Annotated in this window: 96 protein-coding genes and 1 other RNA gene (2 of these 97 running past the window's edge); 40 read left to right on the top strand and 57 right to left on the bottom strand. The window is 68.6% G+C overall.

From position 1 onward, the window contains the following. From LZ199_RS32935 to LZ199_RS32905, 7 genes are all read left to right on the top strand, one after another. On the top strand, positions 1–130 hold the 3' end of the coding sequence (locus LZ199_RS32935) for a DEAD/DEAH box helicase family protein (RefSeq protein ID WP_253997703.1). Its footprint begins 1,514 nt before the window's first position; only the last 130 of its 1,644 coding nucleotides appear in the window; its start codon lies off the left edge, out of view; its stop codon occupies positions 128–130. Positions 131–133: 3 nt separating this feature from the next. After that, the gene (locus LZ199_RS32930; RefSeq protein WP_253997702.1) at positions 134–1,816 is read left to right on the top strand and encodes a hypothetical protein; all 1,683 of its coding nucleotides are present in this window, start codon (positions 134–136) and stop codon (positions 1,814–1,816) included. 129 nt (positions 1,817–1,945) lie between these two features. Beyond that, on the top strand, positions 1,946–2,476 hold the full coding sequence (locus tag LZ199_RS32925) for a hypothetical protein (protein ID WP_253997701.1): 531 nt from the start codon (positions 1,946–1,948) through the stop codon (positions 2,474–2,476). Positions 2,477–2,554: 78 nt separating this feature from the next. Continuing rightward, positions 2,555–4,567 (top strand): DNA polymerase family A protein, encoded by a 2,013-nt coding sequence (locus LZ199_RS32920; RefSeq protein WP_253997700.1) that lies wholly within the window; start codon positions 2,555–2,557, stop codon positions 4,565–4,567. Positions 4,568–4,601: 34 nt separating this feature from the next. Continuing rightward, positions 4,602–5,183: a hypothetical protein gene (locus tag LZ199_RS32915; RefSeq protein WP_253997699.1), complete on the top strand. Its 582-nt coding sequence runs from the start codon at positions 4,602–4,604 to the stop codon at positions 5,181–5,183. Positions 5,184–5,185: 2 nt separating this feature from the next. After that, the gene (locus LZ199_RS32910; RefSeq protein ID WP_253997698.1) at positions 5,186–5,413 is read left to right on the top strand and encodes a helix-turn-helix domain-containing protein; all 228 of its coding nucleotides are present in this window, start codon (positions 5,186–5,188) and stop codon (positions 5,411–5,413) included. Further along, positions 5,410–6,627, top strand: coding sequence for a tyrosine-type recombinase/integrase (locus LZ199_RS32905; RefSeq protein WP_253997697.1), 1,218 nt, complete (start codon positions 5,410–5,412; stop codon positions 6,625–6,627). The genes LZ199_RS32910 and LZ199_RS32905 overlap by 4 nt, the downstream gene beginning before the upstream one ends. Positions 6,628–6,670: 43 nt before the next feature. Here the strand turns inward: LZ199_RS32905 and ssrA are convergent. Then, positions 6,671–7,036, bottom strand: a transfer-messenger RNA (tmRNA) gene (gene ssrA / locus LZ199_RS32900). Between the two features lie 229 nt (positions 7,037–7,265). Here ssrA and LZ199_RS32895 point away from each other — a divergent pair. The 3 genes from LZ199_RS32895 to LZ199_RS32885 all read left to right on the top strand — a co-directional run bounded on the left by LZ199_RS32895 (position 7,266) and on the right by LZ199_RS32885 (position 12,305). Next, positions 7,266–8,627, top strand: coding sequence for a M16 family metallopeptidase (locus tag LZ199_RS32895; protein ID WP_253997696.1), 1,362 nt, complete (start codon positions 7,266–7,268; stop codon positions 8,625–8,627). After that, entirely contained in the window at positions 8,627–10,237 is a 1,611-nt protein-coding gene (locus LZ199_RS32890; protein ID WP_253997695.1) for a M16 family metallopeptidase, read from the top strand. The genes LZ199_RS32895 and LZ199_RS32890 overlap by 1 nt, the downstream gene beginning before the upstream one ends. A gap of 76 nt (positions 10,238–10,313) precedes the next feature. Beyond that, a complete protein-coding gene (locus LZ199_RS32885; protein ID WP_253997694.1) occupies positions 10,314–12,305 on the top strand; it encodes an OmpA family protein in 1,992 nt (663 codons plus the stop codon). A 103-nt stretch (positions 12,306–12,408) separates the two neighbouring features. On the opposite strand, the gene LZ199_RS32880 is transcribed toward LZ199_RS32885, so the two are convergent. Continuing rightward, positions 12,409–12,918: a TlpA family protein disulfide reductase gene (locus LZ199_RS32880; RefSeq protein WP_253997715.1), complete on the bottom strand. Its 510-nt coding sequence runs from the start codon at positions 12,916–12,918 to the stop codon at positions 12,409–12,411. Positions 12,919–12,980: 62 nt separating this feature from the next. Next, the gene (locus LZ199_RS46515; RefSeq protein WP_267145168.1) at positions 12,981–14,057 is read right to left on the bottom strand and encodes a BRcat domain-containing protein; all 1,077 of its coding nucleotides are present in this window, start codon (positions 14,055–14,057) and stop codon (positions 12,981–12,983) included. A 95-nt stretch (positions 14,058–14,152) separates the two neighbouring features. Here LZ199_RS46515 and LZ199_RS32865 point away from each other — a divergent pair, with 95 nt between their 5' ends. The 5 genes from LZ199_RS32865 (at position 14,153) to LZ199_RS32845 (ending at position 18,133) form a co-directional block, all read left to right on the top strand. Beyond that, complete coding sequence (locus LZ199_RS32865) at positions 14,153–14,443, top strand: hypothetical protein (RefSeq protein ID WP_323390030.1); 291 nt, start codon at positions 14,153–14,155, stop codon at positions 14,441–14,443. A gap of 83 nt (positions 14,444–14,526) precedes the next feature. After that, positions 14,527–15,783, top strand: coding sequence for a S1C family serine protease (locus tag LZ199_RS32860; protein ID WP_253997691.1), 1,257 nt, complete (start codon positions 14,527–14,529; stop codon positions 15,781–15,783). 145 nt (positions 15,784–15,928) lie between these two features. Continuing rightward, the gene (locus LZ199_RS32855; RefSeq protein WP_163867405.1) at positions 15,929–16,201 is read left to right on the top strand and encodes a vegetative protein; all 273 of its coding nucleotides are present in this window, start codon (positions 15,929–15,931) and stop codon (positions 16,199–16,201) included. A 304-nt stretch (positions 16,202–16,505) separates the two neighbouring features. Then, entirely contained in the window at positions 16,506–17,096 is a 591-nt protein-coding gene (locus tag LZ199_RS32850; RefSeq protein ID WP_253997690.1) for a hypothetical protein, read from the top strand. A gap of 77 nt (positions 17,097–17,173) precedes the next feature. Continuing rightward, entirely contained in the window at positions 17,174–18,133 is a 960-nt protein-coding gene (locus LZ199_RS32845) for a phosphoribosylaminoimidazolesuccinocarboxamide synthase (protein ID WP_253997689.1), read from the top strand. Between the two features lie 27 nt (positions 18,134–18,160). Here the strand turns inward: LZ199_RS32845 and purB are convergent, their stop codons facing one another. The 15 genes from purB to LZ199_RS32770 form a co-directional block, all read right to left on the bottom strand. Beyond that, positions 18,161–19,474, bottom strand: a complete 1,314-nt coding sequence (purB, locus tag LZ199_RS32840) for an adenylosuccinate lyase (RefSeq protein WP_253997688.1) — start codon at positions 19,472–19,474, stop codon at positions 18,161–18,163. Then, positions 19,471–20,418 carry an ABC transporter substrate-binding protein gene (locus LZ199_RS32835; protein ID WP_253997687.1) on the bottom strand — a complete coding sequence of 316 codons (948 nt, stop codon included), beginning with the start codon at positions 20,416–20,418 and terminating at the stop codon, positions 19,471–19,473. Before LZ199_RS32835 ends, purB begins: the two co-directional genes overlap by 4 nt. Next, positions 20,415–22,934 (bottom strand): protein kinase domain-containing protein, encoded by a 2,520-nt coding sequence (locus LZ199_RS32830; RefSeq protein ID WP_253997686.1) that lies wholly within the window; start codon positions 22,932–22,934, stop codon positions 20,415–20,417. Before LZ199_RS32830 ends, LZ199_RS32835 begins: the two co-directional genes overlap by 4 nt. Positions 22,935–23,048: 114 nt before the next feature. Then, entirely contained in the window at positions 23,049–23,504 is a 456-nt protein-coding gene (dut, locus tag LZ199_RS32825) for a dUTP diphosphatase (protein WP_253997714.1), read from the bottom strand. Between the two features lie 144 nt (positions 23,505–23,648). After that, on the bottom strand, positions 23,649–24,659 hold the full coding sequence (locus LZ199_RS32820) for a M23 family metallopeptidase (RefSeq protein WP_253997685.1): 1,011 nt from the start codon (positions 24,657–24,659) through the stop codon (positions 23,649–23,651). Between the two features lie 8 nt (positions 24,660–24,667). Beyond that, complete coding sequence (locus LZ199_RS32815) at positions 24,668–25,477, bottom strand: hypothetical protein (protein WP_253997684.1); 810 nt, start codon at positions 25,475–25,477, stop codon at positions 24,668–24,670. Between the two features lie 162 nt (positions 25,478–25,639). Further along, complete coding sequence (pnp, locus tag LZ199_RS32810) at positions 25,640–27,808, bottom strand: polyribonucleotide nucleotidyltransferase (RefSeq protein WP_253997683.1); 2,169 nt, start codon at positions 27,806–27,808, stop codon at positions 25,640–25,642. Positions 27,809–28,183: 375 nt separating this feature from the next. Then, positions 28,184–28,453 carry a 30S ribosomal protein S15 gene (gene rpsO, locus LZ199_RS32805; RefSeq protein WP_141644273.1) on the bottom strand — a complete coding sequence of 90 codons (270 nt, stop codon included), beginning with the start codon at positions 28,451–28,453 and terminating at the stop codon, positions 28,184–28,186. A gap of 209 nt (positions 28,454–28,662) precedes the next feature. Further along, entirely contained in the window at positions 28,663–29,538 is an 876-nt protein-coding gene (gene truB / locus LZ199_RS32800) for a tRNA pseudouridine(55) synthase TruB (RefSeq protein WP_253997682.1), read from the bottom strand. Between the two features lie 32 nt (positions 29,539–29,570). After that, the gene (rbfA, locus tag LZ199_RS32795) at positions 29,571–29,930 is read right to left on the bottom strand and encodes a 30S ribosome-binding factor RbfA (RefSeq protein ID WP_141644243.1); all 360 of its coding nucleotides are present in this window, start codon (positions 29,928–29,930) and stop codon (positions 29,571–29,573) included. Continuing rightward, positions 29,927–30,541, bottom strand: a complete 615-nt coding sequence (locus LZ199_RS32790) for a DUF503 domain-containing protein (RefSeq protein ID WP_253997681.1) — start codon at positions 30,539–30,541, stop codon at positions 29,927–29,929. Before LZ199_RS32790 ends, rbfA begins: the two co-directional genes overlap by 4 nt. A 108-nt stretch (positions 30,542–30,649) precedes the next feature. Then, positions 30,650–33,838 (bottom strand): translation initiation factor IF-2, encoded by a 3,189-nt coding sequence (gene infB, locus LZ199_RS32785; RefSeq protein WP_253997680.1) that lies wholly within the window; start codon positions 33,836–33,838, stop codon positions 30,650–30,652. Between the two features lie 137 nt (positions 33,839–33,975). Beyond that, entirely contained in the window at positions 33,976–34,194 is a 219-nt protein-coding gene (locus tag LZ199_RS32780) for a YlxR family protein (RefSeq protein ID WP_253997679.1), read from the bottom strand. Positions 34,195–34,288: 94 nt separating this feature from the next. Beyond that, on the bottom strand, positions 34,289–35,989 hold the full coding sequence (gene nusA / locus LZ199_RS32775) for a transcription termination factor NusA (protein ID WP_253997678.1): 1,701 nt from the start codon (positions 35,987–35,989) through the stop codon (positions 34,289–34,291). 60 nt (positions 35,990–36,049) lie between these two features. Next, positions 36,050–36,535: a ribosome maturation factor RimP gene (locus tag LZ199_RS32770; protein ID WP_253997677.1), complete on the bottom strand. Its 486-nt coding sequence runs from the start codon at positions 36,533–36,535 to the stop codon at positions 36,050–36,052. A gap of 208 nt (positions 36,536–36,743) precedes the next feature. On the opposite strand from LZ199_RS32770, the gene LZ199_RS32765 reads away from it, so the two are divergent. The 6 genes from LZ199_RS32765 (at position 36,744) to LZ199_RS32740 (ending at position 42,996) form a co-directional block, all read left to right on the top strand. Continuing rightward, positions 36,744–37,547: a carbon-nitrogen hydrolase family protein gene (locus tag LZ199_RS32765; RefSeq protein ID WP_253997676.1), complete on the top strand. Its 804-nt coding sequence runs from the start codon at positions 36,744–36,746 to the stop codon at positions 37,545–37,547. Between the two features lie 61 nt (positions 37,548–37,608). Beyond that, positions 37,609–38,058, top strand: a complete 450-nt coding sequence (locus tag LZ199_RS32760) for a FecR family protein (protein WP_253997713.1) — start codon at positions 37,609–37,611, stop codon at positions 38,056–38,058. Beyond that, positions 38,055–38,960 carry a peptidoglycan-binding protein LysM gene (locus tag LZ199_RS32755; RefSeq protein ID WP_253997675.1) on the top strand — a complete coding sequence of 302 codons (906 nt, stop codon included), beginning with the start codon at positions 38,055–38,057 and terminating at the stop codon, positions 38,958–38,960. The genes LZ199_RS32760 and LZ199_RS32755 overlap by 4 nt, the downstream gene beginning before the upstream one ends. 19 nt (positions 38,961–38,979) lie before the next feature. Then, positions 38,980–40,686 carry an HD domain-containing phosphohydrolase gene (locus LZ199_RS32750; protein WP_253997674.1) on the top strand — a complete coding sequence of 569 codons (1,707 nt, stop codon included), beginning with the start codon at positions 38,980–38,982 and terminating at the stop codon, positions 40,684–40,686. 70 nt (positions 40,687–40,756) lie between these two features. Beyond that, positions 40,757–41,098: a DUF971 domain-containing protein gene (locus LZ199_RS32745; RefSeq protein ID WP_253997673.1), complete on the top strand. Its 342-nt coding sequence runs from the start codon at positions 40,757–40,759 to the stop codon at positions 41,096–41,098. 26 nt (positions 41,099–41,124) lie between these two features. Continuing rightward, entirely contained in the window at positions 41,125–42,996 is a 1,872-nt protein-coding gene (locus tag LZ199_RS32740; RefSeq protein WP_253997672.1) for a protein kinase domain-containing protein, read from the top strand. Between the two features lie 45 nt (positions 42,997–43,041). On the opposite strand, the gene LZ199_RS32735 is transcribed toward LZ199_RS32740, so the two are convergent. The 5 genes from LZ199_RS32735 to LZ199_RS32715 form a co-directional block, all read right to left on the bottom strand. After that, complete coding sequence (locus LZ199_RS32735) at positions 43,042–43,578, bottom strand: ClpXP protease specificity-enhancing factor SspB (protein ID WP_253997671.1); 537 nt, start codon at positions 43,576–43,578, stop codon at positions 43,042–43,044. A gap of 33 nt (positions 43,579–43,611) precedes the next feature. Continuing rightward, on the bottom strand, positions 43,612–44,103 hold the full coding sequence (smpB, locus tag LZ199_RS32730; protein ID WP_253997670.1) for an SsrA-binding protein SmpB: 492 nt from the start codon (positions 44,101–44,103) through the stop codon (positions 43,612–43,614). Positions 44,104–44,119: 16 nt separating this feature from the next. Beyond that, complete coding sequence (panC, locus tag LZ199_RS32725) at positions 44,120–44,974, bottom strand: pantoate--beta-alanine ligase (RefSeq protein ID WP_253997669.1); 855 nt, start codon at positions 44,972–44,974, stop codon at positions 44,120–44,122. Between the two features lie 2 nt (positions 44,975–44,976). Next, entirely contained in the window at positions 44,977–45,903 is a 927-nt protein-coding gene (panB, locus tag LZ199_RS32720) for a 3-methyl-2-oxobutanoate hydroxymethyltransferase (protein WP_253997668.1), read from the bottom strand. Positions 45,904–46,068: 165 nt separating this feature from the next. After that, positions 46,069–46,713, bottom strand: a complete 645-nt coding sequence (locus LZ199_RS32715) for a deoxynucleoside kinase (RefSeq protein WP_253997667.1) — start codon at positions 46,711–46,713, stop codon at positions 46,069–46,071. A gap of 228 nt (positions 46,714–46,941) precedes the next feature. Between LZ199_RS32715 and LZ199_RS32710 the strand changes: the two genes are divergently transcribed. Beyond that, positions 46,942–47,223: a hypothetical protein gene (locus LZ199_RS32710; RefSeq protein WP_253997666.1), complete on the top strand. Its 282-nt coding sequence runs from the start codon at positions 46,942–46,944 to the stop codon at positions 47,221–47,223. Between the two features lie 36 nt (positions 47,224–47,259). Here the strand turns inward: LZ199_RS32710 and rsmA are convergent, their stop codons facing one another. The 5 genes from rsmA to LZ199_RS32685 all read right to left on the bottom strand — a co-directional run bounded on the left by rsmA (position 47,260) and on the right by LZ199_RS32685 (position 58,435). Beyond that, complete coding sequence (gene rsmA, locus LZ199_RS32705) at positions 47,260–48,144, bottom strand: 16S rRNA (adenine(1518)-N(6)/adenine(1519)-N(6))-dimethyltransferase RsmA (RefSeq protein WP_253997665.1); 885 nt, start codon at positions 48,142–48,144, stop codon at positions 47,260–47,262. A gap of 14 nt (positions 48,145–48,158) precedes the next feature. Next, on the bottom strand, positions 48,159–49,154 hold the full coding sequence (gene tsaD / locus LZ199_RS32700; RefSeq protein WP_163867376.1) for a tRNA (adenosine(37)-N6)-threonylcarbamoyltransferase complex transferase subunit TsaD: 996 nt from the start codon (positions 49,152–49,154) through the stop codon (positions 48,159–48,161). A gap of 57 nt (positions 49,155–49,211) precedes the next feature. Next, positions 49,212–51,950 (bottom strand): response regulator, encoded by a 2,739-nt coding sequence (locus LZ199_RS32695; protein ID WP_253997664.1) that lies wholly within the window; start codon positions 51,948–51,950, stop codon positions 49,212–49,214. 215 nt (positions 51,951–52,165) lie between these two features. After that, the gene (locus LZ199_RS32690) at positions 52,166–57,898 is read right to left on the bottom strand and encodes a DnaJ domain-containing protein (protein ID WP_253997663.1); all 5,733 of its coding nucleotides are present in this window, start codon (positions 57,896–57,898) and stop codon (positions 52,166–52,168) included. Between the two features lie 33 nt (positions 57,899–57,931). Further along, the gene (locus LZ199_RS32685) at positions 57,932–58,435 is read right to left on the bottom strand and encodes a tRNA (cytidine(34)-2'-O)-methyltransferase (RefSeq protein WP_163866861.1); all 504 of its coding nucleotides are present in this window, start codon (positions 58,433–58,435) and stop codon (positions 57,932–57,934) included. Between the two features lie 17 nt (positions 58,436–58,452). Between LZ199_RS32685 and LZ199_RS32680 the strand changes: the two genes are divergently transcribed. Both LZ199_RS32680 and LZ199_RS32675 read left to right on the top strand, forming a co-directional pair. Beyond that, positions 58,453–58,830 carry a DUF192 domain-containing protein gene (locus tag LZ199_RS32680; protein ID WP_253997662.1) on the top strand — a complete coding sequence of 126 codons (378 nt, stop codon included), beginning with the start codon at positions 58,453–58,455 and terminating at the stop codon, positions 58,828–58,830. A gap of 90 nt (positions 58,831–58,920) precedes the next feature. Next, positions 58,921–59,685, top strand: a complete 765-nt coding sequence (locus LZ199_RS32675) for a Stp1/IreP family PP2C-type Ser/Thr phosphatase (protein ID WP_253997661.1) — start codon at positions 58,921–58,923, stop codon at positions 59,683–59,685. Positions 59,686–59,692: 7 nt separating this feature from the next. Here the strand turns inward: LZ199_RS32675 and LZ199_RS32670 are convergent, their stop codons facing one another. The 4 genes from LZ199_RS32670 to LZ199_RS32655 all read right to left on the bottom strand — a co-directional run bounded on the left by LZ199_RS32670 (position 59,693) and on the right by LZ199_RS32655 (position 65,896). After that, entirely contained in the window at positions 59,693–61,702 is a 2,010-nt protein-coding gene (locus LZ199_RS32670; protein ID WP_253997660.1) for an amylo-alpha-1,6-glucosidase, read from the bottom strand. A 5-nt stretch (positions 61,703–61,707) separates the two neighbouring features. Further along, positions 61,708–63,612 (bottom strand): malto-oligosyltrehalose trehalohydrolase, encoded by a 1,905-nt coding sequence (gene treZ, locus LZ199_RS32665; protein WP_253997659.1) that lies wholly within the window; start codon positions 63,610–63,612, stop codon positions 61,708–61,710. A gap of 180 nt (positions 63,613–63,792) precedes the next feature. Then, a complete protein-coding gene (locus LZ199_RS32660; protein ID WP_253997658.1) occupies positions 63,793–64,824 on the bottom strand; it encodes a nucleotidyltransferase family protein in 1,032 nt (343 codons plus the stop codon). Positions 64,825–64,855: 31 nt separating this feature from the next. Next, positions 64,856–65,896, bottom strand: coding sequence for an aminoglycoside phosphotransferase family protein (locus LZ199_RS32655; RefSeq protein WP_253997657.1), 1,041 nt, complete (start codon positions 65,894–65,896; stop codon positions 64,856–64,858). Positions 65,897–66,267: 371 nt separating this feature from the next. Between LZ199_RS32655 and LZ199_RS32650 the strand changes: the two genes are divergently transcribed. From LZ199_RS32650 to LZ199_RS32635, 4 genes are all read left to right on the top strand, one after another. Beyond that, entirely contained in the window at positions 66,268–67,635 is a 1,368-nt protein-coding gene (locus LZ199_RS32650) for a pyridoxal-phosphate dependent enzyme (protein WP_253997656.1), read from the top strand. A gap of 136 nt (positions 67,636–67,771) precedes the next feature. After that, a complete protein-coding gene (locus LZ199_RS32645) occupies positions 67,772–69,280 on the top strand; it encodes a DNA-3-methyladenine glycosylase 2 family protein (RefSeq protein WP_253997655.1) in 1,509 nt (502 codons plus the stop codon). Further along, the gene (gene ogt / locus LZ199_RS32640) at positions 69,273–69,809 is read left to right on the top strand and encodes a methylated-DNA--[protein]-cysteine S-methyltransferase (RefSeq protein WP_253997654.1); all 537 of its coding nucleotides are present in this window, start codon (positions 69,273–69,275) and stop codon (positions 69,807–69,809) included. The genes LZ199_RS32645 and ogt overlap by 8 nt, the downstream gene beginning before the upstream one ends. A 57-nt stretch (positions 69,810–69,866) precedes the next feature. Beyond that, positions 69,867–70,682 (top strand): isocitrate lyase/PEP mutase family protein, encoded by an 816-nt coding sequence (locus LZ199_RS32635; protein WP_253997653.1) that lies wholly within the window; start codon positions 69,867–69,869, stop codon positions 70,680–70,682. A gap of 54 nt (positions 70,683–70,736) precedes the next feature. Here the strand turns inward: LZ199_RS32635 and LZ199_RS32630 are convergent, their stop codons facing one another. Continuing rightward, on the bottom strand, positions 70,737–71,195 hold the full coding sequence (locus tag LZ199_RS32630; RefSeq protein ID WP_253997652.1) for a MaoC family dehydratase: 459 nt from the start codon (positions 71,193–71,195) through the stop codon (positions 70,737–70,739). Positions 71,196–71,382: 187 nt separating this feature from the next. Here LZ199_RS32630 and LZ199_RS32625 point away from each other — a divergent pair, with 187 nt between their 5' ends. Continuing rightward, positions 71,383–71,646 carry a hypothetical protein gene (locus LZ199_RS32625; RefSeq protein WP_253997651.1) on the top strand — a complete coding sequence of 88 codons (264 nt, stop codon included), beginning with the start codon at positions 71,383–71,385 and terminating at the stop codon, positions 71,644–71,646. Between the two features lie 119 nt (positions 71,647–71,765). After that, complete coding sequence (locus tag LZ199_RS32620) at positions 71,766–75,281, top strand: ELWxxDGT repeat protein (protein WP_253997650.1); 3,516 nt, start codon at positions 71,766–71,768, stop codon at positions 75,279–75,281. Positions 75,282–75,397: 116 nt separating this feature from the next. Here LZ199_RS32620 and LZ199_RS32615 read toward each other — a convergent pair whose 3' ends face one another. The 5 genes from LZ199_RS32615 to LZ199_RS32595 all read right to left on the bottom strand — a co-directional run bounded on the left by LZ199_RS32615 (position 75,398) and on the right by LZ199_RS32595 (position 80,692). Continuing rightward, complete coding sequence (locus LZ199_RS32615) at positions 75,398–76,417, bottom strand: hypothetical protein (protein ID WP_253997649.1); 1,020 nt, start codon at positions 76,415–76,417, stop codon at positions 75,398–75,400. Between the two features lie 218 nt (positions 76,418–76,635). Beyond that, positions 76,636–77,628, bottom strand: a complete 993-nt coding sequence (locus LZ199_RS32610) for a hypothetical protein (RefSeq protein WP_253997648.1) — start codon at positions 77,626–77,628, stop codon at positions 76,636–76,638. 156 nt (positions 77,629–77,784) lie between these two features. Continuing rightward, on the bottom strand, positions 77,785–79,380 hold the full coding sequence (locus LZ199_RS32605; protein ID WP_253997647.1) for a caspase family protein: 1,596 nt from the start codon (positions 79,378–79,380) through the stop codon (positions 77,785–77,787). Beyond that, a complete protein-coding gene (locus tag LZ199_RS32600; protein ID WP_253997646.1) occupies positions 79,377–80,147 on the bottom strand; it encodes a hypothetical protein in 771 nt (256 codons plus the stop codon). The genes LZ199_RS32605 and LZ199_RS32600 overlap by 4 nt, the downstream gene beginning before the upstream one ends. Further along, positions 80,144–80,692, bottom strand: coding sequence for an RNA polymerase sigma factor (locus LZ199_RS32595; RefSeq protein WP_253997645.1), 549 nt, complete (start codon positions 80,690–80,692; stop codon positions 80,144–80,146). The genes LZ199_RS32600 and LZ199_RS32595 overlap by 4 nt, the downstream gene beginning before the upstream one ends. A 206-nt stretch (positions 80,693–80,898) precedes the next feature. On the opposite strand from LZ199_RS32595, the gene LZ199_RS32590 reads away from it, so the two are divergent. Continuing rightward, positions 80,899–81,906: a hypothetical protein gene (locus LZ199_RS32590; protein ID WP_253997644.1), complete on the top strand. Its 1,008-nt coding sequence runs from the start codon at positions 80,899–80,901 to the stop codon at positions 81,904–81,906. A gap of 10 nt (positions 81,907–81,916) precedes the next feature. Here LZ199_RS32590 and LZ199_RS32585 read toward each other — a convergent pair whose 3' ends face one another. Beyond that, positions 81,917–82,576, bottom strand: a complete 660-nt coding sequence (locus LZ199_RS32585; protein ID WP_253997643.1) for a TetR/AcrR family transcriptional regulator — start codon at positions 82,574–82,576, stop codon at positions 81,917–81,919. 55 nt (positions 82,577–82,631) lie between these two features. Here LZ199_RS32585 and LZ199_RS32580 point away from each other — a divergent pair, with 55 nt between their 5' ends. The 3 genes from LZ199_RS32580 to LZ199_RS46510 all read left to right on the top strand — a co-directional run bounded on the left by LZ199_RS32580 (position 82,632) and on the right by LZ199_RS46510 (position 86,193). Further along, positions 82,632–83,363, top strand: a complete 732-nt coding sequence (locus LZ199_RS32580) for a nitroreductase family protein (RefSeq protein ID WP_253997642.1) — start codon at positions 82,632–82,634, stop codon at positions 83,361–83,363. 68 nt (positions 83,364–83,431) lie between these two features. Further along, positions 83,432–84,628 carry a hypothetical protein gene (locus LZ199_RS32575; RefSeq protein WP_253997641.1) on the top strand — a complete coding sequence of 399 codons (1,197 nt, stop codon included), beginning with the start codon at positions 83,432–83,434 and terminating at the stop codon, positions 84,626–84,628. A gap of 74 nt (positions 84,629–84,702) precedes the next feature. Further along, positions 84,703–86,193 (top strand): tail fiber domain-containing protein, encoded by a 1,491-nt coding sequence (locus tag LZ199_RS46510; protein ID WP_267145167.1) that lies wholly within the window; start codon positions 84,703–84,705, stop codon positions 86,191–86,193. Positions 86,194–86,273: 80 nt separating this feature from the next. Here the strand turns inward: LZ199_RS46510 and LZ199_RS32560 are convergent, their stop codons facing one another. From LZ199_RS32560 to LZ199_RS32550, 3 genes are all read right to left on the bottom strand, one after another. After that, complete coding sequence (locus LZ199_RS32560) at positions 86,274–88,148, bottom strand: metallophosphoesterase (RefSeq protein WP_253997640.1); 1,875 nt, start codon at positions 88,146–88,148, stop codon at positions 86,274–86,276. 192 nt (positions 88,149–88,340) lie between these two features. Next, positions 88,341–89,486 carry a cystathionine gamma-synthase gene (locus LZ199_RS32555; protein ID WP_253997639.1) on the bottom strand — a complete coding sequence of 382 codons (1,146 nt, stop codon included), beginning with the start codon at positions 89,484–89,486 and terminating at the stop codon, positions 88,341–88,343. A 47-nt stretch (positions 89,487–89,533) separates the two neighbouring features. After that, a complete protein-coding gene (locus LZ199_RS32550) occupies positions 89,534–90,295 on the bottom strand; it encodes a crotonase/enoyl-CoA hydratase family protein (protein ID WP_253997638.1) in 762 nt (253 codons plus the stop codon). A 97-nt stretch (positions 90,296–90,392) separates the two neighbouring features. Here LZ199_RS32550 and LZ199_RS32545 point away from each other — a divergent pair, with 97 nt between their 5' ends. Continuing rightward, a complete protein-coding gene (locus tag LZ199_RS32545) occupies positions 90,393–93,317 on the top strand; it encodes an HD domain-containing protein (protein ID WP_253997637.1) in 2,925 nt (974 codons plus the stop codon). A gap of 436 nt (positions 93,318–93,753) precedes the next feature. Here the strand turns inward: LZ199_RS32545 and LZ199_RS46795 are convergent, their stop codons facing one another. Next, positions 93,754–93,972: a hypothetical protein gene (locus LZ199_RS46795; protein ID WP_323390020.1), complete on the bottom strand. Its 219-nt coding sequence runs from the start codon at positions 93,970–93,972 to the stop codon at positions 93,754–93,756. A gap of 201 nt (positions 93,973–94,173) precedes the next feature. Between LZ199_RS46795 and LZ199_RS32540 the strand changes: the two genes are divergently transcribed. Beyond that, entirely contained in the window at positions 94,174–95,166 is a 993-nt protein-coding gene (locus LZ199_RS32540; RefSeq protein WP_253997636.1) for a class I SAM-dependent methyltransferase, read from the top strand. A 30-nt stretch (positions 95,167–95,196) separates the two neighbouring features. Here LZ199_RS32540 and LZ199_RS32535 read toward each other — a convergent pair whose 3' ends face one another. Next, positions 95,197–96,384 (bottom strand): DUF7107 domain-containing protein, encoded by a 1,188-nt coding sequence (locus LZ199_RS32535; protein WP_253997635.1) that lies wholly within the window; start codon positions 96,382–96,384, stop codon positions 95,197–95,199. Between the two features lie 235 nt (positions 96,385–96,619). On the opposite strand from LZ199_RS32535, the gene LZ199_RS32530 reads away from it, so the two are divergent. Both LZ199_RS32530 and LZ199_RS32525 read left to right on the top strand, forming a co-directional pair. Continuing rightward, positions 96,620–97,288, top strand: coding sequence for an RNA polymerase sigma factor (locus LZ199_RS32530; protein ID WP_253997634.1), 669 nt, complete (start codon positions 96,620–96,622; stop codon positions 97,286–97,288). Next, positions 97,275–99,119 carry a FecR domain-containing protein gene (locus tag LZ199_RS32525; protein ID WP_253997633.1) on the top strand — a complete coding sequence of 615 codons (1,845 nt, stop codon included), beginning with the start codon at positions 97,275–97,277 and terminating at the stop codon, positions 99,117–99,119. Before LZ199_RS32530 ends, LZ199_RS32525 begins: the two co-directional genes overlap by 14 nt. Before the next feature lie 38 nt (positions 99,120–99,157). Here LZ199_RS32525 and LZ199_RS32520 read toward each other — a convergent pair whose 3' ends face one another. Further along, entirely contained in the window at positions 99,158–100,351 is a 1,194-nt protein-coding gene (locus LZ199_RS32520) for a DTW domain-containing protein (RefSeq protein ID WP_253997632.1), read from the bottom strand. A gap of 146 nt (positions 100,352–100,497) precedes the next feature. On the opposite strand from LZ199_RS32520, the gene LZ199_RS32515 reads away from it, so the two are divergent. Together LZ199_RS32515 and LZ199_RS32510 are read left to right on the top strand one after the other, a co-directional pair. Next, positions 100,498–101,262, top strand: coding sequence for a 16S rRNA (uracil(1498)-N(3))-methyltransferase (locus LZ199_RS32515; protein ID WP_253997631.1), 765 nt, complete (start codon positions 100,498–100,500; stop codon positions 101,260–101,262). A 33-nt stretch (positions 101,263–101,295) separates the two neighbouring features. Beyond that, a complete protein-coding gene (locus LZ199_RS32510; protein ID WP_253997630.1) occupies positions 101,296–102,921 on the top strand; it encodes an aminopeptidase P family protein in 1,626 nt (541 codons plus the stop codon). 48 nt (positions 102,922–102,969) lie between these two features. Here the strand turns inward: LZ199_RS32510 and LZ199_RS32505 are convergent, their stop codons facing one another. From LZ199_RS32505 to lon, 12 genes are all read right to left on the bottom strand, one after another. Beyond that, positions 102,970–104,277 carry a winged helix DNA-binding domain-containing protein gene (locus LZ199_RS32505; protein WP_253997629.1) on the bottom strand — a complete coding sequence of 436 codons (1,308 nt, stop codon included), beginning with the start codon at positions 104,275–104,277 and terminating at the stop codon, positions 102,970–102,972. A 138-nt stretch (positions 104,278–104,415) separates the two neighbouring features. Continuing rightward, complete coding sequence (locus LZ199_RS32500) at positions 104,416–104,973, bottom strand: DUF4123 domain-containing protein (protein WP_253997628.1); 558 nt, start codon at positions 104,971–104,973, stop codon at positions 104,416–104,418. 14 nt (positions 104,974–104,987) lie between these two features. Beyond that, positions 104,988–105,521, bottom strand: a complete 534-nt coding sequence (locus LZ199_RS32495; RefSeq protein ID WP_253997627.1) for a hypothetical protein — start codon at positions 105,519–105,521, stop codon at positions 104,988–104,990. A gap of 50 nt (positions 105,522–105,571) precedes the next feature. Then, a complete protein-coding gene (locus LZ199_RS32490; protein ID WP_253997626.1) occupies positions 105,572–107,014 on the bottom strand; it encodes a DUF2914 domain-containing protein in 1,443 nt (480 codons plus the stop codon). An 82-nt stretch (positions 107,015–107,096) separates the two neighbouring features. Further along, complete coding sequence (gene grxD / locus LZ199_RS32485; protein WP_253997625.1) at positions 107,097–107,417, bottom strand: Grx4 family monothiol glutaredoxin; 321 nt, start codon at positions 107,415–107,417, stop codon at positions 107,097–107,099. A gap of 10 nt (positions 107,418–107,427) precedes the next feature. Next, a complete protein-coding gene (locus LZ199_RS32480; RefSeq protein ID WP_163866827.1) occupies positions 107,428–107,685 on the bottom strand; it encodes a BolA family protein in 258 nt (85 codons plus the stop codon). After that, on the bottom strand, positions 107,685–108,230 hold the full coding sequence (locus tag LZ199_RS32475) for a YqgE/AlgH family protein (RefSeq protein ID WP_253997624.1): 546 nt from the start codon (positions 108,228–108,230) through the stop codon (positions 107,685–107,687). The genes LZ199_RS32480 and LZ199_RS32475 overlap by 1 nt, the downstream gene beginning before the upstream one ends. An 84-nt stretch (positions 108,231–108,314) precedes the next feature. Continuing rightward, the gene (locus LZ199_RS32470; RefSeq protein ID WP_253997623.1) at positions 108,315–108,776 is read right to left on the bottom strand and encodes a response regulator; all 462 of its coding nucleotides are present in this window, start codon (positions 108,774–108,776) and stop codon (positions 108,315–108,317) included. A 93-nt stretch (positions 108,777–108,869) separates the two neighbouring features. After that, positions 108,870–109,682: an ABC transporter permease subunit gene (locus LZ199_RS32465; RefSeq protein ID WP_253997622.1), complete on the bottom strand. Its 813-nt coding sequence runs from the start codon at positions 109,680–109,682 to the stop codon at positions 108,870–108,872. Between the two features lie 334 nt (positions 109,683–110,016). After that, positions 110,017–110,901 (bottom strand): ABC transporter permease subunit, encoded by an 885-nt coding sequence (locus tag LZ199_RS32460; protein ID WP_253997621.1) that lies wholly within the window; start codon positions 110,899–110,901, stop codon positions 110,017–110,019. 67 nt (positions 110,902–110,968) lie between these two features. Further along, positions 110,969–112,555 (bottom strand): peptide ABC transporter substrate-binding protein, encoded by a 1,587-nt coding sequence (locus tag LZ199_RS32455; RefSeq protein WP_253997711.1) that lies wholly within the window; start codon positions 112,553–112,555, stop codon positions 110,969–110,971. 242 nt (positions 112,556–112,797) lie between these two features. Beyond that, positions 112,798–115,041 carry the 3' portion of an endopeptidase La gene (gene lon, locus LZ199_RS32450; RefSeq protein WP_163866821.1) on the bottom strand. 207 nt of this gene lie beyond the right edge of the window, so the window shows 2,244 of its 2,451 coding nt (coding positions 208–2,451); the start codon falls outside the window, past its right edge; the stop codon is at positions 112,798–112,800.

Below are 115,041 nucleotides of genomic sequence, written 5' to 3'. Positions count from 1 at the left end.
AGGGCAACCACAAAAGCTTCGGCTCGGAATCATAGAAGCGGCGCTGACGACGGTATCCCCATCTCTCGTCCCGACCGGGTCAATCAGGCCCCACCTGTGCACCCGATCCAAACTCCGTAGACTCCCTTGAACTATGACCGATAAAGATGGAGACAAGCGGACTCAGGACATCCTAGGAGTCGTTGTAGGTCAATCCGCCTCAAGCAAGAATCTCACCTACACAGCGCTTTCCGATTCCATTGCACAGAAGGACAAGACATCAACTCTCCTTGGCGCATCGAAAGCGCTTTGGCACATATGGAAGCATCCGACTCCTCCCTCTGGTCGCGAGGATGATTACGACATTTGTCGCGCATACCTAAGCAGAGTCGCATCGATTGCGGCCGGCCGGTGCACAACCATTGAGGGCGGCAGGGCAAGCGAACCAGAGCTCATAAATTTCGCTAGAGAATTCCTCGGCGTAACCGAAAGCATCACCGACCCTGCATTCTTCACCCACACAGAGATACCACGATTCACCAAGGCCCTTCAGAACCACGAAGATTTCAAGAACCACATCCCTCCTCCAGACGTAGTGCGCGGACACGCAGCACGACTCTCCTTCATTAGAACACTTCGCTCCCAATGGGATTTTCGTTCTGTTGATACAAAGGGCATATTTCGCACATGGTCCATAGCCAAACTCCTCGACAATAAATACAACGGCCAACTCTTCGAAAGACTTCGACGCGTTCTAAATATCGAACTCAGAGATCACCTGCGAGCGGGAATGGTTTTTCTTGCAGCAGGCGACAACACTGTTCCCGGGACAATCCTCGAAAAGTCACTCACCCTTGACTCAGAATTAGCAAAAAACCTAAACCTCGACACCGACGCCCTAATGCTTGTCGCAACCAAAATTTCACGAAACTGCCAGGATTTCTCGACTTGGCAGAGCGAGGTGATTTCAGACTACCCGGAACCATACCGGAAATATGTTCCCCATCCGCTCGTCGCACTTCCACTGATCCAACTCGACTCATCCTTCACGGGCTGGGACAAATCGAAATCTGGATTTCTCTGCCCGTCCCCAGCGCACCTGCTCTGGAGAATTCAATCGTCCTGCATCGATGCCATTAGCAATCTCGCACCCGAGTCAGGGCAAAACGTTCGCGCAGACTTGGGTGAATGCCTCTCCAGCTATATTCACAGCTTTCTCTCGGCGACCTGCGGCAAAGACAACGTCACAAGCCTAGATGAATTATACAAGGCAAATGACGACAAGAGGAAGCACGCCGACTTCATCGTCATGACAGGAGACACCGCCATAATCATTGAATCAAAAACATCACTAGGGAGCACGTCCGCCAAATCCGTGATCACTCCCGAAGATCTGGTCGAGGTGTGGTCGCGAATCCACTCCGCCTATCGCCAATGCGCACACACCATCAATAGCGACATATGGACAAAAACCCCAAGGCTCTCCAGGGCCAAGAAATTCATATCAGTTACCTGTTTCGATGAACTTTTCTGTCCGGATGGCGCAGCATTCAATGACTTCGCAGTCCGTTCCGGCATAGACAAGGCGCTCGGCCTTGGGGCAACTGAAGCCATTAGCCTTCAAGACCTTGAGGCCCTCATGGAAGGACTAGGGCCGGCCCAGCTCGCGCAGCTAATTCAAAAGAAATGGGACTCGGGTCAACACGGCATCATGCTCAATACTTTCATCGCCTCGGAAGAGCCGAGAATGTCTCCCCCTTCTCTGGCTCATCTTCAGCCCGCCTCGGAAGAGCTCTTCCCGGGATTTAACATGCTCAAACTGGTCACCCATGACTAACCACAGACCATTGCTCCATGCGATACCGTCCCACTAGCACGTTTCCAGAGCCACTCCCGGAAAGCGTCCCCATAAAGGAAGGTGAGGACGTCCTTTTGACGTCCCGCCACCTGACTGGGAACACGGGACATGAGCAACGCCGCACTTGCACGAATCGCCACCTCTCAGGCTGCCCTCGGCGCGCAGTACCTCAAGGCTGGCCGCTACCGCCTGGAGGTGCAGTCCATCCGCACGAAGGACGGCTTCAAGGGCCTGTCCGCCATCGCTGAAGTGAAAGTGGTGAGGTCAGAACGAACCCAGCCCAGCACCGAGCCCACGCGGCCCGGCCTCATCACCAGCTACGTGGAGAACCTCTCCGACGCGAAGAAGAACGGCGGCGGGCGCTTCAAGGCGTTCCTCATGGCCCTGGCCGGTGCCGAGGAGCACGAAGTCTCTCCGGACTTCATCGCCAAGTTCACCGAAGCGAAGCAGGCCGGAGCCTTCCTGCTGGTGGACTGCGACGTGTTCCCCAAGACGCTCCCGGAGAAGGACGGCAGGCCCGGCAAGGTCATTGAGGGCTACCGCTGGAGCAACGTGAGTCCCACGGACGCGGAGCTGGCCGCCATCGAGTCCAAGCGCGCCGCCGCGAAGCTCCCGCCGCTCGCTGACGCCCTGGGCTGACGCTCCCTCCACCTCTGGACTTCTTGGCGCTCTCCCCAGGGCGCCACGGCTGGCCCACGTCACGGGCCTTTCGGTGTTGTGCCTGTCCTCTTCAGCTTCGACACCGAGACGTACCCGATTCAACCCGGCCTCCTCGCGCCGCCGCTCGTCTGCGCCTCCATCGCCCTGGCCGCAGATGGAAGCGAGCAGCTCCTTTCCGCCGCCCAGGCCCGCGTCTGGTTCCGAGAGGCCATCCGCTCGCCGGACGTCGAACTGACGGGCGCCAATCTCCCGTACGACTTGGGCGTCATGTGCGCGGATGACCCGCGACTTGTGGACGCCGTCTTCGCCGCCGCCGAGGCAGGCCGCTTCCATGACGTGGCCATCCGCGAGGCCCTTCTGGACATCGCCCGGGGACTCCACGGCGTGGACCCGGAGACGGGCCGCCCGCTGGGGGACGACGAAGGCGCCCGCTATCCCCTGGCCCTCCTGGTGCGGCGCCACCTCGGCCTCGACATCAGCGCCGACAAGCACGCCCCCGACGCATGGCGCCTGCGCTACGGAGAGCTGGACGGTGTGCCGCTGGAGCAGTGGCCCGAGGGCGCCGTGAAGTACCCGCTACGCGACGCGCGCTTCACGCTGGACGTCCACCTGTCCCAAGAGCGCGCCGCGTCCGGCATCCCCAACGGCGGCAACCTCCACGCCGAAGGGGACCAGGTCCGCGCCGCCCTTGCTCTCCACTTCGCCTCCATCTGGGGACTTCGCACCCATGCCGGACGCGTCGAGCAGCTGCGCCACCGCGTCGAGCAAGAGTGGAGGGCCAACCGCGCCCACTTCCAGGCCGTCGGCATCTTCCGCGCCAACGGCACCAAGGACTCCAAGCGCCTCGCGCAGCTCGTCACCGGCTCCTACAACGGCGCGCCGCCCGTCACACCGCCCTCCCCCCGCTTCCCCGAGGGACAGGTCGCCACGGACCGCGACACGCTTCTGGACTCGGGCGACACGGTGCTGGAGGAGCTGGGCAAGGCCGGCAAGGTGGACAAGTACCGCTCCACCTACCTGGGCAAGCTGGAGGCCGGCACCTCTACGCCCCTCAACCCGCGTTTCAACGTGCTGGTGTCCACGACGCGCGTCTCCAGCGACTACCAGCAGCTTCCTCAGCGCGGGGGCGTGCGCGAGTGCCACGAGGCCCGCCCTGGCTTCGTCTTCTGCTCCGTGGACTACGGCGGCTTGGAGCTGCGCACCATGGCCCAGCGTGCCATCTGGGACGTGGGCTACTCGCGCATGGCAGACGCGCTGTTGGCCAGGGAGGACGTCCACACCTCGGCGGCGGCCACCTTCCTGGGGGAGAGCTACGACGCCCTCCTGCCGCGCGTGAAGGCCAAGGAGCCCACGGCCACGTCTTTCCGCTCCCTCGCCAAAATCTTCAACTTCGGCAAGGGCGGGGGCCTTGGGGCTGGCGGCATGGCGTACCACGCACGCGCCAAGGACGGCGTCCGGTTCTGCCTGCTGGCGAAGGTGACGGACACATGTGGCGTGGAGCGCGTCCCCGTGCGCGTCCAGGGAAAGGTGAAGATGGTCTGTGCCGCGTGCGTCGACGTGTCGCGCTGCTACGGCGACAGGTGGCTCGACGCGTGGCCCGAGCAACGCGTCCTCTTCGGCCGCGCCAGCGCTCTCACGCGCAACGGCCAGTTCGTGGACGTCATGATTCCAGGCGCCGACATCCTCCGGGGAGGGTGCAGCTACACGCAGTGGCTCAACACGCCCTTCCAGGGCCTCGGTGCCGTGGGCGCCAAGCTGGCGACCTGGCGCGTGTCCCGGGAGATGTACGCGGACCGTCGCTCTCCTCTTTGGGGCTCGCGCCTCGTCCTCATGGTGCATGACGAGCTGGTGGCGGAGCTGCGCGCAGACTGTCCCAACCGCCTTCACGATGCCGCCGAGCGCATGGCGGAACTCATGCGACAGGCCATGCGTGAGGTGACGCCGGATCTCGCGGGCGCCATCGAAGCCGAGCCCGCCCTCTCACGCGTGCTCTCGAAGGACGCGGCCACGGTGAGGGACGACAAGGGGCGTCTACTGGTGTGGGAGCCGGACGCGAAGAAGGCCGCGTGAACCAGTCGCGGAAAGTGTCCCCATTGAAGAAGGAGTGACCACCGAACCTTCTTCCGGAAATCTCTCCGAGCATCGTGCAGCGAAGCTCGTTTCCATTGACCCCGGCCTTCGACACTGCGGCGTCGCAGTGTTCGACCTGTTGAGTGGCGAGCGCGCGACGCTCCAGGCAGCTGGCCTCCCGAGAAACCCTAGGCCCCCGGGTGGAGAGCTGTCGTTGGTCTCGTGGGACTTCATGGCCTTCTCTGTCCGTGAGTGGCTCCGGCCATATCTGGGCGATGCCCCCTACCGTCTCATCATCGAGTTGCCCCGCGTCTACGCCGCCGCACAGCAGAAGGGGGACCAGAACGACCTTATCCAGCTAGCGGGTGTCGTCGGCATGCTCGGTGGCTGCCTGCCGGGCGTCATCGGTCGTCGTGGTGTTTACCCGCGCGACTGGAAGGGAACCGTCGACGCAGATGCGTTCATCGAGCGCATCAAACAGCGTCTCGACGCCGTCGAGCATCTGCGCGTCGAGCTGCCCTCCGCAGCCTCCCTCCACCACAACGTCTGGGACGCCATCGGCATCGGGCTTCACGCCCTCGGTCGCCTCGCGCCCCGCCGCGTCTTCCCGAGGTAGTCATGTCCGAGCCCATCTCTAACAGCCCGGAAATGCTCCCCGCCTTCCTCACCGTGGACGAGGCCGCCGCTTTGCTGCGCGTGAACCGGAAGACGCTCTACGAGGCCATCCGGCTCGGGCAAGTGCCGGGAGTCTCCCGCATCGGGAAAGCCCTCCGCATCCGCCGCGACGCGCTGGTAGGCTCGCCCATGGGTCAAGGCGGTCCTGCGCTCAAGGAGAAGCCGACATGAGCGTGAGACTCAGGAAGTACAACGACAAGAACGGAAAGCCTCAACAGTTGTGGTTCGTGGACATCAAGTTCAAGCACGCTGGCGGGAAGGTTGAGCGCGTCCGCAAGGACAGCCCGCTCAATACCCGTCGTGGTGCCGAGCAGTATGAACGCGACGTCCGCGCAGCCCTCCTGATGGGCACTTTCGGGAAGGAGAAGGAGTCCGTAGCAACTGAGGAAACAAAGAAGGTGCCGACCGTGATGGATTTCACGTCGCGATACCTCACGTACTCGGACAACAACAACAAGCCCTCCAGCGTCGACGCCAAACAACGGATTCTCAAACACCACATCCTCCCGTTCTTCGGGGAGATGCCTCTGGATTCCATCGGCCCGGCAGTCATCGAAGACTTCAAGGCCCTGATGCGGAAGAAGAAATCCGCCGCGCGAGGAAGGAAGAAGGCCCCAACCCCGGCAGCGATCCGAAAGCGCAAGGGTGCGGTGCCCAAGCCTCTGAGTTTGAAGACCATCAACAACGTGCTCGCGGTGTTGGGCAAGCTCCTGGCTGTCGCGCAAGAGCAGCAGGTCATCCAACAGGCGCCGCGCGTGAAGCTCTTTGGGAAGGTTCCCAAGCCGAAGTTCGACTTCCTCTCCTACGAGGAAGCCGAGCGCCTCATCGCCGCGTCTGAACCCGAGTGGCGTCCCATGCTGCTCGTGGCCATCAAGACGGGGCTACGGCAGGGCGAACTCCTCGGGCTTCAGTGGAATGACCTGGACCTGCAACGGGGCAAGGTTCATGTCCAGAGGACCATCTGGCGTGGAGTGGAGGGGCTTCCAAAGGGTGGACGTGAGCGAATGGTGGACCTCCCCGCTTCAGCCGTCGAAGCACTCAAGGGACACCGGCACCTGCGAGGCGCCTACGTCTTCTGCCAGGAGGACGGCATGCCCTTCACGGACGGCATGCTGAAGCATCCGCTCACCCGCGCGTTGAAGGCGGCGAGCATCGTCCGGGAGGTGGGCCTCATCGGTTGGCACGACCTGCGCCACACCTACGGCAGTCACCTCGCCATGAGAGGCGTGCCACTGAAGGTCATCCAGGAGCTGATGGGGCACGCGACCATCGAAATGACGAACCGCTATGCCCACCTCAGTCCGGAGGTGAAGCGGGACGCGGTCCAACTCCTCGACACGCCGTTGCTGGCGTGGGGCAATACAGGGGCAATGGCCGTGGGGTGACAAAGAAAAAGGCCCGTAACCCCTGAGGATTACGAGCCATTTCCAGTGGAGGCGGAGGGAATCGAACCCTCGTCCGAAAGCCTTCGGTCCTTCGACCCTACGTGCGTAGTCCGCGATTTGCTACGTCCTCAAGACTCCCACGGACGGGATTCCTGAAGCCGGTCCTGGAAAGGTCTCGCCACCTCGGGCCCAGGCACCCTTGGCAGCCAGCCCGCATTATGACGGTCGATCCCAACCCCACGGGCCGAGAGCTGGGGGACCGCGCACTAACAGCTGTTTTTAGGCAGCCAGCGCGAGCTCAACGTTGTCGTTGGCTTTTGTGTCTTTGCCGGGTTGGATTTACGAGCTACCTGACAAGCTCGGCACGCGTCTCGAACTTCTATGCCCCCGTCGAAACCGGGTCGCCCCCGGGGTGTTGACTGACTGCTTGCTGCCTTGCGGCCACCGCTTCGACCGCGTCTTCCTCACATTAACCGCTGACGGCCGCGCGTCAATCCTCCTGAGCGTCCACCACCGCACCTTCTCGCACGAAGGCGGACACTCGGTCTGGAAGTCGCTTCCCCTCCAGCTTCACCGTCGTAGGGTCGCCTCCCCGCTCGGACAGCCCTCGCGCTCCCCAGCGGCCACGAGGACACCGAATGAGACGACTGCTTCCCCTCCTCCTGCTCGCCCTGGGCACCGCGCTCCCCGCGCTGGCGCAGAAGAGCGCCGCCACCCAGTCCTTCCCCTACACGCTCCAGACGGACAAGCTCCCCAACGGCCTCACCGTCGTGCGGGTGCCCTACCCGTCCCAGGGAATCATCGCGTACGTCACCGTGGTGCGCGTCGGCTCGCGCAACGAAGTGGAGGCTGGCAAGACGGGCTTCGCCCACTTCTTCGAGCACATGATGTTCAAGGGGACGAAGCGTCACCCCGAAGGCGAGCGCGAGCGCATCCTCGGCACGTTCGGCTTCGACGACAACGCCTTCACCACCGACGACATCACCCTCTACTACTCGTACGGGCCCACGGCGGGCCTGCCCCAGCTCATCGACATCGAGGCGGACCGCTTCCGCAACCTCGAGTACTCCGAGCCGTCCTTCCGCACCGAGGCGCTCGCGGTGCTCGGCGAGTACCACAAGAACGCCGCGGCCCCGTACCTCAAGATGGAGGAGACGCTCAACGCCGCGGCCTTCACGAAGCACACGTACCGCCACACCACGCTCGGCTTCTACGACGACATCAAGGCCATGCCGGAGGCCTACCAGTACAGCCGCGACTTCTTCGAGCGCTGGTACACCCCCGACAACGCCATGCTCTTCATCGTCGGCGACTTCGATGACGCGCAGGTGATGAAGCTGGTGCGCGAGCACTACGGTCCGTGGAACCGCAAGACGTCCACCATCACCGTCCCCACCGAGCCTCCGCAGACGCAGCCGCGCACCGCCCACGTCGACTGGCCCCAGCCCACCCAGCCGCGCCAGGTGCTCGCGTGGCACACGCCCGCCGCGTCCGCCAACACCGCTGACTCCGCCCTGCAGACGGTGCTCGTGGCCTACCTCGTCGGCCCCACCAGCCCCGCCTACAAGCAGCTCGTCCTGGAGAAGCAGCTCGTCGAGGCCATCGGCAGCGACTACTCCGAGCACCGCGACCCGCACCTCTTCACCCTCACCGCCACCCTCAAGGACGAGAAGGACCGCGAGCGCGTGCGGCTGGCCCTGCTCAAGGAGGTCAGCAACCTGGCCGCCGGCAAGGTGGACGCCGCCCGCGTCAAGGCCATCCAGGACAACGCGCGCTATGGCGCCCTGATGGCCCTCCAGACGCCGCGCGAGGTCGGCATCCAGTTGGGCTGGTACGCCGGCATCCTCGGCACGCCGGATGGACTCCAGCGACAGCTCGCCAACCTGGCCAAGGTGACGCCCGCGCAGCTCTCCGACTTCACCAAGCGCTACCTCAAGGCCACCAACCTCACCCAGCTCAGCCTCACCCCCAAGGTCGACGCCGCCGGAGGGACGAAGTGATGAACGCCAAGGCCCTGCTGTCCCTCTCCGCCCTGCTGTCCCTCTCCGGCTGCGCGTCCACGCAGAAGCCCGCGCCCGAGACGACGCCTCCTCCCACGACGGAGACGCAAGCCACGCCTGCCGCCGCCGAGAAGACGACCGCGGCGCCGAAGGAGGTGCCCGCCGTCCCCTTGAAGCAGCCCAAGCCGCTGGAGCTGGTGGTCCTCGCCCGTCCGGACACGCCCATCGTCACCTTCCGGCTCGTCTTCCACACGGGCTCCATCGATGACCCCCAGGGCAAGGAAGGGCTCACCGCGCTCACCGCCTCGCTGATGGCCGAGGGCGGCACGCAGAAGCTCACCTCCGCACAGCTGCTGGAGGCGCTCTTCCCCATGGCCGCCGAGCTGGAGGTCGCCACGGACAAGGAGTTCACCACCTTCGCCGGCCGCGTCCACAAGGACTTCCTGCCGCGCTACCTGGACCTCTTCACCGACGTGCTGCTCGCGCCCCGCCTTGACACGTCCGAGCTGGAGCGCCTGCGCGCCAACGCCGTCAGCGACGTGGAGAACGGCCTGCGCAGCGCCAACGACGAGGGGCTCGGCAAGGTCGCCCTCGACGCGCTCATCTACAGCGGCCATCCCTACGCGCACTACACCGGCGGCACCGTGCAGGGCCTCAAGTCCATCACCCTGGACGACGTGAAGGCCCACGCCCAGCGCGTCTTCACGCAGGACCGGCTCGTGGTCGGCCTGGCCGGCGCGGTGGACGATGCGCTCAAGCAGTCGCTGCTCTCGCGCCTGGGCACCCTGCCCGCCACCGGCGCGCCTCGCGTGTCGCTGCCCACGCTGCCCACGACTTCGGGCCGCGCCGTCATCATCCAGAAGCAGACGCTCTCCACCGCCGTCAGCATGGGCTACGTCAACCCGGTGCGCCGAGGCGACGCGGACTTCTTCCCGCTGGCCTTCGCGCTCACGCACCTGGGCGAGCACCGTCAGTCCATCGGCCTGCTCTTCAACGAGCTGCGCGAGAAGCGCGGCCTCAACTACGGCGACTACGCCTACGCCGAGCACTTCATCGAGGACCCGGGCACCACGTACAACCGCACCAACATCGCGCGCACCCAGCAGGACCTCACCCTGTGGATTCGCCCGGTGGAGCCCGGCAACGCGATGTTCGCCACGCGCGGCGCGGTGTACTTCCTGGACCAGCTCGTCAAGGAGCCCATCCCCCAGGAGCGCTTCGACTTGATGCGCGGCTTCCTCCAGGGCTACTCGCGCCTCTGGGAGCAGACGGACCCACGCCGGCTCGGCTACGCCATCGACTCGCTCTTCTACGGCACGCCTGACTTCCTGGAGCAGTACCGCCAGGCGCTCACGAAGATGACGCCCCAGTCCGTGCAGGAGGTGCTGCGCCGCCGCCTCCACCCCACGGGCCTCAACTTCGCCTTCGTCACGCAGGACGCGGAAGGCCTCGCCAACGCCCTGCGCTCCGGCCAGCCCTCCCCCATCACCTACGCGTCCGACAAGTCCCAGGAGCTGCTGGACCTGGACAAGGTCATCGTCCCCTACAAGCTCCCCGTGAGCCCGGACGCCATCACCGTCATTCCCGCGCAGTCCTTCATGGAGAAGTAGCGCAGGGCTGTATTTTGGCCCGAGGGGTGGGTCATTTGTTTCCGCCCCTCGGGACCGGATGGTATGAGCTGCCATCATGCGAGGCACCAGCTCCGGCCACTCTCCACGGTGGCGGCCCCTGAGCGGCTCCGCCGTCCGACTCGTCCTGATGAGCCTGCTGTTGGCCTCAGCGACGGTCCACGCGGAACACGACCCCTTCTCCCGAGGCTTCGACGCCGTTCCCGTCAAGCCCACGCCCGCGCAGAACAGCGGCATCGCGCTGGAGGGCACCGGCGGCAACGAGCCCGTCGGCAGCTTCCGGGGCGCGCTGCTGTTCGACTTCAACTGGCGCATCCTCGCCCTGAAGGACGGCGAGGAGAAGCTGGGCGACCTGCTGCCGTACAGGCTCGACGCGCATTTGCTCTTCGCCTACCAGCTCCACGAGCGGTTGGAGGTGGGCATCGACCTGCCCTTCACGCTCATCCAGGGCGACAACTTCCACCTCCTGGGTGAAGCGCTGAACGCCCCGAACTTTCCGGGCGCCGCCGGGGTGAGCCGCACCACGCTGGGGGATCTCCGACTCGTGCCGCGCGTCCACCTGCTGGACCGCGAGAAGTTCCCCGTGGGCCTGTCGCTCATCGCCGAGGTCCGCGCGCCCACGGGTTCCGCTGACAGCTTCACGGGCGAGCGGGGCTTCGTCTTCGCGCCGCGCCTCGCGGTGGAGCAGCGCTTCGAGGTGCTGCCCATCCCCATCCGCGTGGTGGGCAACGCGGGCGTGAAGCTGCGCAAGCATGCGCAGTACCTGAACCTCCTGGTGGACGACGAGCTGACGCTCGGCGCCGGCGTCATCGGCGAGCTGCCCAACATGGGGCGCTTCACGGATGTGCAGGCCACGGCGGAGATGCACCTGGGCACGCCGCTGGTGCGCCCCTTCAACTTCGACCAGTCCGACTCGCTGAAGACGCCGTGGGAGCTGCTCGTCGGCGCCCGCGCGAAAATCTGGGGCAACTGGGGGCTGGAGCTGAACGTGGGCCGAGGCCTCAACATCTCCAGCGGCTACGGGCGCGAGGCCCTGCGCGTCATGTTCGGGCTGCGCTACGACGAGCGCTTCCAGGACTCGGATGGCGACAACGTGCCCGACGTCAGGGACCGCTGCCCCAACGAGGCCGAGGACAAGGACGGCTTCCAGGACAGCGACGGCTGCCCCGACCCGGACAACGACGGCGACGGCGTGGTGGACGGCGAGGACAGCTGCCCCGACGTGAAGGGGCTCAAGGAGCGCAAGGGCTGCCCGGAGGTGGACACCGACGGCGACGGCATCACCGACGAGTTCGACAAGTGCCCGGACAAGCCCGGCCCCAAGGACTACGACGGCTGCCCGGACACCGACGGCGACGAGGTGCCCGACAACGAGGACGACTGCCCCGAGCAGTTCGGACCGCCGGAGAACAACGGCTGCCCGTTCGACTCGCCGCCGTACGTGTTCGTCGAGTCGGACCGCATCCGCATCAAGGGCAACGTGCTCTTCGAGACGGGCTCCGCCGTCATCCAGAAGCGCTCGTATCCGCTGCTGGACGAGGTGGCGACGGTGCTCCGGAAGAACCCGACGCTGGGACCGGTGCTCATCGAAGGCCACACGGACAACAAGGGCTCACGGCAGCTCAACATGGGCCTGTCCGACAGGCGCGCGCGCTCGGTGCTCGAGTACCTGGTGTCCAAGAGCATCGACCGCAAGCGACTGACCTCCGCGGGCTTCGGCTTCGACAGGCCCATCGCCACCAACGACACCGCGCTGGGTCGCGCGAAGAACCGCCGCGTCGACTTCAAGCTCGTGCGCTCCGAAGTGGAGACCGAGGGTCGGGAGACCGTCGTCCCGGCGGGACAGCAGCCTCCCGCTGGGAAGCCCACGGGCACGGCGACGCCTCCGGCCACGGACAACAAGCCGGCGACGACTCCCGTCACTCCGGCTCCCGCTGCGAAGCCTCCGGCTGCGGACGCCAAGCCGGCATCGACGCCAGCTCCCGCTGCGAAGCCTGCGGCCACGGACACGAAGCCGGCCACGACTCCGCCTCCTACGCCCGGCAAGTAGTCGGGCCACTCACCGACGAGAACCGAGGCGCCCCTGTCCCACGAGGACATCGGCGCCTTTCTCGTGCGCGCCGTCGGGCCTCAATGAGTGGGACGACGCACCGCTACTGCTTCAGGGCCCGCTCGATGCGACGGCGCAGGGCATCCTCGGACAGGGCGCCTCGCTGCGCGTCCGTCACCTTGCCCTCGCGGTCCAGGAAGTAGAGCGTCGGCAGCGCGCTGACCTGGAAGGCCCGCGCCATGTCGTCGCCGGCGTACACCACGTAGGGCTTCAGGTCCGGCAGGTTGCGCCGCATGAAGTTGTCCACCAGCTTGGGCGCCATGTCCCCGTCATCCCGACTGGCCGCCAGGAAGACGAGCCCCTGGGACTCGTACTCCTTCGCCAGCTTCACCAGCGCGGGCATCTCCTCGCGACACGGCGGACACCACGTCGCCCAGAAGTCCAGCATCACCACCTGGCCTCGGAGGTCCTCCAGCTTCAGCACCCCACCCTCGTGACGCTGAAGCTCGAACGAGGGAGTGGCCGCGCCATCCGGAACCAGCTGCGAGCGCCGGGCCTCCAGCACGCCCAGGTACACCACGCCCGCCATCCCCAAGCCGGCAATCAGGGCCATGAACAGCTTCGTTCCGCCACCTGTCGGCTTCGCGGGCGGCGGCGCGCCGATTCCTTCCTGCGTCACGAGTATCCACTCCTGGTCAGGCGGTCATGCACCTGACGCAACACCCAGCGCACTCCGCTTCGGGCCACCGGTCTCCGCGACACCCACCGCGCCACGTCCGGACCCCAGCGATAGTAGCCCCGGATGAACCCACGCCCGAGCGGGCTCTTCCGCAGGACGTCGTCCCGGTACGCGCGGAAGGCCACCAGCTCCGGCGCTCCCTCGCCAAACGCCACCGTCGCCACGAAGCACGACGACGCGGGGCTCACCCACATGAGCCGCTGGTTGGTGAGGTTCACCACCACCTTCAGCTCCCGCGCCTCCGTGTAGAGGAACGCGAGCAGGTCCCTGCGCGCGGCGGGGAACTCCTGTCCGCCTGCTTCCTCGAACTCGATGCGCGAGGAGTTGGTGGTGCCCACCTCGTCCACCGTGAAGAAGTAGCGCTTCGAGCTGCGGCGGACCTCCACCTCCAGCCCTCGCAGCTCGCCGAAGTACGCCAGGAACGGCGTGCCGCACACCGGGCAGACGAAGCGGTTGTACGCGTGGCTCGTCAGGAAGGCGTAGTCACCCACCCGCTTGCAGCCCGTGTTGGGACACACGAGCTTCACGCTCGCCTGCGGCGCGGGCCGGGGGTCGAACCGCGAGCCTCCCGACGGCTTGTCGAACACCGGTGGAGGACGCGGCGGCGCCGTCACCAGGTGGCGCGTCGGATGCGCGGCCCGCTCCAGCTCCAGCGCGCGTCGCCAGGCTGTCTCGGCCGCCTCCAGCCGCCCGCTCGCGGTGTGGCACAGCGCCTCGCCATGCGCGAGCAACGCGGCCACCAGCTTCTCCAGCGCGGGCGCCATCGATGGGTCTCTTCCCGCCGCCAGCGCCTCCGCCAGCACCCGCTCCATCTCCGGCAGCAGCGCCTGCGCCGCCTGGCGTGAAGGGTCCTCGGCGCGGCGGTACACCGGCGGCTCGGGAATCCGGCTGAACAACGACGACGCGGCGGCCCGGACGCGCTCCACCACCGCGTCTCCACGCCCCACGTCCATCTGTGCCGCCCTGGCTCGGGCGGCCTGAAAGAGCTCTTCGGGCTGCAAGCCGGCGGACATTAAGTGCCCGGGGTCCCCCTGTCAGCGCGGATCACATACACGCGGTCGGAAACTCGCCACCCGTCCCTGTCCGATGTAAGAAGACGTAGGAGGCTGTGAGCATGGGAGCTTTGAAGTTCATCGTCTGGACGGTCTGCGCGGTGGGGCTCGGCATCTTCCTGTCGTCGGGAGAGGTGGACGGCCGCACGCCCTTGCAGCACATGGAGAAGGCCTGGAAGCGCGCCGTGAAGCCCGACGCCATGGACCGCGTGAAGGACGGGCTGGAGGACGCGTACGAGGATGCGAAGGGCGCTGTCTCCCGCACGACGGACGCCGCCGCTCCGCGCGAGCGCATCAGCGCGGAGGACCGGGCAGCGGTCAACCGCATCATCGCGCAGAAGAAGTAGCCTGGCCGACAGGTCCGCTTCCGCGACAGGTCTCCCCTCCCTAGGTTGCGTGGGTGGGTGGTCGGTCGGGGCGGAGGCGGGGCATGGGCAGGGCTCCTTTCATCAAGAGTGTCGTCATCCTGACCGCGCTGGCGTGCGCGCTGGCGACCCCAGCGCAGGCCGCTGGCAGCGGTCGCGGTCGTCTGTGGCTCGAGGCCCAGAACCGTTCGCTGGACAACCAGCGGGCCACGCTGAGCGACGTGGCTCGCAAGGCGATGCCGTCGGTCGTCTCCATCACCACCCGGCAATTGACGGATGAAGCCGCCGTGTCGGGCGAGGAGCCGCAGAAGGGCATCGGCTCCGGCTTCATCATCCACGCCGATGGCTACATCCTCACCAGCGCCCACGTGGTGGAGGGCGCGTCGGAGGTGGTCGTCTCGGTGATGCACCCTCGCGGCTACGCGGAGGAGTACGTCGCGCGCGTGGTGGGCGAGGACGCGCGCACCGACTGCGCGCTGCTGAAAATCGAAGCCCCGCGCCGGCTGCCGGTGCTGCGGCTGGCGTCCGCGTCGCACGTGCGTTCGGCGGACTGGATTGTCGTCATCGGCAACCCGTTCGGCCTGTCGCACTCGGTGACGGTGGGCGTGGTCAGCTACATGGGCCGCACCGACGTGACGCCCAACGGCCGCGACGGTGACTTCGACTACATGCAGATGGACGCGTCCATCAACCCGGGCAACTCCGGCGGCCCCGTGCTCGACTTGCACGGCGACGTGGTGGCGGTGGCCAACGCCGTCAACGTGGCGGGCCAGGGCATCGGCTTCGCCATTCCCATCGACATCGCGAAGACGGTGATTCCGCAGCTGCGGGCCCATGGGCGCGTGCGCCGGGGCTGGCTGGGCATCAGCGTGCAGGACTACTCGCCCGAGGTCGCCGAGGCCTTCAACCTGGGCCATGGCCAGGGCGTGGTGGTGACGGAGGTGGTGGAGGGAGGCCCGGGCGAGCGCGCGGGCCTGCACCACGGCGACGTCATCATCGGGCTCGACACGCGGCGCGTGCGGCGGGCCCACACCCTGCGCTGGCAGGTGGCGGCCCGGGGCGTGGGCCATGACGTGCGGCTGCGCATCCACCGGCTGGGCAAGCCGATGCGGCTCAAGGTCCGGCTGGAGGAGATGCCGAGCGAGGAAGCTCCCGCCCCCACCCTGGCCTCCCGACGGCAGGGGCGGCGGCCCACCCGGGGGCAGTCCTCCGTGCTGGACGACCTGCTGTCGCCCGTTCCCAGGGCGAAGACGCTCCCGCCCACGGCCCCGGAAGCAGAGCCCGCCGGCCCGGGTTCCGAGGACGGCGCTCCAACGCCTTGACACCCGCGCGAACACCGGTCTTCCGGCGTCTCCTTGCGTTCGGGTGGCATGGGCGCTAGACAGTGCGCCTTTTTCGTACCCGGCGGATGGTCCACGTGCTCGTGGCGCCGAGGTACCCGCATCGTTTCGCAGGAGAGGTTCCACAATGGCCGAGGCCACCCCGACGACCCAGAAGAAGCTCACCCACTGGCCCCGCACCGCCAAGGGCAGCGGCAAGAAGGCTTGCACCGTGGAGGGCTGCAAGCGCCCCTACCGCGCCAAGAGCTACTGCTTCTTCCACTTCAAGCAGTGGCGCCAGGGCGACCTGCCCCACTCGCGCTACCGCACCTGCTCCAAGGACGGCTGCCGCACCAAGACGTTCAAGGCCGGCCTGTGCGAGAAGCACCACGGCGAGACGTACAAGAAGGACGCGGCGTAAGTCCCCGCGTCGTGCTCGCAGCGGCGCCGGGGTCTTCTCTCTCCAGAGAGGTGCCCCGCGCCACCGCGAGACCGGGTTGCTGGAAGGCCGTGAGCGACTGCTCCGCCTCGCACCGGGTCTGGCCTCACCCGTTTCAACCATCCATTCCAGAGCGTCGAGTCAGGTGAGAGTCGGGGTGCCAACCACGCACACTCCGGAGTCTTCTCGCGCGTCCGTCGTGGAACGTCGGGGAGTTGCACCCCCGGACGCATGCCTCCGAGTTTAGCTGGTTGATCCTGGTGCAGATCGGTATATTCCCGCGCGTATGCGTCGCTGGCTCCCTGGGTTGCTCCTCTCGCTCGTCTCCGTGCTCACCGCTTGTGGCGGTGCGGGCACGCCCGTGCGCGCGACCATGAGTGCCCGTCAGGCGCTGTCGCATCCGCCAGAGTTCCTGGAGTTCGAGTCCCCCGCGACGCGCCTCGAGATGTTCCGCGAGGTGGCCCGTCAGTCGGACCTGGAGGCCGGGCAGGCGGCGCAGGCGCTGGTGCTCTTCCCCATCAGCCAGCACGGTGAGCTGCTCGCCGCGCCCGGCTTCGACTCGCGCATGGACCTGTTCCAGGCGCCTGACGCGGGCAAGGGCATCGAGCTGGTGCTGGAGGCCCGCGCCGCGGAGCGCTGGCCGGAAGACCGGCGGGAGAGCCTGCAGGGACTGTCCGAGCGTGAGGCGGCGGAGCTGGTGGCCCGCACGCTGCTGGCGCACTGGGGCATCCAGCCGGAGAGCGCGGTCCAGGTGGACCGGGCGTCCGGGGCTCCGTATGCGGTCGCCTACGTGGACGGCATCCTGCGCGTCAACCCGGCGTTCCTCTACCTGGCGGCGGCCTACGGTCCTGCTTCCATGCCGGCCACGCTCCAGTAGAGTCCCGCGCCTCAGCAACAGGCCCACCCTTCTCTCGCCGTGCCCCACTTTCCAGAGGGGCGGGCCGCGAGGCGCCAGTGAATACCTCCGCTCTTCACGCTCAGCTTCCCCATACGCTCCAGCAGACGCATCTGCCGGCGCTCGGTCAGCACTATCGCGGCAAGGTCCGTGACACGTACCGGAGCGGCGACACGCTCGTCCTGGTGACGACGGACCGGCTCTCCGCGTTCGACCACGTGCTCACCACCATCCCCTTCAAGGGCGAGGTGCTCAACCGGCTCGCCGCCTTCTGGTTCGAGCGCACGAAGCACATCTGCCCCAACCACGTGCTCGACGTGCCGGACGCCAACGTCACCGTGGCGCGCGCCTGCCAGCCCTTCACGGTGGAGGTGGTGATTCGCGGCTACCTGACGGGCAGCCTGTGGCGCGACTACGAGAAGGGCACGCACACCGCCTACGGCCTGCCCTTCCCCGCCGGCCTGCGCAAGGACGCGGCCTTCCCCGAGCCCATCATCACCCCGTCCACCAAGGCGGAGTACGGGCTGCACGACGAGCCCATCTCGGAGAAGGAACTCCTGGCGCGGGGCCTGGCCAGCGCACGCGACTGGGCGCGAATCACGGAGGCGGCGCGCGGCCTGTTCGCGGAGGGCCAGAAGTGGGCGCGCACGCGCGGCCTCATCCTCGTCGATACCAAGTACGAGTTCGGCAAGGTGGGCGACGATATCTTCGTCATCGACGAGATGCACACCCCGGACTCCAGCCGCTACTGGGTGGCGGACGAGTACGAGGCCCGCTTCGCCAGGGGCGAGGACCAGCGCATGCTGGACAAGGAGAACATCCGCCAGTGGCTCATCCGCGAGCGGAACTTCTCCGGCCAGGGCACGCCCCCGCCCATCCCGGATGACGTCCGTGTGGAGCTGGCCACCAAGTACGTGGCGGCCTTCGAGCAGATTACGGGGACGACGCTCGCTCTCGAACCGGGAGACGTGCACGCGCGAATCGAGCAGAACCTGCGCCAGAAGGGCTACCTGAAGTAGCAGCCCCTCTGGTGGAACGGCCGTGAGCTACTCGCTCCGGCCGAAGACGCGGCGGAAGACGTCGTCCATGTGCCGCGTGTGGTAGCCCGGGGAGAAGCAGTCGTTGATCTCCTCGGGCGTCATCATCTTGCGCAGGTCCTCGTCCGCGAGCAGCGCCTGCCGGAAGTCCACGCCCTCCTCGTAGAGCTTCATCGCGTTGCGCTGGACGATGACGTAGGCGGCCTGCCGGTCCATGCCCTTGCGAGCCAGCTCCAGCAAGAGCCGCTGCGAGTTCACCACGCCCCCGAGCAGGTCCAGGTTCTTCTTCATCTGCTCCGGGTAGACGCGCAGGTCCTCCATCAGCCGGGCGAAGCGCACCAGCATGAAGTCCGCGAGGACGGTGGCGTCCGGGCCGATGACGCGCTCCACGGAGGAGTGGGAGATGTCCCGCTCATGCCACAGCGCCACGTCCTCCATGGCGCTCACCGCGTAGCCGCGCAAGAGGCGCGCAAGGCCCGTGAGGTTCTCCGACAGGATGGGGTTGCGCTTGTGCGGCATCGCGCTGGAGCCCTTCTGCCCGGCGGTGAAGGGCTCCTCCACCTCGCGCACCTCGGTGCGCTGCAGGTGGCGGATCTCCACGGCGAACTTCTCGATGCTGGAGCCCAACAGCGCCAGCGAGGTGAAGTACTCCGCGTGCCTGTCGCGCTGCACCACCTGGCTGGAGGCAGGCGCGGCCTTGAGGCCCAGCTTCTTGCAGACGTGCTCTTCCACGGCCGGAGGCAGGTGCGCGAAGGTGCCCACCGCGCCGGAAATCATGCCCGTGGCGATGGTCTCCCGCGCGTGCAGGAGGCGCGTGCGCGCGCGGCGGAGCTCGTCGTACCAGATGGCCAGCTTGTGGCCGAACGTCACCGGCTCCGCGTGGATGCCGTGGCTGCGGCCCATCTGGAGCGTGTGCTTGTGCTCGAAGGCGCGCTTCTCCACCGCCGCCATCACCCGCTCCAAATCCTGGAGGATGAGGTCCACGGCGTCGCGCAGCGTCATCGCCAGGGACGTGTCCAGCACGTCCGAGGACGTCATGCCCAGGTGCAGCCAGCGCGCGCTGGGCCCCACCCGCTCCTCCATGAAGGTGAGGAAGGCGATGACGTCGTGCTTGGTGGTGCGCTCGATTTCGTCGATGCGCGCGGCATCCTCGGACGTGAAGTCTCCGGCCTTCTGGAGGCAGTCCTCCAGCGCCTCGCGCGGGGCCAGCCCCGCCTCCACCATGCCCTCCAGTGCGGCGAGCTCCACGTCGCGCCACCGGCGCAAGCGGGCCACGTCGGTCCAGAGGTTGGACATCTCCTGTCGGCTGTATCGGGGAATCACTCGTAGACCTTCACGGCAAAGTCCTTCCGCGCCGCGAACCGGAGCAGCTCCAGCACGGACTCGGAGGACGGGCCCAACTTCCGGGCGGTGGTGAGGTTGATGGACAGGTCCAACCCCTCCGGCTGCGCCACCGCCAGCGCGCCCGGGTCGACCTTCTCGTGGATGATGCGGTTGGCCAGCCGGCCCGCTTGCAGGCCAATGGCCATGGGGCTGGGGGACAGCGCCAGCGACGCGCCCTCCTTCACCTGGCTCGGCGTGAGCGCCACCAGGGGCAGCCGCTTCGACTGCGCGAAGGCGATGAGTTCCTGCACCACGGCGGCGTTGCCCACCGTCTTGTCCGCCACCATCAGCAGCGCGTCCACGCGGCCGGCGGCGCCCTCCAGCACCTTGCCCACCTTGCCGGGCGAGTCCACCTCCAGCGGGAGGATGGACAGGCTCCGGGACGCGGCGGACGTCTGCGCCTGCGTCACCGTGCCCGCGGAGAAGCGAGGGTCATGCACCATGCCCACGCGCCGGGCCTTGGGCGCCACCGCGAGCAGCGCCTCCAGCTCCGGGCCCAAGTCACTGGTGAGGGAGATGCCGGTGACGTTGGGCCCCTCCAGGCCGTACTTCTCGAAGTACGGCACCATGGCGAAGAGGACGGGCACGTCCTCGCCCAGCGAGCGGCGCGCGGCGTTGGCGGCCAGCGGCCCGAGCGCCAGCACCAGCGCGGGCTTCTGGGCCGCCAGCTTCTTGAAGATGCGCGCGGCGGTGGCGGGACTCTCGTCCAGCGTCATCTCCTGCACCTCGGCGCGGGCCTCCGCGGCGAAGCCGGCGATGACGGAGGCATAGGGCGCCAGGTTGGCGGACTTCACCGCCACCACGCGCGGACGGGCGGCGCCTTGGGCCCCTGCAACCCCTGGCACCACCAGCAAGAGCAGGAGCGCGAGGGCCCGCCAGCTCATGGCTTCACGCTCGCGCAGCACCGGAAGCCCACGGAGAGCGAGGTCTTCTCCAGAGCGCTGAAGACCCGCGCGCTGCACCTTGATGCGAGCTGCGGGTCGTTGAACGAGCCGCCCTTCTGCACAGCCCCCCTCTTGGGAATGACGGTGCTCGTCCACTCCGCCACGTTTCCGGAGAGGTCCGACACGCCGTAGCCCCGTGACACGCATTGCGGAAAAGCGCCGGAGGGAGCGACCGCTGGAGGGGTCTCCTGCATGGAGACCTTCGTGTTGCACATGCCTGGAACGTACTCGTCGCCGTAGGCATAGCGCGCGTTGCCCGGTCCCTTGCATGCCTTCTCCCACTCATCGGCCGTGCAAAGCCGCTTCTCCGCGGCCTCACACAGCCCGCGCGCCTGCTCCCAGGTCACTTCCACCCGAGGGGTGCCGCCCTTCTTCCTCGAGACCGAGTACTCGAACTCGTCCACGCAGAAAGAGCCCACCTGGATGTTCTCGTGCTCGGGCTCATCCACCTGCGCCTCGCTGTCGTCCCTGGCCCTTCCACGTCGGAAAGACCCACCGCTCACCAGTCGCATTCCCTCCGGGCACTCTCCCGCCAGCGCGACGAGCGGAGGAGCATTGGCTTCCGGCACGACAGGGCGGGCGGACGACCCTCCCAGGGGAACCACCTGCACGGTCCGCTGGGTCGACCGCAGGTGGCGCAACAGCAGGTAGCCACCACCGGCGCCCAGCGTGAGCCCGCCCACCGTCAGCACCACCATCCAGACGAAGGCCGAGCGGCGACGCGACGACGAGGACTTCGACGGACGCGTGGAGCGCTGCGTGGGAGCGATGCGCGGCGCCGAGCGCGCCGCCGAGGTCATGGGCGAGTCCACCGTGCGAGGGCCCGACAGCACCGGAGAGGACTCCAGCGTGCGCGCCGTGCGGATGGCCGGCACCGGCACCGCGGGCGCCGCATCCAGCGTGCGCCCCAGGGGACGAGCCCCGGAGACCGCGGGCGAGGACTCCAGCGTGCGCGCGGACCGCGCCCCTGAATCAGAAGGACCCGGCTCCTGCCCCGCTGAGTCTGGCCCCTTGGCCTTGGACGAACGCGGCTGGGCGGCGGGCGCCGGACCCGAGGGACGCGGCGCGGGCGCACCACCCCGGGCGGCGACAGGCTCGGGAGGCAGGCGCCCACCATGAGCGGGCTCGGCGGAGCCCCTGGCGGAGCGTCCCCCCTGGGACGACTCGGAGGCGGCCCGTCCCGCCGAGGATGACTCGGAAGCGGAGCGTCCGCCTTGCGGAGCATCCATGGCGGCCCGCGCGGCGGACGCGGTGATGAACGGCAGCGCCTGCTCCGTGAGGTGCTGGGACGAGCCAGGGTTCGCGCCGATGATGGCGGCCAGCGTCGCCGCGTCGAGCGGCTGCGTCGCGTCGGGCGGAGGCGGCTCCTCCTCGACGTGCGAGGAAGGCTTCGGCGACGTCACGATGCCGGTGGGCACGGGCATCATGTCCGTGGGCACCGGAGGCGGTGGACGCGCGGACATCCGCACCGCGGCCGCCTGCGCCGAGCCCACGGGCGGAGGCACCGCGCGCACGTGCGTGGCGACCGCCGCGGGCGCACGCGCGAGGATGCTGGCGAACTCCGCGTGCAGTTCGCCCGCGGTCTTCGGCCGGGCCAGCGGGTTGATGTTGAGCGCGCGCCGGTAGAGCGCCTCGAAGGACGTGGGCAGGTCCGGGTGCAGCGACGTGAGGCCGGGCACGACGCCTTCGGATGGCACCAGTCCCGTGAGCATCTCCCCCATCACCACGCCCAGCGAGTACACGTCCATGCGCGTGTCCAGCTCACCGCCCGCGACATACTCGGGAGCGACGTAGACATCCGCGCGGTGGCTCTTCTGCGCCTGGACGAAGGGGAGCTGCGGCACGGCGAGCCCGAGCCCGTAGTCCGTCACCTTCAGCAGGTCCGGCAGGACGATGACGTTCTCCGGCTTGAGGTCGGAGTGCGGACCGAAGCGATGGGCCGCGTCCAGCGCCGCCGCCATCTGCGCCAGCAGCGGCTCCACGTCCTTGAGCGAGAAGAGCTGCCCGCGCGAGGCGCGCTGCTCCATCATCCGCCGCAGCGTCATGCCCTCCAGCAGCTGCATGGTGAAGAAGGGCCGCTCACCGTCGAGCCCTTCTTCGTAGACGCGCAGCAGGTTGGGGTGGTTGAGCTTCTTGCCCACCCGCATGGAGAACGAGAACTGGGTGCGCTCCTCGGGCTGCTGGACGAGGCGTGGGTGCACCGTCTTGAGGGCGACCTCGACGTCGATCTCCTCGTCCTGGGCGCGGAAGACGAAGCCCATGGGGCCGGAGCCCACCACCTCTTGGATGGCGTAGCGACCGGCGACGACGTCCCCCGCCTTGTAGGGGGCGCCTTCCAGGCCACGCTTGCGGACGACACCGGCCGATTGTCGCGCGGCCGCGTCGTACTTCATCCCGCAGGTGGGACAGGTGTCGGTCGTCTCGGGGACGTGGCTGCCGCAGCGGTAGCAGAGCAAAGCAGTCGGACTCCTGGGGCCGGTCGAAGGCGGACCGCGAGCGGGGGATGCGGTCCGGCCTCATATTCTGCACGCTCCCCTGTCATCAAGGAACGATGCCGTCGGCTTCCTTGGCTACCGGCCGGTGGAACCGAAGCCGTTCCCACCCCGCGACGTGACGTCGAGGACGTCGACTTCTTCCAGCCTGGCGGACGTCACCGGCGCCACCACCAGCTGCGCCACCCGGTCGCCCCGACGCAGCGTGAAGGGCTCGCTGGAGAGGTTGACGAGGATGACCTGCACCTCCCCCCGGTAGTCCGCATCCACCGTCCCAGGGGAGTTGAGCAGGGTGATTCCGTGGCGCAGCGCCAGCCCCGAGCGAGGCCGCACCTGCCCCTCGTACCCCGGGGGCAGCCCCAGCGCGAGCCCCGTGGGCACCGCCAGCCTCGCCAGAGGCGCGAGCACCTGCTCGCCGTCGATATCGGCTCTCAAATCCAGCCCCGCGGCGAGCTCCGTCTCGTAGCGGGGAAGCGGCAAGGGCTCCGGATGGGCACGCACACGGCGCACCTGCACGGTGAGGGACGAGGCCATGGCGCGGATGTACCACACCCCTGCCCCGTCTCCAGTTCCCGCGCCAACGTCACGGGTTGTCCGCGAAAGCGACGACAGCCCAAGGAAGCCGAGAGGCGCTAGGACGCGCGCCAACCTCGGGGCTCGGCGGCGGGAGCCCGATGCTCAGGGTGCGTTGTCGTGGGACACGGCGCGAACGGAGGCGCGGAACTTGAGCGGGTCCATGGGCCGGGAGGCCAGCTCCAGCTGATAATGGAGATGAGGACCCGTGGAGCGCCCGGTGTTGCCGGAGCGGGCGATGAGCTGCCCGCGCGTCACCCGCTCCCCCACCCGCACCAGCAGCTCCGAGTTGTGGCAGTACGCCGTCGTCACGCCCCGGCCATGGTCCAGCACCAGGACGCGGCCATTCACCGCGTCCTCGCTCGCGCGCCGCACCACGCCCTCCGCCACCGCCGACACCGCCGTCCCCGTGGGCACGCTCAGGTCCACGCCCGTGTGCATCCGCCGCGTCCCCAGCACCGGGTGGTGCCGCTCACCGAACGGGCTCGACACGCGAGCGCTCTCCGACACGGGCCACGCGAGCCCGAAGGCGGTGGACAACGCCAGCGCCTGCGCCGCTCCCACCGAGGCCGTCTCGAAGCCCGGAGGAAGCTGCCGATTCAGCGACTCCAGCGTCGGCTCGCCGCCCTCGGCCACCACGCGCTCCTGGGCGTAGCGCGCGGGGACGCGGCCGACGAAGAGGGCCGTGAGTCGCGCCTCCTCCCGGGGGAAGTCTTCCTCCAGCGCGGCGTGGAGCCTGCGCGCGGCGACGGGCCCCTCCACCGAATCCAACAGCCGGTCCATGGGAATCCCCAGCTCCTGAGCCAGCGCCGCGGAGGGCTCCCGCGCGCGCGCATCCAGGCCCTTCAAGGCGAGGTGCGTGCCCCAGGCCAGCGACTCCGCATCCGTCAGCGGACGCACCAGGGACACCTCGGGCGCCAGCATGGGCGCGGCGAGCGAGGTGCCCGTCATGCCGTCGTAGTACGCCAGCAGGGGGCGCGCGGTGCTCTTCGAGGAGAAGGCCCAGGCGGAGGCCTTGCGCACCAGCGCGCCCGCGGGCGTGTGGTGGTACGCCGTCCACACGCACAGCACCGCCATGCAGAAGTCCAGCAGCCCCCTGGCTCGGCTCGCGAACATGGCGGTCCTCAGCGCAGGAAGGAAAGCAGTGGAGTGGCGTCCAGCACGGCGGCCAGTGCCAGGGGCACCACCACCGCGCAGCCCAGGAGGCCCCGGGTGAAGGCCTGTCTGCCGCCGCGCGCTTGAGCACAGGCCGCGTCCGCGTGCTGGAGGTTGCGCAGCACCGCGCGCCACCCGAGCGTGGCCAGCACGCCCACCAGCGCGCCCAGGGCCATGCCCCTGGCGACCCAGTCGGAGATCTGGTCCCCCATCAGCTCGCGCCAGGACAGGTACACCGTGCCCTGCATCAGCTTCGCCACCGTGCACGCGCCGGCCACCACCACGGCCGCGGTCGCCAGGGGCCGCAGCCAGCGCATGGGCGTGGGCTGGCGCAGGCAGCGTCGCCACAGCGCGCGCCACGAGGGCTTCTCCTTCGGGCCTTCCAGCGCCGCGCGCCACGCCTCCGCGGGCTTCACGGCGGCTGTGGTCGCCTCGCGGTAGCCCAGGGCCGGCAGCGCCAGCACCAGGTCCGCGGCCAGCTCCCACGTCAGCGCCAGGATTCGAGCGATGCGCGTGCGCAGCTCCAGCGACACCCACTCCACCATGGGCGCCGTCACGTCGTAGCGCCCCACCAGGCCATCGAAGGCCGCGTCCGCGCGGTCCACCAGCGCCACCAGCCTGTCGTCCAGCGTGTCCGCCGCCGCGTGCACGCCCACCGCCACCAGGGCCAGCAGCCCCAGGGGCATGAAGGCCCACCGGAAGGAGCCAAGCAGGCGCGAGACGTCAGTGAGGAAGCTGGTGGAAGGCTGTGGCGTGGCGGGCGGCGGACGGGGCGGCAACGGGGCCTCCGGATGGCGGGGCTCGCACCTCCAACGCACGGCCCCCAGCCCCAGGTCTAAGCCAGCGCCCGCCAAAACGAAAACGCCCCCTGCCGCGCGGTGGCGGAAGGGGGCGTTGGCGCTACCCCGGGCCTCGAGAGGAGGCCCGGGAGCGAGGCTTCATCAGGCCTTCGCGTCGGGCTGGGTGGCCTCGGGGGACGCCTGCGCGGCGACAGCGTCAGCGGCGCCCTGCTGGGTCGCCGCGCGCTCCGCCATCGCCTCCTTGCGCGACAGGCGAATCTTGCCCGTCTTGTCGATGCTGACCACCTTCACCAGCACCTCGTCGCCCTCCCTCAGCACGTCGGAGACGCTCTTGACGCGCTTGTCGGACAGCTCGGAGATGTGGATGAGGCCGTCGGTGCCCGGGAACAGCTCCACGAAGGCGCCGAACTCGGCGATCTTCCGCACGGTGCCCGTGTAGATCTTCCCGATTTCCGCCTCGCGGGTCAGCGCCTGAATCATCGCGATGGCGGCCTTCACGGCCTCGCCGTTCGCGCTGGCGATGTCCACCCGGCCGGAGTCCTCGATGTTAATCGCCGCGCCCGTGCGAGCGATGATGTCCTTGATGACCTTGCCGCCCGGCCCGATGACGTTCTTGATGAACTCGGGACGAATCTGGATGGTGGTGATGCGGGGCGCGTACTGGCTGATCTCCTTGCGGGGCTGCGCCAGCGTCTTGAGCATCTCGCCCAGGATGTGGATGCGGCCCTGACGCGCCTGCTCCAGCGCGCGGCTCATGATCTCCGTGGTGAGGCCGGTGATCTTGATGTCCATCTGGATGGAGGTGATGCCCTTGCTGGTACCGCACACCTTGAAGTCCATGTCGCCCAGGTGGTCCTCGTCACCGAGGATGTCCGACAGGATGGCGATCTTGTCGCCCTCCTTCACCAGGCCCATGGCGATGCCGGCCACCGGCGAGGTGATGGGGACGCCCGCGTCCATCAGCGCCAGCGTGCCACCGCACACGGAGGCCATGGACGAGGAGCCGTTGGACTCGAGGATGTCCGACACGAGGCGAACCGTGTACGGGAAGGACTCGCTCTTGGGCACCATGTTGCGCAGCGCGCGCTCCGCCAGCGCGCCGTGGCCGATTTCACGACGGCCCGGGCCGCGCAGCGGCTTCGTCTCGTTCACGCTGAACGGGGGGAAGTTGTAGTGCAGCATGAAGCGCTTGAAGGACATGCCTCCCAGCATCTCCAGCCGCTGCTCGTCATCGCTGGTGCCCAGCGTGGCGACCACGAGCGCCTGCGTCTCGCCACGGGTGAACACGGCGCTGCCGTGGGTGCGCGGGAGCACGCCCACTTCGCACGTAATCGAGCGGACCACGTCGTGACCGCGGTCGCCGATGCGGCCGCCGTTGACGGTCATCTCGCGCATGTGCTCGTACTTGAGGTCTTCCACCACCTGCTTGGCGTGCTTCTCCACCAGCGGGGAGTAGGCCTCCGCGAGCTGCTCCTTGAGCTTCGCGATGGTCTCCTTCTTCGTCTTGGAGAGCGACTCGTAGCGGGCGCCCTTCTCCTTGATGGCGTAGCCGGCCTTGATGCCGTTCATCGCCAGCTCCCGCACCTTGGCGCGCAGGCCCTCGTCCACGGAGGCCGGCTTGTCGAACGAGCGGACCTGCTTGTTCAGCTCGCGGCGCAGCTCGTCCTGCAGGTCCAACGCGGGCTGGGCCGCCTGGAAGCCGAAGTCCAGCGCGGCGACCATGTCCGCCTCGGACACCTCCTCCGCGCCACCTTCCACCATGACGATGGCCTTGCGGCTGACCGCCATGACCAGGTCCAGGTCGCTCTGCTCACGCTGCTTCGCGGTGGGGTTGGCCACCAGCTGACCGCCCACGCGGCCCACGCGGATGCCGGCGAGGGGGCCGTCGAACGGGATGTCCGACACCCACAGCGCCGCGGAGGCGCCGGTGATGCCGTGCACGTCGCCCTCGTTGTCCGGGTCCGCGGAGATGACGCTGGCGATGACCTGCGTCTCGTACGCGTAGCCTTCCGGGAACAGCGGACGCAGGGAGCGGTCCACCACGCGGGAGGCCAGCGTCTCCTTCTCCGTCAGCCGGCCCTCGCGCTTGAAGTAGCTGCCGGGGATGCGGCCCGCCGAGTACAGCTTCTCCTGGTACTCCACCGTCAGCGGCAGGAAGTCGATGTCCTTCTTCTCCCGCGCGCTCACCGCCGTCACGAGCAGCATGGTGTCGCCGTAGCGCACCACCACGGAGCCATCCGCCTGCTTGGCCAGACGACCCACTTCGATGCTCAGCTCGCTCTCGCCAATCTTGACGCTCTTCTTCAGCATGTCCTTGCCTCGGTATTCTTCGGGCGAGGACCCCACCGCACGCACCTGGCCCGCAAGGGACCTGGCACCCCGGGAGGGCCCTCGGGGTGTATGAGCGGTCGCCAAGGCCCGAAACAGGCACATGACAGGCAACCGCCAGCCTGTACTGCGGAAGGGCGCTTGCGGAGCGCCGGAGGGATGTCTCGGAACTTTTGATCCCTGATCGCACCGGCCGACACCCTGTCAGCCGGTCCGAACGGAAACCAAAACCTCCGTCGGCACCACTCCCTCGCCCGCCACCACCCACCGCTTCTCAACTGCTTCTCTGCTGCCACTTCGACGTCTGAAACGCGCGGGGCGCTGGTTGAACCAGCGCCCCGGGTCCTGCCGAGATGCCTACTTGCGGATGCCGAGGCTCTCGATGAGCTTCTTGTAGCGGGTGACGTCCTTCGACTTCAGGTAGTCCAGAAGCCGGCGACGCTGACCGACCAGCTTCAGCAGACCGCGGCGGGAGTGGTGGTCCTTCTTGTGCGTCTTGAAGTGCTCGGTGAGCTGGTTGATGCGCTCGGACAGCAGCGCGACCTGCACTTCAGGGGACCCGGTGTCCGTCTCGTGGGTCCTGAACTTCGTCACCAACTCCGACTTGCGCTCCTGATGCAGCGACATGTGATTCTCGTCTTTCGTACCCCGCTCCGGAGTGATGCCACTTGAGTCGCCCAGGTCCGCGGAGGGGTACAGACCGGGTCTCATGCTCCACTTCTAACGAGCGGGGGGCTTATAAGCTTCACCCTACCCAGGGTCAACCTTGGACGCCTGCCCGTACGCCCCACGGGAGGTAGAGCGTGCGAAGACGCACAGCCGGAAAGCAGCCGGGCCTAGACGAGCACTCGCAGGTAGCGCAGCCGTCCGCCCACGCCCTCCGCCACCGCCAGGAGCGCGCCGTCGGGACCCGTCACCCGCAACCGGCCCGGACGCAGCAAGGAGGGAGCCACCTCCACCGGCACGCCGTGGGACACGCGTTTGGCGTCGTCCGCCCCTACCCGCACCTCGGGCAGGTCCACCAGGGCCTCGGCGATGGGCACCAGCCGCGAGGCCAGCGTCCCGTCCTTCAACAGGGCCGGCACGTCCGCCAGCGGCAGCGCCCGAGCCAGGGGGAAGGGCCCGCTGGCAGTGCGCCGCAGCGCCTCCAGGTGGGCCCCGCAGCCCAGCACCCGTCCCAAATCAAAGGCCAGGGTGCGCACGAAGAAGCCCTTGGAGCAGCGCACGGACAGGTGGAGGCGGTCCGCGGAGAAGTCCCGCAGCACCAGCTCGTACACCGTCACGTGCCGGGCGGCGCGCTCGACCTCCTCGCCGGCGCGGGCCAGCTCGTACAGTCGCTTCCCGGCCACCTTCACCGCCGAATACATGGGCGGCACCTGGTCGAAGCTGCCCCGGAAGCGCGCCAGCGCGGCCTCCAGGAGCGCGGGCGTCAGCGCGGGCACCTCCCCGCGCGCCGTCACCTGCCCCTGCGCGTCCTGGGTGTCCGTCTCCGCGCCCAGGCGCACCGTGGCGTCGTAGGCCTTGTCGCCCTCGGTGATGAAGCCGGCCACCTTGGTGGCCTCTCCCAGACACAGGGGCAGCACTCCGGTGGCCATGGGGTCCAACGTCCCCGTATGGCCCACCTTCTTGATTTTCAGCAGCGAGCGCACCTGTCGCACCACGTCGAAGGACGTGGGGCCAGAGGGCTTATCGATGACGAGGACGCCGTCCATGTCACGCCAATATTGTGGGCCCGGGGCTGGAACTACCAGCCTTCCTTGCTCCGGACCTCGCGAAGCAGACGGTCAATCTTGTCCCCCTCGCCCACGGATTCGTCGAACGAGAAGAAGATCTCCGGCGACACGCGCAGGTTGACGGCCGACGTCACGTGGCGACGCACGAAGCCCTTGGCCGCCTCCAGCCCCTTCTGCGTGTCCGAGCGCTCCTCGGCCGTGCCAATCATCGAATAGAAGACACGGGCCACACGCAGGTCCGGGGAGACCTTCACCCCGGTAATCGTGATGTAGCCGATGCGGGGGTCTCTCAGCTCACCCCGGGTCAGCAGGTCGCCGATGGCCACCTGGATTTCCTGCCCCACTCGCTCGGGTCGGGAATGCGTCGTCATTTCTTCTCCCAGTCTCGCGGGTTGCGCAGGGAGCGGGCTCGAACCCGCGCCTCGTCCAGCGTCATCCGTCCACCGCCCGACGGTGACGGGCGGCCCGTACCGGGGTCGCCGTCGTTGTCGCCGTCATGACGGCGCTCCCACTCGCCCAACCCCTCCGCCTCCGCCAGGGAGGCCCGCTCGCCCCGCAGGAAGCGAGCAATGGCCGCTTCCGACTGGGCCGCCGCCGCTTCCGGCGACAGCGGTGCTGCATCTTCGTCTTCGTCGTCCAGGGCGGACTGCCGGGCCCCGGCACCCGCCGTACCGCCGGCGGCGAAGAGCTGATCTCCAAAGGCGAAGATCTCCGTCTCCCGAGCCATCAGCGGGGCGACGTACATCTCCTCGATGAAGTGGATGACCTTCTCCAGCTGCTCGTCCACGTGGCGGCGGTCATTTCCCACCACCGAGAGGGCGAGCGAGGCCTTCTGCCAGAGGTCCTGGTCGTCCACCTCGGCCACGGCCACGTTGAAGCGAGCCTTCACCCGGTCCGTCACCCGGCGCAACACCTGCCGCTTGGACTTCAGCGAGCCGCTGTCCGGAATCTGGAGGGTGAGACGTGCGACACCTACGAACATGCCAATCCCCCGACCCCGGGGGACCTGGCGACTGCGCGAGGCCCCCAGGGCGAAACCTCCCCGGGAAGGTGGGGCCTTCCCGGGGGCGAGAGGACACTCGGCGGAAGACTAGGTGAGGCTCTGCCGGGTCTCTTCGATCTCGTAGGCCTCGATGATGTCGCCGGCCTTGAGGTCGTTGAAGTTCTCGATGCCGATACCGCACTCGAAGCCCTGAGCGACCTCCTTGACGTCGTCCTTGAAGCGCCGCAGCGACGCCATCTTCCCGGCGAACAGCTGCTTGTTCTCGCGGATGAGGCGAACGATGGCGCCTCGCTTCATCACACCATCCAACACCGCCGCGCCGGCGATGGTGCCCAGGCGAGGAACGTTGAAGGTGCTGCGGACCTCCGCGCGGCCCAGCTTCTTCTCCGTGCGGATGGGCTCCAGCAGGCCCTCCATCTCCAAGCGCACCCCGTCGATGAGCTCGTAGATGATGGTGTAGCTCTGCAGGTTGACTTCCTGCGCCTTGGCCGCGGCCTCCGCACCCGACTCCGGGTGGACGTTGAAGCCGAGCACCACGCCCTTGGAGGCGGCCGCCCGCATCACGTCGCCCTCGGTGATGGCGCCCACACCGGAGTGGACGACCTCCACCTTGACCTTGTGGGTGGAGAGCTTCTGGACGGCCTGCTTGACGGCCTCGGCCGAGCCCTGCACGTCCGCCTTGATGACGACGCGCAGCTCCTTGGGACCGCCGCCCGCCTTCGTCTTGGCGAACAGCTGCTCCAGGGACTCACGGCTGACCTTGCCGAGCTCGGTCTGCCGCTCCTTCATGTTGCGGTGCTCGGCGATCTGCTTGGCCGCCTTCTCGTCCGCCACCACGTTGATGGCGTCGCCCGCGGTGGGAACACCGGACAGGCCGATGACCTCCGCGCAGTAGCCCGGCTTGACTTCCTTCACCATCTCGCCGCGGCTGTTGTTCATCGCGCGGATGCGGCCGTAGTGCGAGCCGGTGACGACGGCGTCGCCCAGCTTGAGCGTGCCTTCCTGCACCAGCACCGTGGCGACCGGGCCACGGCCGCGGTCCAGCTTGGCCTCGATGATGGCACCGACCGACGGGCGGTTCGGGTTGGACGTGAGCTCCAGGACCTCGGCCTGCAGCGCCAGGTTCTCCAGCAGCAGGTCCAGGTTCTGCTTCGTCTTGGCCGACACGGGCACCATGATGGTGTCGCCGCCCCACTCTTCCGGGACGAGCTCGTGGGCGGACAGGTCCTTCTTCACGCGGTCCGGGTTGGCGCCGGGCACGTCCATCTTGTTGATGGCGACGACGATGGGGACCTCCGCCGCCTTCGCGTGCTTGATGGCCTCCACCGTCTGCGGCATCACGCCGTCGTCGGCGGCCACCACCAGCACCACGATGTCCGTCACATTGGCGCCGCGGGCGCGCATGGACGTGAAGGCCTCATGGCCCGGGGTATCCAGGAAGGTGACGTCGCCCCGCGCGGTGGTGATGCTGTACGCGCCGATGTGCTGGGTGATGCCGCCCGCCTCGCCCGACGCCACGTTGGCGCTGCGGATGGCGTCCAGCAAGCTCGTCTTGCCGTGGTCGACGTGGCCCATGATGGTGACGACCGGCGGACGCGAACGCTCGTCCTCGGGACGGGCCTCCACCTCGGGCAGGTAGTCCTCCACCTCGAAGCCCACGCGCTCGATCTTCCAGCCGTAGTCGCTGGCGATGGTCTCCGCCGTGTCGGCGTCCACCAGCTGGTTGGCCGTGGCCATCTTCCCCTGGGCCATCAGCTTCTTGATGAGCTCCGCGCTGCGGATACCCATGCGCTGGCCCAGGTCGGACACCGAGATGCCCTCCTGCAGCTTGATGACCTTCTTCTCCTCGGCCATCTGGGTGATCTGCGTCTTGGCGCCCTTCTTCGTGGGCTTCTTCTTCTTGCCACGGATGGGGATGGTGACGCGGCCCCAGACCATGTCCGTCAGTTCCTGCTTGGACACGCTGGTCGTATCGCCCGTGGTGCGCTTGCGCTGGCCCCGCTCCTTGTTCTTGGAGACGTCCACCAGCTCGCGGCCCCGGCCCAGGTGGTCCGGAACCACCTTGTACTCACGGCGCTCGGGGATGCCCAAGCGGCCCGGCGCCATGGGGTACTGCTTCGCCTGGCCGGCCGTGGGGGTGACCCGACGCACCTGGATGAGCGGGCGCGAGATGACGACGGCCTGCGTGGCCGTGGGACGCGCCTGACCGCCCGTCGGAGACACCTGGGCGTGAGGAACGCCGCCCACCATGATGGTGGGACCCGTCGGCGCGGGAGCACCACCGGGCGCGCCCTGCGCACCAGGAGCGGAGCTGGGACGCACAGGCCCCTGGCCGGGACGCGTGCTCTGGCTCTGGTACGACGGATAGCTGGGACGACCGCCCGGACCACCCGGACGCCCACCCGGGCCGCCCGGACCACCGGGACGACCACCACCGGGACCGCCCGGACCACCCGGACGCCCACCCGGACCGCCCGGACCACCAGGACGTCCACCCGGACCACCCGGGCCACCGGGACGACCACCGCCCGAAGGACCGCTCCGCTGCCCGTAGCCCGGCGCGGGGCCCCGAGACACGACGGTCGCGGACGAAGACGGGGGAGAAGACGTCCGGACAGTCGGCGGAACCGGCGAGCGCGGAGGGGGTTGGGGCAAGTGGGTACTCTCCTGAGAAGGGGAACGTGGCTGCGCGGCGGCAGCTGGGGGAGCGGCGGCGGCGCGAGGCGCCTCGACCGGGGCCTTGGGGGCCTCCGTGGCGACAGCAGGCGTGGCGACCTGAGCGGGCTGCTGCTCGGTCACCGGGGGAGCCGTCGGAGCCGCGGGCGCGGCGGTGACGGCGGGAGATGCCTCCACGGTGGGGGCCGGAGCCGTCTCGACAGAGACGGGCGGGGGCTCCACGGCGCGGGGCGTCTCCTCTGGAGGCGGGGAGGCCTCCAGGGTGGGGTGATGAGCGGACTCGACGGGTCCGGAATCGTAGGGGTCATTGGAGTCCGCGGACTGCGACTCCATGCCCGCTTCGGCGGAGCCCGCGGGCGGGCCGACCTTGCGGCGCACCACGAACCCCTTCGCCGTCACGGGAGGCGCTGCCTGCTTCGGCTTGCGCTTGTCCAGGATCTTCTGGACGGCGGCGGTCGCCTGGTCGTCATCGAGGGACGACGAATGGCTCTTGACGTCGTAACCGAGCGCGGACAGCTCGTTTACGACCTCCTTGTTGTCGAGCTCAATGCCGTGGCCCTTGAGCTCCTTGGCGATTTCGTGGACGCGCTTCTTCGACATATTGCCCTTGTTGGCCTGCCACACCCGGCGACTCCGGGGCGCAGCACCCTAGCTCAAACCCGAAAATGTGTGCGAGTGGTCCTTAACACCCACTCCCCCCCAACACCCCTCCGCCCTCATGGCGCAGGCTCCTATGCCTACCCGAGCTGCGACGGGTCTACCAACCCCGCCTTCCCGCGAAAGGCCCGACCAAACGCCTTCCGCTTCAGCGCTGCCGTCATACAACCGACACCGCACAGGTAGGCGCCCCGTCCTGGCAGCAGCCGCTTCCTGTCCACCACGATGGCACTCCCAGCCCCTATCACGAATCGGGTGAGCTCCGCCTGCGGTCGCTTGGACCCGCATCCGACGCACATCCGGACCGGGCCTGACCGCGCGCTCTGCTCCGCTGGTACCGAGCGACCCGGTGGGCGCCCCACATCCCGCTCCTCTTCCTAGCTTCTGGCTAGCTTACGGTGACTTGGTGGCTTCCGCGCCACCTTCCAGGGTCGCCGTCGTGATACCGCGCTCGGCGTTGAGCTCCGTGCGCAGCTTGGCCTCCTCCACGAGGTAGTTCTCCGCCGCGCTCTTGAGCTGGCGCGCCTTCTTGATGCCCACACCCGGAACGTCGCCCAGCTTCGCCAGGTCCTTCTCGTTGGCGATGTCCTCCACCGTGCGGTAGCCGGACGCCATGAGCTGTTCGATGGTCTTCTCGCCAACGCCGCGCACGCGGGCCATGCGCTCGGCCTGGGACAGCTCGTCGGGGTGGCGGCGAGCCTCGGCCAGCCGGGCCTGCTCCCTTTCATAATCCATGCGGGACAGTTCCGCCTGGTCTTCACCCATGCGCGTCCGGGCCGCCTCCTGCATGGAGGGGACGCGGGCGGGGTCCACGCCGGGGATCTGCGCCAGCATCTCCGCGTTGGCCTCGGCCACGTCCCGAGCCTGCCGGAAGCCGTGGGCGTAGAGCGTCTCCACCAGCATCTCGTTGACGCCCGGCAGCGAGCCCAGCGACTTGCTGGCGAACTCGCGCATCTCGCGCACGCGGCTCTCGCTGTTGATGTCCAGCTTCCAGCCCGTCAGCTGGGCCGCCAGGCGCACGTTCTGGCCGCGCCGGCCGATGGCCAGGCTGAGCTGGTCGTCCGGGACGATGAGCTCCATGGCGTGGTTGGACTCGTCGATGATGACGCGGCTGACCTCCGCGGGCGCCAGCGCCGAGCACACGAAGCGGGCCGGGTCCTCGTCGTACGGGACGATGTCGATCTTCTCTCCGCGCAGCTCCTGCACCACCGCCTGCACGCGGCTGCCCTTCATGCCCACGCACGCGCCCACCGGGTCCACGTCCGAGTCCCGGCTGGAGACGGCGATCTTCGCGCGCCCGCCCGGCTCGCGCGCGGCGGCCTCGATGACGACGATGCCCTCGGCGATTTCGGGCACCTCCATCTCGAACAGCTTGGTGAGCAGGTTCACGGAGGCGCGGCTGAGGACGATCTGCGGGCCCTTGGACTCGCGCAGCACGTCCAGCACGTAGGCCTGGACGCGGTCGCCGGGGCGGTAGGTCTCACGGGGGACCTGCTCGCGCACCGGCAGCACGGCCTCCGCGCGGCCCAGGTCCACGATGATGTTGCCGCGCTCGAACCGGCGGGCGATGCCGGTGACGATCTCGTTCTTGCGGTCCTTGTACTCGTTGAAGACGTTCTCGCGCTCCGCGTCCCGCGTGCGCTGCAGGATGACCTGCTTGGCCGTCTGCGCGGCGATGCGGCCGAAGCCGCGGCGGAAGGTCTTCAGCCGGAGGATGTCGCCGTACTGGTCGTCCTGGGCCTTGGCCTCGTTGGCGTCCTCGTCCCGGTAGAAGATCTGGAAGACGAGCTCGTCGCCGGGCTCCACTTCCATGCCCTTCTTGTGGGCCTCCGCCAGGATGATCTGATTGACCGCCTGAACCGGGTCGGTGATCTCCTCGACCACGACGATGGCCTGGAACAGCTCCACCACGCCTTTGTCCGCGTCGTACTTGGCCTCGAGGTTGCGGTCCTGGCCAAAGTGCTTCTTGGCCGCGGTCTTCATCGCGTCCTCAAGGGTGGCAATCAGCACAGCCCGGTCGATGCCCTTGTCCTTGGCGACCTGGTCCAGGACGAGGTTGAGGTTGACGCTCGGGTTGGCTTGCTGCGTAGGCATGGTCTTCTCCTGAATGGGCCACGGGCCCCCCGCGCGGCAGGGTGCCCTGTATGTCGACGTCTAGAACTCGAACTCCAGGTTCGCCTTGGCGATGTCCTTGAAGAGGATGCGGAAGGTTCCGGCGCCTTCCACCTCCACCGAGATGCTGTCGCCCGCCACCCCGGTCAGCGTGCCAGTGAAGCTCTTGCGCGGCGGCTCGCCCACCGGCCCGAACGTCTTCACCTTCACCTTCTGCCCCTGGACGCGCTCGAAGTGGTCCGGCTTCCTCAACGGCCGGTCCACCCCAGGGCTGGAGACCTCCAGGCTGTACTCGTGGGGGATGAAGTCCTCCACGTCCAGCACCGGGTCCACCGCGCGGGACACCTGACTGCACTCGTCCAGTCCCACCCGTCCCCCTGGCTTGTCGATGAAGAGTCGCAACACCCAGCCCTCGCGTTCCCGGACGAACTCCAGGTCCACGAGCTCCAGGCCCTCGCCCGCAACGAGGGGTTCGAGCACCGAAATGGCCCGTTCCTCCACCGTCTGCTTGAGGTTCTTCTCCGACATAACCGGGAAACCAGACTCCAAAAACGCGAAAAGCGGGCACAGCGGCCCACTTTTCGAGGTGCACATCGAAAAATGTCGGCGCGTCCGTAACACACGCCCCAGCGGGGTGTAAAGGAAGGACGCTCCCTCTCGGGTCACGTGAAACCTGCCCAACAGGGCAAGGAATTCCCAGGGGTTCCGAGCGCCGGACGGGCGTTATAACGGGCCCATGCACCTCATCGCCGCCGCCCAGATGGTGTCCACCGCGGACAAGGCCTTCAACGTGGAAGTCGCCACCCGGCTCGTCCGGCGCGCCTGCGACCTGGGTGCGCGCCTGGTGGGATTGCCAGAGAACTTCTCATGGATGGGACCGGAGCCCGAGCGCCAGGGCGCGGCGGAGGGCCTGGAGGGCCCCACCCTGTCCCGGATGGCGGAGCTGGCGCGCGAGCGGAAGGTGACGCTGCTGGCCGGCAGTGTCCTGGAGACCGGAGCCCCCGGCGGTCGGCTCTACAACACCAGCGTCCTGTTCGGCCCGGACGGCGAGCGGCGGGCCGTCTACCGGAAGATGCACCTGTTCGACGTGGAGGTGGGGGATGGTGCGACCTACCAGGAATCCGCCGCGGTGGCGCCGGGGACGGAAATCGTCGCGGCGGACACGGAGGTGGGTCGGCTGGGGCTCTCGGTCTGCTACGACTTGAGATTTCCGGAGCTGTACCGTCGGCTGTCCAAGGACGGGGCGACGCTGCTGGCGGTGCCCGCGGCCTTCACGCTGATGACCGGCAAGGACCACTGGGAGGTGCTGCTGCGGGCGCGCGCGATTGAGAACCAGGCGTACGTGCTGGCGCCCGCCCAGGGTGGCCGGCACTCGGTCCAGCGGCAGACGTATGGCCACGCCATGGTGGTGGACCCGTGGGGGCTGGTGACGGCGAGGGCGTCGGAGGGCGAGGGCCTGGCCGTCGCGCCGGTGGACCCGGAGCTCCAGTCTCGCATCCGTCGCGACCTGCCCTGCCTTCAACACCGCCGATTGGATTAGCCTGGGGGAACCTGATTTTCCGGACGGACCCCTTCTCGTGAATGGTCGACGTTGGCTCCCCATGCTGCTCGCGCTCGCGCTCCCTGCTTCGCCGCTCGGCTGCACCGCCGAGGACGCGCCCGCCGTGCCCACGACGTCCAACACTCCAGCACCCGTGCCCCGTGCGCACCTGCGTGGGCTGAAGGGGAACGTCCAAATCAAGCGCGCCACCGCCGACGAGTGGAGCATCGCCAGTGATGACGTCCCCCTGTTCGAGAACGACAAGGTCCGCACCGAGGCGGGCGCGGGCGCGGACCTGGTCTTCAGTGGCAACGGGAGCACGGTGCACCTGGGCGGCGACTCGCTCATCGGCATCGCTGAAACGCGCCCGAGGCCCGGCCGTCCTCGTACGGACCTGACGGTGCTTCGCGGTCGCATCGACGCGGAGCTGGAGCAGCCCTCCACGCAGTCGCTTTCCGTGAACACGCCCGCGGCCACCATCCAGGCGGGAAGGGAGATTGTCTTCCAATGAGGACGACCCTGTTCCTGCTCGCGTGGCTGAGCGCCGCGCCCCCGGACACCACGGTGGTGGGCCCCCAGGAGTCCCTGCGGGAAGTCGCGGAGCGCGTCCTCGGTGACGCGAGCGCCACCGCCGAATTGCGCGCGCTCAACGGCCTGGCCTCGGACGCCGTCGCCCCGGGCACGCGTCTGAGGCTGCCGGGCCAGGAGCGAGCCCTGGCGCTCAAGGCACTCGAGACGGCGCGCACCCTCGTCGCCCAGGCGAAGGGCGAGGGAGCCCTCCGGGAAGCCGAGGCACGGCTGAGCGAGGCCGAGGTCTCCTTCCGCGCCGCGCGCTATGCGCAGGCATCCGAGGCGGCCAACGCGGCGGGGACGCTGGTCTCCACCGGACGCGCCCCCCACCCTTCCGCCTTCAGCGTGCACGTGGAGCCGGACGCGGGCACCACCACCGTCAGCGTCACCCGAGGGCCGCCGGTGCGCGTGGAGGCCGAGGGTGTCACGCGGCCCGTTGCCTCCGGCGAAACCGTCCTCGTGGAGAAGGGCCAGCCTCCCGTCGCGCCCACCCCGCCCCTCGCGGTGCCCCAGCCCGAGCAGCCCGAACAAGGCGCGGTGCTGAAGCGACGCGCGGACAAGGACAAGAAGGACCGACTGGGGCCGGTGAAGTTGACCTGGGCGGCGGTGTCCGGCGTGGAGCGTTATGAAGTCGAGGTCACCCGGGAGTCGGGAGGCGCGGCCATCGTCACGCAGACGACCACTGCGCCCGAGCTGAGGCTGCCCCTGCTGCCCGCAGGACGCTACGCGTGGACGGTGCGAGCGGTGGGCGCGGCGGGTCGCTCCGAGCCGTCAGCCGTCCGCCGGTTCGAGCTCGTCCCCGCGGACCTCCCCATCAACGTCAAGACGGGCCCGTGGCAGTAGGCCCTGGAGGAGCCGCCCTGTGCGTCTGTTCAAAGCCATCCTCCTGTTGATGCTCGTCGTCAGCATCGTCCCCACCCTGATGGTGGGGTGGCTGTCCGTCTTCCACACGCGCGAGCTGCTGGTGCGCGACGCGCAGGAGCTGGCGCAGGAGCGGGTGAAGCAGCTTCGGCTCAAGGCCGAAATCTTCCTGGGCGAGCCCACCGAGGCCGTCATGGGCCTGGCCCGCGTGCCCAACTTCTTCGGACTGCCCCTGCAGGCGCAGCAGACGCATCTGGCGTCGGTGCTCTCGCAGCGCCGCGAGGTGCTGGCCATCACCGTCTTCGGTCCGGATGGAAAGCGCCTCCCCGGACTCCAGGCCTTCTCTCGTCACGACGTGCCGCCCACCGCGCTCGCCGCGCACGAGGAGCGCGGCCGGTCGCTGCTCGACGGCGGCATGGAGCGCCCGCGTTACTCCGACGTGGTGGCCACGGGAAGCAATGGGCCGGTGCTGACGCTGGCCTTTCCGGTGGGCGAGCCCGTGAAGGGCTTCATCGCCGCGGACCTGTCGCTCGCGGGCTTGCGGAAGATGCTGGAGCAGGAGCGCGTGGGCAGCACCGGCTTCGTGTACCTGTCCGACAACCTCGGGCACCTCGTCGTCGGCGGAGGGGGCGTGGCGGCGCTGGGCGGGGACGTCTCCCAGCGCAGCCCGGTGGCGCACCTGCTGCGGCAGCTGGCCAGCACTCCGGACGCGGAGCTGTTCCATGTCGGCAACTTCGGCGAGGGCCGCGACGCGGTGGTGGCCGCGTACACGGTGCTGCCCGAGACGGGCTGGGCCATCGTCTCCGAGCAGCCGGTGGAGCACGCCTATCGGCAGGTGGAGGCGATGGAGCGCCGCATCCTCCTGGGCCTGGGCGCGGCCATCCTCGTCGCGCTGGTGCTGGCGGCCCTCTTCTCGCGCAACCTCACCCGCCCCCTCAAGGTCTTCACCGACGGCGCCCTGGAGCTGGCGCGCGGGAAGTTCGGCGTGGAGGTGAAGATTCCGCAGAAGAACGAGGTGGGCGAGCTGGCCCAGACGTTCAACTACATGAGCAAGCAGCTGCTCGCGTACGACATGGAGAACCGCGGCCTCTACGAGAGCCTGGAGAAGGGCTATCTGGAGACCATCGTCGCGCTGGCCAACTCCATCGACTCCAAGGACGCGTACACGCGCGGCCACAGCCAGCGGGTGGGTGATTTGTCGGTGGAGATTGGCCGGGAGCTGAACCTCACCGAGCGCGAGCTGCGCCAGCTCCAGTACGGCGGCATCCTCCACGACATCGGCAAGATTGGCATCGTCGAGTCCATCCTCTGCAAGCAGACGAAGCTGACGGACCAGGAGATGGCCATCATGCGCGAGCACCCGGCCATCGGCGACGCCATCATCGGCCCGGTGAGCTTCCTGGGCGCGGTGCGCGCGTGCGTGCGCCATCACCACGAGCGGTGGGACGGCACGGGCTATCCCGACAAGCTCCAGGGCGAGGGCATCCCCCTGCTGGCCCGCATCGTCGGATGCGCCGACACGTTCGATGCCTGCACCTCCACGCGCCCGTACCAGAAGGCCATGCCCCTGGAGAAGGCGATGGAGATTCTCGACAACCTCACCGGCGCGCAGCTGGACCCGCAGGTGGTGGCGGCCTTGCGGCGGGTGATTGCCAAGAAGGGCGTGCGACTGGAAGGCCACCGGCTGCCCGTCAAGCTGGCCTCGTGAGGCGCGCGCTCCCCGCCCGGAAGGATGCTAGGGAGGGCGCATCGTTGTTGAGCTTTCGAAAGGTACGACGTTGAGCTTCTGGGACCGCATCAAGCCCTCGACTCCCTCCGCCACCGCGACGGACGCCCGCCTGTCCGCCGACGGCTCCCACCTGGAGCTGACGTGGGATGACGGCGCGAAGACGGGCGCCTCCGCCCAGGCGCTCCGCCAGCAGTGCCCCTGCGCCGGCTGCGTGGACGAGTGGACGAATCAGCGCACGCTGGACCAGACGAAGGTGCCCGCGGACCTGCGCGTCAAGCAGCTCCACCCGGTGGGCAACTACGCGCTGACCTTCGCGTTCAGCGACGGCCACACCACCGGCATCTACCCCTGGAAGCTGCTGCGCGACATCACCCAGTCCCCCACCGCCTGAGAGCGGCTGCCCCCGGAGAGCCCGCCGTGAACGAACGCTATCGGCTCGTCAGGCCCCTGGCCTCCGGAGGCATGGCGGAGCTGTTCCTCGGCGTGGCCCGGGCCGCGGAGGGCTTCGAGCGCACCGTCGCCATCAAGCGCATCCTCCCGCACCTGGCCCAGGAGCCCGACATCGCGCGGATGTTCCTGGCCGAGGCCCGCCTGGCCACGCAGCTCCAGCACCAGAACATCGCCACCGTGTTCGACGTGGGCGAGAGCCCCTCGGGCCTCTTCCTGGTGATGGAGCTGGTGGACGGCTGGGACTTGGGCGTGCTGCTGCGCCTGGCCGCGAAGCAGCGTCAGCGCTTTCCCGCGCATCTGGCCGCGTTCATCACGCTCCAGGCGCTCGCGGGCCTCCACCACGCCTACCGCAAGCTCCATGAGGGACGTCCGCTGCTCGTGGCCCACCGGGACGTGTCTCCGTCCAACATCCTCGTGTCCCGCGAGGGCGAGGTGAAGGTGACGGACTTCGGCATCGCGCTGTTGAGCGGTGCGTCCTTCACCGCGCCGGGGCTCTTCAAGGGCAAGGAAGCCTACAGCGCCCCCGAGGTCCTCCAGGGCGCGCCCGCCACCGCGCTGAGCGACCAGTTCTCCCTGGGCATCGTCTTCCACGAGCTGCTCACCGGAGCGCACCCCTTCGCGTCCACGATGCAGCCGGGCTCTCTCGCCGTGGCCATCGTCTCGCGGGATGTCCCGCCGCTGCCGCCAGAGGTGCCCGCGCCCCTCGCCGCCGTGGTGCAACGCATGCTGGCCCGTGCGCCCGAGGCACGCTTCGCTTCTCCGGAAGCCGTGGCTGAAGTGCTCGCGCGGTGGCTCGCCCGGTCGGGAGAACCCGCGAGCGCGCATGCCCTCACCGCGTTCCTGACGACGCTCCCCCTGCCGCCCACGCTGAAGGAACAGGGCGAGACGGCGGGCGGCCCGACGTCGGAAGGGCGCGGCACGCCGGCACCCACTTCGGCGGCGGCCTCCTTCTCTCCGGCCATGGATGAGCCCTCGGAGCTGGCGGGCATCGAGATGAGCTCGAGTGGACGGCTCATCCACCGCTGTGTCCGCTGCGGCTCGCCACTGTCCGCTCCTCGCGCGCCCTGCTCCGTCTGTGCCGCGCGGCTCGCGCCTCCCGCCCCGGGGGCCTTCGCGGCGTCGGACGAGAATGCGTCTCCGTTCCTCGCGGCCGGTGCGTTCCCTTCTTTCGAGGACGACACTTCGTTCCAGGGCGCACCCGTCGGGAACGGCGCCTCGACGTCTTCTGGGGCGCCCCACGCACCGAAGACGAAGGCCTTTGGTGCGACGCCACCGGGTCCACAGGGCGGTGCGCCCTCCCGAGCCCCCGCTGTCGCCGCGCGTCGTCCCCCACCGATGGAGGCGGCTTCAGCCACCCAGTCCATCGCCGACAGCATCGAAGGCACGGCGCGCAGGCCCTCGGCGCCGAGCGTGTCTCGCGCGGGCCCCGAGGCCCTGGAGCTGGAGGAGCGCGCTCCGCGTCCCGAGAGCACCTTCGACGCGATTCCCGCCTCGGCTGCTCCCAGGCGCTGGGGCCGACGCATCATCGCGCTCCTGGGTGTCGTGGCGGCGGTGGGCGGCAGCGTGTGGCTCTGGCCTCAGCGCAACCAGGTCTCCGGGCGACTCATGGCCAGCGTGAACCGGCCCATGGCCGCGCCCGTGCTCATGCTCATGAGCGAGCCGTCGGGCGCGACGGTGCTCGTGGATGACAAGCCCGTGGGGACGACGCCGCTGGCGCTCGACAACCTGTATCCGGCAGGCCCTGTCTCCGTGCAGGTGCGCCTCAAGGGCTACCGCACGTGGAAGGGCACCTTCCCTGGGGCCGAGGCCGCGCAGCTCGACGTGAAGCTCCAGCGCTGAGCGCGGACGCGGCGGGGCCACCGGATTCGTGGCCCTCGCCCTTCGTCACTTCACCAGACGCAGGTGTCCCCGACGCGGCGGAGGCGAGTCATCCTTCGGCCCTTCGGGCGGCGGAACTTCAGGAGCAGGCGGCGCTGACGCCACCACCTCGTCCGCGGGCGGCTCGGTGGGCACTTCGCGCAGGAAGGTGCGCGGACGCTCGGCGGCCACGGGCACCGGGAGCGGCTGCGGCGGAGGACGCGCCACGGCGGACTGCTGAAGCAGCTCCGGCGGCATGTCCTCCATGAACATCCACGACTCCTTCGTCACGTGGCTGGCGATGGCGAACAGCGCCGACCAGGGCACCGCCACCGTGAAGCGCGAGCCCGAGAAGCTCAACGTGCAGCGCACTCCCCACTCGGTCACCGTGAGGTCCGGTGGGTCGAAGCGGTACGACAGGTTGAGGCGCAGATGGGCCTCTCCCCGGAGTGATGCGGGAACGAGCACGCCCGGCCTTCGCGCGTCCAGGTGGATCATCACCATCCCCTGGTCCAGCGAGGCGAGCAGCCGCTCCTTCTTGTCCAAATCCTTCGTGTCTTCCATCCGGTGGTACGGCGGTAAGAAATGCGGTCGCGCTCAACGACGGCGCACGGCCCGGTCCATCTCCCGCTTCGTCTCCCGTTCCTTGATGTCGTGGCGCCTGTCTTCGTGTGTCTTGCCCCGACAGAGCCCCAGCTCCACCTTGGCGCGCCCCTGCTTGAAATACAGCACAAGCGGGATGATGGAATAACCACGCTCCCGCACCTTGGTGGTCCAACGGTCAATCTCGGCCCGGTGCATCAGCAGCTTCCGGCCGCGCGTGGGAAAATGGTCGAACACGCTGGCGGACTTGTAGGAACCGATGTGGGCATTGAGCAAGAAGAGCTCACTGCCCTTGGGAAGGGCGTACGAGTCCGAGAGGTTCGCCTCCCCTTGTCGCAGTGACTTCACCTCGCTTCCCGTCAGCTCCAGGCCGGCTTCCACCTTTTCGTCCACGGTGTAGTCGAAGCGCGCACGCCGGTTCTCGGCGACGACCTTGATTCCCTGCTCGCCGCCTGCCGGCCCCTTCGACTTTCCACCCGATGCCATACGTGTCCTGGGTCTCCTAACCGCCAAGCGCCATGTTGTCGATGAGGCGTGTGTTGCCGCTGAAGGCCGCCACGAGCAGGCGAGCGGCCTGCCCGGGTACCACCGAGGTGAGAGGCGTGAGGCGCTCGGCGTCCACCAGCTCCACGTAGTCCTCCCGCAGCCCCGCGGAGGTCAATTCGTGCCGGACGGCGCCCGTCAGCGCCTGGGCGTCCCGCGTGCCGCCCTGCAGCAGCGTCAGCGCGGCCCGGAGTCCTCGCGACAGGGACAGCGCTCGCTGCCGCTCCTCGGGGGACAGGTAGGCATTTCGGCTGCTCATCGCCAGCCCGTCAGTCTCCCGAACCGTCGGCATCCCGACGATGTCCGCGCCCAGGTGCAGGTCGCGGTTGAGCGCGCGGATGACCTGGAGCTGCTGGTAGTCCTTCTCCCCGAAGAGGGCCGCGTCGGGCCGGAAGAGGGCCAGCAGCTGGGTGACGATGGTGGCCACGCCCCGGAAGTGTCCCGGACGGCGGGCGCCACACAGGCCCTGGCTCACCTCCGTCACCTCGACGTAGGTCTCATAGCCGGGCGGATACATGGCCTCCGGCACGGGCGCGAAGACGACGTCGGCGCCGGCTTCGCCACACTTGGCCAGGTCGCCCTCGAAGTCGCGCGGGTAGCGCGAGAGGTCCTCGCGGGGACCGAACTGGGTGGGGTTGACGAAGATGGAGACGGCCACCACGTCGGCGCGACGGCGCCCCTCGCGGATGAGCGAGAGGTGCCCTTCGTGCAAGAAGCCCATGGTGGGCACCAGCGCGAGCCGGCGCCCCTCACGGCGCAGCCCCGCCGCCCACGTCTTCACTTCAGCCACGGTGTGGAGGACGACGGGTGCCATGGCTAGACCGGAATCCCGTAGACGGGGCCGACCTTCTCCTCACCCTCGGCGGGAGCGGCGACTTCGCCCTCCGGAGGCGCGCCCGCGCCCACGGCCGCGGGGGCCACCAGGCGGATGCTCTTGGTCGCCTTGAACGAGTGGTCCTCGTCCGGGAACGCGCCCTGGCGGACCTCCGAGAAGAACGCGCCGGCGGCCTCGGTGATGGAGCCGTGCAGGTTCGCGTAGCGCTTGACGAACTTGGGCTTGAAGTCCGGGTTCATTCCCAAGAGGTCGTAACAGACGAGCACCTGTCCGTCGCAATAACGTCCCGCGCCGATGCCGATGGTGGGGATGGACAGGCTCTGCGTAATCGTGCGCGCCAGCTCCAGCGGCACGCCCTCCAGCACCAGCGCGTAGGCGCCAGCGGCCTCCAGGGCGAGCGCATCGTCGAGAATCTTGCGCGCCTGCTCCTCGTCGCGTCCCTGGACGACATAGCCGCCCATCTTGTGGACCGACTGCGGCGTCAGCCCCAGGTGCCCCATGACGGGGATGCTGGCGCGGACGATGGCGCGGACGGTGTCGGCGAACTCGGCGCCACCCTCCAGCTTCACGCTGCCCACGCCGCCTTCCGTCACCAGCCGGCCCGCGTTGCGGACGGCCTCGTGCGGGGAGACCTGGTAGCTCAAGAAGGGCATGTCTCCCACCACGTGCGCCCGCTTCGCGCCCCGGGTGACCGCCGCCGAGTGGTAGACCATCTGGTCCATCGTCACGGGCAGCGTGGAGTCATGGCCTTGGATGACCATGCCCAGCGAGTCACCGACGAGCAATACGTCCGCACCCGATTGGTCCAGGATGTGGGCGAACGTGGCGTCGTATGCGGTGACCATGCAGATCTTCTGGCCGATCTGCTTGAAGCGCTTCAACGAATGGATGGTGACCTTGTCCTTCACGGTTCACCTCCTGATGGGTGAGGGTGGATACGGCTCAAGCCGCCTCGCTGCCCCTCGCCGTCCCCACTGGGGATCGCCGGAGGCCGCGAAGTCGGCCCCCGCACTCTAACGCCGCCCGGGCGCCCGTGGGACTTCATCAGCGGCCAACCCGACAGAGGCCCGGAATCAGGGCCGCCGGGAGGCCTTGGGCAGGTAATGCTGCGTCCCCGGCTTCGCCTTCCGGATGGCCGCGAGCAAGTCTTCCCGGTCCGCCTCGTTATTCACGAAATCGATATCCGACGTGTCCACCACGAGGAGCGGAGTCTCCGTGTAGTGGAAGAAGAAGTTGTTGTACGCGTGGACCAGGCCCTCCAGGTAGGTGGAGTCGAACTTGCGCTCGAACTCGCGGCCCCGCTTCTTGATGCGCTGGAGCAGCACGTCCAGGCGGGCCTGGAGGTAGACGACGACGTCGGGCTTGGTGACGCGGGGCCCGAGCGCCTCGAAGACGCGCTCGTAGAGGGCCAGCTCGTGGGCGTCCAGGTTGAGGTGGGCGAAGATGCGGTCCTTGGCGAACAGGTAGTCGCTGACCGTGACGGAGCGGAAGAGGTCCTGCTGGAACAGCTCCTGCTGCTGCCGGAAGCGCGACAACAGGAAGAAGATCTGCGTCTGGAAGCCGAACTTCTGCCGGTCCGTGTAGAAGCTGGAGAGGAAGGGGTTCTCCTCCACCACTTCGAGGACACGTCGCGCGCTCAGCCGCTCCGACAGGATGTTGGAGAGGCTCGTCTTTCCGACGCCAATGGGCCCCTCGACCACGATGTACCGGTAGTCCATCCGCCGAGGCCTCCCGACCCGGAATGCGCGGTGCGGCCCATGCCCGCCTCTGACGAGGACGCGGGGCCTCGCGTGGGGGCGCGGATAACACAACATGGCCGCATGGATCGGCAATTTTCCACGACCCGGGGGATGACGGGAACCCCCAGGGCTCGCTTGACGCTGTGGGGGACATCCCCTTACGGTCCGCACCGATTCCATGGTGTGTGCGCGGGGTGCCCTTCAGTCATGAGTGGAAGGCAGCGGGCGAAGACAGTGGTGCGGCTGGAAGAGGCCCGCCAGAGCGCCGCGCCCAAGGCACCGGACGAGCAGCCTCCCGTGGAAGCAGACCCGCTCTACGGCGTGGTGCTGCTCAAGACGGCCCTTGAGTTGAAACGGCGCAAGGACGGCACCGTGGAGGAGATCCTCCGCGACGTGCTGGCCCGCATGCGCATCCCCGAGGCGGAGTTCCGCGCGTTCCTGGAGCAACAGGGCGGACTGCTCCAGGCCCTCGGAACGCGCTGCCGTTAGCGAGGCAGGCAGGCGAGCAGACGCCCGCCCCCTCCCCTACTCTTCCGCGGAACCCTCGTCGTCGGACAGGTCCACCTTGGGCGTCACCGTGCCCGGAGCCACGGGGCCGAGCGCGCGCTCAATCGCCGCGAACTCCTCCGGCGCGAGCGTCTCCGCGCGGCGCATCGGGTCGATGCCCGCCGTCTCCAGCGCGGCCAGAAGCTCAGCGGGTGAGGCCAGCGCCTTGTCGGACTTCAGCGAGTTGAGCAGCGTCTTGCGGCGCTGGGCGAACGACGCCTTCACCACGCGGGTGAAGCGCGCCTCGTCGATGATGGGCGCGCGCGGCGTCTTGCGGCGCGTGAGCGACAGCACCGCGGAGTCCACCTTCGGTGGCGGATGGAAGCGCCAGGCCTCCAGCGTGAGGACGTTCTCCGCGTCGAAGTGCAGGCCGAGCAGCACGGTGAGCAGGCCGTACTCGCGCGTGCCGGGCTCGGCGGCGAGCCGCTCCACCACTTCCTTCTGCAGCGTGAAGACGGCGCGCGAGACGCGGGCGCGCTGCTCCAGCACGCGGAAGAGGATGGTGCTGGAGAGGTGATACGGGAGGTTGCCGATGACGGCGACCTCGGGCGCTCCGGCGACCTCGGCGAAGTCCACGGTGGCGGCGTTGCCGGCCACCACGCGCACCCCGGGGATGGCCTCCTTCTCCAGCACCGTCACCATGTCCCTGTCCCGCTCCACGGCGGTGACGAGCGCGCCGGTGGCGGCGAGGAAGCGGGTGAGGTGGCCCAGGCCGGGCCCCAGCTCCACGACGGGCTCACCCGCGCGCAGGTGCAGCGCGTCCGCGATGGCCTCGAGGGCCTCCTCGTCTCCGAGGAAGTTCTGGCCCCAGCTGTACTTCGGGCGCAGGCCATGGCGCTTGAGGATGTCTCTGGGCGATTCCAACCGGGTGTCCTTGCTCACATGCGCCAGGCGGGGTCAGCCGCCAGACGGAAGTCTCCGCGCAGACCGCGGCGCCAGGCCTCATACCCCGCGACGGCGATCATCGCGCCATTGTCCGTGCACAACCGCACCGGCGGCAGGAACATGCGCAGCCCCCGCTCCTCGGCGCGCTGCTGACACAGCGCCCGCAGCCGCGAGTTGGCGGCCACGCCTCCACACAACACGAGATTCTTGTGGCCCAGCCTGCGCGCGGCGGCCACCAGCTTCTTCGACAGCACGTCCGCCACCGCCTCCTGGAACGAAGCGCACAAGTCGTTCAGCGCCTGTCCCTGGGGCACGCCGTGCTTCTGCACGTGGTGGAGCACCGCCGTCTTCAGCCCGGAGAAGGACACGTCGAAGTTGTCCCCCGGCAATGCGCGCGGGAAGCGGATGGCCGCCGGGTCCCCCTTCTTCGCGAGCTCGTCGATGGGCTGTCCCCCCGGGTACGGCAGCCCGAGGATGCGCGCCGTCTTGTCGTACGCCTCGCCCGCGGCGTCATCGCGCGTGCTGCCCACCAGCTTGTAGTGGCCGAACGCCTGCACGTCGTAGAGGCTGGTGTGTCCCCCCGAGACGACGAGGCCGAGGAACGGCGGCTCCGGCGCGTCCTCCAAGAGCCGGATGGCCAGCAGGTGGCCCTCCAGGTGGTTGGCGCCGACGAAGGGCTTGCCGGTGGCGAGGCTCAGCCCCTTGGCCACCTGGAGCCCCACCAGCAGCGCGCCGATGAGGCCCGGGCCGGAGGTGACGGCGATGAGGTCCACGTCGTCGAGCGTCTTCTGCGCGCGCGTCAGGGCCTCGTGGATGACGGGCATCACCTGGACGATGTGATTGCGTGAGGCCAGCTCCGGCACCACGCCGCCCCAGCGCCGGTGGATGTCCACCTGGGTGGAGACGACGTCCGACAGCACGCGCCGCCCGTCCTCCACGACGGCGGCGGCGGTCTCATCACAGGAGGTTTCCAGGCCGAGGACGAGCAAGGCGACTCACTTCACTTCCAGCAGGGCGGGGAGAGCGCCGGGAGGTCCGCCGCCCACTCAGTTGCCGAGCGTCTTGAGCATCGTGCGGACCTCGTTGGCGGACGCCCCCGAGGGTTCCAGCATCAAATACTTCTTGTAGGCGTCGGCCGCCTGGGAATTCTTCCCGATGGACTGGTAGGCCATGCCCAGCGACAGCCAGGCCCGTGCGTTCCTCTCCTCGTCGCGCACGACATCCGCCAGCAGCTTCGTGGCCTCTCGGAAGGCCGCCTCGGACTCGAAGCCGTTGACCAGGGAGATGCCCAGCCCCGCCTTCGCCTCGGTGGAGCCCGGCTTGAAGGCCAGCGCCTTGCGGAAGAACGCCGCCGCGGACTTGTAGCGACTGCCGACGATGGCGGAGCGCGCCTGCTTGAGGAGCCCCGCGTACTCCGCCTCCGGGTCCACTGCTGCCTGCACGGTGCCGGAGTCCGCCGCGGCGGGGGGCGCTTCCACCACGGCGGTGCCCGCGTCGGGCTCGGCGGCCACGGGCGTCTCGACGACAGCCGTGCCGGAGTCCGTCGCGGCGGGCACGACGACAGCCGTGCCGGAGTCCGTCGCGGCGGGCACGACGACAGCCGTGCCGGAGTCCGTCGCGGCGGGCGCCACGACGACGGCGGTGCCAGAGTCAGCCTCCGCGGGCACAGGCACGGCGAGGTCCGGAGGCTTCGGCGGCGTCTGGACGGTCCCCACCTTCGGTGGCTCGGGAGGCGGCGTGTCCAGCGGCTTCTCGCCTCGGCCTCCGAGGACGACCACCGCAGCCACCGCGCCGATGAGGGCCAGCGCCCCCGCGACGTAGAGCCCCGTGCGCTTGGGGCGAACGGGAGTTCCCTCCGAGTCGGAGGAGGAAGCCAGGCTCGACGGCGTCACCGGAGCGGCGGTGATGACGGGCGTCGGCGCCACCACGGGCGTCGGCGTCACCGGAGTGACGAGCGATGGAGGCGGCGCGGACGGCGTCGGCGGCTCCTCGGGGATGGAGGGCACGGCGACGGGACGCTCGGGAACGCCATGCCCCGGGTACGGAGGCAGCGCGAGCTGCTGCGGCGGCGACGCGGGGACCTCCTCGACCTCCGCGATGACGTCGACGCCGGAGGACTCGTTGCCGCTCACCAGCGTCACCTCGGAAGACGGAGGCGCGGGCGTGGGAGGCGGCACGGGCGGGAAGGGATTGGGCCCCACCGCCGCGCCCCCGAAGATGGGCGCGCGCGAGGCCGTCACGGGCTCGGCGAAGGGAGCGCTCGCGGCCGAGGCCTGTGCAGAGGAGTTCCCGTTCGACCCGAAGCCACGCGGACCCGGCGACCACACCGAGCCCGGGCCCCACGTCGTGGGCGCGCTGATGCCCTCCGTGTCCACCCGGCTCCAGTCGAGCAGCAGGCTGCGGTGCGCGTGCTCCACCGCGCGATGGGCCGGAGGCGGCTCCACGAGGAAGGACGAGCCCTCGGCCACCACGGGTGGCAACGTGGGCGCATCTCCATCCGCATCCGCCGGGTCTTCCACCACCGGGCCCTGACGCTTGGGGCGCGCGTGGAAGACGACGACTTCGGCGGGCATCGCCGGCGCGGGCGCGAGGTGCTCCTCGGGCGGCGCCGTGACGGGCTCTTCCTCCACTCCCGCGGGCGGCGCGAGCACGCTGTGCGGCATGGCGCGCACGGCGGGCGGCTCCGGCGTCACGGGCTCGACGGCGACCGGGGGCTCCGGCTCCACGGGCGCGCTCGGAGGCGGGGCCTGGGGCGCGGGCTCCACGGGCGCGCTCACCGGCGGGGCCGCGTTGAGCCACTGCTCGATGCCGGGCTTGCTGCTCTGCACCGGCTCCAGCGGCGCGTTGCCCAGCTCGCGGATGAGGCCCTCGAAGTACAGCTTGCTGATGATGCCCAGCGCGGCCAGGTCCTCGAAGTCCGAGTCCTCCACCACGCGGCTCAGCGCGCGCTTGCCGTCGAACAGGCGCAGCAGCCCGTTCACCTCGTCCGGAATCTCCGAGAGGCGGTCGGCGAGCTGGTGGTAGTCAATCTCGAACACCGTCTCCAGCGGAGGCAGCTGCTCGAGCATGCGCCCCCACTCGTCCAGGCGCCGCATGCCCTCCATCAACAGGCCCTGCGTGGAGATCTCGATGCGCTCGGGCCTGTCCAGCGAGGTGAACTGGACGTCGAACTGGCCCTCGAACGTGTTGAGCAACCGGTAGAAGGCGTTCTCGCCCTTGAGCCGGCCCAGCTCCGCGTCGATGACACGACCTTCCTTGAAGTAGACGGTGCCGGTGCGCTCGCCCTGGATGGAGATGACGCCCGTCTTGCGGCCAATCTCGAACGTCTGGACCAGGTCCACCACGCCCATGTCGGCGAGGCTGCCGGCGAAGCCACCCTTCGTCGTCTCCCGCTTTTCGATCCTCTCCTTCTCCGCCTTCTGGAGGATCATCTTCACGCGGGTGACGATCTCTTTGATGTAGATCGGCTTGGTCAGGTAGTCGTCGCCGCCGAGTTCCAGGCCGCGCACCTTGAACTCGACCGACTTCTGGCTCGTCAGGAAGACGAACGGGATGAACTTGAAGCGCTCATCCGACTTGAGCGTCTTGCACAGCTCGAAGCCGTCCATCTCCGGCATCTTGGTGTCCGCGAGCACCAGATCCGGCGGGCTGATCTGCACCTTCTCGATGGCGTCCTTGCCGTGGATGGCCGTCGTCACGGAGAAGCCGGCCTTCTTCAGGCTGACCTCCATCACGCGAAGACTCTTCGCGTCCCCATCCACCAGGAGCAGGTGCTGCTTGGCCACGTTACTTGCCTTTCATCACGGAGGACGATTCGCGGAAGTGCCCGGCGCGGGGGAGCATCCTGCCCGCTTTCCAGGCATGTCAATGGGTTGGAGCGGCGGGGAAGCTGGCTGCCCCCCGATCAACCAGGGGGTGCGAGCAGGCCCCGGAGGGTAGCGCGAGCCCCCGGCCGAGGCTCCCATCCGCCGGGGTACGATGTGGGGCGCCGGAGGCGGCCTCAGCGGAAGAATCCCCCCTTCTTGGGTGGGTTCTTCTTCCGCATGTCGATCAGCCGCAGCTCCTGGTTCGCCTCCAGGTGCTTGGAGTTGGAGCGCACCGCGTCGCGGAAGTGGCGCTCGGCCCGGTCCATGTCGCCCTCCACACGGGCAATGACGCCGAGTTGGTAGTGGGCCCTGTCACAGTTCGGGTCGGTGCGGACCGCATCCGCCATCATCTGCTTGGCCTTGGCCATGTCCGCCTTGCGCGAGGGGTCCATGTAGATGGCCCAGGCGCGCGCGGCCAGGTAGGTCGCCTTGGGGTCCAGCGCGTAGGCGCGCTCGTAGTGGTCCGACGCGGTGAGGAAGTCGCGCTTGCGGAAGTAGACCTCGCCCATCTTGTAGAGGTCGTCGGGGCTGCTCTCCGGCCGGCCGGGGGCGGGGCGGGACGACGAGGACGCGTTGCCCTGGGAGGCAGGGGCCCTGGGCAGGGACTGCTGGGCCTGGAGGTTCTGGATGTAGGCCTTGCGACGGGCGTCGTCGTAGAGGACCTCGTAGGCCTCGCGGATGGCCTCGAAGACGGAGGTGATCTTCTGCGCGAGGTGCGGCAGCGTCGGCGGCAGGCGGTCCGGGTGGAAGACCTTGGCCAGGCTCAGGAACGCGGACTTGACCTGATCCCTCGTGGCGTCCTGGGGGACGCCCAGCACGTAGAAGTGGTCCTTGCGGGCCTGGATGTCGGCGAAGCGCTGTTCAATCTGCTGGGCGTGGCGCGCCTCGTCCGGCTTGGGGGGCTCGGTGGGAGCGGCCGGGGTGGCGGCGGGGGCCGGCTCTGCTCCGGGCGTGGCGGTGGCGGTGGGCGGGGGGCCTCGGTTGCCGAGGACGCCCATGTTCTCCATCGCACGGCGCAGCAGGCGCTGGCGCCGCAGCTTCGCTGCCTCGTCGGGGTTGGAGGGATCCGCTGCCACGTCGTCCTCGTCGAAGTCCCAGTCGTCCAGATCACCGGACGGCTCGGACCACGCAGTCTCGCCAGTTGGGCCGGTGTTGTCACCGGGGAAGGTCTCGAAGTCAGATTCAATGGTCGCTTCGACGATGCCTTCGACTGGAGGCTCGTCGACGTTCGCCTGATTGACATCCGAGCGGACGAGCGTCTCCAGGTGGGCATCGACCTGCTGGAGCGCGGCCTCGAAGGAGGCGGTCAGCGTCTCGGCGGCCTCGTCCTTGTCGAAGGAGACGATGCGCCAGAGGTCGTCCTCGGTGGCCTTCCTGCCCGGGGTGGGGCCCAGGCGCAGCGGCGGCGGCGCGGCGGCGGGTGCGGGGCGCGTGGCCCACAGGCTGTCGTCGGCCTCCGGCTCGGCGGGCTCCTCGGTGGGGCCCGGCTCGGGGGCCACGGGCATGAGGACGGGAGGGCCGGCCTTGGCGACGGGGGTGAGGACCGGCGGGCCCGCGGCGGGGCGTGGCGGCAGGGCGGGCGGTGTGGGGAGTGGATCTCCCGCGGGGACCGCGTCGGCCCAGAGCTCGGGCTCCGGCTCGAAATCGAGCAGGGGCAGCTCGGCCTCGGACTCGGCCGGTGGGGTGAGGACGGTGTCCCTCGCGCGCCAGGACTCGTCCTGGACGGGGACCTGGTCCCGTGTCCGCGTGGGGGGCACGGTGCCGGGGGGCTCGTCCGCGAGCCAGGGTTCGAGTGGCTGCGCCCTGGAGCGCCGCAGGGCCTCCTCCATGTCGTGGAGGAGCTCCGCCTGGGCGCGGTCCCTGGCGGAGCGCAGGGCCTCGCGGCTCTCGGCGTGGAGGGGGAGGTCCGCTTGGGCTGAAGACGCCGCGAGCGGCGGGACGTTGGAGGCGCGGGGGAACGGGTTCGCGGGGGGGGCTTCGTCGGGGTCCGCCGGGATGATGTCGCCGACGTCGAGAGTCAGCGCGTCGATGTCATCCGAGGCATCGGCTGCGGGAGTCGACGGGGCGGGGAGCTCGACGGCCTGGGCCTGGCGGGCCTCTTCGGCGAGGCGCTGTTCTTCCGCGAGGCGGGCCTGTTCGGCCTGACGTGTTTCCTTCGCGCGACGTACCGCTTCCGCGCTACGACGCTCGACTTCGAGACGGACTTCCTCGGCGTGACGCGCCTCTTCCTCGAGCCGTGCTTCCTCGGCAAGTCGCTCCTCCTCCGCGAGGAGCTGGGCTTCTTCGGCGATCCGAATCTCTTCGGCCAGTCGAGCCGCTTTGAGGCGACGCTCTTCTTCGGCACGGAGCTGGGCTTCTTCAGCGAGCCGAATCTCTTCGGCACGGCGTTCTTCCTCGGCGAGGACCCGAGCCTCTTCCGCGAGTCGAGCCTCTTCGACCAGCCGGGCCTCTTCGGCGCGACGCTCTTCCTCCGCGCGGCCCCGGGCCTCTTCAGCGAGTCGAGCTTCTTCAGCGAGTCGAGCCTCTTCAGCGAGTCGAGCCTCTTCCGCTCGACGCTCTTCCTCGGCGCGGATCCGGGCCGCTTCTGCCAGCCGGGCGTCTTCCTCGGCACGAAACCGAGCCTCTTCGGCGAGTCGAGCCTCTTCCGCTCGACGCTCTTCCTCGGCGCGGACCCGAGCCTCTTCAGCCAGTCGAGCCTCTTCGGCGAGTCGAGCCTCTTCCGCACGTCGCTCTTCTTCGGCACGAACCCGTGCCTCTTCGGCCAGTCGGGCCTCTTCCGCCAACCGAGCCTCTTCCGCGCGGCGCTCTTCCTCGGCACGAACCCGAGCTTCTTCAGCGAGCCTGGCCTCTTCGGCCAACCGGGCCTCTTCCGCGAGTCGAGCCTCTTCCGCGCGGCGCTCTTCCTCGGCACGAACCCGTGCCTCTTCAGCGAGCCGTGCCTCTTCGGCCAGTCGTGCCTCTTCAGCTCGACGCTCTTCCTCCGCGCGGGCACGAGCCTCTTCGACCAGCCGGGCCTCTTCAGCGAGTCGAGCCTCTTCGGCCAGCCGCGCCTCTTCAGCGAGCCGCGCCTCTTCAGCGAGCCGGGCCTCTTCAGCAAGCCGGGCCTCTTCAGCGAGCCGCGCCTCTTCAGCAAGCCGCGCCTCTTCAGCCCGTCGAGCCTCTTCGGCCAGCCGGGCCTCTTCAGCCAGCCGCTCCTCTTCCGCGATCCGAGCCTCTTCCGCTCGACGCTCTTCCTCGGCACGGATCCGAGCCTCTTCGGCGAGTCGTGCCTCTTCAGCGAGTCGCTCTTCCTCGGCGCGGACCCTGGCCTCTTCCGCGAGTCGAGCCTCTTCCGCGAGTCGGGCCTCTTCCGCCAGCCGGGCCTCTTCGGCGAGTCGAGCCTCTTCCGCGAGTCGCTCTTCCTCGGCGCGGACCCGGGCCTCTTCCGCGAGTCGAGCCTCTTCCGCGAGTCGAGCCTCTTCAACTCGACGCTCTTCCTCAGCTCGGACCTGAGCCTCTTCGGCCAGTCGGGCCTCTTCAGCGCGACGCTCTTCTTCGGCACGAACCCGTGCCTCTTCGTCCAGTCGTGCCTCTTCAGCGAGTCGAGCCTCTTCCGCCAGCCGAGCCTCTTCGGCTAGGCGTGCCTCTTCCGCTCGACGCTCTTCCTCGGCACGGATCCGAGCCTCTTCGGCGAGTCGTGCCTCTTCGGCGAGTCGTGCCTCTTCGGCGAGTCGTGCCTCTTCGGCGAGCCGCTCTTCCTCGGCACGGATCCGAGCCTCTTCGGCGAGTCGTGCCTCTTCGGCGAGTCGTGCCTCTTCGGCGAGTCGTGCCTCTTCGGCGAGTCGTGCCTCTTCGGCGAGCCGCTCTTCCTCGGCGCGGACTCGAGCCTCTTCCGCGAGTCGAGCCTCTTCGGCTAGGCGTGCCTCTTCCGCTCGACGCTCTTCCTCGGCGCGGACCCGAGCCTCTTCGGCGAGTCGAGCCTCTTCGGCTAGGCGTGCCTCTTCCGCTCGACGCTCTTCCTCGGCGCGGACCCGAGCCTCTTCCGCGAGTCGAGCCTCTTCCGCGAGTCGCTCTTCCTCGGCGCGGACCCGAGCCTCTTCGGCGAGTCGAGCCTCTTCCGCCAGCCGAGCCTCTTCCGCCAGCCGAGCCTCTTCCGCCAGCCGAGCCTCTTCCGCGAGTCGAGCCTCTTCAGCTCGAAGCTCTTCTTCGGTGCGGACCCGAGCCTCTTCAGCCAGTCGAGCCTCTTCGGCGAGTCGAGCCTCTTCCGCACGTCGCTCTTCTTCGGCACGAACCCGTGCCTCTTCGGCCAGTCGGGCCTCTTCCGCCAACCGAGCCTCTTCCGCGCGGCGCTCTTCCTCGGCACGAACCCGAGCTTCTTCAGCGAGCCTGGCCTCTTCGGCCAACCGGGCCTCTTCCGCGAGTCGAGCCTCTTCCGCGCGGCGCTCTTCCTCGGCACGAACCCGTGCCTCTTCAGCGAGCCGTGCCTCTTCGGCCAGTCGTGCCTCTTCAGCTCGACGCTCTTCCTCCGCGCGGGCACGAGCCTCTTCGACCAGCCGGGCCTCTTCAGCGAGTCGAGCCTCTTCGGCCAGCCGCGCCTCTTCAGCGAGCCGCGCCTCTTCAGCAAGCCGGGCCTCTTCAGCAAGCCGCGCCTCTTCAGCGAGTCGGGCCTCTTCAGCCCGTCGAGCCTCTTCGGCCAGCCGGGCCTCTTCCGCGAGCCGAGCCTCTTCAGCGCGACGCTCTTCCTCTGCACGAACCCGAGCTTCTTCAGCGAGCCGAGCCTCTTCAGCGAGTCGAGCCTCTTCAGCGAGTCGAGCCTCTTCAGCGAGTCGAGCCTCTTCAGCGAGCCGCGCCTCTTCAGCGAGCCGCGCCTCTTCAGCGAGTCGGGCCTCTTCCGCGCGACGCTCTTCCTCCGCACGAACCCGAGCCTCTTCAGCGAGCCGGGCCTCTTCAGCGAGCCGGGCCTCTTCCGCCAACCGAGCCTCTTCCGCGAGTCGCGCCTCCTCAATCGCGCGAAGCCTCGCCTCCTCCGCCAGCCGAGCCTCTTCCGCCAGCCGCTCCGCCTCAGCGCGAAGCCGGGCCTCCTCCGCCAGCCGGGCCTCCTCAATCGCGCGAAGCCTCGCCTCCTCCGCCAGCCGAGCCTCTTCAATCGCGCGAAGCCGAGCCTCCTCCGCCCGCCGAGCTTCCTCCTCGGCACGGACGCGCTCCTCCTCCGCCCTCTTGCGCGCGGCCTCCTCCTCCTGCCTCCGCGCCTCCTCCCTCGCCTCCCACTCCTCCACCGACAGCGCTTCGACCCCACCCTCGCGCTCCAGCACGAGCAGCAGCGCCTCACGCGCGGGCGTCAGCGACTCCGGCTCACGGAACTCCCCCAGCGTCTCCAGCAACTCCCGCTCGGACGCATCCGTCAGCCACGGCTCGCACGCCGCCACATCCGCGCACCGGAACACCCGCCCCTTCGCCCCTCCCGCCCCCGGCCGCTCCAGCGCCGCCCGCACCACCCTCACCCCGGAGATGGGCTGGAACTCCGCCTCCACGCTCCCAGGCTCGAACGCCGCGCGCTCCGCCAGCTCACTCAACCGCCGCACGTGGGCCAGCACCTGCTGCTCCACCACCGCGTCCCGCTCCAGCCCGTGCTCCTCCAGCAGCTCCTCGTCCGCCTCGCCCGCACCACCCCGCGCCCAGAGCGCATCCAACGCCTCCGCGCTCAACAACCCGCTCTGCAACAAGGCCTGCGCCGGACTCTGATATCCGAACCCCAGCCGAGTCCCCACGAGGTCGCCCTCGCGCAACATCAGCCGCGACTCGCGCCCTCCAGCGGACAGCGTCAGCCAGCCCGTGGCTCGGGATTTGTGGGCGGAGTACAGCGCTTCGGCGGCCTGCGACGGAGTCATCCTCGCCGCAGTGTAGTCCCTCCTCACCGCCCCTCAACTTGCCGAGGGTGCACGCCTGCCCGCCCCGGTGAAACACACCTGTCGCAGCGCCTCGTACGTCCCCACCCCCACCGCCGTGGACAGGTTCATGCTCCGCCGCCCCTCCAGCATCGGAATCGTCAGCGCCGTCCCCGTCCCCCCCTCCATCACCTCCGGCAACAACCCCGTCACCTCCGAGCCGAACACCAGGTGGTCCCCCTCCTCGAAGCGCGCCTCGAACAACGTCTGCTCCGCCCGCGCCGAGAACAACCACCGCCGGGCCTCCGGATACGCCTCCACGTACGCCCCATAAGTCGGGTACAGCCGTAGAAATACCTTGTCCCAGTAGTCCAGCCCGGCCCGCTTCAGGTTCCGGTCATCGATGGAGAAGCCCAGGGGCTCCACCAGGATGAGCCGGCAGCCCGTCACCGCGCACAAGCGGGCGACATTGCCGGTGTTGGGGGGAATCTGGGGGGAGACCAGAACCAGATGCAGAGGACGCGCCAGGGGCTCGAGCATGGGGTAGAACGCGCTACATGCGCTGGAAGGTGACCAACGAGACGCGGCAGAAGCCGCTGGCGGACCGGGCGGAGAAGGCCACCTCCTTCGCCCAGCGCTTCAAGGGACTGATGGGGCGCGAGCAGCTCGCCGTGGGCGAGGGCCTCCACATCCAGCCCTGCAACTCCATCCACACGTTCTTCATGCGCATCCCCATTGACGTCGCCTTCCTGGACGCCCAGGGGCGTATCGTCAAGCAGATGATGGCACTGCCACCCTGGAGGACGACGTCCGTGTACTTCCAGGCCCGCTCGGTGCTGGAGCTGCCCGCGGGCGTCCTGGCCGCGAGCGGCACCCAGGAAGGGGACCGCTTGAGCTTCGAGCCCGCCTCCCCTGCCCCGGTGTCCCCTGCCTGACCGCACCCAGAGCACGTCTTTTGACCGTTTTCCGAGCGCTTTGTTAACGTGCGCCGCCAGTTTCTCGTCCCCTTAGAAGAGTCCCCGCGCATGCGCATCGAGGTAGCCGGCAGCACCCACGTCGGGATGAAGCGGAACCACAACGAGGACAACTTCCTCATGTTGCCCGATGAGCACCTCTTCATCGTCGCGGACGGGATGGGTGGTCACTCCTCTGGAGAAATCGCCAGTCGCATCGCCGTGGACGAGTTGGGTGAGTTCTACAAGATGACGTCCAAGGACCAGGACAGCACCTGGCCCTTCAAGATGGACAAGCAGCGCAACTATGACGAGAACCGGTTGGCCACCGGTATCAAGCTCGCCAACGCGCGCATCTTCGAGAAGGCCAGCAGCGAGTCGAAGTACAAGGGCATGGGGACGACCATCGTCAGCCTGCACTTCGCCAGCGACGTCGCCTACGTCGGGCACGTGGGCGACAGCCGCGTGTACTTCTTCCGCTCCGGAGCCCTCAAGCAGATCACCGAGGACCACTCCCTGCTCAACGACTACCTCAAGGCGAAGAAGCTCTCGCCGGAGGAGGTCGAGAACTTCCCGCACAAGAACGTCATCGTCCGAGCGCTCGGCATGAAGGAGAACGTCCAGGTGGACGTCTCCCGCGTGGAGCCGCAGCCGGGCGATGTCTTCCTGCTGTGCTCGGACGGCCTGAGCGGCATGGTGACCGACCCGCAGATGCAGGAGATTTTGGGCCGCACGCCGGAGCTGGACAAGGCGTGCTCCCAGCTCATCGACATGGCGAACGCCGCGGGCGGCAACGACAACGTCACCTGCGTGCTCGCCCGCTACCACGCCGCCTGACCTCGCGTCAGGCGGTGCGCAGGAAGACCCGCAGCGCCTCGGCCACTCCCCAGGCCTGGGCGATGCACCCTCGTGGCCTGAAGGGCGGCGTGGCGTCGAAGATTTCGCTCACCTGCCCGACGCCCGCCTGTCTCAGGTGCGTCTCCAGGCCGTCCATGACGTCCCGCAGGTGCGCGCGGTCCGGCTGAACCCGCAGCGCCGCGTCCACGTAGTGGCCAATCAGCCAGCTCCACACCGTGCCCTGGTGGTACGCCGCGTCGCGCGCGCGCAGGTCTCCGTCGTACGTGGCCTTGTAGTCGTCGTGGTCCGACGCCAGCGAGCGCAGCCCCACCGGCGTGAGCAGCTCCGTCTCCACCTTGTGCAGCACGTCCGGCCACTTGTCCGGGTTGAGCACCGGGTACTTGAGCGACAGGGCGAAAATCTGGTTGGGCCGCACGGCGGCGTCATTGACACCGCCTTCCGCGTCCACCACGTCGTACAGGCACCGCTCCTCGGGATTCCAGAAGCGCTGGTTGAAGGAGTCCTGGGCCTTCTGCGCGGCCTGCGCGTAGGGCGCCGCGTCCAGTCCTTGGAGCCCGGCCCACTCCGCCATCAACCGCATGGCGTTGAACCACAGCGCATTGAGCTCCACCGCCTTGCCGCGCCGGGGCGTCACCACCCAGCCGTCCACCTTCGCGTCCATCCAGGTGAGCTGGTAGCCCTCCTCACCCTGCGTCAGCAGCCCATCCTTCGGGTCGATGCGGATGTTGTGGCGCGTGCCCTGCTCGTGCTTGCGGACGATGTCCTCGAACGTCGGATAGAACTCGCGCAGGAGCTCCATGTCGCCTGAGGCCGTGACGTAGCGGTCCACCGCGTGGAAGAACCAGAGCGTCGCGTCGGCCGTGTGGTACAGCCCGTCCGCCTCGCCCTCCGGGAAGAGGTTGGGCAACAGCCCGTCCTTCACGTGGTGCCGGAACGTCCGCAGAATCGCCGCCGCCTCGCGGAAGCGCCCCGAGCACACCGTCAGCCCCTCCAGCGAAATCATCGTGTCGCGGCCCCAGTCGGTGAACCAGGGGTAGCCGGCGATGACGCTGCGGGCATCCTCGCCAATCGCCCGGGCCCACGCATCGTCGCGCGTGCGCATGGGGTCGACGATGAACTGGTCCCCCGCCAGGACGAGGCGCGCCGCGGTGCCCGTCCTCGCCGCCATGGGCGCGCGCTCCAAGAGGCGCCACTCGCGCTCGCGCTCCATGTCGAAGCTCATGGCGGGGTCGCGGTCCAACAGCGTCCAGTCGTCCACCGTGGCGCCGAGCGACAGGCGACTGCCCGGCCGCACCGTGCACTCGAAGTAGCCGGGGCTCGCCTGCGTCTCGATGTGCGGCATCCCCCGGGCGCGCTCCGTCCGGTACAGCTGCGGCGAGGAGATTTCAGGCAGCGCCACGAAGGGCACCGTGCCGTCGGCGTACAGCCGCAACTTCAGCGCCGGCGCGTCCTTCTCCGCGAACATCTCGATGCGCTCTCCCTGGAGGACGACCTTCGGCTGGCAGTAGCCGTGCGGGAAGTCGTGCTCGTGCACGCGGAACACCGGGAAGGGCCGCAGCCGGAGCTTCACGGGAGGCCCGGACAGGTGTGCCCACTCGATGAAGAGCGTGTTCTCGCCGTGCACCAGCACCAGCCTGCGACGCAGGCGCGTGGAGCCCAGGACGTACTCCCACTCGGGGATGAGGCCATCCAGCCGGAAGGAGTGCAGCAGCGAGGTGTCCCCCATCAGCGTGCCGTCGGCGCGCACCTCCCCCTCCAGCCGGTAGTTCTGCCCCTCCACCCGGGCGGTCTCCACCAGTCGGGACAACATGACGGTGCGGCCCCGCTCCGGCAGGGTGGGGATGAAGAGGCCGTGGTAGCGACGCGCATTCACCCCCGCCAGCGTGCTGGACGCATAGCCCCCCAGGCCATTCGTCACCAGCCACTCCCGGCCGAGCACCTCGATGGCCGGCGCTCCCACGTGCCAGGCGAACTTCAGCTCGGGCAAGCCGCGCATCCCCTTCATCCTGCCGTCCGTGGGCCGAGGCCCGTGGGACTCCTTCCCGTGCTCGTCATCCACAGAGCGGTCATCCCCGGCACGCGCCACGACGTCGCGACCCTCAATGAGTCCAGTGAGCAAGAGCCTGCACCTCCGAATCGAACCTCTTCACTCGACAGTCCAACACGCCACCCTTCATCCCGAGGTGGTGCGAGAAGGGGCTCGGGGCACGGAGAGAGCTCCAGCTCGCTCCCCAGGTTGACGAGCAACAGCCGGTCGCCCTCCTGCTCGCTGCCCGAGTAGCGCAGCACGAAGGCGTTGGGTGAGAGGACGGCCCCCGCGAGCTGGCCGCCGTCCTGCCGGGCGAGCACCGGGTCCTCACGACGCAACCGGAGCAGCTCACGGTGCAGGGTGAGCGGCCCCTCGTTGCGCTCCCGCTCGCTCCAGTCGAGCCGGGAGCGCAGGAAGGCTTTCTCGTCCACGTGCTCCACGTAGCCCTCGTGCTCCAGCGCGTGGCGGGCGCTCTCGAACTGACCGAGGTACTGCTCCCGTCCCTTGCGCACCAGCGGCTGGAGCTCCGGCTTGTGGTCCACGAAGTAGAAGAAGGGCGTGTTCGCGAACCACTCCTGCCCCATGAAGAGCAGCGGCGTCTGGGGCAGCAGGAGCCACAGCGTGGTGAGCGCGCGCGCCAGGCGCTCCCCGCAGATGCGGTGCAGCCGCTGGCCCTGGAGCATGTTCGCGAGCTGGTCGTGGTTCTGGAGATAGAAGATGCACGCGCTCGACGGCACGCGCAGCAGCGGACTGCCCCGGGCCTTCTTCTGCCAGCGGTAGTACTGCCCCTGATAGAGCGAGTTGCGCAGCACGCACGACAGCAGCTCCTGCGCGGTGCCTCGATAGTCCTGGAGGTACGCCTCCGCCCGTCCCGTGGCGGCGACGCGGGCGGAGTGGTGGAAGTCATCCACCCAGAGCGCATCCATCCCCCAGCCGCCCCGCTCCGCCGCCCTCACGCACAGCTCGTCCTGGGGTTCGTTCTCGGCGATGACGAGGACGCCACGCCCGGCGCCCGCCTCACGCACCGCCTGGGTCAGCTCCTTCACGATGTGGCACGGCCCGTCGTCATACAGGGCCTGCGTCGCGTCCACGCGAAGCCCGTCGAAGTGATACTCGGCCACCCAGGCACACGCGTTCTGGATGAAGAAGTCGCGGCTGGGCCCCGCGGCGGGTCCGTCGTCGAAGTTCGTCGGCTCGCCCCACTCGTTCTCGTACTTGCGGGTGAAGTAGTCGGGCGAGTACTGCGCCAGGTAGTTCCCGTCCGGCCCCAGGTGGTTGTAGACGACGTCCAGCAGCACGCCGAGCCCCAGCGCGTGCGCGGCGTCCACGAAGGCGCGCAGCTCCTCCGGGCGTCCGTACTGGAAGCTGGGCGCGAAGAGCTGCGCGCCGTCGTAGCCCCAGTTGAAACGCCCGGGGAACGTGTGCAGCGGCATCAACTCCAGGCAGGTGACGCCCAGGTCCTTGAGCAGCGGCAGCTTCGCGATTGCCGCCCTGTACGTCCCCTCGGGCGTGAAGGTGCCCAGGTGCAGCTCGTAGAGCACCTGGCCCCGGATGCAGGACAGCCCCTTCCAGTCGCCGTCCGTCCAGGGGTGCACGTACGGGTCGACCACCTCGCTGAAGCCATGCGGGCCCTCGGGCTGGAAGCGCGAGGCGGGGTCGGGGAACTCGTCACCCGAGTCCAGGCGGTACTTGTACAGCGCCCCCACGGGCACCGGGTGCACGGCCTCGAAGTAGCCTTGGTCATCCCCCGTCAGGGGAAGCGGCTGCGACGCGCCTCGAACCACCACCTCGACACTGCGCCTGCGTGGCGCCCACACCCGGAAATGCGTGCTGTCTCCACCCGCTGGCCTGGCCCCCAGAGAACCTCGCCACTTCATGCCCCAGACCTCCCCTTGTCCCCGCGCCGGAATCCCCCGGCCCAGGCAGGCTGTCCGTGGCCAAAGGTAGGGCCCATTGTCCGAAACGGCGACCTTCGAGCGGAGGACAGAGCTCGCTCGCACGCCGTGCGCCAACCGACCCTTTCCGGGCCGGCTTCGTGCGCGTGGAGACAGGTGCGGTCAGCGGCCGGACAGCGGCGCGGGAATCCGGTGCTCCCGCCACGCGAGCACCTCGGTGAGCGTCTCACCGGGCGCAATCGACGTCTGCTCGAAGACGGCGGCGCTCTGGAGCCGCGCCCCAGCGTCCACCTTCACACCGGCGCCCAGCGACACGGACTCGCCCACCACGGCGCCCTCCGCCACCGTGACGCCTCGGCCGAACCAGGCGGGGCCCTCCACCTTCGCGCCATGCACGTGCGCGTCCGGATGCGCCCACGAGGAGCCCGGCCCGCGCACCGTGCCGGCGAGCGGTGAGTCCGCCCCCAGCCACTCCAGCCGCACGCGGCCCGCGAGCACGTCCCGCACCGTGGCCAGGTAGCGCGAAGGCGTGCCCAAGTCAGACCAGTAGCCATCCACCCGCACACCGCGCACCACCTGCCCCTGGGCCATGGCGCGCGCGTAGACCTCGCGGTTGATGTCCTCGGGCCCTTCGGCGCTCATGAAGTCGAAGATGCGCGGGGACATGACGTGCACGCCCGTGAAGTGCCACGGCGTCAGGCCCTCGCCTCCAGGCCCGTGCCCCGCGATTCTCCGCACGCGCCCGGACGCATCCAGTTCCACCGCCGCGTACTTCTCTCCCTCCGGCATCGGCAGCAGCACCATGGTGGCCAGCGCGCCGGACGCCTGGTGCATCGCCACCACGGGCCGCAGGTCCACCGGGTAGAGGATGTCGCCGTTGAAGACGAGGAAGTCTCCGTCGGAGAGGAAGTCGCGCAGGCCGCGGATGCCGCCGCCGGTGCCCTGGATGACGGGCTCGCGCACCACGTGCAGCGGCAGCTTCGCGCGCTCACACTCCTCGCGGGCCACCGCCTCCATGGTGTCCGGCAGGTGGTGGGTGTTGATGCCCACCGCCGTGACGCCCGCGGCCTTCAGCACCGCCAGGTGGTAGCGCAACAGCGGCTGCCCCAGGAATGGGAGCGCGGGCTTGGGCCAGCGCTCCGTCAACGGACGCAGGCGGGTTCCCAGCCCCGCGCAGAGGACCATCGCCTTCATTGTCGACTCCCTCTTCAGCCGAGTGAGGGGCTCAGGCCGCCAGCTCGGGGACGTACTTCGCCACCAGCTCCTGCAACTCCCGCAGCTCCGGCCGCCGACGGAACGCCTCGCGCACGTAGCGCAGCGACGCGGGGATGGAGACGAGGAAGCCCGGGTTGCCCTTCACGCGATTGATGTACTCGAAGCGGCCCGCGTCCTTCAGCTTGCGCTGCACGGTGAGCAAATCGAAGAACGCCTTGAACTCCACCGCGTCGATCTTCTCTCCGCTCGCCTCCTGGAACGTGGCGATGTAGCGGTCCAGCATCGCGTCCACGAAGTCGCGGTCCAGCTCGACGTAGCTGTCGCGCAGGAGCGCCACCAGGTCGTACTGGCGCGGGCCCTGGAGCGCGTCCTGGAAGTCGATGACCACCAGCTCGCCCTCCTTCACCATGATGTTGCGGCTCTGGTAGTCGCGGTGGGTGAAGCCCCGGGGCGCGGCGGCGAGCTGCCTGGCGATGTTGCGGAACGTGGCGTCCAGCCAGGTGCGCTCGGCGTCCGTGGGCAGCTTGCCGCTCCACGCCTCCAGGCCCCACTCGCGGAAGTGGTGCAACTCCCAGTCGTACAGGTCCTCGTCGAACGAGCGCGTGAAGGCCAGGCAGTCCGGGTCTTGAAGCTTCTCCGCCTGCGCTCGCAGGCGCGCGAGCAGGTCCACCGCGCGGGTGTAGAGCGCGTGGTTGTGCTTGCCGCCTTCCAGCGCGGACTCGAAGGTGATGTCGCTCAGGTCCTCAATCACCATCATCCCCGCCGGCTCGTCGTAGCGGAGGATGGCGGGCACGCGCACGCCCAGCTTGTTCAGGTAGCGGTGCACGTTGACGAAGGGCAGCTCCTTCGGAGGCTCACCCTTGGTGGCCTCCTCGCTCTTCTTCGTCGCGTCCAGCGGCATCACCATCACCACCCAGCTCTCCGGGGGCGCGCCGACGCGGTAGTACGAGCGGTTGCTCGCGTCTCCCTTCAGCTTCTTGATGGGAGCATCGGAAACGGGACGGCCAATGGCCTGTCCCACCTGGTCGCGCAGGGCGGCCTCGAGTTCCATATCGACGGGGTTCTCCAATGGGGGTGGGGAGCGGTCCCGAGTATGGGAGGGGCGACTTTCCGCGTCAAAGCCCTCGCGCGGCGATTGCCTCCTGGCCCTTCGGGCTGTCACGTACGCGACGCCGAAGCGTGAGACACCCCGGCCTTGCGTCGCGGCGCGTCGCGAGCCCGGTTGCCCCCCGACGAAGCAGGCCCCCTCCCCCTGGCACGGCGCCAGGAGACACGCCGGGTCCTGGTGCCGGGGACGAGGGGGAAGTCCCTGGGGCGGGGCCCTGTTACTTCCCGACGGGGCAGAGTGACTCCCGCTGTCGACCGGGCCCCTCCGGCGGCATATAAGACGCGCCGCGAACCCCTCTTTTTCTGGAAGCCGCGATGGACATCCACGACACCATTCTCACCGCCATTGGCAACACGCCCCTGGTCAAGCTCAACAAGCTCGTCGGACCGAACGATGCGACTGTTCTGGTCAAGTGCGAGTTCATGAACCCGGGCGCGTCCATCAAGGACCGCATGGCGCTGTACATCATCGAGAAGGCCGAGCGGGAGGGGAAGCTCAAGCCCGGCGGCACGATTGTGGAGAACACGTCCGGCAACACCGGCATGGGCGTGGCGCTGGCGGCGGCGGTGAAGGGCTACAAGTGCATCTTCACGATGCCGGACAAGATGTCGCTGGAGAAGATCAACCGCCTGAAGGCGCTGGGCGCGCAGGTGGTGGTGACGCCGACGAACGTCGCGGCCGAGGACCCCCGCAGCTATTACGAGACGGCCAAGCGGCTGCACCGTGAGACGCCGGGCGCGTTCATGCTGAACCAGTACCACAACCCCGACAACATCGAGGCGCACTACAACCTCACCGGCCCGGAGATCCTGGAGCAGACGGGCGGGAAGATGGACTACTTCGTCTCCGGCCTGGGCACGGGCGGGACGATGAGCGGCGCGGGCAAGTTCCTCAAGGAGAAGATCCCCGGCCTGAAGAACGTGGGCGTGGACCCGGAGGGCTCGGTCTACGAGGGCTACTTCAAGACGGGCAAGCTCACCGAGCCGCACGTGTACAAGGTCGAAGGTATCGGCGAGGACATGCTGTGCGGCGCCATGGACTTCAAGGTCGTGGACGACGTGCGCCAGGTGGATGACCGCCAGTGCTTCGCGGCGGCGCGGCGGCTGGCGCGCGAGGAGGGCATCTTCGCGGGTGGCTCCTCCGGCGCGGCGGTGCACGTGGCGGTGCAGCTGGCGAAGGAAGTGGGCAAGGGCAAGACGATTGTCGTCGTGCTCCCCGACTCCGGCAGCAGCTACATCAGCAAGTTCCACTCGGACGAGTGGATGCGCGACAACGGGTTCGCCGAGGAGAAGGGCACCGGCACGGTGCGCGACATCATCGGGAGCAAGCAGCGCGACGTGAAGACGGCGCGCAAGGGCGACAAGGTGGACCAGGTGGTGGAGACGATGCGCAGCCACGGCATCAGCCAGATGCCGGTGGTGTCCGAGGACGGGCGCGCGGTCGGCATGGTCCACGAGTACGACCTGCTCAACGCGCTCGTCGCCGGAAAGGCGAAGTTCGCGGACACCATCGACGCCATCGTCGCGCCGCTGCAGGGCGCGCTGTCGCCGGACACGAGCATCTCGCGACTGCGTGAGGTCTTCGCGCAGGACAACGTCGCCGTCGTGAAGGAGGGCGAGAAGGTCATCGCCATCGTCACGAAGATCGACCTCATCGACTTCCTGCACCGCACGGCGGCCTAGTCGGCCTCCAGGCAGTCGCGTCTTGAGAGGGCCTCTCGCCAGCGACGGTGGGAGGCCCTTCGCGCGTCTGGGGGCACGGGGCATCGATGTCCGAAAACCGCGAGCGCGGCCGGGCCCTGGGTGACACTGTCCGGGCATGGACCTGCTCGATTCCGACGCCTGCTACCGCGTGCTCCAGACGCGGGATGCCCGCTTCGACGGCCGTCTCTTCGTCGCGGTGACGTCGACCGGCATCTACTGCCGGCCCATCTGCCCCGCGCGCACGCCCAAGCAGGAGAACTGCCGCTTCTTCGCCTCCGCCGCTGCGTCCCAGGAAGAGGGCTTCCGCCCCTGCCTGCGCTGCCGGCCGGAGACGGCCCCTGACCTCGCGTCGTGGCGGGGCACCTCCAACACCGTGTCGCGCGCGCTGGCCCTCATCGCGGAGGGCGCGCTGGATGGCGGCGAGGCGGGCGTGGACGCGCTCGCCGAACGTCTGGGCGTGGGAGGACGACAGCTCCGCCGCCTCTTCAAACAGCACCTCGGCGCCACGCCCGTGGCCGTCGCGCAGACTCGGCGCGTGCTCTTCGCCAAGCAGCTCATCCAGGAGACTCGGATGCCGCTCGCGGAGGTCGCGCTGGCCTCGGGCTTCGGCAGCATCCGGCGCTTCAACGAGACGTTCCAAGGCCTCTACCAGCGCCCCCCGGGCGCCCTGCGCCGCAAGCAGTCGGTGGAGACGACCGCCAGCGCGGTGGCGGACGCGGGCGTGACGCTGCGCCTGCGCTACCGTCCACCGTATGACTGGGCCGCGATGCTCTCGTACCTGTCCGCGCGCGCCATCCAGGGCGTGGAGCAGGTCTCCGACGCGCGCTACCTGCGCACCGTGTCCCAGGACGGCGCCGTGGGCACGGTGGAGGTGACGCACGAGCCCGCACGCAACAACCTCGTGGTGAAGATTCGCTTCCCGCGCGTCCAGGTACTCCCCGCCATCATCGCGCGCGTGCGCAGGGTGTTCGACGTGGGCGCGGACATCGAGGTCATCGGCGCCCACCTCTCCAAGGACCCCTTCCTGGCCCCCCTCGTCGCGCTGCGGCCCGGCCTGCGAGCCCCCGGCGCATGGGATGGCTTCGAGCTGGCGGTGCGCGCCATCCTCGGTCAGCAGGTGACGGTGGAGGCCGCACGCAAGCTCGCGGGAAAGCTCGTGGTGCTGTGTGCCGAGGCTCCCATGGAAGGCCTCCCCTCCGGCCTGTCTCGAGCCTTCCCTTCACCCGAGCGCGTCGTGGCGACGGACCTGGGCGCGCTGGGGATGCCGTCCGCGCGAAAGGCGTCGCTCAAGGCCCTGGCTCAAGCGGCGCTCGCGGACCCGCTGCTGTTCCATCCGTTCGGCACAGTGGAGGAAGGCATCGCCCGGCTGCGCTCCATCCGAGGCGTGGGCGAGTGGACCGCGCAGTACATCGCCCTGCGCGCGCTGCGCGAGACGGATGCGTTCCCCGCCAGCGACGTGGCGCTCCTGAGAAGCGCCGCGACGGATGCGGGCGCGCGCCCCACTCCCGAAGACCTGATTCAACGCGCGGAGCCCTGGAGGCCCTGGCGGGCCTACGCCGCGCAACACCTGTGGGCCGCCGACCCCGGCCTGCGTCCCCGACTCCAAGAGGTGCGTCATGGCTGAGCCACTCCACTTCCTCATCGACAAGACGGACACGCCCATCGGCGAGCTGGTCCTCATCGCGGACCGCGAGGGACACCTGCGCGCCGTCGACTGGACGGAGCACGAAGGCCGGATGCGCAACCTGCTGCGCCTGCACTACGGAGACAACGGCTTCCAACTGGAGACCGCGCGCAATCCAGGCGGCCTCACCGACACGCTGCGGACGTACTTCTCGGGACACCTCGACGCCATCGACAACCTGTCCGTCCGCACCGAGGGCACACCCTTCCAGCGTGAGGTCTGGGCGGCGCTGCGCGGTATTCCGTGCGGCGCGACGGTGTCGTACTCGGAGCTGGCGAAGCGCATCGGTCGGCCCGCGGCCGTACGCGCCGTGGGCCTGGCGAACGGCGCCAATCCCGTGGGCATCGTCGTGCCGTGTCATCGCGTGGTGGGCGCCAACGGCTCCCTCACCGGATATGGAGGTGGCATCGAACGCAAGCGCTGGTTACTCGACCACGAGTCGAGGGTACGACGGACCTCCACCGCATGAAGCGCCCGCCGTATCCTCCCGCCGCTTCCACACCCCTGTCGAAAAGGACCGCTGCCCATGCCTGTCGCTCCGCCGAACTCCGCCCGTGACTTCCGTCAGTTGCACGAAGCGGGCTTGCTGCTGCTGGTGAATGCCTGGGACGCCGGAAGCGCGCGCGTCATGGAGAGTCTGGGCGCCAAGGCCCTCGCCACGACGAGCGCGGGCGTGGCCTGGGCCCAGGGCTATCCGGACGGAGACATGCTCCCGGTGAGTCGACTCCTCGACACCGTCACCGCCATTGCCCGCATCGTGAAGGTGCCGCTGACCGTCGACATCGAAGGGGGCTATTCGGACGACCCGGCCGCGGTGGGCGAGGTCGCCGCGGGCGTGCTGGAGGCGGGCGGCGTGGGCATCAACCTGGAGGACGGCGGGGGCTCGGTGGACCTGCTGTGCGCCAAGATTGAGGCCGTGAAGAAGGCCGCCGCGAAGAAGGGCGCGGACCTGTTCGTGAACGCGCGCACGGATGTGTTCCTGCGAGGCATCGGCCCGGCGGAGCGTCGCGTCGAGGAGACCCTGGCCCGGGCCCGCCGCTACCGTGCCGCGGGCGCGGATGGACTCTTCGTTCCGGGCTTGAAGACGCCCGTGGACATCAAGGCCGTCGTGACGGAGGCGGGCCTGCCGCTGAACCTGATGGCGATTCCTGGACTGCCTCCCGCGTCCGAGCTGGCGTCGCTCGGCGTCCGCCGCGTCAGCGCCGGGGCGGGCATGGCTTCGGCCATCTTCGGCCGCATCGCCGCGCTCACCACCGACTTCCTTCGCGATGGCGGCGCCGCACCCGCGCCCGAGGCGGGCATCTCCTATCCCACGCTCAACACGCTGATGGCTCCGCGCTGAAGCGGCGAACCCGGTCGCGCCAGGCATCGGCGCGACCCGGGCCCTCCGACAGGACTACTTCGCCGCGCCGCCCTCGGGCTTCCGGGCGAACAGCGCGTTGGCGACCTCCGTCATCACTACCTCGCCATTCTGGTTGCGGACCTCGAAGCGGAACTTGATGGCGCCCCGGTCCGGCTTGCTGCGCGACGGCGTGGTGGAGAGGACCTCGAAGCGCGCGGTGAGCGCATCCCCGGGACGCACCGGCTTCAGCCAGCGCAGCTCGTCCAGTCCCGGGGAGCCCAGGCTCGCCGTCTTGCTCAAGAGGTTCTCCACCGCGAGCTTGTGGCAGATGGAAGCGGTGTGCCAACCACTGGCGATGAGGCCACCGAAGATGCCTTCCCGACCTCCCTCGTCGCTCAGGTGGAAGGGCTGCGGATCAAACTGCTTCGCGAAGGCGATGATCTCCTCCCGGGAGACCACGTAAGGCCCGGCCTCACTCGCCTCACCGGGTTGGAAGTCGTCGAAGTAGCGCATGGGACTCCTCGGATGCGGGTGACTCTTGCTGCGTGGCCCCCTGACGCATTGCATAGGCCGCTCGCCGGGCCAGGGCAACGCATTGCAGCGCCCAGGTCCTCTCGCACCGTGTATCCACGACTTTCTGGCTTGGCCTGATTCATGACAGGCTGTCGTGGCCTCGTCAGGCACTGCCAAGGAGACATGGATGTTCGCGAAGCTGCTCAAGAGCCAGTGGTCCATGGTGCTGTCCACGTTGCTCGTGGTGGGACTCGCCGCCCTGTCCATGGGTGAGCCCCAGGCCGTCACCGCCGAAGAGGAGGCAGACGCGACGTGTGATGAGGCGGTGAGCCTGCCGCCGGAGAGCACGCTGCTCGCCGACAGCGAGCACGCCAACGCGGCCTGTCGTCCCGGCTGCGTGGGCCCGTGCTGGTTCTGCTTGCTGGGTGTCTGTGAAAACCGCTGTATGTAGACAGCCGTCGAAGGCTTGAGGCGCAGGGCCACCGCCGGGAGCCCCCTCGGGTTCGCGGCGGTGCATTCCCAATCCCACGCATTGACGGACGCGGTCAATCTCTGCTCAGAAGTGCCCCCATGAATCTGGAACCTGGGCTCCGTGGCCTCGCGGTCTGTGTGGTGGCTGTCATCGTGGCGAGCTGTGACACCCGGCAGGCTTCAGCGCCGCGTCCAGCAGTGGAGGTGCGCACGTCCGAGGCGCGCGTGGGCACGCCCTTCCTGGTCAAGGACGTGCTCCCCGGCGACACCACGAGCGACCTCCTGGAGCAGCCCACCTTCTTCATCCGGCTGGGCAACATCACCCTCCTGGGCGCCAGCGACAAGGTGCACGGCCGTGAGCTGTGGAGGACGGATGGCACGCCCGAGGGGACCTCGCTCGTCCTCGACGTGCTGCCGGGGCCGGAGGGCTCCGACCCGAAACACGCCGTCGTCCTGAAGGGGCGCGTGTATTTCCTCGCCCTGACGAACTACGGGGGGCAGCAGTACGGCCTGTGGAGCACGGACGGCACCGCGCAGGGCACCGTGCTGGTGAAGAACCTGCGGGGCCTGGGCACCTTCCTCGGGGTGCGGGACGACAGCCTTCTGGCCATCACCAGCCCCTCCGACATCCCTTCTCCGGGGTACTCGCTCTGGAAGAGCGACGGCACCACGGAAGGCACGGTGCTGGTGACGACGAGCCAGTCCGAGACGGGAGGCTTCGGCACCTGGAACAAGGCCTGGGCGGGAAGCACCCTCGTGTTCCAGGCCACCGATGAGGACGGCGGGGACATGCTGTGGAAGACCGATGGAACCGCCGAGGGGACTGGGAAGGTCCTGGACCCGCGCCCCGGTGGTGGCCGCTTCCTCCCCTACGAGCTCAAGGCCTGTCGCGGCTCGGTGTTCTTCTATCGGAACTCGCCCTTTGGCCGACAGGAGCTGTGGCGCACGGATGGCACCGTCGACGGCACGGTCCTGGTCGCCACGCTGGATGCGAAGGACCCTTCCAACCAGGACTTCACCTCGCCGCCTCCGTTCGCGTGCGTGGGTGACATGCTCTACTTCACCGCCTGGGAGGAGACGACGGGCGTGGAGCTGTGGAAGAGCGACGGCACCGCGAACGGCACCGTGCGCGTGAGCGACATCCAGCCGGGCGCGGGCGGTTCGCGGCCCTCGCGACTCACCGCGCATGACGGCCTGCTGTACTTCATGGCCCATGACACGGTGGCGGGAGGCGAGCCGTGGAAGAGCGACGGCACCGCGCAGGGCACGGTCCGCGTGGCCGACCTGGCCCCCGGCGGTGAGTCCTCCATGGAGGCTGACTTTGGACAGCCCATGATTTCCTCACCCGTGGGCCTCTTCTTCGGAGCCAACGACGGCTCCCACGGTCAGCAGCTCTGGAAGACGGATGGGACGGCCCTGGGGACGGTGCGGCTGACGGAGGTGACACCGCGTCCCTACGGCCTGGGTGAGCTGGTGGCCTCCTGGTCCCAGGACACGCTCTACTTCTGGACCCGGGACGACGAGCTGTGGACGAGCACGGGGACCGTGGAGGGCACGGGCAAGGTCAAGACCCTCTCGGCCCCGGTCGCGAACGGACTGCCCGCCTACGAGCCCTCCGCCGTCGAAGTGGGCGGAGTGCTGTACTTCGTCGCCGAGAACGAGTTCATGAGCCGGCGTCTGTGGAGGAGCGATGGAACCCCTGCTGGCACCGGGCCGCTCGCCGTCTCACCGCCGCTGAGCCCCTTCTACTTCCCAGTCCAGCTCACCCGACTGAACGACCAGCTCCTCTTCTTCGCCGGAGATGACGAGGGACTCCAAGCGCTCTGGAGCCTCCCCCCGGATGACTCGCAGCCTCCTCGGAGGCTGGCGTCCCTCTCCCCGCGGATGTTCGAGGCGCCAGGTCGCCAGCTCGTGCCCGCGGGGACGCGCGCCTTCATCAGTGAGTGGTCCCACGAGAAGGATGCGCTGTGGGTGACGGATGGCACGCCCACGGGCACGGTGCGCATCAAGCAGTTCGAGGCGAGCTCCTTCATCCCGCCCCACCCCCGCATGCTCACCGCCGTGGGAGACAAGGTCTTCTTCGCCCTCACGGCGGACTTCAACCACGAGGAGCTGTGGACCAGCGACGGCACGGAGGCCGGGACGCGGCGCGTGGCGAGCCTGGCGGGCGCCTCCGAGCTCGCCTCGTTCCACCAGATGCGGGTCGCGAACGGGCGGCTGTTCTTCTGGGTGAACTTCGCCTCGCGGGGCCTGGAGCTGTGGACCAGCGACGGCACCCAGGCGGGCACCCGCGCCCTGGGCTTCGTGAGCCGGCGGTATGGCTACTGGCCCCGTGAGTCGACCACGGCCACGCTGGGCGACTCGGTGTTCTATGTCGTCAGCCACGCGGAGTCCCCGCCCGAGCTGTGGAAGAGCAACGGCGCCGCCCCCGTGAAGGTGAAGACGTTCGGCACCCGCGCGACGGTGCTCCCACCGGAGCAGCTCACGCCTCATGGTGACCTGCTGCTGTTCTGGGCGGATGACGAGAGCGGGGGCTATGAGCCCTGGCGCAGCGACGGCACCGAGGCGGGCACCGTGAGGGTGAAGGATATCCGGCCCGGAGAGCCCGGCGCGGTGTCGACACCGGGGCCCTTCGTCCGGCTGGGTGGAGGGGATGCGCTGGTGTTCGCCGCGTCGGACGGAGTGACGGGACTGGAGCCCTGGCGGACGGATGGGACGGAGGCCGGCACCCTGCTCATCGCGGACCTCGGGCCCGGAGGCATCTCCTCGGCGCCAGGGACGTTCACGAACGTGGGGCCCTACCTCTACTTCGCGGCGTGGCACCCGGCCTGGGGCCGCGAGCTGTGGGGGATGCGAACGACGCCCACCGACTCCCAGCCGCCTCGACTCACCTGCCCCGGCGCGCAAATCGCCGAGGCCGTGAGCGCCCAGGGGACCGCCGTGCCGTTTCCGCCCGCGTCCGTGTCCGACGAGGACCCCGACCCGCGCGTCAGCTACAGCGCCGCGTCGGGCAGCGTCTTCCCGCTCGGCCGGACCGAGGTGCTCGTCACCGCGACCGACAACATGGGCAACACCTCCACGTGCACCTTCGCCGTGACAGTCCAGGACACCCAGGCTCCGTCCGTCACGTGTCCCTCCACGGTCTCCGCCATCGCCACCTCCCAGGCGGGCGTCGCGGTGCAATGGCAGGACATCACCGCCCAGGACACCGCGTCGACGCCCACGGTGAGCACCGTGCCCGCTCGAGGCAGCGTGTTCCCCGTCGGCACCACCGACGTCGTCGTCACCGCGGCGGACCCGAGCGGCAACACCACGAGCTGCACCTTCCAGGTGCACGTGCAAGTCATCGTCCCCGAGCCCACCGATGCGGGCAGCCCCGATGCGGGCCCTGTCGGTCCGGATGGCGGTGCACCCGACAGTGGTGTCCCCCAGCCCGATGGCGGCACGTCGCGACCAGACGCGGGACCTCCGGGTATGCCCACGCTCGAGGACTCCAGCGGCTGCGGCTGTCAGCAATCCGGTGGCGCGGGAACGGGGATGCTCGGGCTGGCGCTCCTCGCCCTGCTGTCGATGCGCCGCCGCCGAACCCCAGGCATCGAAGCACCTGACGCCTGAGTCGTTTCTCGGGGCCCGGAGTCCTGATGCCATGGCCCCGCGCCTTGAAGCCCGGCGGTGAGTGACTCGCCGCGAAGGGGGCAGCGACTCCGCCTGCCCTCTTCGCGTTCCTCACCTCAGGGCGCCGTCACCGGGCAGGGCCACCACGCGGGCGGCGAGGCCCGGTCATCCCAGGTGCCGTTCCAGTAGTCGCGCAGCGCGTACACCACCTGGTTCGCGGTGGTGCAGAAGCGCTCCGGGTGGAGGTTCACCACGAGCACCTGCTCCGAGCCCGACACGGGATGGATATACGTGCGGCAGACCTGGCTGCTGCCGGCCGGGGGGAGGCTCGCGGTGGTGGCGCGCACCATGTCCGCGAGGAAGAGCGCGTTGGTCTGCTCGCAGGCGAGCCGTTGGAACGCCGCGTTCGCCTCCAGGATGATGTCCACCTCGACCTTGCGCGTCTTCACGTAGCACCCCTCGTAGATGGGGTCGCCGTCCGGATTGCTGGGGTCTTGCTGGTAGCGGCGCGTCACCACGGAGTACCCGCGGGGAATCTCGGGACAATCCGAGAACAGCTTTGTGTAGAGCGGGTGGAGCGTGCCCTCCCGGTACACAATCGTGTACTCCGCCAGGGCGTTGAGCTGGATGCCTTCCTGGTGGCCCACGACGATGTCGACACTCGTCGTGGCCTCGCTGTCGACGCGGTCCAGCCTGCCATTGCCATTGCCGTCCACGTAGGCCACGACGGTGGCGAAGCCGAACCGTGAGCCCGGCCCGCCCATCAGCCCCTCGGGGTCCGGCAATCGGTTCAGGGACATGCTGAAGGTATTGGGGAAGTGGCCGTTCACCTTCACATCCACGTCGGGGTGATGGAACGACGAGCGCGGGCTCACCCGCTGGCACCTCGACAGCGCGTCGCGCACGGAGCTCACGAGCATGCACTCCACGACAGGCTGCGGATACGTCTGCCACAGCAGCGCCGCTCTCATATGGGCGGAGCTTCCCGCCTCGAAAGGCTCGGTGGCATGCAGCGAGCCTTCCAGGGTGAGCAGCGTCTCGTCCTCGGCTTCGTCACCCAGGACTCCGCCACAACCCGTCATCGCCAATGCGAGCAGTCCCCACTTCCAGAAACCACGTCCCATCATTGTCGTCATGCGGCCTTCCTCTCGCGCCATGGGGCCATCCCCATGGGCACACGACAGGCGACCCGCGCTCCTCGCATCAGGAGCGCGCGTGGAGCGCGGTTCAATCTGTCGGTGCGAGCAAGGAGACGCGCGAGCATCGAAGCGTGGGACATGGATTCGGTGTCAGGTGCCGTGAGACTCGCCGGGAAGGGGGCAGCGAATCGGCCTGCCCCCTCGCGGTCCTCACCTCAGGGCGCCGTCACCGGGCAGGGCCACCAGGAGGGCGGCGAGGCCCGGTCATCCCAGGCGCCATCCCAGAAGTCTCGCAGCGTGTACACCACTGTGTTCGCGGTGGTGCAGAAGCGCTCCGGATGGGGGTTCACGTACAGCACCTGCTCCGAGCGCGGCACGGGATGGGTGAAGGAGCCACAGCGCTGGGTGCTGCTCGGCGGTGGCGGTCCCATGGTGGAAGCGCGCGCCATATCCATCAGGCCCAGGTAGTTGGGCTCCTCGCAGGCGAGCTGCTGGAAGGACTGGTTCGCCTCCAGGGCGATGTTCAGGTCCACCTTGCGCGTCTTCACGAAACACGCCTCGGAGGTTTCCGTGTAGCGCAACGTCACCACGGAGTACCCCTGGGGAATCTCCGGGCAGTTCGGGAAATTGATGTGGAAGACCGGGTGGAGCGCGCCCTCGCGATACATGATGAAGGAGCTCTCCGTCTGCTCTCCGCTGAAGCCCTCCTGGAACCCGACGACGATGTCATGGCTGGAAGTGGCCTCGTTCGAGACCCGGTCCAGCTTGCCGTTGCCGTTGCCGTCCACGTAGGCCATCACGTAGGCCATGCCCAGCCAGGAGCCTTCCTCCCCTATCAGCGCTCCAGGCTCTGGCAGGCGATTGAGGGGCATGCTGAAGGTGTTGGGGAAGCGGCCGTTCACCCGGACATCCACCCCGGGATGATGGAACGACGACTTGGGGCTCAGCCGCAGGCACTTGATGAAGCCCTCCGGGTACCTTCTCTGGACCATGCAGTCCACGACGACCTTGGGCCAGGTGTCCCAGAGGAGCGCCGCTCGTATCCGGTCGGAGCTCCCCAGCTCGAATGACGTGGTGGATTGAAGCGTGCCCTCCAGCGTGAGCAGGGCTTCATCCTCCGCCTCGCTTCCCATGACACCGCCGCACCCCATCAATGCCAGGGAGAGCACTCCCCACTTCCAGAAACCATGCTCCGACATTGTCGACATATGGCCTTCCTCTCGGTCATGGGAGCAATCCCATGTCACGTGACAAGCACCGGTCGGGAGACACGCGCGCGCCTTGCTTCGGGAGCGCTCGGGCCATCCAGTCGATGCGAGCAAGGAAACGCGCCGACAGCGAAGCGTGGGACACGGCCCCGGGTGTCAGAGCCCCCAGGTGCAACCGAGCAGCAAATGTGGCGCAAGCTGCGTGCGGAGCTTTTCATCCTCGCGCATCAACGCGACATGGCCGCCCAGCCGGGCGAAGAGGCCCGTGCTCGCGCCCACCGGCACCTCCGCGGAGAGCGTGGCGAAGGTGGCCGCGCCCGCGCCCGTGCGGGTCCGCCACGCGGGCAGGCCCAGCTCCCGGCGCCGCTCGGCATCCGGGCTCGTCGCGCGTTGAGCCAGGCCCAGCACTCCGACGCCCGCATGGGCTCCGGCCCAGACACGCCCCACCGAGCCCGACACGCCCAGGCCACTCCACAGCCCCAGCTCCACCTGCTCCAGACGCTGCTCCAGCGTGGAGCCCCGGGTGGCCCCCAACGTGAGCCCTCCGAGGAAGGACAGCCCCAGCCCTCCAGGGCTCTCGCGAGCGAGCAGCACACCCACCTGGGGCCCCCAGCCGCCCAGCTGCGTCGAGGAGCGGCCCGCGCCCAGCGCCGCTTGAAGCCGCCAACTGCTGGCCTCCAGGAGCGCGCCCTTGCGCTGGTGCAGGGCCAGCGTGCGCACCTCCAGGGCCTCGGGATTCAAGCGCTGCTTCTCCCCCCAGGGCAGGTACACCTTGCCGTAGAGCACCTGGGCGCCCCGCCTCACCTGGACCCGATAGCGTCCCGCGGGCAGGGCGACGCGCACCGACTCCTCGGCCCGGGGCTCCACCTCCGCCATGACCTGCAGCGTGCGCTCGTCCACGAGCACGACGCTGTCGCCCACGGAAGGAGGGAGCTCCAGCTGCGCATGGGCTCGCGAGAGCGTGGTGAGGAACAAGTCCCCTTCTCCCGCGAGCTGGCTGGACAGCTCCGGGTGCTGCACCGCCGCCGTGGACGCGTGCGAGCCCGCCAGCGTGCGGTGGTAGACGTGGCCATAGGCCTCCGTGAGCGAGACACGGCCATCGGCATCCACGTCCGCCGCGCCTCGCAGGCCCGAAATCAGGTGGTGCGTGAAGAACGAGCCCCGGAGGCTGTCCGACTCCTGCGCCACCTCGTGCGCCCCCGCGGAGGCGATGAACACGCGGCCCTCCGGCCCCACCTGTCGGAGGAAGGAGACATCGAAGGCGGGCGCGGACTTGAGGCCCTTGGAGCGGCCCCGCACGAGCGCGCCACTGTGACAGGCATCCAGCACGGCCACCGTGACGGTGGTGGGGACCTCGGCCAGCATCCCCTGCAGCTCCGCGAGCGGGAGGGCCTCGCCGCCCAGGCGCAGCGACACCTCGTCTCCGTGGCCCGAGTAGAAGAAGAACAGCAGCGTGCGCTCTCCAGCGCGCCGTGCCTCCTCGATGCGGCCCCGCATCCGCGCGAGTCCCAGCCGGAGGTTGGAGACGGACTCTCCGCGCAGGAGGATGCGACGGTCCTCGGGAACACCGCCCAGCTGACCGAAGACCGCGTCCATGCGCTCGGCGTCCTGCTGGGCCCAGCGAAGGGGCTCGTCCGTGTCCCGGCCCAGGTTGTGTCCCACGCTGATGGAGAACCGGCTCTCCGCGCTCGCGACGGAGGTAGCGAGGAGCACGAGCAGGACACCCAGCACCCGCGAGCTTCTGTCACTCAAGGCAGCTCCTTTGGAAGCGCGCGCACGGCGTGGCGGGTGCCGGGAAGCGGAGTGAGTGACGGTGGGAACTCCGCCTCTCGCGTCGCCTGCTCCAGCCAGCGCTGGACGGCCTCGGGCGATGGGGCATTCCACGCATCGGATGCGAGCACCACCACCAGCGCCTCCTGCTCGGGGGCGGCATCCAGCTCCAGGCTCCCGGGCAACACCCACCGGCCCGCCGCCATGGACAGCGGGCCGCCCGTGGCGGGAAAGCCCTGGAGCGGCGTGACGCGTCCATGCTCGCTTAGCGCCAGCAGGTAGAGCGCGCCTCCATCCACGTCCTCCACCTCCACGCGCACCCGGTCTCCAGCGCGCAGCACCGCGCCGGGTCCCTGCTCGAAGACGACGTCGCCTCGCTTGACGAGCACCCGCGCGGTGAGCCCGCCGCGCACGCGCACCTGCTCCACCTCCTGGAGCGAGAGGATTCGAGGCAGCATCGCCGCGAACACCACGCCGAGCACCAGCACGGGCTGGCTCCAGCGCCAGAGCACCCGCCAGCGACTGGGCCGCGGCGCCTCCAGTCGCGCCCGCATCGGACCGAAGGGACGCACCAGGGCGAAGGCGGCCTTCTCGGCCCGTCGCTCGCGCAGGTGCGCGGCCAACGCGGGCGAGGCGCTCGCCGCGTCTTCCACGTGCCGGGCCTCTTCCGCGGAGAGCTCGTCACACAGGTAGCGCTCCAGCAGGAGGTCCGGCACGCCCGGGAAGCGAGGAATGGAGGAGGTGCTCATGCGGGGGCCGTTCCCTTTCGCGGCTCGGGCCGGGGGGCGACTTCCAGGAGTCGTCGGGCGGTGTCGAAGAAGGTCTGCAACTTGCGCTGCACCGTCTTGCGCGAGACGTCGAGCAGCGTGGCGATCTGCTCCTGCTCCATCTCATCGAGGAAGCGGTGGGCCACGATGCGCTGGACGTCCTCGGGACAGTGGGCGAGGACGCGCCTCACCACGTCCGCATCCACCAGCAGTCGCTCCAGCGCGGCCTCCGGTGCAGCGTGGGCGTCCGGCGGTGCCAGTTGCGTCAGCGCGTGGGTGGCCTCGGTGCGACGGCGGCGCAGCACCGAGAAGCACTGTCGGTCCGCCACGGTGAGCAGCCACGACAATGGAGAGTCCGCGGCGCGAAGCGGCTTGAGGTTCGCATGGACACGCAGGAACACCTCCTGCGTGGAGTCCCAGGCCAGCGCCTCGTCGCCGAGCAATCGCAGACAACGCCGATGCACGGCCTCACCGTAGCGACGGTAGTAGCCCTCGGTCTGCTCGACCTCGTTCACCGGCTCGCGCACGGAAGCACCTCGCCCTGGGCCGATACTCGCCCCCACCGTCAGTCTCGCCCGGTACGGGCGTCGGGGGAGGCTCGCCCCGCGAAGCGAGACGCATGACCTTCAATCCGTGGGACATTTCCCGGGCCCTTTCTTCTCGGCTTGACGGGAAGCAGTCGACTTGCTCCCGGCGGGCGGGCCCCACCGGCCGACACCGAAAGGAATCCGTCATGACCAAGTATGCCCTCAAGCCGGTGACGTGCGCCGTCTGCGACAGCGTGAGCGAGCAGCGCACCCTCCAGTGCGTCACCACCTTCGAGCGCCCCGACCTGGATGGGCGCCCCTCCGAGATGGCGCGCTCGACCATGGACGTCTGGGTTCAGACGTGTCCCGCCTGTGGCTACTGCGCGATGACCCTCACCCAGGCGGCCCCCAGTGCCCGCAACGTGGTCCAATCCGAGGCCTACCGCACGCGCCTCCACCATCCAGGGGCCCCGGCCCTGCTCAACCAGTTCATGTGCCTGGCGCTCCTCCAAGACGCGGAGGGGCTCGTGCGGGACTCCGCCCAGGTCCGAACACATGCCGCCTGGGTGGCGGATGATGCGGGCCTGGAAGACCTCGCCCGACGCTGTCGCTCCGAAGCAGCCGACCTGCTCCTGAACGCGCCCCCGCTCAAGCACTGGGAGCGTCGAGAGGAGCCCGACTGGCAAGGCTGGCGTGGCGTCCAGTTGGTGGACCTGCTGCGCCGTGCGGGGCGTGGCGAAGAGGCGCTGCGGGAGGTGGAGCGCATCCGGCAGGTGGGCGCGTCTTCCCTCATGAAGCAGCTGCTGACCTACGAGAGCGCCGCCATCGCTCGGGGCGACACGGGCCGACACACCGTCAATGAAGGACTGGGACTTCCCCTTCCGCCGGAGCGCCGGCCCGCCAATGACCCGCTCCTCCAGTACCTGCTCGACAACTACTGGCGGCTCGTGACGGACACAGAGTCGAAGGCCGCGCGGATGGAGACCTTCAACACGGAGGAAGGGCCGCGCTGGGCCACGGACAATCCAGAGGTCCTCGCGCTGCTCGCCGAGGGGAAGGCGGGACTGGGCCGCGCCCTGGAGCGCAGGCTCCTCGCGGAGCATCCGGACACAGTCATCATCAACCGCTGCCCGAAGTGTGGCGCCCCCGCCCGGACGTCCAAGGCCCGCCAGTGCCGCGCGTGCCCCCACACGTGGCGCGAGTCACCTCGCTGACCCCGCCCATTCAAACCCGGGATCCCCGCGCGCGCGTCCGTGTGCGCGCCGGGGCCGCCCGGCGAAGGTAGCGGTCGAGCAGGCACACCACCTCCCGGGCGAAGTCGGGCCGCGCCAGCAGCTCCGGCCGCGCCGTGGCCGCCTCGTGAATCACCGCGTGCAGCGTCACCCGGACGAAGAAGGCCGCGAGCGGCAGGTCTGGCACGTTGCGCGCGAAGGGCTCCAGCACCTCCGCCCAGAAGCGCTCCACCTGCGCATCGGGCACGCCCGAGGGCGCGCGGGCCGAGCGCGGCAGCTCCTCGGAGAAGATGCGGTGCAGCTCCGGCGCCACGCGGTGCTCGGCGATGGCGCCCTCCACCACGAGGTCGAGCACGCGAGGGAGCGTCTTCTGCGCTCGCAGCCCGGCGAGGGCTCCCTGCATCCCGCCCCGTGACTTCGCGACGTGGCGACGCTGAAGCTCCACCACGATGGCTTCCTTGTTGGGGAAGTACTGGTAGAGCGAGGCGATGTTCACCCCGGCCCGCTCCGCCACGCGGTTGGTGGTGAAGCCCTCCCAGCCGTCACGGACCAGAATGTAAGTCGCGGCTTGCAGAATGGCGTCGACCGTCGCGACGGAGCGTTCCTGCTTCGGCTGCTTGCGGGGAGAGGTCCTGGGCTTTCGCGCGGCCATCACGGTGTCCTGAATGCAAGTTGTGAAGACAAGCTCCAACTTACATTCTGGGCGCATGACAGACCAGAGCCACACCGAGCCCCGCTGGAGCCACTTTTGCGAGGTCAACGAGCATCGCCGCGCCGTGCGCGACTTCGACGGCGCGCCCCTTCCGGACGAAGACGTGCGCGCGGTGTTGGCGGCCGCGCTGCTGGCCCCCTCCAGCGGCAACCTCCAGCCCTATGAACTGCACTGGCTGAAGGACACGGGCCTCAAGCAGCGCGTGGCGGAGGCCTGCCATGCCCAGCGCGCGGCCCGCTCCGCGTCGACGCTCATCGTCGTCGTCGCCAGCCGACGCATCGGCCTCAGGACGGCGGCGCGCCAGTTGGAGCACGTCGAGCACGCCTCGGACCTGGATGCCCGCTCCAGGACCTACCACCTGGGGCAGGTCCGCAAGTTCACCCGCTTCCTCCAGTGGGCCCCGCTGCTGCTCTGGACGCCCATGCGCGCCCTGCTGTCACTGCTGAACCCCGTGCACTCGCTCCTGCCCATCGGCACGTCGGGCATGCGCAACTGGGCGGCGCGCAGCGGCATCTACGCGGCCCAGACACTGCTGCTGGCGGCGTCCGCGCGTGGCCTGGACTCCTGCCCCATGGAGGGCTTCGACGCGCCCCGAGTGGCCAAGGCACTGGGGCTGCCGCGCGGCACGGTGATTCCGATTGTCATCGCCCTGGGCCATCGCAGTCCGGACGCACGGCTGGAGCCGCGCTGGCGCAGGGCACTCGCGGACGCGGTCATCGAGCACTGAGCAGGCGGGGCACCGGGCCTCGCCCCCGCGTCGCGCCTAGCTTCAAGAGGAGACGCTGGAGGTGCGTCATGCCCAATCCCCACACCCTGTTGAGCAGCCCGGAGCTGATTGCCCGGCACATCATCGAATACGGCGCCACGGTGGACGAACAGCCGCTGGAGGCGACGGCCCTGCCGCGAGGCGGCCCCCTGCCCGCCGAGGTGGCACTGGGGCTGACGTGGCCCACGGGCCTGGAGCCCCGGCCCCATCCGCGACTGCCCACCCCGCCCCAGCCCGGCGCCGCGCTCCCGCAGGCCGACTACCTGGTCGTCACCTGGACGGTCGCCGAGGTCGAAGCCCTGGCGGACACCCTCACTCCGGGCGTCCGGCGCACCGCCTGGTACCCGTACGACAGGAACTTCCAGAGCCACTACCAGCCGCTCATCCGCAAGTCGGCGCCCGCCCAGCGCGTGCAGCGCCTGGGAAGCTGGTTCCTCACCGACATCGGCGGCCGGAGCGTGCTGTGCTTCAAGTCGGAGCTGCACCTCAACCAGGACGGCGTGCGCACCGGCGCCGGCACCGCGACGCTGCCGGTGAAAGACTTGTTCCACCAGCTCCTGCGGGAGGTGAAGCCTCGCATGGTCATCACCGTGGGCACCGCGGGGGCGACCTTCGCGGACCACGAGCTGGGTGACGTCATCGTCACTCGCGCCGCCCGCTTCCGCCTGTCCCAGGAGTTCCGCAACGAGCCCTTCAACGACAAGACCTACCGCTGTGAGTTTGACGTCCCCACCCGCTACTTCGACGACGCGGAGCGGCTGATGGCCCAGCACGCGCCGCAGCTCGGCGAGCCGGACTTCGGGCCCCCCACCAAGCGCTACGCCTTCAACGGCCCCCTGCTCCCGGGCCCGCGCAACAGCCCCGACATCAAGCTCGACGCCAGGGACATGCCCGCCTTCCACCCCATCCTCACCACCGACTTCTTCGAGTTCGGCACCTCGCGCAACGGCCTGGAAGCCGTCGGCGCGGGCGTGGAGATGGGAGACGCGGTGCTCGGACTGGTGGCGGAGGAGCTGGGTAACACCGCACCCCTGTGGCTCGTCATCCGCAACGCCTCCGACCCTCAAATCAACGGAGACCTGCCGGCGGAGCCCAGCCGGCTCGACATGCAGGCGCACTGGGCCGTCTGGTACTACGAGGCCTACGGGTACTGGACCAGCGTCAACAGCGCGCTCACCACCTGGGCGGTCATCGCCGGACAGCCAGCCCCAGGGGTACGACACTGAAGGTGCTCCAACTCCCGAGAAGACCTGGCGCGTAGGGCGGTAAGCTCCTCGCCCTATCCGCCAGGAGGAATCGAATGAAGGTCGGGACGTGGCTGGCCGCGCTGGGAGTCGTCTTCGCCGGCCTGGGCTGTGGTGGCTCCGATGGAGCAAACGGCGCGCAGGGCAGCCAGGGACTGCAGGGGCCGCAAGGCGCCGCTGGACCGCAAGGCGTCGCGGGCCCGCAGGGACCCGTGGGCCCACAAGGCCCCGTGGGACCCAACTGGCAGGTGGGGACGGGCCTGGAGCTGAAGGACAACGTGCTGAGCCTCCCGTACGGGAGCGGTGCCAACGCGCCGGTGCCGAGCAGCGACCCGCGCCTCAGCGATGCGCGCCAGCCCCTGCCGGGCAGCACCAACTACATCCAGAATGGCGTGCTCGCGCAGGAGGCCTCGTTCTCGCTTGCGGGGACGGGCACCACGCGAGGGCGGATGACGACGCGGTCCGACGTGCTCGTCGACGCGACGACGGCCATCGCCACGCCCACGGCCCTGCTGAAGCTCCAGAACACGGCCTCTGACGGAGTGAACTGGACGGCCTTCCCCCTGCTCACCGTGGACTCGGCGGGCGGATTGCTGGCGCGAGGCGAGTCGGGCCAGGGCGCGCTCCCGATGACGGGCACGGGAACACGCCTCATGTGGGCCCCCCACAAGGGAGCCTTCCGCGCGGGCCATGCCGAGACGCAGTGGGACGAGAGCGGAATCGGGATGTTCTCCTGGGCGGGCGGCAACCTCTCCACCGCCAGCGGGCGGACGTCGTTCGCCATGGGTGAGAACTGCGTGGCGAGCGGCGCCTCCGCGGTGTGCATCGGCAACGGCAGCATCGCCAGCGGCCCCGGCGGCGTGGCGTTGGGAATCACGAACTCCGCGACGGGCACCTCGGCCACCGCCCTGGGCTTGTCGAGCATCGCCACCGGCACGGGCTCCTTCGCGCTGGGATATCGCGTCACGGCGAACTCCGACTACGGCATGGCGCTGGGTCAGCGGGTGTCGACGGACGGCCGCTCCGGCTCGTTCATCTGGGGGGACCAGTCGACGACCGACCTCGCCACCAGCACCGCCAACAACCAGTTCATGGTGCGCGCCGCGGGCGGCATCCGCCTGCGCTCCAGCGCCAACCTCGCCACGGGTTGCGACCTGGGCGCGGGCTCGGGCGCGTTCACCTGCACGTCGGACCGCAACCAGAAGGAGGGCTTCCGGAACGTCGACGGCGAGCGGCTGCTGACCCAGGTCTCCGAGCTGCCCATCTCGACCTGGCGCTACAAGCAAGAGCAGGACGGCGTGTTGCACATGGGCCCCATGGCGCAGGACTTCCGGGCGGCCTTCGGCCTGGGCTCGGGCGACACGAGCATCGGCATGCTCGACATCGACGGAGTGAATCTGGCCGCCATCAAGGCACTGGAGGTCCGCACGCGGGAGCTGCGCGAGAAGACCGCCGAGGTCGACACGCTCAAGGCCGAGCTGGCTGAGCTCAAGCGCGGCCTGTCCCGCCTGGAGGCCGTCGTCAACGCGAACGCCGCGCGGCCGTAGTCCCGGGTCCAAACAGCAGGGCCTCCCGCGTTCCCACGGGAGGCCCTTGTCGACACCGGGTCGCTGTCGTTACGCCGTGCCTACTCGGTCTCGGCGGCCTCGGGCTTCGCGGGAGGCTCCGGCGCATCGGCCACGTCCTCCAACCGGTCCGCCGGAGGCAGCGGAGGCCGGGCCCGCAGGACTTCGGGCATGCGGGCCGGGTCATCCACGGGGCCGGGCACCGTCTCCAGCGGCGCCAGCTTCAGGGACGCCGCGCGCACTGTCGGCAGCGACTTCGTCACCGTGAGGGTGTCGCGCACCGTGCCCGTGGAGGTGATGAGCCGCGCCGTCAGCGTGCCGCCATCCACCACCACGTCCATGAAGCCATACACCTGGTTGTCGCGCAGCGCCGTCCAGGAGGGCTGGCTGCCCGCGAAGGGCCGCAGCGTCGCGCCACCGCTGCCCACCACGACATAGGGAATGCCGCGCGTGCCCGACGGCGCCACGGCGTCACCCTTCATCGGCTTGCTGCGCTCGTAGTTGTGGTCATGCCCGGTGAGCACCAGGTCCACGCCGTACTTCTCGAAGAGCGGGCCGTACGTGCGGCGCATGGTGAGCTGCGAGCCGTGCTCCCCGCTGGACCAGGGCGGGTGGTGGAAGAAGACGACCTTCCACGGCAGCGCGCTGGCCGCCAGGTCCTGCTCCGCCCACGTCTTCTGCGCCGCCGCCGAGCACCTGTCCGCCGACGCCATGCCGATGGCGCAGTTGGAGTCGAGCGCCGTGAAGTGCACGTTGCCCCAGTCGAACGAGTAGTAGCGCTCGCTCTTCGCCGGGTTGTTGGCGGGCAGGTAGAAGTTGTCCAGGTACGGCTGCCCCTGGTTCGTCACGTACTCGTGATTGCCCAGCGAGGGGAACACCGGCACCTCACGCAGGAGCGTCCCCATGGGCTTGAACATGCGGTCCTGGAACTCCTGCTCGGTGCCATCGGAGTAGGCGTTGTCCCCCAGCGCGACGAGGAACTCCCCGCGCCACTCGGGCTTGTTCATCATCGCCATCACCTTCGACTGCGCGGAGCCACCCGTGCCGAAGTCGCCCATCGTGGTGAAGCGCACCCGCTGCGTCCCCGGCGCGGACGCCGTGCGGAACGTGCGCAGGCCCGTGACGGAGCCACACGCCTCCACGCTGTAGCCATACGCGCGGCCCGGCTGCAGGCCGGTCAGCACCACCGCGTGACGCCAGCCCGCGACGGTGGCCACCGCGGTGCGCGCCAGGAGCGAGCCCTCGCCGAAGCGGACGAAGGGCGTGCAGGACGCGCCGGAGCGGAACGCGACGATGGCGCTCGTGGGCCCCACGCTCTGGAGGTACGGCAGGCGCGGCAACACCGGCCCCAAGTCCGCCGTGGGCGCGGGCGGCGCGGTCTGCTCACCACACGCGCGGGCCTCGGCGATGGAGGCCCAGTCATTCACCGTGTTGCCATTCACGGTGATGCGCACGTAGCGGGCCTTGCACGCGCTGAACGCATACGTCTGGGCCGCGTTGCTCAACGCGCTGTCGGCCGCGTACGCCTGGGTGAAGGTGGTGCCGTTCTCGGACGTGGAGAGGACGAAGTGGTTCTGTCGCTCGTTGCCCCGGTGCCACGCCACGGTGGTGCCCACCAGCGTCTGCGAGGAGCCCAGGTCCAGCGTGAGGAACGCGCCCACGCCCGGGCCGCTCCAGCGCGTGTTCAGGTTGTCGTCCTGCGAGTTGGCCGCGACGCTGCCATCCCCATCGTCACCGCTGGCCACCACCGAGGCGGTGGTGAGCATGCGGCAGTCAGGGGCCGTCAGCGCGGCCTCGGAGTCCGGCAGCTCCGTGGTGGGGATTTCGGGGGGAACAACGTGCGGGTCGGCGGGTGTGGGCGACTGCTCTTCGCAGCCAGCAACGGCAGCGAGCAGCACGCCCATGAAGCATGTGGTGAGAATCCTTCGGTCGCTCATGATGGGAGCCCAAACGGAACCCATCCGGGGACATTCCAGTAGTGGACACTCGCCCTTCCCTCCAGGCAGCAGGGCAGCCGAGCACAAGCCACGTCTGGCAGGGCGTGGGCAGACGAAGGGCCTCCGCGCGTCCCAGGTGCGAGGGAGCGGGGAGGCCCTTGGAAGCCAGCTCGGCTTCAGACGACGCGCGGCCTACTTCGCCGCGTCGAGCGCCTGAGCCAGGTCATCGATGAGGTCTCTCGAGTCCTCGATGCCGACGGACAGGCGGATGAAGCCATCGGCGATGCCGAGCTTCTCGCGCGTCTCCTTGGGCACGGAGGCGTGGGTCATGATGGCCGGGTGCTCGATGAGGGACTCGACGCCGCCGAGCGACTCCGCGCAGGCGAAGACCTTCACCGTCTTGAGGAAGGTGCGCGCCGCCTCCAGGCCGCCGTGGATGTCGAACGTCACCATGCCGCCGAAGCCCGTCATCTGCTGACGCGCGAGCGCGTGCTGCGGATGCGTCTCCAGGCCCGGGTACGTCACCTTCTTCACCTTGGGGTGCGTGGCGAGGAACTGGGACACCTTCATCGCGTTCTCGGCGTGGCGGTCCATGCGGACATGCAGCGTCTTCACGCCGCGCAGCACGAGGAAGCTGTCGAAGGCGCCGGACACACCGCCCACCGCGTTCTGGAGGAAGTACATCCGCTCGGCCACTTCATCGCGGCTGGTGCAGACGAAGCCGCCCACCACGTCGCTGTGTCCGTTGAGGTACTTGGTGGTGGAGTGCGCCACCACGTCGAAGCCGAGGTCCAGCGGCTTCTGGAAGTACGGCGTCATGAAGGTGTTGTCGGCGACGGCCAGGATGTTGTGCTTCTTGGCGACCTCGGCGATGCGCGCCAGGTCGATGAGCTTGAGCATCGGGTTGGTGGGGGTCTCCACCCACACCATCTTCGTCTTGGGCGTAATCGCCGCCTCGAAGGCCCCCGGGGCGGACAGGTCGACGAAGGAGAAGTTCAGGCCGCAGCGCTTGTAGACCTTGTCGAAGAGGCGGAAGGTGCCTCCGTAGACGTCGTCGGAGACGATGACGTGGTCACCGTGATCCAACATGTGCATCAGCATGTCCGTGCCCGCGAGGCCGGAGGCGAAGGCGGCGCCGTACTTCGCGCCTTCCAGAGCGGCCAGACAGTCCTGGAGCGCCTTGCGGGTGGGGTTCTGCGTCCGGCTGTACTCGTAGCCCTTGTGCTCCCCGGGCCCGTCCTGGACGTAGGTGGAGGTCAGGTAGACGGGGGTCATGATGGCGCCCGTCGTGGGGTCCGGCTCCTGACCGGCATGGATGGCGAGAGTGTCGAAGCGCATGGGCGGGGGAGTAACACAGCCCCCTGGGCCGCGCACCAGCCTCTGCCCTACTCGAACGTCCCGTGCCGTCCGGCCCCCTTCGCGAAGCGCGTGGCCCCGGCGATGGACTCCGACTCCAGCACCTTCACGCCCCCCACGAACTCCTGACGCAGCGCTTCCTCCAGGCCCAGCCCACCCTGGGCGTAGGCCGAGGCGCGGTCCGCGCTCATGCAAGCCTGCGGAAACGCGGCCACTTCCCGGGCGAGCGCCTCGGCCGCCTCGCGAGCCTGCCCCCGAGGCACCACGCGGTTGACCAGTCCCATGGCCAGCGCCTCCTGGGCCGACACGGGGCGTCCGGTGAGGATGAGGTCCATGGCCCGGGACAGGCCGATGAGCCGGGGCAGCCGCACCGTGCCGCCGTCGATGAGCGGCACGCCCCAGCGCCGGCAGAAGACGCCCAGCACCGCGTCCTCCTCCGCCACGCGCAGGTCACACCACAGCGCCAGCTCCAGCCCACCCGCCACGGCGTGGCCCGAAATGGCCGCGATGACGGGCTTGCCCAGCACCATGCGCGACGGGCCCATGGGGCCATCTCCGTCGACTTGAAGCCGAGGCATCCGGCCCTCGGAGACGGCCTTGAGGTCCGCGCCCGCGCAGAAGGTGCCGCCGTCGCCGTGGAGGACTCCCACGCGCGCGTCGGTATCGGCGTCGAAGGCACGGAAGGCGTCCGCCAGGAGCAGCGCGGTGGTGCCGTCCACCGCGTTGCGCACCTCGGGCCGCTGAAGGACGATGGTGGTGATGGGGCCGCTCTTCTCGACGCGCACGCTCATGGCATAGAACTTTAGTCACTATACCAGGGCCTTCTCCTAAGCTAGCGAACGAAGTCACGACGACCACTGACGCAATTCACGACAACCATTCCCATAAATGCCCACAGACTTCAAAAACTTGGCACTCGTGAAGTTCCTCGCAAAAGACGAGAACTATAGCAGCAGGCTTTTTCTTCTCAGGAGCGAAATCGACAAGTGGCTTCAATCCACGTCGGCACTATTCCCCCACTACCCAGATCACACCAGGGCACATAGCGACCAAATCATTCTTCAACTCTCAAAACTCCTCTTCAAGAACAACAAACCCACACTTAAAAAGCTATCAAAAGCAGAGGCCTACACGCTCATATGCGCAGCCCTACTTCACGACTCAGGCATGACGGTCACAAACGCCCAGATCGAGTCGATACTAATTTCACCCGACTGGAATGACTTCATCCAATCAGGTGGAAAGGGCGCTGAGCAATGGGAGAAACTCCAACACCTCAAAAACAACACCCTCGACTCCACACTTAAAGACTACCAATACGGCCTACAGCTAAGGCTCATTCTCGCTGATTTCATTCGCCGACAGCATCACCGTCGAGTTCCTCTCGTTCTCGAACTAAATCCCTCAATAAGGACACTGGTCGATTTCAACGACCGCCGCTATTTCGAGATTATCTCTCTCGTTGCTATTGGGCATGGCCTTGAGCGACGCGAACTGTCTGACTCACGACGATTCCGAGAAGTCGCTGATCTGGGAGGCGAGGAGGTAAACGTTCAATTCATGGCTCGTCTTCTTCGCATCGGCGATCTTCTCGACATGCGGTCATCACGAGCCGACCCTACTGCTTGTATCATTGCTCACCCTCTTCCTCCGGACTCAATTCCGCACTGGGAGCAATACAAGGCAATCAAGCACGAGCGGATAACTCCCGAAAAAATCGAGTACGACTGCGAATGTCACGACCAAAACACACACGCAATCCTTCACGACTGGTTCCAGTGGCTCCAAGACGAGGTGCGCGAAACAGGCATCGCCATGAGACATACCGAGAGGCACAATGAATGGACTCCGCCTCTCTGCACCCTCGACAAAACTGCATCATCTCCAACCATCACCATTAACCCCGCCCCAACGGCCCAATACACCTTCCATCGATGGAAACTAGATATCGATCATGAGAAAATTCTAGATCGGCTCATCTACGACATCTACGAAGAACCAGAATCATTCATCAGGGAACTCATACAAAATGCACTTGATACCACCCGATGCAGAGCCTATGACGACTACCAAATTCGGCACCCAAACACCCCCACACCGCACCAGATCACAGACTTCCCGGCCGACCTGAGAAACGAATACCCGCTCAAGATCACACTTACAGCGACGCAGGCCCTTCCAAACACCCAGTCACTAACAATTGAAGACATGGGAACAGGGATGGACAGCGAAACAATCCGTCGATTCCTACTTCAAATCGGGAAATCCTACTACACAAGCGAGGACTTCCGAAAACGGTACAAATTCACAGCAACAAGCCGTTTCGGGGTCGGCTTTTTAAGTGTTTTCGCAGTCAGCAATCATGTCACCGTAGAAACAGCCAAGCTGCCACTGCCCGACAACGAGAAGTATGGACTACGCCTAGTCTTAAAAGGAGCAAAAAGCTATCTGCTTACCGAAAAATGTGCGCCTTTTGAATCTCGGCCAGCACATCGGCGCCACGGAACACGAATTACCGTCGTCCTCAATCAACCACTCGATCGAGGCAGGTTAATAGAACTCGTCCAATCTTGGTGCCGTCGATGTGAATTCCCCATTGAGATAACCGAACACGAGGAGCACAAAACAATACACGCGCAAGAAATCAAGGACCGAACAATAATCCAACGCAGCACCGTGGACCCTAACGCCCACTTCGAACTACGCGCCTTTCCAATCAACGAACCGCATATGCGCGGCGAAGCCTACCGAATAGCATACATAAACCATCAGGGAGAAAGCTGGCTCAACGACTGGAGTTCCGAACTTGATCTTACTGGGCGACCTTTTGAGGCCGTCCCAAAACCACCTGAAGGCTATGAAGCCCTACATGGAATAGCAACATCAACTCACAACGCGGATAGCACATCGTGGCACTTGGCGATCGATGACCGTAGACCAACGACAATCCCAACCCTCTCTAGAAGCGCCATTCACGGCCACACCCTCCATCATCAAGACTCATCCGACGACGACATTGAAAACATCTTCCAACGAACAGTCACTGCCGCCGTCGCCAATCATCTCAAGAATGAGCCGCGAGCAAGAATGAACGACGCCTGGATGTATGCCGGGCGAGTACTTTCAGATCCAGATGTCGCCCGGAATCTTGCCTGGGAGTGGCCATCCACTGTACGCATTCACAGAGGTACTAGAGCCTCTTTGACTTCAGCCAAAGAGGCTATTGCTCTCCCCAATCTCGCCGTCTTGTTTCAACAGTCATACCCCTCCGAACGCCGAAAAGATTCTCGCAGACCAAAATTCGCAGAACAAACACCAGTGCTTTTCTTCGACGAGGCCCCCGAATTCCTGTGTAACTGGGTCACTCATCAGATCAGGACCGCAGTTCTTGCCTCAATCCAGCTTGTCGCAGTGCCCTATCCTCGAAGTTCCCATCCTCAACTCTGGCTTAAAATCAGCAGCACAACCCCAGATGTCACCATACTATCCCCGCAGACCTATCTCTCCAACTTCGGAACAAGGGCACCTGCGCTTGCAATAATTCGCACCCCTGGGGAGGACATCCTATTCGCCAACTCGGCGGCTCCCTTGGGACAATGGCTAGGCCGAATCCATGAAGTCTCTCAGACACATGGCTCACCAATAACCACCGACCTATTGACTGCAGCAATCAATGTCCTTCGGGACGAACCTTCCAACATGGTTCTTAGTTATCTTAAAAAATGGAGAAGCAATCCAAGTATTCCGGAAAACCTACATCCCCCTCACGCTGAGGAATATGAGTTCCATCGACTCTACGAGAGATTTCATTAATTCATACACAGCCGTCCATCTATTGGCCAACTGGGCATAAGGGGATGGGTGCGGAAGGAATTTCCCTCGGCCCTACGTTGGCACGGTGGCCACGACGATGAGCGCCCATTCAAAGAGACTCGGCTCTCCTCGTGGCCTCGTCACGCGGAAGTCCGCCCCCAACAATGAATGCGCCGACATAGTGCCCTAGCTGTCAGAGACCGGCGTAATGGACCGCAAGCGCGTCGGCCAAACGGAGCGCGAGTCTTGATCGCATAGGATTGGCCTCTTGCGACCGGATTGCCCAACGTCTGCGCGTGGAGAGAGGGGCAAGGGCGCAGAACCGTTCAGGTTTCGGCGCAGCCGACCCTTGACGCTCCCGAGCACGCGGGCTTCGGTCCTGATCGAAAGTGCGATCCGACGAGGTGACCCGCGAGCGCTCCGATGGGTAGGCCCATCACACTTGGCACACAACGACGTCGGACGGAACACCTGACTTGCCGCCGCGAGCCATAGTAGGCACGCGCGAATTTTCAAGGTGTTCGGCTTGGCGTGGATGCAGGGCGCCCTCCCCCGTCCAATTGAAGTACTTCACCGTGTTAGTGGCGTAGACCTGCGAGCGGTCGATGCCTGCGGCGTCCAGCGCCTCGTCCAGCAGCCGTTCGGAAAGACCCACGAAGGGCCAGCCTTCGCGGGTCCTTCCTGGTCTCCCGGCTACTCTCCGCCAGCATGATTCAAGGCCCAAAGTTGGGCCTTCCCATCGGCTTCCCGATACCTATCTAGGTGCCCGTCTTCCACAGCGGACACGCCTGACAACCGGAAACAGCTGCTTCCGAGCTTGTCGTCCGTCCGCGAGTCGGGGATGAGTGGGGCCGAGATGGCTGACCCACGAGACAATCACGGCAAGGACGCCCCCAAGACGACCGAGGCGGTCATGTTCGCCAACCGGCTGCGCAAGGGTGCGAAGCACTTTCGCAAGTGGGCCCAGGCCCGCGGGCTGACGGCCTTCCGCGTCTATGACAGGGACATCCCCGAGTACCCTTTCGCGGTGGACGTCTACGGCGACTGCGTCCACGTCACCGAGTACCCCCACCGCCGCGCGCTCAAGACGGGCACGGCGGAGACGCAACGCACGGAGGTGCTCGCCGCGGTGACGGAGGTGCTGGAGGTCCCCGCCGAGCGCGTCTTCGTGAAGACGCACACGCCCCAGCCGTGGGGCCGCGCGCAATATGGCCGCGTGGGTCAAGGCAGCGGACGGCTCGTCGTCGAGGAGCGAGGCCTGAAGTTCTGGGTCAATCTGGGCGACTACCTGGACACGGGCCTCTTCATGGACCACCGCGACACCCGTCAGCGCGTGCGCGAGGAGGCCCAGGGAAAGCGCTTCCTCAACCTCTTCGCGTACACGGGCGCGTTCACCGTGTACGCCGCCGCCGGTGGCGCCGCGAGCACGGTGACGGTGGACCTGTCCAACTCCTACCTGGACTGGGCCGAGGACAACCTGGACCTGAATGGACTGGCGGACTCGCGCCATGAGCTGGTCCGCGCGGACGCGAAGGCGTGGGTGGAGGCCCAGGCCCGAGGCCCCGAGCGCTATGACCTCATCGTCTGCGACCCGCCCTCCTTCTCCACTTCGAAGAAGATGACGGGCTCGTTCAACGTGCAGAGAGACCACCCGCGCCTGCTGGACGCACTCCGGACACTGTTGTCACCCGGAGGCGTCCTCTACTTCTCCAACAACTTCCTCGGCTTCCAGCTCGACGCCAAGGCGACACGCGGCTGGAAGTCCGTGGAGGAGCTCACACCGGCCTCCATCCCCGAGGACTTCCAGCGCAAGGACATCCACCGCTGCTGGCGGATGGTGGCGCCCTGAGAGCTTCGGGGCGCCACCGGGCGTGACGGACTACAACCAGCAGACGTTGTCCTGGCAGCGCTCGCCGGCGGGGCACTCGCAGTTGGCCACGCACGACTTGCCGCTGCCCTGGTTCACCGGCTTGCACGCGCCGTCCTTGCAGACCTGTCCGGCGGGGCACTCGCAGTTGGCGCGGCACACCGTGGGGGTGCCCGCGTCCTGCGGAGTGGGAGGCGGAGGCGCGCGGCAGTAGCCGCTGGAGCACACCTGACCGGAGGGGCAGTCGCAGTTGGCATCGCAGGTGGTGCCCGAGCCCGCATCCGGCGGAGGAGGCGGCGGCGCGGGAGGACGGCAGTAGCCGCCGTTGCAGACCTGACCGGAGGGGCAGTCGCAGTTGGCCATGCACGTCTGACCCGGTTCCGGCTCCGTGGAGCGGCACTGGCCGTTGGCGCAGACCTGGCCGGAGGGGCACTCGCAGTTGGCGCGGCACTCACCGCCGTGGGGAATGGGCAGGCAGTAGCCGATCTGGCAGGACTGGTCCGCGGGGCACTGCGTGGTGGACTCGCACTGCGCACGGCACTGGCCGTCCACGCAGTCCTTCCCGCCCGAGCAGTCGCCCGCCGTGCGGCAGGCATTCGGGTCCGGCGGACGCGGGCGGCAGACGCCGAAGACGCACGACTCGGTGTTGGAGCACTGCCCGTCCGTCGCGCAGCCACGGTGACACTGGTTGTTGATGCAGTAGTTGCCCGTGCCGCAGTGCGCGTTCACCTGGCACACGGGCCCGGGGCCCGCGTCCGTCGGAGGAGGTCCACCGTCGGGCGAGCCGGCATCCCACGGGCCCGCATCCGGGCGGGGGCCCGCGTCGGGCTTCGGGCCGGAATCGGGAGTGCCCGCGTCACGCGGAGGAGGCTGGGAGGAGCCGGGGGAGCAGAAGCCGTCCTCGCACTTGCCACCGGAGGCGCACTCGCTGCTGCGGGCGCAGGGCTGGTTGCAGACGGAGTTGATGCAGACCTGCGTCCCGGGGCAGTCGAGCGAGCCGGAACACCGGTCCGGGTTCGGCCCCATGTCTCGACAGTAGCCAGAGCGGCAGTACTGGTCGGAGTCGCAGTCGGCGTTGGTGGCGCAGTAGCAGAGGTCCTCGTCGTCCAGCCAACTGTCATCGTTCTCGCGGATGATGCAGCCTGAGAAAGCGAACAACAGCAGGAGCGGCGCCAGCAGGCCGCGTGCGGGGTGGTTCATGAGCGGGGACTCCGTGCTACGGGGAACCGGTCCGGCCACCGGGTGGGTTGTCCGGTTTCACCCGCGTTCGTCTCCGCGCAGCAGACGGCTGATCAAAAATCTTTTTTGATCGGCGCACGTCGCTGCGGCGACCCAGGGGCACGGAGGTAGTGTGCTGGCCTGGACCTTTCACATGGACGGTGGGGCGCTCCTACAGGGGGGGACCTCATGGCGCGTCCCGGAGGGAGAGCGTCCGGTGATCTTCCGCGAAGCCCAGGCATTGGCGCCGGCCGCCTCGCCCGAGGAGCGCCCGGGACAGGGCCCTTCCTCACCTCCCACGTCCTCTGACGAGCCCCAGCTCCACCTGCTGGTGCGCCGGCTCCAGGAAGGCGACGTCACGGCCTTCGAGCGTCTCTATGAACTGACCCGGGTGGACGCCGCGCGCACCTTGCGGCACCTGGTGGGCAATCGCGTGGACGTGGAGGACCTGCTCCAGGAGGTGTACCTGCGGCTGCTGACGGCGGTGAAGGGCTTCCGGGGCGAGTCGCGCTTCAAGACGTTCTTCTACCGGGTGTGCTCGAACGTGGCGCTGTCGCACCTGCGCTGGAAGCGGCGCAGGCCGGAGGACTCCGTCGCGGAGCCGCCCGAGTGCGAGTCCCCCGACGAGGACCCCGAGCGTGCCGCGTCCAGGCGGCAGGCGGCCCGGCTGGTGGAGGCGGCGCTGGAGAAGCTCAAGCCGAAGAAGCGAATCGTCTTCGTGTACTACGAGCTGTGCGGAATGAGCCCGGACGAAATCGCCGAGGCCGTGGGAAGCTCTCCCAACACCGTCCGCAGCCGCCTGCACCACGCGCGATTGGAGTTCAACGAGGCCATGCAGCGACTGCTCGCCACCCGCCGCCCCGGAGGCCCTCATGGCGCACCCTGAGGAACGGGCGCTGTGGGCCCTGGTGGCGGACGAGCTGAGCGCCGAGGAGACGGCGAGCACGCGCGCGCACCTGTCGAGCTGCGCCACGTGCAGCGCGGAATTGGAGCGGGTGCGGACCAGCCGCGCCATGCTGCACGAGGTCCGGAGCGTGGAGCCCCAGGTGAACTGGGACGCGGTGGGCGCGAAGCTGCGCGCCGAGGCCGCCGCGCGCCTGGAGGCGAAGTCCTCGCGGATGCGGTGGCCGTGGAGCACTGCGAATGCGCGAGGCTCGGACGAGTCACGCCGGCCCGGGAGCGAGCTGCACGCGCGGCAGGAAGGGAAGTCCCCGTCGGCCTGGCCGAACGTGAGCACGGCGACCGCGAGACGCACACAGCGGTGGCCCTGGGCACTCGCGCTCGCGGGCACCTGCGCCGTGGTGCTCGCGCTCTGGGTGTCCCGGGCGACGGTGGCACCTACGAGCACTCCGCCACCTGAAGCCGTCCGCGCGGAGCAGACGGCTCCGACGCCCGAGGCGGCGGTGGCGGTGGGCCCGCCTGCAACGACCGCCGAGCAGGAGTCGACGCGAGCGGAGAGCACGACGGGCGCGGTGATTCGGGAGCGCGGTGGCGCGGAGCAGGCGCTGCGGGCCGGAATGCGGTTGCGCTCGGGGACGGCGGTGAAGACTCCGTCGCGAGCCTCCGCGATGTTGCGGTTGCCGGACGCGAGCCGCGTGCGGTTGTCGGCGGACTCGGAGGTGGAGCTGTCTCGCGCGGAGGCGAGCGACGTGCACCTCACGGTGCGCCAGGGCCGGTTGTCGGTGCAGGCCTCCCACGCCGAGCGGCGTGGCTTCCGCGTGGACGTCGCGGGCCTGCGCGTGTCGGTGGTGGGCACGGTGTTCACCGTGGCGCGCACGCTCCTGGGCGCCTCGGTGGCGGTCTCCGAGGGCCGCGTCCGGGTAGAGCAGGAAGGCCATCCCGCGCGGATGGTGGGCGCGGGCGAGCGCGTGGAGTTGTTCGAGGAGCAGGACGCGTTGTACCAGGCGCCCCTGTCCGTGCCGGACCGTGAGGCGCTCGAGGCCATGGACCTGCCCACCGAGTCTTCCACGCAGGAGGTGGGCCCGACGGTGCCCACGGGCGCGAGCACGCCCGAAGCTGCGCCCACGGTGGTGCCAGCCGTGGCCCATGTGCCCCAGACGCCGAGCACCGTGAAGCCCGCGCTCGCGAAGGAGCCTCTCAAGAACGTCGAGCGCAAGTCGAACGTGGTGACCGCTTCCCTGAAGCCGCGACAGGAGAAGGCCCAGACGCCGCCAGCGACGGCGGAGAAGACTCCCGTCGAGCCCACTTCACCGCCGCCTGGCCTCGTCGCCATGGCCACACCCCCGGCGGCCAGCACGGCACGCACTCCCGCGGACCCCAGCCAGGAGTTCGCGCCCTACCCCGCGCCCTCGGTGACGGAGAAGCTGCCCGCGACGCCTCTTCCGGCGCCCGTGGTGACGGCCCCATCTCCCGCGCCACAGCAGCCCGTGCAGGTGGCGGAACTTCCCGAGCCCAAGAAGAAGAAGGGCGGGCTCAGCCCCATGTCGCTCTTGTCGAAGGACGCGGATGAGCGGTTCCTCGGCTACGCGCGAATCCAGGAGGGGCCGCGGACGTGTGAGAGCTTCCTCGCGGGCCTGGAGGAGATCGCGGCCAAGAGCCCGCGCAAGGACCACCGCGAGCAGGCGCGCTACCTGCGCGCACGCTGCTTCGAGGCACGGCTCCAGGGACAGGACGCGAAGACGGAGTATCGCCAGTACCTGAACGACTTCCCGCGCGGTCGCTACGTGCGCGAGGCCGGCGCCGCGCTGCTGCCCTGAGTGCGCTTCGCAGCACCACCGAGGCCAGCGCCGACGCGTCAGCCCTCGGTGCCCGTGCGCTGCTGCTTCACCCGCTTCATCGGCTCCTGCGCACGGCCACGCTCCACCAGCACGCGCAGCACGGACTCCAGCGCGCGGATGCGAGTGCCCGCGCGACCGGGCGCCCACGGGGGCACCTCCGGGCCGTTCAGCAGCTCCATCGCGTGCTCCACGCCCCCGGCTTTGCCTTCCAGCGCACGCGCCGTGGCCAGCCGCACATTCCTAGCGGGCCTGCGCTTCACCCCGCCACTCCAGAGCAAATCCAGCGCGAACGTCGTCCACACCGCCAGCTCGTCATCGGGCCGCAGGAACCGCTCGAACCGCTCCAGCGCCTGCGCCCGAGGCTCCCCCGCGCGCAGCACCTCTTCCGGCAACTCCACATGCAGCGTCGTGCTGCGAGCCAGCGGCTGCTCGGGCGCGATGATGGCCTCGAAGCGCTCGCCCGTGGACGGACGACACGCCACCATGTGCACCAGCTCCGCGGGGATGTCCGCGCCCGTCGGGTGCGCATTCGCCTCGCCATAGAAGACGACGAGCTTCTCGAAGTCCTCCGCCACCGAGCGCAGCTCCCGCGGCGGCCTCCACGGACCAAAGTGGATGCGGCGCCGGTTCGGCGACGTCCGCGTCGACTGTCGCCCCAGCTGCGTGTCCACCATGTACTCGAACGCCTTCAACATCGTGTCGAAGCGCTCCGGCTCGCCCTCCAGCAGCCCGAGAATCTCCACCACCGCCTCGATGGTGGAGACGCAGTGGTCCGCGGGCTCCGCGCGGATGCGGTAGTTGCTCGGGCGGCGAGGCACGAAGCCGATGCGCGGCAGCCCTGCCAGCAGCGGGTTCCGGGCAACCACCTTCTTCGCCTGCGGCCACGTGCCATCCACCACGATGAGCGTCTTCGGCGGACGCGCGCGCGCCTGCTCCACCGAGATGGCGTCTTCCCCAGGAAACAGGACGGCGACGGAGTCAGGGTCCGCGGCCAGCTCCTCCAGCCGGGTGTGGCCGGTGAAGTCGACGCCGTGGTGAAGCTCCGAGTTGGCCAGCGCCAGGTGCGCCATGCGCGCGGTGCCAATGGCCACGCGGCGCTCACGCGGATGCTGGAGGAAGACGACGCGGGTGCGAGTGTCCAGCCGAGGGGGCAGTTGCGAGCAGTAGCAGGTGCTCTCGGGGCGATGGCAGCGAAGACAAAGGGAACGCACAGCCCGGCTTTACGGCACGGCCCGGGGCCGGGCAAGCACTGCCGGTGGGAGGGCACGCCACCAGCCAGGGAGCCAGGCGCTCCAGGGCCGTCCTGGAGGGAAGAAGGGCCCCACGGCGCCCTCCAGCCGGGGTACAGAAGCGTCCCGTGAACCTGCTGCTGCTCTTCGACGAGGACTTCCTTCCGGACGGCACCGCGCGCCTCACCGGCCGACGGGCCCAGCATGCCCGCGAAGTGCTCCGCGCCGAGCCCGGTGAATCCCTGCGAGTCGGCCGCCTGGGCGGGCTCATCGGCGCCGGCGAGGTGCTGGAGAACACCCCCGGCGTCCTCCACCTGCGCGTCACCCTCTCGGAAGCCCCTCCGCCGCGCGCCGGCATCGACCTGCTGCTCGCCATCCCCCGGCCCAAGGCCCTCAAGAAGGTCCTCCCCGCCGTGGCCTCGCTGGGCGTGGACCGCATCGTCCTGGTCAACGCGGCCCGGGTGGAGAAGAGCTACTTCGACTCCAAGGTTCTCGACGGCGCCTTCGTGCGCGACTTGCTCCTCCAGGGCCTGGAGCAGGCCCGCGACACCCACCTGCCGGAGGTCCTGGTCCGGGAGCGCTTCCGCCCCTTCGTCGAGGACGAGCTCGACGCCGTCTTCCCCCCGGACGCCGTCCGCCTGCTCCCCCACCCGCCCGCGACCCAGCCACTGCGCGCCGTGTCAGCGGCCCCCGGTCAGCGCTCCGTCCTGGCCATCGGCCCCGACGGGGGCTGGGTATCGTTCGAGGCCCAATTGTTGGAAGCCCACGGCTTTCGCCCCTTCTCCCTGGGCCCCCGAATCCTGCGGGTGGAGACGGCGGTCCCCGTGCTCGTCGGGCAAGTGGCCCTTCTCGCGGAAGACACTGCTCCACGTCAGGATGCATCTCGGGCTTGAGGAGCGAGGGGCGCTGTTGAAGAGTCCCCGCCCATGGCCACGTCCATCCCTTCGTCCCCGGTCGCTTCCGACAGCTCGCAGCCCGCGGTCGGTGAGCAGCAGCCCCTCGTCACGTCCGAGCCGCAGGCGCCAGCCGCCAAGCCCGCAAGCCACGACTCGGTGCCGCCGCCGGCGCTGCTGGACTTCATGCTGAAGCAGTGGAAGCCGGCCTCGGGGAAGCTGCCTTCGAAAATCAAGTACGCGGAGTCCTTCAAGGCCCGTCGCAAGGCGCTGTCGCAGGCGTTCCCCGGCGAGACGATTGTCATCCCCACCGGCCACGAGAAGGTGCGCGCCAACGACACGTACTTCCGCTTCCGCCCGGGCACGGACTTCTACTACCTCACCGGCAACCTGGAGCCGGACTGCGTGCTGGTGCTGGAGCCGAAGGAAGGCGGCGGCCACACGGACCTGCTCTTCGTGGAGCCCAACCCGGGCCGCGCCGACGCGACGTTCTTCACGGACCGCGTGAAGGGCGAGCTGTGGGTGGGCCCGCGCCTGGGCGTGCCGGAGAGCCGCGCGCGCCATGACGTGGACGAGGCGCGCGGCCTGGACACGCTGGCGGACTACCTGAAGGGCCTCAAGGGCGCGGCGACGAAGCCCACGCGCGTGCTGCGTGGGCACTCGGCCAAGGTGGACGACGCGGTGACGGCGGGCGGCGAGCGCGACAAGGCGCTGGCCACCTTCCTGTCCGAGATGCGGCTCATCAAGGACGCCCAGGAGCTGCGCGAGCTCCAGATTTCCATCGACGCCACGCAGCGCGGCTTCGAGGACGTCATCCGCAGCCTGAAGGTGGCGAAGACGGAGCGCTACGTGGAGGGCATCTTCAACCTGCGCGCGCGCGTGGAAGGCAACGACACGGGCTACAACAGCATCGTCGCCAGCGGCTCGCATGCGTGCGTGCTGCACTGGACGCGCAATGACGGCCCGCTGGTGCCCGGGGACCTGCTGCTGCTGGACGCGGGAGTGGAGGGCCACACGCTCTACACGGCGGACATCACCCGCACGCTGCCCATCTCCGGGCGCTTCACACCGGAGCAGAAGGCCATCTACGAACTGGTGTACGCCTCGCAGGAGGCGGCCTTCGCGGCGGTGAAGCCGGGCAACGACTTCATGGAGCCCAACCGCGCCGCCATGCGCGTGCTGGCGGACGGCTTGGAGAAGCTGGGCATCCTGGAGAGCGCGACCGAGGCGCTCAAGGACGAGCACCAGTTCTACAAGCGCTACTCGTTGCACAACGTCAGCCACATGCTCGGCCTGGACGTGCACGACTGCGCGCAGGCGCGGCAGGAGGCGTACAAGTACGGCAAGCTCCAGGCGGGCATGGTGCTCACGGTGGAGCCGGGCCTGTACTTCCAGAAGGACGACCTCACGGTGCCCGCGCGCTACCGGGGCATCGGCGTGCGCATCGAGGACGACATCGTCGTCACCGCCCGGGGCTGCAAGGTGCTCTCCGCCAACATCCCGCGCACGGTGAAGGATATCGAAGCGTGGATGGGCGGCCTGTGGAACGCGGACAAGGCCCCCGCCGCGAAGGCGAAGAAGGCCGCCTCGAAGAAGCCCCAGGCCCGCACCGCGACGAAGGCCCCCGCGAAGAAGGCGAAGGCCGGCAAGCGCAAGTAGCTCGAAGGCGCGTGAGTCGGGCCACCGAGGTCCGACTCACGTTCCGCGTCAGGACACCGACGCGAAGTGGATGTCGCGGGACGCGCAGTCCGCGGCCGCGAAGGCGAGCAGTCGCTCTCCCTCCGCCGTGAGCGCGGCGCGGTCCTCGCGAGCCAGTCGCTCGAACGGTTCGATGCGCAGCGTGACGCGCTCCTTCGCGCGCTCCAGCTTCCACATCCCTCGCACGAAGCCATCCACCAGCACCGTCGGGCGGATGATGCCGTTGACGGTGAAGACGCGCTTGCGATGGGGCTCGGAGATGATGCGCGTGCGGTCCGCGTGCGACAACAGCACGTTGTCGAACTCAGCCACGAAGCGCACCGGGGCGGGCGTATCCCCCGACGGACGGGGCGCGTCCGGCACGTCGAACAGCTCGACACCGTGCTCGTCGCGGAACGTGCGCAGTCGAGGACGAAGCTGCTCGACGGTGTCCGAGAGTCGAACCAGCCCGGACCACATCTGCATGTCCTTCACGCTCGCGGGCCCGAAGGCACCCAGGTAGCGCCGCACCACGTCCTCCAGGGGCAGCGCGGGGCCTGGCGGCTCACCGAGCCACGACTTCGACGTGGCGAACTCCACCTCGCCTCCCACGCCCCACGTCGCGAAGGGAGGCACGGTGACGAGCGCCTCCGCGACCCGCACCACCATGCTGAGCGATTGCGCATCCCGCTCCGGCCAGCGCTCCTGGAGTCGCCGGCCCAGTTCCACCCCGCTCAAGGGCCCGCTGGCGAGCAGCCTGCGTCCCTCGGCAATCACCAGGTCCACGTCCAACCCCACCAGTTCGCGCGGATAGGCGCTGTGCTTCAGCATCCGGTCCAGCACGGGCTGCAGGGTGGGCCGCAGGCGCTGGAAGTCGCGCGCCGTGACGAGGTGCTGCGTGGACCGCAACATCGTCGCCCGCACCACGTCGCGCGCGTGGTAGCGGCCGGTCAGGTCGTCGAGCTGAAAGTCCTTCATCCGCGTCCAGAGCCCCAGGTACGGCGCGTTACCCGCCTGCGCCTGGAGCCCCACCAGGTGCTCAATCACCTCCGTGACGGAGCGGCTGGTGCGGCGCAGGAGGAACTGTCGCTGGAGCAGGGCCCGGTTCAGCTCCCGAGGAGTCAGCACCGGGGCCAGCCCCGCCTTCCCGCTCCGCCTCGCGGTGACGGCGGCGGCTGGACTCTTGCGTCGTGACGGCACGGAGACCTCCTTCACGGTGACAGGAGCGGACACCACGCGGGGGCGACGTCCCGGGTTCTTCGCACCGCCCGCCCTGGAGCGCTTCTCCTCGGCGAGGGTGTAGGGGAAAGGCAGGAACATCAAGGGGATGGGAATCATGGGGCCTGGGGTCCGGGACAGGGCAGGCGAAGCTGGACGGCTTCGTGGGATGCACCATGACGGGCAGGCGTGACAGCTATCTGTCAGGTATCAGGACAGGCCCCCGGAGGCCTGGAAGGCCCGGCCGGGAGAAGCGACTCAGGCGGCGACGGTGTCGGCCAGGAGCGGCACGCGCTCCAGCACCAGCTCGTCGTCGCGCAGCGAGAAGCGCAGCAGCATCGAGCCATCCTCGTTCTCCATCAGGAACGAGTGGATGGGACCGAAGACGAATCGCAGCTCCTCGGCGTTGCACGTGGGCAGGTATGTCCGCAGGACGCGAGGGTCGTAGTAGCGGAAGTAGAGGCGCTTGCCGTCCTCCGCCTGGACCTTGAGGAAGCGACGCAGGTGGCGGCGCAGCACCTCGGGAGCCACGGGCGCTTCGACATACAGCCCCCATGAGCGTCCCCAGCCCGAACCCAGCAGCTCCCTCAGCAGGGGCGCCTCAGGCCGCAGACGGACGAGGTAGGGCGCCACCTCCGCCAGCTCGGGGGCGATGCGCCCCTCATAGAGACACGAGGCAGCGGGCTCCAAGCGAATCAGCGAGTACACGCGCGGCTCACGGGCCGCGTCGAGCAGGGCGTAGCGCTCCAGCGGAGGCATGCCCTCTTCTCGTGCGGACCAGAGCAGGGCGGACAGGTGTCTGGCGCGCGGTGACATCTTTGTTCCCCCGCTCAAGCGGCGCGCTTCTGGGAGTCTTGCAGGGCCTTCCTCGCGCACTCCTCGCAGAAGGGAGTGCCGTCGGCTGCGGCCTGTCGCAGGGCGCGCACCTGCGCCTCGATGTCCTGCTCGGGCGCGGGAGGCGGAGGCACGGGACGCTCCACCGGGGGAGCCTCACGCTCGATGAGCACCGGCTCGATGAACGAGGGCGGCACCTGACGAACCCGGGGCACCTCGCGCACCTTCAGCTCGCCGTCGAGCAGGGCCCGCTCCACGCGCTGCTTGAGCCGCTGCTCGAAGTGGGTGCGCTCCAGCGTGGACAGGCCCATGGGGACCATGCCGCCCAGCGCCTCGTAGAGCGAGTACATCGTCGAGCGCGAGCCGGAGAGCCACCGGTCCAGGTGCCAGATGGCCAGCCCGCCCACCACCGACACGAAGTCCTCGCCGTCCTCGAGCGTCATGTCGACGGTCCGCGCCATCTCGTAATCGAGTTGCGTTCCCGGCAACAGCCAGGAGCGCGCCTGCGAGGACTTTCGACGAGGGAGCATGGGCTCAGTATCTCACAGGGCCAGGGTGAAGTGACTGACGCGCACGGTGACTAGGGCGTGGGCGCGGCCTCCATCATGGGGGCTTCCTCCATGGGAGCCTGGGGAGCCGGCGCGGGCGGCGTCGTCTCGCCGGGGACCTTCCCAGCCGGCTTGCGGGCCTTCTCCTTCTCCCACTCCTCGGCGGAGAGGGGGATGATCTCCTTCAGGGTGGAGTACTCCACCTTGAGGTCGCGAGGCTCTGCGCGCGTGTCCGCGCCGGCGGTGAAGGACAGGCGGTTGATTTCGTGTCCTCCCTCCGTCTCCAGCACCACGCGCCAGTTGCCCGGCTTCAGGTTGGACGTCGTGGCGTAGTAGCGGTAGCCGCCGTCCGTCCCGTTGCTGGTGACGTTGGCGATGAAGCCGTTGCCACTGGTCGTCCAGCCCTTCTCCGGGTGGTCGTAGTACCAGCGCACGCGGACCTTGTAGGGCGCGAAGTTCTTCGGCGCGAAGATGCGGAAGAAGTAGTACGGCTTGTCGCCGGGCCGCATCACGAAGTCCGGACCGAACCACGTCCACGGCTTGTACCAGATGGAGTCGTCCACCGAGGTGAGCTGGTACAGGCCCGGGCTGACGCGCTTCACCTCGTGGAAGATGCCCGAGTACTGCACGGCCAGCGGAATGGGCGGGATGACACCCACCAGGTAGAAGACCAGCAGCGCCGCCTGCACGCCGAAGCCCGGCAGGGCCACCTTGCGCACCACGTACTCGACATCCGGGCGCAGCCGCTCCATCAACCGCATCAGCCCGAAGACGCTCGCACAGCCCAGGGACACGGCGAGCAGGAACACCCAGAAGCCCATCCGGCCGATGAGCACGGGCAGGAGGAAGGCGAAGTACATCGTCACGCAGAGGCTGAGCAGCCCCACGCGGACAATGGGGCCCAGCTGCCGGAAGCGCGGCAGCTCGTTGGCCACCAGCAGGCCGAAGAGGCCCACGATGAAGAGGTACGGCATGAAGCCCGACGTGCTCTTGAACAAGAGCAGCATGAACACGCTGAGCAGGCTTCCGAAGAAGAAGTGGATGGCGTCCTCGCGCCAGCGCCACACCTTCGTCAGCAGCACGGGAGGCGGCGTGCCCTCCGGGTAGCGCTGCTCCAAGAGGAGCAGGGACGCGAGGATGAGCAGGTACGCGAAGCTCTGCACCATCGTCAGCGTGTCGTCGATGCGGCTGAGCGAGATGATGTCGTAGAGGAAGCCGCCGAAGAAGAAGGCGGCCATCTCCCACTTCTCGTGCCGGGTGCGGAACGCCTGCACCTTCTCCATCAGCGTCGGCGTCTTCGCCGTGGCCACCAGGTCATCGGGGTCCACCGTCGCGGGCGCGGGTCCCGGCGGGGCCTCGGTCAACACGACGGCGGCGTTGGTGGGGGCGATGTCGGAGGCCGCCGGCGGTGCACCCGACGGGTCGGCGGTCTCTTCGGTCTTCTGGGAGGTGTTGGGCGGAGTGGCGGTGACCACGGTGTTCCTCGCGGTAGCGGCCGCCCATCCTAGCCTCGGGCGGGGAGCAAATCTCCCCTCCCCCCCGAGCCCACTCCCCGGGTCAGGCCGGGGGCTTGCCAGCGACCAGGTCGGTCAGCTCGCCGCGCTCTGCAATCTCGGCCAGGATGTCCACGCCGCCGACGAACTGCCCGCGGATGAAGATCTGCGGAATGGTGGGCCAGTTCGTGTAGTCCTTGATGCCCTGGCGGACTTCCGGGTCCGCCAGCACGTCCACCGTGAAGACCTGGCCGTGGGGCTGGAGAATCTGCAGCGCCCGCGCGGAGAAGCCGCACTGGGGGAACAGGGCGTTGCCCTTCATGAAGAGGACGATGGGGTGCGCCTGGGTGAGCTGGTCGAACTTCGCCTTGAGCTCGGGGGTCATGGACGTCTCCTTAGCGGTTCCCGAGCTTCTTCCACTGCTCGGGCGAGTAGGTTTTAAGGGCCAGGGCATGCAGTTCGCCCGACTTCAGCCATTGCTGGAGCGGCGCATACACGAGCTGGTGTTGCTGCACCATCGCCTTGCCGGCGAAGTCGGGACTGACGACACGGGCCTCGAAGTGGTCCCCCGTCCCCGTGGTGTCCTGGACTTCCACCTCGGAGCCCGGCAGGGCCTCCAGGATGCGGCTGCGGACGAAGTCTGCGTCGAGCATCAGTTCATTCCCCTTCCCATCACCAGCATGGCTGGGTCCACGCCCATGCCACGCAATGTCGTCTCCCACAACTTGCCCGGCTCCAGTTCCAGCACGGCGTCCGCGCTGGCCTCGGTGAAGAGCCACGAGCCGGCGGCGATTTCGCTCTCCAGCTGCCGGGGGCCCCAGCCCGCATAGCCCAGGCAGAAGCGCAGGCGGGGCGCGGCGCGCTCCAGCAGCGGGCCCAGCGCGTCCAGCGTCACACTGAGAAACAGCCCGGGCAACACCGAGTGCTTCTCCAGCACGCCGCCGTCGTCGTGCAGCACGAAGCCGCGCTGCGGTTCGACGGGGCCGCCGATGAAGACGGACTGGCTGGTGCGCTCGGTGTGGATGTCCAGGTTCTGCCCGCGCGCCAGCTCGCCCAGCGACAGCGGTGCACCCCGGTTGACGACGAGCCCCATGGAGCCGGACTCCCCATGCTCAATCATCAGGATGACCGAGCGATAGAAGTTGGGGTCCCCGAGCTGAGGCATGGCCAGCAGGAAGCCGGGAGCGAGGTTCTTCACGAGACGAGCATCAACCGTTCGAGCGAGCGGCGCAACCGGAACCGCCCCTCTCGGGGCTCGCTCCGAGTGCGCCGCCGCCTGGCCTCAGTGCCAGCTGGTGTGCTTGGACTGAAGCGCCTCGGACAGTCGCTCCGGGTTGAGCGGCTTGCCGATGAAGAGGTCCGCGCCCAGGCCCTTGCACTTGCGCGCCATGGCCGCGTCGCTCATCGCGCTCACGCCGATGAGGACCGCCTGGGGGAAGCGCTCGCGCAGTCGGGACATGAGGGTGGCGCCGCTGCGCCCGGGGAGGAACACGTCGACGATGGCGGCGTCCATGCGCTTGTTGCGCACGGCGAACTCCGCCTCCTCGGCGCTGCCCACGGGCAGGGGCTCGTAACCCCAGCCCGCCAGCATCTCGACGAGGATTTCGCGGTGGGAGGGATCATCCTCCACGACGAGCACCGAGCTGCGCACGGTCTCCACCTTCAAGTCGTCACTCCGGTCCGTGCGTTCCTTCGCGTCGTGGCCGAGCACGGGGATGGTCTCTTCAGTGGTGGGCAGGGACATGAGGGCACCGGTTGGGCAAAAGGTTTCCGTGTGATGGGAACCCACATTTCCTCGGTGGGAATTCCTCACACCCACGGGTGCCCAGGTGGTTCCTCAGGTGGCCTTGCGAGGGCTCGCTGAGAGTGCCTGTGAAGCGAGCGACGCGCCGAGCACCAGGAGGACGAGCAGCGCCCACGCGGGCAGCACGACGCGAGCGCCGCCCTCGTAGATGAGGGCCGCGTAGCTGGTGCCCAGATAGCGCCCCAGGGACATGGGCTCCATGCGGGCGATGCCGAAGAAGCTCACGGTGGACTCGGTGAGGATGGCGGTGGGCAGGCGGCTGAGGAACACGGCGAGCGCGAAGGGCCGCAGCGCGGGCCACAGGTGGACGCGCAGCACGTGGGTTCCACCACCGCCGAGCGCGCGCGCCGCGGCGACGAACTCCTGTCCCTCCAGCGTGGCGAGCCGGTTGCGGAACATGCGAGCGGGGCCCGCCCAGCCGACGAGCGCGAGGGAGGCCACCATCAATCCGAAGGGGCCCAGGCCTCCGCTGTGTCCCGCGTCCGCGAGGGACTGGCCCGCGAGCTGGAGCACCATCACCACGAGCACGTCGGGCAGGGCGAAGACAGCGTCCACGCCGCGCAGCAGGGCCTGCTCCCAGGCGCCGCCGACGAGTCGTGCCACGGCCGCGACGATGAGGCCGATGAGCGTGGAGAGTCCGCCCGCGCACAGGCCCACGGCGAGAGACACCCAGAGTCCACCGAAGGCCAGCTCGCACACGGTGCGGTCCGGCCGCATCGGGTCCTCGCCCAGCGGACAGGTGCTGGCGAGCACGTCAGGGAACAGGCGTCCGGCGACGAGGCTCAGCACGCCAAGCCCCACGAGGAGGAGCAGCCCGAAGCGGGCACGAGCAGGGACGCGGCTCATGTGAGCACCCTGTATCGGGCCGGCGCGGCATCAGACCTCTGGCGCACAAGGCTCCGCCCGGGGCGAGCGCGACACGTGCGAGAGCGCGGCTCGTCACCCGAACCCTGGCTCTCGAAGCCATGCACGGAGCGAGCGCAACACGTGAGTGGCATCAGCGCGTCACACGGCAGAGGCCTCACGAAGGCGCGCGCGGGGCGAGCGCAACACGTGAGTGGCATCAGCGCCTCACACGACAGAGGCCTCACGAAGGCGCGCGCGGGGCGAGCGCTACACGCGCGCTGAGGCAGCGAGTCACCCGACTCCGTTCCTGAGCAGGCGATTGCAGAAACAGGCCTCACGCGCGAGCCTCCCGCGAGCGAGGATCCACCGCGTACCGGGTCAGCTCGACGGCGAGGCTGACGACGACGAGCAGCGAAGCGAAGGTGGTGGTGGCCACCACGACGACTGCCACCTGCTTGTTGAGAACGGCCAGCACGTAGAGCTGTCCGAAGTACGGAAGGCCCAGGACGCGCTCGGCGGCGAACGAACCAGCGAGCAAGGCCGTCGCCACGGGCCCTATCGCGTCCAGCAACGCGGGCAGGACATTGGGCAACACATGACGGCGCAGCACCGTGCCTGGAGCGAGTCCCTTGCCCAAGGCGGTGCGTACGTAGTCGCGCGACAGCTCCGTCTCCAGCGAGTCCCCCACCAGCGTGCCCAGGAAGATGCCGGGCCAGATGGACGTGACGAGTGCGGCGCAAAGCTCCGGCAGCATGTTGCCGCGCTCCACGACAGCGGGCGCCAGGAGGAGCGCGGGGATGAAGACAGGGGTGCCGAATGCCAGCGCGGGCACGACGTCGCCGAGCGCGGCCCATCGGCCCCGACGCCAGCGAGTGCGCACCATCGCGAAGCCAAGCGCCCACGTCAGCGCGAGCGGGAGCGCAAGCAGCCCCACGCCGACACTGCCGGACAGCTTGCGCGCCAGTTCGTCGCCGGTGACACCTTGCGCGCTCGTGCCGAGACGCTCGCCGCGCCAGAGCTTCTGCCAAGGCCGAAGGAAGCCCAGCGGCTCGCCGATGCCCAGGTCCCGTCGATACGAAGCCGCCAGCTCCGGTGACACCTGCCGCTTCGCTTCGCTCTCGGTGGTGAGCGGCAACATCGCCATGAGGAAGTACGAAGCCACCGCCACGAGCGGCACCAGCACGAGCTGTCGCGCCAGCTTCTGGAGCACCGACCTCATGGCACCACCTCGGCGCGGTGCGGCTCCGCCGGGAGCAGCCACGTCGCGGACAGCGCCACATGCACTGTCATGGCACCACCTCGGCCTGCTTCGGTTCCGGAGTGGACTGCCGCAGCGTGCGCAGCGCCAGGAAGTTGAACGGGTCCACATCCAGGCCCCGCAGCGTGGCCCGCGCACGGTAGTAGCGGTCCGGGTGATAGATGGGCGCAATCACCGCCTGCTCCCCCACCAGCACCTCCTGCGCCTGGGTGTACAGCGCATGAGCGCGAGCCTCATCCGCTTCACCATCCGCCGCTTCCAGGAGTCGCTCGAAGCGGCTCATCGGCTCCCCACCCGCCTGCGTCTCCCAGCCCGTCTGATGGTTGCCCTCGCGCTCGAAGAGCGTGAAGAACGTGTTCGGGTGCGCGTAGTCCCCGCCCAACCGACGCAGATACAGGTCATACGCGCGAGGCCCCTGCGCCGTACGCCGCGCCACCTCCGCCGTGAAGTCCGACCGCGCCTCCAACACCACCTGCACACCTACGCGAGCCAGCTGCGCCGCCACACGCTCCGCGATGGCGACCTCCGGCACGAAGTTGTCGCCCGAGCGATACACAAGCCGCAACGGCCGCTCCAACCCAGGCACCCCGGCCAGCTCCTGCTTCGCACGCTCAGGCTCGTAGTGCGGAAGACGCGCCGCCTCCTCCGTCGAGGCCGCCCCCGGAAGCTCCGGAGGCAACAACACATGCGACGGACGCGCCGCCGGCAGCAACCCCGCCACGAGCGCCTCGCGGTCCAATGCCCGTGACAGCGCGCGACGAACCTCGGGCCTGTCCAGCGGAGCGCGCTCCGTGTTGAACGCCAGGTAGTACGTCGACAGCAACGGCTCGCGCTGCAGGTCTCCAGGTCGCTTCACGCGCAGGGCCGCCGCGCTGTCCACGAACACGAAGTCCACGCGGCCCCGCTCATACAGCGCCGGGCCAATCTCCGACTTCATCAACGTGATGACGGGCACGGGCGCCTCACCGGGCACCATCGGCGGCGGAAACGCGGAGCGCGGGTTGTACACCAGCCGCACCCGCTCGCCCGCGCGGTCCCAGCTCTCCACGCGGTACGGCCCCAGCGCCAGCGGACGCCCATCCCGAGGCCGGTCGAAGTAGTCGCGGACCTCCTCGTCCGCCCTGCCCTCCAGGTCCGCGGCCGGCGCTGGATAGAAGATGTAGACGTTGGCCACGCGAGCCAGGAAGTAGCTGCGCGGATGCACCAGCGTCACCCGCAGGGTGTGCGCGTCCACGGCCTCCACGCCCACGCGCTCCATCGCCGCGCGGATCTCCGCCTCCGGCGCCATGCGCTCCTGGAGCGCCAGCACCTCCGACGCGCCATCCAGGTCCGCCATCTCCCCGCGCTCCCGCCCTCGAAGCGCACGCCTCCACCCCACGACGAAGTCGCGCGCGGTGAGCCGCGAGCCATCGGACCAGTGCACGTCCCGCCGCAGGTGGAAGACGTAGACCTCGCGGCCCTTCTCGTCGCGAGCCCGCTCCCAGCGCTCCGCCAACCCGGGCTGGACCGAGTGGTCCGCGCCCAGCACCGTCAGCCCCCGCTGCGTGGCCAGCATCACCGGATAATTGGCCCAGCTCTCGGGGTCCGAGTGACTCCAGTCGAGCGTGGTGGGCATGGCGGGCACCACCACCTTGACGCCCGCGTCGGGCTGGAAGCCGCACGGCCCGCAGGCCCCGGTCACCCAGGCCAGCAGAAGACACCACCAGGCGAGTCGCGCGCGAGGAGCCACCGGAGCACGTTGTACCCCGAAGCGCCGCTCCCCCGAAAAGGAGAAGCCAGGAGACCGGCGACTCCTGGTCGGCCGGCATCCTGGCTTCGGTACCTCACGGAGGCAGTGCCTCCGTTGTCACCCCGGCGCTAGGCCGGAGCGGGGGCCGGCGTGGACGGAAGGTCCGGCGGCGCGGCCTTCAGGCTGTCGGAGAACGGCTTGCGGCCGAACTCCTCCGGCTTCTCCAACACCAGCGCCTCGCGCAGCACGTCGTCCACGAACTCCACCGGGACGATGCGCAGCTGCTTGCGAATCTTCAGCGGGATGTCCTTCAGGTCCTTCTTGTTCGCCTTCGGAATCAGGACCGTCTTGATGCCCGCGCGGTGCGCGGCCAGCGTCTTCTCCTTCAGGCCACCGATGGGGAGCACCCGTCCGCGCAGGGTGATTTCACCCGTCATCGCGACGTCGCGACGGATGAGGACCCGCGTGAGCGCGCTCACCAGCGCCGTGCAGATGGTGACACCCGCCGAGGGACCGTCCTTCGGAATGGCGCCCTCCGGCAGGTGGACGTGGATGTCGTAGTTCTCGAACACCTTGCGGTCGATGCCGAAGCGCTCGGCGCGGCTGCGCACGTACGACATGGCCGCCTGGGCGGACTCCTGCATCACCTCACCCAGCTTGCCGGTGATGATGAGCTTGCCCTTGCCCGGCATCACGGTGGCCTCGGTGGTGAGAATCTCACCGCCCAGCTCCGTCCACGCCAGGCCGGTGACGATGCCCACCTGGTCTTCCCGCTCCGCCACGCCGTAGCGGTAGCGCGGGGTGCCCAGGAACTTCATCGCCGTCTTGCGGTCCACCTCGATGTCCCGCTTGCCGTTCTTCAGCACGTCGCGGGCAATCTTCCGGTACACGCCGCCAATCTCACGCTCGAGCGAGCGCACACCGGACTCACGCGTGTAGCGGTGGATGATGGTCCTCAGCGCCTCGCGGCTGAAGTCCACCTTGATGTCCGCCAGCCCGTTGGCCTCCTGCTCCTTCGGGATGAGGTAGCGCCGGGCGATGGAGAGCTTCTCCGGCTCGGTGTACCCCGCGATGCGAATCACCTCCATGCGGTCCTGCAGGGGACCGGGGATGTTGTGCATCGTGTTCGCGGTGCAGATGAACATCACCTTCGACAAGTCGTAGTCGAGGTCCAGGTAGTGGTCGTTGAAGTTGTGGTTCTGCTCGGGGTCCAGCACCTCCAGCAACGCCGCGCTCGGGTCGCCTCGGAAGTCCGTGGACATCTTGTCGATTTCGTCGAGCAGGAAGACGGGGTTGTTGCTGCCCGCCTTCTTCAGCGACTGGATGAGCTTGCCCGGCATCGCGCCGATGTACGTGCGCCGGTGGCCGCGAATCTCGGCCTCGTCACGCACGCCGCCCAGCGACAGGCGCACGAACTTGCGGCCCGTGGCCCGAGCAATGGAGCGCGCCAGCGACGTCTTGCCCACGCCCGGAGGACCCACGAAGCACAGCACGGGGCCCTTGAGCTTCTTCACCAGCTGCTGCACGGCCAGGTACTCGAGGATGCGCTCCTTCGGCTTCTTCAAGCCGTAGTGGTCCTCGTTGAGCACCGTCTCCGCTTCCGTCACGTCGAGCCGGTCCTGCGTCTCGTCGTACCAGGGGAGGCTGATGATCCAGTCGATGTAGTTGCGGACGACCGTGGCCTCGGCGCTCATCGGGCTCATCATCCGGAGCTTCTTCAGCTCCTTCTTGACCTTGAGCGTGGCCTCCTTGCTCATCCGCTTGTTCTTCAGCTTCTCTTCAATCTCCTGAATCTCGTTCTTGAACTCGTCGCGCTCACCCAGCTCCTTCTGAATGGCCTGCATCTGCTCATTCAGGTAGTACTCCTTCTGGGTCTTCTCCATCTGCTTCTTGACGCGGGTGCGGATCTTCTTCTCCACCTGGAGAATCTCGATCTCCCCCTGCATCAGCTCGTACAGCTTCTCCAGCCGCTTGGCCGGGGACTCCGTCTCGAGCAGCGCCTGCTTGTCGTTCAGCTTCAACGACAGGTGGGCGACGATGGTGTCAGCGAGCCGCGCCGGGTCGTCGATGCTGGCGACCTGCATCAACATCTCGGGCGGGATGCGCTTGTTGAGTTTGACGAAGGCCTCGAACACGGAGTGGACGCTGCGAACCAGCGCCTCCAGCTCCACGCTCTTCTCCGTCTGCTCTTCAACCTCCTCCACCTCCACCATGAAGAAGGCGTCGTTGGGGTGGAACTTCTTCACCTTGGCCCGGCGCACGCCCTCCACCAGCACCTTCACCGTGCCGTCTGGCAGGGGAAGCAGCTGGATGACGTGGCCCATGGTGCCGAAGTGGAAGATGTCGTCGGGAGAGGGGTCATTCGTCTTGGC

This window comes from Myxococcus qinghaiensis, assembly GCF_024198215.1.
Lineage (GTDB): Bacteria > Myxococcota > Myxococcia > Myxococcales > Myxococcaceae > Myxococcus > Myxococcus qinghaiensis.
This window is presented reverse-complemented; position numbering and strand designations above follow the sequence as displayed.

What these genes read in the sequence shown, in the direction of transcription:
- LZ199_RS32930 (WP_253997702.1), top strand. Translation starts at nt 134, where the DNA reads ATGACCGATAAAGATGGAGACAAGCGGACTCAGGACATCCTAGGAGTC.
- LZ199_RS32925 (WP_253997701.1), top strand. Translation starts at nt 1,946, where the DNA reads ATGAGCAACGCCGCACTTGCACGAATCGCCACCTCTCAGGCTGCCCTC.
- LZ199_RS32910 (WP_253997698.1), top strand. Translation starts at nt 5,186, where the DNA reads ATGTCCGAGCCCATCTCTAACAGCCCGGAAATGCTCCCCGCCTTCCTC.
- LZ199_RS32905 (WP_253997697.1), top strand. Translation starts at nt 5,410, where the DNA reads ATGAGCGTGAGACTCAGGAAGTACAACGACAAGAACGGAAAGCCTCAA.
- LZ199_RS32895 (WP_253997696.1), top strand. Translation starts at nt 7,266, where the DNA reads ATGAGACGACTGCTTCCCCTCCTCCTGCTCGCCCTGGGCACCGCGCTC.
- LZ199_RS32890 (WP_253997695.1), top strand. Translation starts at nt 8,627, where the DNA reads ATGAACGCCAAGGCCCTGCTGTCCCTCTCCGCCCTGCTGTCCCTCTCC.
- LZ199_RS32885 (WP_253997694.1), top strand. Translation starts at nt 10,314, where the DNA reads ATGCGAGGCACCAGCTCCGGCCACTCTCCACGGTGGCGGCCCCTGAGC.
- LZ199_RS32880 (WP_253997715.1), bottom strand. Translation starts at nt 12,918, where the DNA reads ATGGCCCTGATTGCCGGCTTGGGGATGGCGGGCGTGGTGTACCTGGGC.
- LZ199_RS46515 (WP_267145168.1), bottom strand. Translation starts at nt 14,057, where the DNA reads ATGTCCGCCGGCTTGCAGCCCGAAGAGCTCTTTCAGGCCGCCCGAGCC.
- LZ199_RS32860 (WP_253997691.1), top strand. Translation starts at nt 14,527, where the DNA reads ATGGGCAGGGCTCCTTTCATCAAGAGTGTCGTCATCCTGACCGCGCTG.
- LZ199_RS32855 (WP_163867405.1), top strand. Translation starts at nt 15,929, where the DNA reads ATGGCCGAGGCCACCCCGACGACCCAGAAGAAGCTCACCCACTGGCCC.
- LZ199_RS32850 (WP_253997690.1), top strand. Translation starts at nt 16,506, where the DNA reads ATGCGTCGCTGGCTCCCTGGGTTGCTCCTCTCGCTCGTCTCCGTGCTC.
- LZ199_RS32835 (WP_253997687.1), bottom strand. Translation starts at nt 20,418, where the DNA reads ATGAGCTGGCGGGCCCTCGCGCTCCTGCTCTTGCTGGTGGTGCCAGGG.
- dut (WP_253997714.1), bottom strand. Translation starts at nt 23,504, where the DNA reads ATGGCCTCGTCCCTCACCGTGCAGGTGCGCCGTGTGCGTGCCCATCCG.
- LZ199_RS32820 (WP_253997685.1), bottom strand. Translation starts at nt 24,659, where the DNA reads ATGTTCGCGAGCCGAGCCAGGGGGCTGCTGGACTTCTGCATGGCGGTG.
- pnp (WP_253997683.1), bottom strand. Translation starts at nt 27,808, where the DNA reads ATGCTGAAGAAGAGCGTCAAGATTGGCGAGAGCGAGCTGAGCATCGAA.
- rpsO (WP_141644273.1), bottom strand. Translation starts at nt 28,453, where the DNA reads ATGTCGCTGCATCAGGAGCGCAAGTCGGAGTTGGTGACGAAGTTCAGG.
- truB (WP_253997682.1), bottom strand. Translation starts at nt 29,538, where the DNA reads ATGGACGGCGTCCTCGTCATCGATAAGCCCTCTGGCCCCACGTCCTTC.
- rbfA (WP_141644243.1), bottom strand. Translation starts at nt 29,930, where the DNA reads ATGACGACGCATTCCCGACCCGAGCGAGTGGGGCAGGAAATCCAGGTG.
- LZ199_RS32790 (WP_253997681.1), bottom strand. Translation starts at nt 30,541, where the DNA reads ATGTTCGTAGGTGTCGCACGTCTCACCCTCCAGATTCCGGACAGCGGC.
- infB (WP_253997680.1), bottom strand. Translation starts at nt 33,838, where the DNA reads ATGTCGAAGAAGCGCGTCCACGAAATCGCCAAGGAGCTCAAGGGCCAC.
- LZ199_RS32780 (WP_253997679.1), bottom strand. Translation starts at nt 34,194, where the DNA reads ATGTGCGTCGGATGCGGGTCCAAGCGACCGCAGGCGGAGCTCACCCGA.
- nusA (WP_253997678.1), bottom strand. Translation starts at nt 35,989, where the DNA reads ATGCCTACGCAGCAAGCCAACCCGAGCGTCAACCTCAACCTCGTCCTG.
- LZ199_RS32770 (WP_253997677.1), bottom strand. Translation starts at nt 36,535, where the DNA reads ATGTCGGAGAAGAACCTCAAGCAGACGGTGGAGGAACGGGCCATTTCG.
- LZ199_RS32765 (WP_253997676.1), top strand. Translation starts at nt 36,744, where the DNA reads ATGCACCTCATCGCCGCCGCCCAGATGGTGTCCACCGCGGACAAGGCC.
- LZ199_RS32760 (WP_253997713.1), top strand. Translation starts at nt 37,609, where the DNA reads ATGCTGCTCGCGCTCGCGCTCCCTGCTTCGCCGCTCGGCTGCACCGCC.
- LZ199_RS32755 (WP_253997675.1), top strand. Translation starts at nt 38,055, where the DNA reads ATGAGGACGACCCTGTTCCTGCTCGCGTGGCTGAGCGCCGCGCCCCCG.
- LZ199_RS32735 (WP_253997671.1), bottom strand. Translation starts at nt 43,578, where the DNA reads ATGGAAGACACGAAGGATTTGGACAAGAAGGAGCGGCTGCTCGCCTCG.
- smpB (WP_253997670.1), bottom strand. Translation starts at nt 44,103, where the DNA reads ATGGCATCGGGTGGAAAGTCGAAGGGGCCGGCAGGCGGCGAGCAGGGA.
- panC (WP_253997669.1), bottom strand. Translation starts at nt 44,974, where the DNA reads ATGGCACCCGTCGTCCTCCACACCGTGGCTGAAGTGAAGACGTGGGCG.
- LZ199_RS32715 (WP_253997667.1), bottom strand. Translation starts at nt 46,713, where the DNA reads ATGGACTACCGGTACATCGTGGTCGAGGGGCCCATTGGCGTCGGAAAG.
- LZ199_RS32710 (WP_253997666.1), top strand. Translation starts at nt 46,942, where the DNA reads ATGAGTGGAAGGCAGCGGGCGAAGACAGTGGTGCGGCTGGAAGAGGCC.
- LZ199_RS32690 (WP_253997663.1), bottom strand. Translation starts at nt 57,898, where the DNA reads ATGACTCCGTCGCAGGCCGCCGAAGCGCTGTACTCCGCCCACAAATCC.
- LZ199_RS32685 (WP_163866861.1), bottom strand. Translation starts at nt 58,435, where the DNA reads ATGCTCGAGCCCCTGGCGCGTCCTCTGCATCTGGTTCTGGTCTCCCCC.
- LZ199_RS32680 (WP_253997662.1), top strand. Translation starts at nt 58,453, where the DNA reads ATGCGCTGGAAGGTGACCAACGAGACGCGGCAGAAGCCGCTGGCGGAC.
- LZ199_RS32675 (WP_253997661.1), top strand. Translation starts at nt 58,921, where the DNA reads ATGCGCATCGAGGTAGCCGGCAGCACCCACGTCGGGATGAAGCGGAAC.
- LZ199_RS32670 (WP_253997660.1), bottom strand. Translation starts at nt 61,702, where the DNA reads ATGCGCGGCTTGCCCGAGCTGAAGTTCGCCTGGCACGTGGGAGCGCCG.
- treZ (WP_253997659.1), bottom strand. Translation starts at nt 63,612, where the DNA reads ATGAAGTGGCGAGGTTCTCTGGGGGCCAGGCCAGCGGGTGGAGACAGC.
- LZ199_RS32660 (WP_253997658.1), bottom strand. Translation starts at nt 64,824, where the DNA reads ATGAAGGCGATGGTCCTCTGCGCGGGGCTGGGAACCCGCCTGCGTCCG.
- LZ199_RS32655 (WP_253997657.1), bottom strand. Translation starts at nt 65,896, where the DNA reads ATGGAACTCGAGGCCGCCCTGCGCGACCAGGTGGGACAGGCCATTGGC.
- LZ199_RS32650 (WP_253997656.1), top strand. Translation starts at nt 66,268, where the DNA reads ATGGACATCCACGACACCATTCTCACCGCCATTGGCAACACGCCCCTG.
- LZ199_RS32645 (WP_253997655.1), top strand. Translation starts at nt 67,772, where the DNA reads ATGGACCTGCTCGATTCCGACGCCTGCTACCGCGTGCTCCAGACGCGG.
- ogt (WP_253997654.1), top strand. Translation starts at nt 69,273, where the DNA reads ATGGCTGAGCCACTCCACTTCCTCATCGACAAGACGGACACGCCCATC.
- LZ199_RS32635 (WP_253997653.1), top strand. Translation starts at nt 69,867, where the DNA reads ATGCCTGTCGCTCCGCCGAACTCCGCCCGTGACTTCCGTCAGTTGCAC.
- LZ199_RS32630 (WP_253997652.1), bottom strand. Translation starts at nt 71,195, where the DNA reads ATGCGCTACTTCGACGACTTCCAACCCGGTGAGGCGAGTGAGGCCGGG.
- LZ199_RS32625 (WP_253997651.1), top strand. Translation starts at nt 71,383, where the DNA reads ATGTTCGCGAAGCTGCTCAAGAGCCAGTGGTCCATGGTGCTGTCCACG.
- LZ199_RS32620 (WP_253997650.1), top strand. Translation starts at nt 71,766, where the DNA reads ATGAATCTGGAACCTGGGCTCCGTGGCCTCGCGGTCTGTGTGGTGGCT.
- LZ199_RS32615 (WP_253997649.1), bottom strand. Translation starts at nt 76,417, where the DNA reads ATGACGACAATGATGGGACGTGGTTTCTGGAAGTGGGGACTGCTCGCA.
- LZ199_RS32610 (WP_253997648.1), bottom strand. Translation starts at nt 77,628, where the DNA reads ATGTCGACAATGTCGGAGCATGGTTTCTGGAAGTGGGGAGTGCTCTCC.
- LZ199_RS32600 (WP_253997646.1), bottom strand. Translation starts at nt 80,147, where the DNA reads ATGAGCACCTCCTCCATTCCTCGCTTCCCGGGCGTGCCGGACCTCCTG.
- LZ199_RS32590 (WP_253997644.1), top strand. Translation starts at nt 80,899, where the DNA reads ATGACCAAGTATGCCCTCAAGCCGGTGACGTGCGCCGTCTGCGACAGC.
- LZ199_RS32585 (WP_253997643.1), bottom strand. Translation starts at nt 82,576, where the DNA reads ATGGCCGCGCGAAAGCCCAGGACCTCTCCCCGCAAGCAGCCGAAGCAG.
- LZ199_RS32580 (WP_253997642.1), top strand. Translation starts at nt 82,632, where the DNA reads ATGACAGACCAGAGCCACACCGAGCCCCGCTGGAGCCACTTTTGCGAG.
- LZ199_RS32575 (WP_253997641.1), top strand. Translation starts at nt 83,432, where the DNA reads ATGCCCAATCCCCACACCCTGTTGAGCAGCCCGGAGCTGATTGCCCGG.
- LZ199_RS46510 (WP_267145167.1), top strand. Translation starts at nt 84,703, where the DNA reads ATGAAGGTCGGGACGTGGCTGGCCGCGCTGGGAGTCGTCTTCGCCGGC.
- LZ199_RS32560 (WP_253997640.1), bottom strand. Translation starts at nt 88,148, where the DNA reads ATGAGCGACCGAAGGATTCTCACCACATGCTTCATGGGCGTGCTGCTC.
- LZ199_RS32555 (WP_253997639.1), bottom strand. Translation starts at nt 89,486, where the DNA reads ATGCGCTTCGACACTCTCGCCATCCATGCCGGTCAGGAGCCGGACCCC.
- LZ199_RS32550 (WP_253997638.1), bottom strand. Translation starts at nt 90,295, where the DNA reads ATGAGCGTGCGCGTCGAGAAGAGCGGCCCCATCACCACCATCGTCCTT.
- LZ199_RS32545 (WP_253997637.1), top strand. Translation starts at nt 90,393, where the DNA reads ATGCCCACAGACTTCAAAAACTTGGCACTCGTGAAGTTCCTCGCAAAA.
- LZ199_RS32540 (WP_253997636.1), top strand. Translation starts at nt 94,174, where the DNA reads ATGGCTGACCCACGAGACAATCACGGCAAGGACGCCCCCAAGACGACC.
- LZ199_RS32535 (WP_253997635.1), bottom strand. Translation starts at nt 96,384, where the DNA reads ATGAACCACCCCGCACGCGGCCTGCTGGCGCCGCTCCTGCTGTTGTTC.
- LZ199_RS32525 (WP_253997633.1), top strand. Translation starts at nt 97,275, where the DNA reads ATGGCGCACCCTGAGGAACGGGCGCTGTGGGCCCTGGTGGCGGACGAG.
- LZ199_RS32510 (WP_253997630.1), top strand. Translation starts at nt 101,296, where the DNA reads ATGGCCACGTCCATCCCTTCGTCCCCGGTCGCTTCCGACAGCTCGCAG.
- LZ199_RS32505 (WP_253997629.1), bottom strand. Translation starts at nt 104,277, where the DNA reads ATGATTCCCATCCCCTTGATGTTCCTGCCTTTCCCCTACACCCTCGCC.
- LZ199_RS32500 (WP_253997628.1), bottom strand. Translation starts at nt 104,973, where the DNA reads ATGTCACCGCGCGCCAGACACCTGTCCGCCCTGCTCTGGTCCGCACGA.
- LZ199_RS32495 (WP_253997627.1), bottom strand. Translation starts at nt 105,521, where the DNA reads ATGCTCCCTCGTCGAAAGTCCTCGCAGGCGCGCTCCTGGCTGTTGCCG.
- grxD (WP_253997625.1), bottom strand. Translation starts at nt 107,417, where the DNA reads ATGACCCCCGAGCTCAAGGCGAAGTTCGACCAGCTCACCCAGGCGCAC.
- LZ199_RS32480 (WP_163866827.1), bottom strand. Translation starts at nt 107,685, where the DNA reads ATGCTCGACGCAGACTTCGTCCGCAGCCGCATCCTGGAGGCCCTGCCG.
- LZ199_RS32470 (WP_253997623.1), bottom strand. Translation starts at nt 108,776, where the DNA reads ATGTCCCTGCCCACCACTGAAGAGACCATCCCCGTGCTCGGCCACGAC.
- LZ199_RS32465 (WP_253997622.1), bottom strand. Translation starts at nt 109,682, where the DNA reads ATGAGCCGCGTCCCTGCTCGTGCCCGCTTCGGGCTGCTCCTCCTCGTG.
- LZ199_RS32460 (WP_253997621.1), bottom strand. Translation starts at nt 110,901, where the DNA reads ATGAGGTCGGTGCTCCAGAAGCTGGCGCGACAGCTCGTGCTGGTGCCG.
- LZ199_RS32455 (WP_253997711.1), bottom strand. Translation starts at nt 112,555, where the DNA reads ATGCCCACCACGCTCGACTGGAGTCACTCGGACCCCGAGAGCTGGGCC.